This window comes from Propionivibrio sp., from assembly GCF_041441355.1.
Lineage (GTDB): Bacteria > Pseudomonadota > Gammaproteobacteria > Burkholderiales > Rhodocyclaceae > Propionivibrio.
Genome location: NZ_JASDTF010000006.1, coordinates 1 through 99,523 on the forward strand (window position 1 = coordinate 1; position 99,523 = coordinate 99,523).

General features: G+C 62.6%; 91 protein-coding genes and 7 tRNA genes. 37 read left to right on the top strand and 61 right to left on the bottom strand.

What is annotated here, in order from left to right; genetic code table 11:
* The first annotated feature begins 363 nt into the window (after positions 1–363).
* Complete coding sequence (locus tag QMB55_RS02300; protein WP_371695117.1) at positions 364–1,320, top strand: Dyp-type peroxidase; 957 nt, start codon at positions 364–366, stop codon at positions 1,318–1,320.
* A gap of 37 nt (positions 1,321–1,357) precedes the next feature.
* On the opposite strand, the gene QMB55_RS02305 is transcribed toward QMB55_RS02300, so the two are convergent.
* The 6 genes from QMB55_RS02305 to uvrC form a co-directional block, all read right to left on the bottom strand.
* Positions 1,358–3,292, bottom strand: coding sequence for a tyrosine-type recombinase/integrase (locus QMB55_RS02305; RefSeq protein ID WP_012112377.1), 1,935 nt, complete (start codon positions 3,290–3,292; stop codon positions 1,358–1,360).
* A gap of 225 nt (positions 3,293–3,517) precedes the next feature.
* Positions 3,518–3,593, bottom strand: a tRNA-Gly gene (locus tag QMB55_RS02310).
* Between the two features lie 7 nt (positions 3,594–3,600).
* Positions 3,601–3,674 (bottom strand) — tRNA-Cys (locus QMB55_RS02315).
* 54 nt (positions 3,675–3,728) lie between these two features.
* Positions 3,729–3,804: transfer RNA gene (locus tag QMB55_RS02320), tRNA-Gly, on the bottom strand.
* An 82-nt stretch (positions 3,805–3,886) separates the two neighbouring features.
* Entirely contained in the window at positions 3,887–4,462 is a 576-nt protein-coding gene (gene pgsA, locus QMB55_RS02325; protein ID WP_497587050.1) for a CDP-diacylglycerol--glycerol-3-phosphate 3-phosphatidyltransferase, read from the bottom strand.
* Entirely contained in the window at positions 4,462–6,348 is a 1,887-nt protein-coding gene (gene uvrC, locus QMB55_RS02330) for an excinuclease ABC subunit UvrC (RefSeq protein WP_497587051.1), read from the bottom strand. Before uvrC ends, pgsA begins: the two co-directional genes overlap by 1 nt.
* An 83-nt stretch (positions 6,349–6,431) precedes the next feature.
* On the opposite strand from uvrC, the gene earP reads away from it, so the two are divergent.
* The 4 genes from earP (at position 6,432) to QMB55_RS02350 (ending at position 10,279) form a co-directional block, all read left to right on the top strand.
* Entirely contained in the window at positions 6,432–7,667 is a 1,236-nt protein-coding gene (gene earP / locus QMB55_RS02335) for an elongation factor P maturation arginine rhamnosyltransferase EarP (RefSeq protein ID WP_497587052.1), read from the top strand.
* 40 nt (positions 7,668–7,707) lie between these two features.
* On the top strand, positions 7,708–8,265 hold the full coding sequence (gene efp, locus QMB55_RS02340) for an elongation factor P (protein ID WP_497587053.1): 558 nt from the start codon (positions 7,708–7,710) through the stop codon (positions 8,263–8,265).
* Between the two features lie 95 nt (positions 8,266–8,360).
* Positions 8,361–9,323, top strand: a complete 963-nt coding sequence (locus tag QMB55_RS02345; RefSeq protein ID WP_497587054.1) for a dTDP-4-dehydrorhamnose reductase family protein — start codon at positions 8,361–8,363, stop codon at positions 9,321–9,323.
* Positions 9,324–9,346: 23 nt separating this feature from the next.
* The gene (locus tag QMB55_RS02350; protein WP_497587055.1) at positions 9,347–10,279 is read left to right on the top strand and encodes a 2-hydroxyacid dehydrogenase; all 933 of its coding nucleotides are present in this window, start codon (positions 9,347–9,349) and stop codon (positions 10,277–10,279) included.
* Positions 10,280–10,414: 135 nt separating this feature from the next.
* On the opposite strand, the gene nagZ is transcribed toward QMB55_RS02350, so the two are convergent.
* From nagZ to rpoE, 13 genes are all read right to left on the bottom strand, one after another.
* Positions 10,415–11,440 carry a beta-N-acetylhexosaminidase gene (gene nagZ, locus QMB55_RS02355; protein WP_497587056.1) on the bottom strand — a complete coding sequence of 342 codons (1,026 nt, stop codon included), beginning with the start codon at positions 11,438–11,440 and terminating at the stop codon, positions 10,415–10,417.
* Between the two features lie 29 nt (positions 11,441–11,469).
* Positions 11,470–11,871, bottom strand: coding sequence for a holo-ACP synthase (acpS, locus tag QMB55_RS02360; RefSeq protein WP_497587057.1), 402 nt, complete (start codon positions 11,869–11,871; stop codon positions 11,470–11,472).
* Complete coding sequence (locus QMB55_RS02365; RefSeq protein ID WP_497587058.1) at positions 11,868–12,620, bottom strand: pyridoxine 5'-phosphate synthase; 753 nt, start codon at positions 12,618–12,620, stop codon at positions 11,868–11,870. Before QMB55_RS02365 ends, acpS begins: the two co-directional genes overlap by 4 nt.
* Positions 12,617–13,330: a DNA repair protein RecO gene (gene recO / locus QMB55_RS02370; protein WP_497587059.1), complete on the bottom strand. Its 714-nt coding sequence runs from the start codon at positions 13,328–13,330 to the stop codon at positions 12,617–12,619. Before recO ends, QMB55_RS02365 begins: the two co-directional genes overlap by 4 nt.
* A 30-nt stretch (positions 13,331–13,360) precedes the next feature.
* Entirely contained in the window at positions 13,361–14,245 is an 885-nt protein-coding gene (gene era, locus QMB55_RS02375; RefSeq protein ID WP_497587060.1) for a GTPase Era, read from the bottom strand.
* Positions 14,242–14,910 (bottom strand): ribonuclease III, encoded by a 669-nt coding sequence (gene rnc / locus QMB55_RS02380; protein ID WP_497587061.1) that lies wholly within the window; start codon positions 14,908–14,910, stop codon positions 14,242–14,244. Before rnc ends, era begins: the two co-directional genes overlap by 4 nt.
* Positions 14,911–14,915: 5 nt before the next feature.
* A complete protein-coding gene (locus tag QMB55_RS02385; RefSeq protein WP_497587062.1) occupies positions 14,916–15,272 on the bottom strand; it encodes a DUF4845 domain-containing protein in 357 nt (118 codons plus the stop codon).
* Positions 15,273–15,295: 23 nt separating this feature from the next.
* Positions 15,296–16,084, bottom strand: coding sequence for a signal peptidase I (lepB, locus tag QMB55_RS02390; RefSeq protein WP_497587063.1), 789 nt, complete (start codon positions 16,082–16,084; stop codon positions 15,296–15,298).
* 14 nt (positions 16,085–16,098) lie between these two features.
* Positions 16,099–17,895 (bottom strand): translation elongation factor 4, encoded by a 1,797-nt coding sequence (lepA, locus tag QMB55_RS02395; protein WP_497587064.1) that lies wholly within the window; start codon positions 17,893–17,895, stop codon positions 16,099–16,101.
* Between the two features lie 84 nt (positions 17,896–17,979).
* Entirely contained in the window at positions 17,980–18,222 is a 243-nt protein-coding gene (locus QMB55_RS02400) for a glutaredoxin family protein (RefSeq protein ID WP_497587065.1), read from the bottom strand.
* 8 nt (positions 18,223–18,230) lie between these two features.
* Entirely contained in the window at positions 18,231–19,661 is a 1,431-nt protein-coding gene (locus QMB55_RS02405) for a DegQ family serine endoprotease (RefSeq protein WP_497587066.1), read from the bottom strand.
* Between the two features lie 58 nt (positions 19,662–19,719).
* On the bottom strand, positions 19,720–20,136 hold the full coding sequence (locus tag QMB55_RS02410; protein ID WP_497587067.1) for a SoxR reducing system RseC family protein: 417 nt from the start codon (positions 20,134–20,136) through the stop codon (positions 19,720–19,722).
* A gap of 48 nt (positions 20,137–20,184) precedes the next feature.
* Positions 20,185–20,784: an RNA polymerase sigma factor RpoE gene (gene rpoE / locus QMB55_RS02415; RefSeq protein WP_497587068.1), complete on the bottom strand. Its 600-nt coding sequence runs from the start codon at positions 20,782–20,784 to the stop codon at positions 20,185–20,187.
* Between the two features lie 196 nt (positions 20,785–20,980).
* Here rpoE and nadB point away from each other — a divergent pair, with 196 nt between their 5' ends.
* Positions 20,981–22,582 (top strand): L-aspartate oxidase, encoded by a 1,602-nt coding sequence (nadB, locus tag QMB55_RS02420; protein ID WP_497587069.1) that lies wholly within the window; start codon positions 20,981–20,983, stop codon positions 22,580–22,582.
* On the opposite strand, the gene QMB55_RS02425 is transcribed toward nadB, so the two are convergent.
* From QMB55_RS02425 to QMB55_RS02465, 9 genes are all read right to left on the bottom strand, one after another.
* Entirely contained in the window at positions 22,579–23,040 is a 462-nt protein-coding gene (locus QMB55_RS02425) for a protein YgfX (RefSeq protein WP_497587070.1), read from the bottom strand. The two genes, nadB and QMB55_RS02425, sit on opposite strands and share 4 nt — an antisense overlap.
* A gap of 15 nt (positions 23,041–23,055) precedes the next feature.
* Positions 23,056–24,294 carry a beta-ketoacyl-ACP synthase II gene (gene fabF, locus QMB55_RS02430; protein ID WP_497587071.1) on the bottom strand — a complete coding sequence of 413 codons (1,239 nt, stop codon included), beginning with the start codon at positions 24,292–24,294 and terminating at the stop codon, positions 23,056–23,058.
* A 111-nt stretch (positions 24,295–24,405) separates the two neighbouring features.
* Entirely contained in the window at positions 24,406–24,642 is a 237-nt protein-coding gene (gene acpP, locus QMB55_RS02435; protein ID WP_497587072.1) for an acyl carrier protein, read from the bottom strand.
* Between the two features lie 118 nt (positions 24,643–24,760).
* Positions 24,761–25,501, bottom strand: coding sequence for a 3-oxoacyl-ACP reductase FabG (gene fabG / locus QMB55_RS02440; RefSeq protein ID WP_497587073.1), 741 nt, complete (start codon positions 25,499–25,501; stop codon positions 24,761–24,763).
* 5 nt (positions 25,502–25,506) lie between these two features.
* The gene (fabD, locus tag QMB55_RS02445) at positions 25,507–26,448 is read right to left on the bottom strand and encodes an ACP S-malonyltransferase (protein WP_497587074.1); all 942 of its coding nucleotides are present in this window, start codon (positions 26,446–26,448) and stop codon (positions 25,507–25,509) included.
* A gap of 27 nt (positions 26,449–26,475) precedes the next feature.
* Positions 26,476–27,435 (bottom strand): beta-ketoacyl-ACP synthase III, encoded by a 960-nt coding sequence (locus QMB55_RS02450; RefSeq protein ID WP_497587075.1) that lies wholly within the window; start codon positions 27,433–27,435, stop codon positions 26,476–26,478.
* Complete coding sequence (gene plsX, locus QMB55_RS02455; protein ID WP_497587136.1) at positions 27,436–28,455, bottom strand: phosphate acyltransferase PlsX; 1,020 nt, start codon at positions 28,453–28,455, stop codon at positions 27,436–27,438.
* A gap of 69 nt (positions 28,456–28,524) precedes the next feature.
* Complete coding sequence (gene rpmF / locus QMB55_RS02460) at positions 28,525–28,704, bottom strand: 50S ribosomal protein L32 (protein WP_497587076.1); 180 nt, start codon at positions 28,702–28,704, stop codon at positions 28,525–28,527.
* Between the two features lie 21 nt (positions 28,705–28,725).
* Entirely contained in the window at positions 28,726–29,220 is a 495-nt protein-coding gene (locus QMB55_RS02465) for a YceD family protein (protein ID WP_497587077.1), read from the bottom strand.
* A gap of 118 nt (positions 29,221–29,338) precedes the next feature.
* Here QMB55_RS02465 and QMB55_RS02470 point away from each other — a divergent pair, with 118 nt between their 5' ends.
* Both QMB55_RS02470 and QMB55_RS02475 read left to right on the top strand, forming a co-directional pair.
* Entirely contained in the window at positions 29,339–29,923 is a 585-nt protein-coding gene (locus QMB55_RS02470) for a Maf family nucleotide pyrophosphatase (protein WP_497587078.1), read from the top strand.
* A 10-nt stretch (positions 29,924–29,933) separates the two neighbouring features.
* Positions 29,934–30,665 carry an SAM-dependent methyltransferase gene (locus QMB55_RS02475; RefSeq protein ID WP_497587079.1) on the top strand — a complete coding sequence of 244 codons (732 nt, stop codon included), beginning with the start codon at positions 29,934–29,936 and terminating at the stop codon, positions 30,663–30,665.
* 22 nt (positions 30,666–30,687) lie between these two features.
* On the opposite strand, the gene QMB55_RS02480 is transcribed toward QMB55_RS02475, so the two are convergent.
* From QMB55_RS02480 to QMB55_RS02490, 3 genes are all read right to left on the bottom strand, one after another.
* Entirely contained in the window at positions 30,688–31,647 is a 960-nt protein-coding gene (locus tag QMB55_RS02480; protein ID WP_497587080.1) for a S49 family peptidase, read from the bottom strand.
* A gap of 122 nt (positions 31,648–31,769) precedes the next feature.
* Positions 31,770–32,429, bottom strand: coding sequence for an HAD-IA family hydrolase (locus QMB55_RS02485; protein ID WP_497587081.1), 660 nt, complete (start codon positions 32,427–32,429; stop codon positions 31,770–31,772).
* Positions 32,419–33,402, bottom strand: a complete 984-nt coding sequence (locus QMB55_RS02490) for an RluA family pseudouridine synthase (RefSeq protein WP_497587082.1) — start codon at positions 33,400–33,402, stop codon at positions 32,419–32,421. The genes QMB55_RS02485 and QMB55_RS02490 overlap by 11 nt, the downstream gene beginning before the upstream one ends.
* A 397-nt stretch (positions 33,403–33,799) precedes the next feature.
* Here QMB55_RS02490 and QMB55_RS02495 point away from each other — a divergent pair, with 397 nt between their 5' ends.
* A complete protein-coding gene (locus QMB55_RS02495; protein ID WP_497587083.1) occupies positions 33,800–36,589 on the top strand; it encodes an Rne/Rng family ribonuclease in 2,790 nt (929 codons plus the stop codon).
* Positions 36,590–36,653: 64 nt separating this feature from the next.
* Here the strand turns inward: QMB55_RS02495 and QMB55_RS02500 are convergent, their stop codons facing one another.
* Positions 36,654–37,169: a low molecular weight protein-tyrosine-phosphatase gene (locus QMB55_RS02500; RefSeq protein ID WP_497587084.1), complete on the bottom strand. Its 516-nt coding sequence runs from the start codon at positions 37,167–37,169 to the stop codon at positions 36,654–36,656.
* A 3-nt stretch (positions 37,170–37,172) separates the two neighbouring features.
* Positions 37,173–39,245: an excinuclease ABC subunit UvrB gene (gene uvrB / locus QMB55_RS02505; protein ID WP_497587085.1), complete on the bottom strand. Its 2,073-nt coding sequence runs from the start codon at positions 39,243–39,245 to the stop codon at positions 37,173–37,175.
* Between the two features lie 157 nt (positions 39,246–39,402).
* Between uvrB and QMB55_RS02510 the strand changes: the two genes are divergently transcribed.
* Entirely contained in the window at positions 39,403–40,614 is a 1,212-nt protein-coding gene (locus QMB55_RS02510; RefSeq protein WP_497587086.1) for an amino acid aminotransferase, read from the top strand.
* A 64-nt stretch (positions 40,615–40,678) separates the two neighbouring features.
* On the opposite strand, the gene QMB55_RS02515 is transcribed toward QMB55_RS02510, so the two are convergent.
* The gene (locus QMB55_RS02515) at positions 40,679–42,655 is read right to left on the bottom strand and encodes an AsmA family protein (RefSeq protein WP_497587087.1); all 1,977 of its coding nucleotides are present in this window, start codon (positions 42,653–42,655) and stop codon (positions 40,679–40,681) included.
* 60 nt (positions 42,656–42,715) lie between these two features.
* Here QMB55_RS02515 and QMB55_RS02520 point away from each other — a divergent pair.
* Positions 42,716–42,791 (top strand) — tRNA-Asn (locus QMB55_RS02520).
* Between the two features lie 208 nt (positions 42,792–42,999).
* Entirely contained in the window at positions 43,000–43,728 is a 729-nt protein-coding gene (locus QMB55_RS02525) for a hypothetical protein (RefSeq protein ID WP_497587088.1), read from the top strand.
* A gap of 57 nt (positions 43,729–43,785) precedes the next feature.
* Here the strand turns inward: QMB55_RS02525 and rlmB are convergent, their stop codons facing one another.
* Positions 43,786–44,523, bottom strand: a complete 738-nt coding sequence (rlmB, locus tag QMB55_RS02530) for a 23S rRNA (guanosine(2251)-2'-O)-methyltransferase RlmB (RefSeq protein WP_497587089.1) — start codon at positions 44,521–44,523, stop codon at positions 43,786–43,788.
* A gap of 223 nt (positions 44,524–44,746) precedes the next feature.
* On the opposite strand from rlmB, the gene fdnG reads away from it, so the two are divergent.
* The 8 genes from fdnG to QMB55_RS02570 all read left to right on the top strand — a co-directional run bounded on the left by fdnG (position 44,747) and on the right by QMB55_RS02570 (position 54,475).
* The gene (gene fdnG / locus QMB55_RS02535; RefSeq protein ID WP_497587090.1) at positions 44,747–47,812 is read left to right on the top strand and encodes a formate dehydrogenase-N subunit alpha; all 3,066 of its coding nucleotides are present in this window, start codon (positions 44,747–44,749) and stop codon (positions 47,810–47,812) included.
* Between the two features lie 10 nt (positions 47,813–47,822).
* Positions 47,823–48,719 carry a formate dehydrogenase subunit beta gene (gene fdxH, locus QMB55_RS02540; RefSeq protein WP_497587091.1) on the top strand — a complete coding sequence of 299 codons (897 nt, stop codon included), beginning with the start codon at positions 47,823–47,825 and terminating at the stop codon, positions 48,717–48,719.
* Positions 48,716–49,336 carry a formate dehydrogenase subunit gamma gene (locus QMB55_RS02545; RefSeq protein ID WP_497587092.1) on the top strand — a complete coding sequence of 207 codons (621 nt, stop codon included), beginning with the start codon at positions 48,716–48,718 and terminating at the stop codon, positions 49,334–49,336. Before fdxH ends, QMB55_RS02545 begins: the two co-directional genes overlap by 4 nt.
* A gap of 65 nt (positions 49,337–49,401) precedes the next feature.
* Positions 49,402–50,355, top strand: a complete 954-nt coding sequence (gene fdhE, locus QMB55_RS02550) for a formate dehydrogenase accessory protein FdhE (RefSeq protein ID WP_497587093.1) — start codon at positions 49,402–49,404, stop codon at positions 50,353–50,355.
* Between the two features lie 47 nt (positions 50,356–50,402).
* A complete protein-coding gene (gene selA / locus QMB55_RS02555) occupies positions 50,403–51,842 on the top strand; it encodes an L-seryl-tRNA(Sec) selenium transferase (RefSeq protein WP_497587094.1) in 1,440 nt (479 codons plus the stop codon).
* 16 nt (positions 51,843–51,858) lie between these two features.
* Positions 51,859–52,416, top strand: a complete 558-nt coding sequence (locus QMB55_RS02560; RefSeq protein ID WP_497587095.1) for a flavodoxin family protein — start codon at positions 51,859–51,861, stop codon at positions 52,414–52,416.
* Positions 52,417–52,420: 4 nt separating this feature from the next.
* Complete coding sequence (gene selB, locus QMB55_RS02565; RefSeq protein WP_497587096.1) at positions 52,421–54,358, top strand: selenocysteine-specific translation elongation factor; 1,938 nt, start codon at positions 52,421–52,423, stop codon at positions 54,356–54,358.
* A 21-nt stretch (positions 54,359–54,379) separates the two neighbouring features.
* Positions 54,380–54,475: transfer RNA gene (locus QMB55_RS02570), tRNA-Sec, on the top strand.
* Positions 54,476–54,597: 122 nt separating this feature from the next.
* Here the strand turns inward: QMB55_RS02570 and QMB55_RS02575 are convergent.
* Positions 54,598–55,215: a TetR family transcriptional regulator gene (locus QMB55_RS02575; RefSeq protein ID WP_497587097.1), complete on the bottom strand. Its 618-nt coding sequence runs from the start codon at positions 55,213–55,215 to the stop codon at positions 54,598–54,600.
* A 162-nt stretch (positions 55,216–55,377) separates the two neighbouring features.
* Here QMB55_RS02575 and QMB55_RS02580 point away from each other — a divergent pair, with 162 nt between their 5' ends.
* The 5 genes from QMB55_RS02580 (at position 55,378) to QMB55_RS02600 (ending at position 62,117) form a co-directional block, all read left to right on the top strand.
* The gene (locus tag QMB55_RS02580; protein WP_497587098.1) at positions 55,378–56,505 is read left to right on the top strand and encodes an efflux RND transporter periplasmic adaptor subunit; all 1,128 of its coding nucleotides are present in this window, start codon (positions 55,378–55,380) and stop codon (positions 56,503–56,505) included.
* A 33-nt stretch (positions 56,506–56,538) separates the two neighbouring features.
* Positions 56,539–59,679 carry an efflux RND transporter permease subunit gene (locus QMB55_RS02585; RefSeq protein ID WP_497587099.1) on the top strand — a complete coding sequence of 1,047 codons (3,141 nt, stop codon included), beginning with the start codon at positions 56,539–56,541 and terminating at the stop codon, positions 59,677–59,679.
* Positions 59,676–61,148 carry an efflux transporter outer membrane subunit gene (locus tag QMB55_RS02590; protein WP_497587100.1) on the top strand — a complete coding sequence of 491 codons (1,473 nt, stop codon included), beginning with the start codon at positions 59,676–59,678 and terminating at the stop codon, positions 61,146–61,148. Before QMB55_RS02585 ends, QMB55_RS02590 begins: the two co-directional genes overlap by 4 nt.
* A gap of 143 nt (positions 61,149–61,291) precedes the next feature.
* Positions 61,292–61,735, top strand: a complete 444-nt coding sequence (locus QMB55_RS02595; protein ID WP_497587101.1) for a glycine cleavage system protein H — start codon at positions 61,292–61,294, stop codon at positions 61,733–61,735.
* A complete protein-coding gene (locus QMB55_RS02600) occupies positions 61,728–62,117 on the top strand; it encodes a DsrE family protein (protein WP_497587102.1) in 390 nt (129 codons plus the stop codon). The genes QMB55_RS02595 and QMB55_RS02600 overlap by 8 nt, the downstream gene beginning before the upstream one ends.
* Before the next feature lie 42 nt (positions 62,118–62,159).
* On the opposite strand, the gene rnr is transcribed toward QMB55_RS02600, so the two are convergent.
* Positions 62,160–64,400 (bottom strand): ribonuclease R, encoded by a 2,241-nt coding sequence (gene rnr, locus QMB55_RS02605; protein ID WP_497587103.1) that lies wholly within the window; start codon positions 64,398–64,400, stop codon positions 62,160–62,162.
* A 39-nt stretch (positions 64,401–64,439) separates the two neighbouring features.
* Here rnr and QMB55_RS02610 point away from each other — a divergent pair.
* Positions 64,440–64,526, top strand: a tRNA-Leu gene (locus QMB55_RS02610).
* Between the two features lie 91 nt (positions 64,527–64,617).
* Here the strand turns inward: QMB55_RS02610 and QMB55_RS02615 are convergent.
* The 20 genes from QMB55_RS02615 to QMB55_RS02710 all read right to left on the bottom strand — a co-directional run bounded on the left by QMB55_RS02615 (position 64,618) and on the right by QMB55_RS02710 (position 84,598).
* The gene (locus QMB55_RS02615; RefSeq protein WP_497587104.1) at positions 64,618–65,634 is read right to left on the bottom strand and encodes a hypothetical protein; all 1,017 of its coding nucleotides are present in this window, start codon (positions 65,632–65,634) and stop codon (positions 64,618–64,620) included.
* A gap of 141 nt (positions 65,635–65,775) precedes the next feature.
* A complete protein-coding gene (locus QMB55_RS02620) occupies positions 65,776–67,086 on the bottom strand; it encodes an adenylosuccinate synthase (protein WP_497587105.1) in 1,311 nt (436 codons plus the stop codon).
* Positions 67,079–68,245 carry an ATP phosphoribosyltransferase regulatory subunit gene (locus QMB55_RS02625; RefSeq protein WP_497587106.1) on the bottom strand — a complete coding sequence of 389 codons (1,167 nt, stop codon included), beginning with the start codon at positions 68,243–68,245 and terminating at the stop codon, positions 67,079–67,081. The genes QMB55_RS02620 and QMB55_RS02625 overlap by 8 nt, the downstream gene beginning before the upstream one ends.
* Positions 68,242–68,427 (bottom strand): DUF2065 domain-containing protein, encoded by a 186-nt coding sequence (locus tag QMB55_RS02630; RefSeq protein WP_497587107.1) that lies wholly within the window; start codon positions 68,425–68,427, stop codon positions 68,242–68,244. Before QMB55_RS02630 ends, QMB55_RS02625 begins: the two co-directional genes overlap by 4 nt.
* Positions 68,424–69,248 (bottom strand): protease modulator HflC, encoded by an 825-nt coding sequence (hflC, locus tag QMB55_RS02635; RefSeq protein WP_497587137.1) that lies wholly within the window; start codon positions 69,246–69,248, stop codon positions 68,424–68,426. The genes QMB55_RS02630 and hflC overlap by 4 nt, the downstream gene beginning before the upstream one ends.
* A gap of 62 nt (positions 69,249–69,310) precedes the next feature.
* Positions 69,311–70,579, bottom strand: coding sequence for an FtsH protease activity modulator HflK (hflK, locus tag QMB55_RS02640; protein WP_497587108.1), 1,269 nt, complete (start codon positions 70,577–70,579; stop codon positions 69,311–69,313).
* Between the two features lie 20 nt (positions 70,580–70,599).
* Positions 70,600–71,772 (bottom strand): ribosome rescue GTPase HflX, encoded by a 1,173-nt coding sequence (gene hflX / locus QMB55_RS02645; protein ID WP_497587109.1) that lies wholly within the window; start codon positions 71,770–71,772, stop codon positions 70,600–70,602.
* Positions 71,773–71,887: 115 nt separating this feature from the next.
* A complete protein-coding gene (hfq, locus tag QMB55_RS02650; RefSeq protein ID WP_497587110.1) occupies positions 71,888–72,124 on the bottom strand; it encodes an RNA chaperone Hfq in 237 nt (78 codons plus the stop codon).
* A 96-nt stretch (positions 72,125–72,220) separates the two neighbouring features.
* Positions 72,221–73,684 carry a ribosome biogenesis GTPase Der gene (der, locus tag QMB55_RS02655; protein ID WP_497587111.1) on the bottom strand — a complete coding sequence of 488 codons (1,464 nt, stop codon included), beginning with the start codon at positions 73,682–73,684 and terminating at the stop codon, positions 72,221–72,223.
* Positions 73,681–74,832, bottom strand: a complete 1,152-nt coding sequence (gene bamB, locus QMB55_RS02660; RefSeq protein ID WP_497587112.1) for an outer membrane protein assembly factor BamB — start codon at positions 74,830–74,832, stop codon at positions 73,681–73,683. The genes der and bamB overlap by 4 nt, the downstream gene beginning before the upstream one ends.
* Positions 74,832–75,512 (bottom strand): YfgM family protein, encoded by a 681-nt coding sequence (locus QMB55_RS02665; protein ID WP_497587113.1) that lies wholly within the window; start codon positions 75,510–75,512, stop codon positions 74,832–74,834. The genes bamB and QMB55_RS02665 overlap by 1 nt, the downstream gene beginning before the upstream one ends.
* A complete protein-coding gene (gene hisS / locus QMB55_RS02670) occupies positions 75,512–76,807 on the bottom strand; it encodes a histidine--tRNA ligase (protein ID WP_497587114.1) in 1,296 nt (431 codons plus the stop codon). The genes QMB55_RS02665 and hisS overlap by 1 nt, the downstream gene beginning before the upstream one ends.
* Positions 76,804–78,036 carry a flavodoxin-dependent (E)-4-hydroxy-3-methylbut-2-enyl-diphosphate synthase gene (gene ispG, locus QMB55_RS02675; protein WP_497587138.1) on the bottom strand — a complete coding sequence of 411 codons (1,233 nt, stop codon included), beginning with the start codon at positions 78,034–78,036 and terminating at the stop codon, positions 76,804–76,806. Before ispG ends, hisS begins: the two co-directional genes overlap by 4 nt.
* A gap of 28 nt (positions 78,037–78,064) precedes the next feature.
* On the bottom strand, positions 78,065–79,018 hold the full coding sequence (locus QMB55_RS02680; RefSeq protein ID WP_497587115.1) for a RodZ domain-containing protein: 954 nt from the start codon (positions 79,016–79,018) through the stop codon (positions 78,065–78,067).
* Positions 79,015–79,812 (bottom strand): type IV pilus biogenesis/stability protein PilW, encoded by a 798-nt coding sequence (gene pilW, locus QMB55_RS02685; RefSeq protein WP_497587116.1) that lies wholly within the window; start codon positions 79,810–79,812, stop codon positions 79,015–79,017. The genes QMB55_RS02680 and pilW overlap by 4 nt, the downstream gene beginning before the upstream one ends.
* Entirely contained in the window at positions 79,809–80,909 is a 1,101-nt protein-coding gene (gene rlmN, locus QMB55_RS02690; RefSeq protein WP_497587117.1) for a dual-specificity RNA methyltransferase RlmN, read from the bottom strand. The genes pilW and rlmN overlap by 4 nt, the downstream gene beginning before the upstream one ends.
* Before the next feature lie 25 nt (positions 80,910–80,934).
* Positions 80,935–81,363, bottom strand: coding sequence for a nucleoside-diphosphate kinase (gene ndk / locus QMB55_RS02695; RefSeq protein WP_497587118.1), 429 nt, complete (start codon positions 81,361–81,363; stop codon positions 80,935–80,937).
* 176 nt (positions 81,364–81,539) lie between these two features.
* The gene (locus QMB55_RS02700) at positions 81,540–82,823 is read right to left on the bottom strand and encodes a TRAP transporter large permease (RefSeq protein WP_497587119.1); all 1,284 of its coding nucleotides are present in this window, start codon (positions 82,821–82,823) and stop codon (positions 81,540–81,542) included.
* A complete protein-coding gene (locus tag QMB55_RS02705) occupies positions 82,820–83,536 on the bottom strand; it encodes a TRAP transporter small permease (RefSeq protein WP_497587120.1) in 717 nt (238 codons plus the stop codon). The genes QMB55_RS02700 and QMB55_RS02705 overlap by 4 nt, the downstream gene beginning before the upstream one ends.
* Before the next feature lie 48 nt (positions 83,537–83,584).
* The gene (locus tag QMB55_RS02710; protein ID WP_497587121.1) at positions 83,585–84,598 is read right to left on the bottom strand and encodes a TRAP transporter substrate-binding protein; all 1,014 of its coding nucleotides are present in this window, start codon (positions 84,596–84,598) and stop codon (positions 83,585–83,587) included.
* A 285-nt stretch (positions 84,599–84,883) separates the two neighbouring features.
* On the opposite strand from QMB55_RS02710, the gene QMB55_RS02715 reads away from it, so the two are divergent.
* The 8 genes from QMB55_RS02715 to QMB55_RS02750 all read left to right on the top strand — a co-directional run bounded on the left by QMB55_RS02715 (position 84,884) and on the right by QMB55_RS02750 (position 92,086).
* Positions 84,884–85,588, top strand: a complete 705-nt coding sequence (locus tag QMB55_RS02715) for an aspartate/glutamate racemase family protein (RefSeq protein ID WP_497587122.1) — start codon at positions 84,884–84,886, stop codon at positions 85,586–85,588.
* 11 nt (positions 85,589–85,599) lie between these two features.
* Positions 85,600–86,034, top strand: coding sequence for an EamA family transporter (locus tag QMB55_RS02720; RefSeq protein ID WP_497587123.1), 435 nt, complete (start codon positions 85,600–85,602; stop codon positions 86,032–86,034).
* A gap of 4 nt (positions 86,035–86,038) precedes the next feature.
* Positions 86,039–88,021, top strand: coding sequence for a sensor histidine kinase (locus QMB55_RS02725; RefSeq protein ID WP_497587124.1), 1,983 nt, complete (start codon positions 86,039–86,041; stop codon positions 88,019–88,021).
* Positions 88,018–88,650, top strand: a complete 633-nt coding sequence (locus tag QMB55_RS02730) for a response regulator transcription factor (protein WP_497587125.1) — start codon at positions 88,018–88,020, stop codon at positions 88,648–88,650. The genes QMB55_RS02725 and QMB55_RS02730 overlap by 4 nt, the downstream gene beginning before the upstream one ends.
* 99 nt (positions 88,651–88,749) lie before the next feature.
* Positions 88,750–89,616, top strand: coding sequence for an HDOD domain-containing protein (locus tag QMB55_RS02735; RefSeq protein WP_497587126.1), 867 nt, complete (start codon positions 88,750–88,752; stop codon positions 89,614–89,616).
* A 31-nt stretch (positions 89,617–89,647) separates the two neighbouring features.
* A complete protein-coding gene (locus QMB55_RS02740; protein ID WP_497587127.1) occupies positions 89,648–90,220 on the top strand; it encodes a LemA family protein in 573 nt (190 codons plus the stop codon).
* Between the two features lie 6 nt (positions 90,221–90,226).
* Complete coding sequence (locus QMB55_RS02745; protein WP_497587128.1) at positions 90,227–91,126, top strand: GIDE domain-containing protein; 900 nt, start codon at positions 90,227–90,229, stop codon at positions 91,124–91,126.
* Positions 91,127–91,174: 48 nt separating this feature from the next.
* Positions 91,175–92,086: a patatin-like phospholipase family protein gene (locus QMB55_RS02750; RefSeq protein ID WP_497587129.1), complete on the top strand. Its 912-nt coding sequence runs from the start codon at positions 91,175–91,177 to the stop codon at positions 92,084–92,086.
* A gap of 77 nt (positions 92,087–92,163) precedes the next feature.
* Here QMB55_RS02750 and QMB55_RS02755 read toward each other — a convergent pair whose 3' ends face one another.
* Positions 92,164–93,063 carry a hypothetical protein gene (locus QMB55_RS02755; protein ID WP_497587130.1) on the bottom strand — a complete coding sequence of 300 codons (900 nt, stop codon included), beginning with the start codon at positions 93,061–93,063 and terminating at the stop codon, positions 92,164–92,166.
* Positions 93,064–93,238: 175 nt separating this feature from the next.
* Between QMB55_RS02755 and QMB55_RS02760 the strand changes: the two genes are divergently transcribed.
* Complete coding sequence (locus QMB55_RS02760; protein WP_497587131.1) at positions 93,239–93,535, top strand: glutathione S-transferase N-terminal domain-containing protein; 297 nt, start codon at positions 93,239–93,241, stop codon at positions 93,533–93,535.
* A 235-nt stretch (positions 93,536–93,770) separates the two neighbouring features.
* Here the strand turns inward: QMB55_RS02760 and QMB55_RS02765 are convergent, their stop codons facing one another.
* Together QMB55_RS02765 and QMB55_RS02770 are read right to left on the bottom strand one after the other, a co-directional pair.
* Positions 93,771–95,696: an ATP-binding cassette domain-containing protein gene (locus QMB55_RS02765; protein ID WP_497587132.1), complete on the bottom strand. Its 1,926-nt coding sequence runs from the start codon at positions 95,694–95,696 to the stop codon at positions 93,771–93,773.
* Positions 95,697–95,843: 147 nt separating this feature from the next.
* Positions 95,844–97,877 (bottom strand): methyl-accepting chemotaxis protein, encoded by a 2,034-nt coding sequence (locus QMB55_RS02770; protein WP_497587133.1) that lies wholly within the window; start codon positions 97,875–97,877, stop codon positions 95,844–95,846.
* A 165-nt stretch (positions 97,878–98,042) separates the two neighbouring features.
* On the opposite strand from QMB55_RS02770, the gene QMB55_RS02775 reads away from it, so the two are divergent.
* Positions 98,043–98,117 (top strand) — tRNA-Arg (locus QMB55_RS02775).
* A gap of 85 nt (positions 98,118–98,202) precedes the next feature.
* On the opposite strand, the gene QMB55_RS02780 is transcribed toward QMB55_RS02775, so the two are convergent.
* On the bottom strand, positions 98,203–99,096 hold the full coding sequence (locus QMB55_RS02780; protein ID WP_497587134.1) for a LysR substrate-binding domain-containing protein: 894 nt from the start codon (positions 99,094–99,096) through the stop codon (positions 98,203–98,205).
* Between the two features lie 156 nt (positions 99,097–99,252).
* Here QMB55_RS02780 and QMB55_RS02785 point away from each other — a divergent pair, with 156 nt between their 5' ends.
* The gene (locus QMB55_RS02785; RefSeq protein WP_497587135.1) at positions 99,253–99,519 is read left to right on the top strand and encodes an ABC transporter permease; all 267 of its coding nucleotides are present in this window, start codon (positions 99,253–99,255) and stop codon (positions 99,517–99,519) included.
* Positions 99,520–99,523 lie beyond the last annotated feature (4 nt).

Sequence of the window (99,523 nt, forward strand, 5' to 3'; positions counted from 1 at the left end):
GACCCGCTGACCGCTTCTGCTGACGCTTCTTACACCACGTCCCGGGACACGATCGGCCGCTTTCTGATGCTCCCTACGAGGTCGTGACACATCTGCAGCGGCCCAGGGAGCGAGCCAGCGCCATTTCTGAGCTGTTCGAGCGCAGGGCGATGCAGGTTGCCAAAGATAGCGCGGCCTACTCGAATACCCGATAGCTCACTCGCGCTGAGTGCTCTCCACTCAGATGCCGATGCCAGGCATCCGTAATCGGCGCGGGAATTCACTGCTTCCTGGTAATTGCAACGGCACGCGCTGTCAATGCGCCAGCATCGCGTTTTCATCTCTGGCAACATGACGAATTAAACCGGCCTTATGGAGATGCCAATGGTTGGAAGTAGTTGGGACCGAGTACCCATCGACTCGCAAAGCATCGATGCGCCACTGTCGCGCGCGGCGGTGTTTCTCACATTGACGGTCGCCGAGGGCCGAGAGTCCCTGCAGGCGGTCGCCGGCGTCCTGGACGGCCTGGACGACCTGATCAAGACGGCTTTCTTCGCGATCTCAACGGCCGGCTGTCGTGCATCACCGCCCTGGGATCGGCGCTGCGGGACCGTTTCCAGGCCGGAAGGCGCCCGAAAGAACTGCGTCCCTTCGCACCCATCAAGGGCGCGAAGCACACCGCGCCGGCCACGCCCGGCTCATATCCGGGCCGAGGGCGAGGACCTCTGCTTTGAATTCGAGCGCCTGCTGTTGGACCAATTGGGCAGCAGCGTGACGGTGGCCGACGAGGTGGCGTGCTTTCGCTATTTCGACTCCCGCGATCTCCTTGGCTTCGTCGATGGCACAGCCAATCCGACCGGGCACGAAATCGGCGCATCCACGCTGGTCGGCAGTGAGGATCAGGAATTCGCCGGCGGGAGCTACGTGGTGGTGCAGATGTATCTGCATCAAATGCAGCCGTGGGCTCGGCTTCCCGAGGACCAGCAAGAGCAGATCATCGGCCGGGAGATCGTCAGCAATATCGAATTGCCCGATGCGACGAGCGGCCAGAAGTCGCACAAGACCCTCGCCACGATCGTGGGTGCTGACGGTACCGAGCACGACATCCTGCGCGACAACATGCCCTTTGGCCGCCCCGGCCAAGGCGAATACGGCACCTACTTCATCGGCTACTCCAGGCATCTGTGCGTCACGCAGAAGATGCTGAAGCGCATGTTCCTCGGCGATCCGCCGGGCATGAACGACCGCCTGCTCGATTTCTCGACGGCGCACACTGGTGCCGTGTTCTTTGCGTCCGCCCCGCGCACGCTGAGCGAACTCGTGCAGGCTGTACAAGCGTAGCGCGGGGGCCGCAAGGCGCCCGCAAGGGCTGGTAGCCCTATGCGCCGTCCAGAACCACGGCGCTGTCCACCATTCGGCGAACGCTCTGCCGCACCTCCTCTGGGATAGGCCGCGGTGGGACTGTCTCTGGCGCATTCGCATGGAACTGGCCGCTTGCGATGACCTGGACCACCATGCCCAGATTGCTTGGCGTCACCAAATCGATGGCCGCGCGATCGCCCAGGTCCGGGTGTGGCCGGGTCAGCATGCGGTAAAGCTCCCACGAATCCGCTTGCGGACACTGGCGCATGAGCACCTGGGCCAGCTTGTGCTTGAGCGGCACCAGTTGCCAATCGGGAACTCGCTGGCCCCGGTTGCCCAAGCTGACGGATAGCAGTTTGCCGGCCTTCAACTCGCGGTTGATCTGGTCTTTGGACTTCCCGGCCAACTTGCCGAACAGGGGGACCGGCAGGCTGCTCGGCGATTCATAGATGGCCAGCATTTCCTCGCGCTCGCGCTGGATGGCAGATACTTCCGGTTCTGGCGCATGCGTCGGAGGCGGCGGCACCTGCGACAGCCGCTGGAACGTGATGCTCCCGTCGTTCGGCGTCACGACGATGGGAGCGGTCACCATCGACGGAACGGGTGCCGCAGAGGACGCTGCAACGATGGCGTCGGGCTTGTCCTCCTCTGCCATGGCCGGCACGCCCTCGATGTGAATGGTGAGGTGCGCGCTGGCCGCCTCCACCTGGCCCTGTTCGAGCAGGTCGAGGCGATCCGCCCAGTCCTGCATCATCCGGCGGCGCGGCTCAACGTACTTGGCATGGTTGTAAGCCGAACTCACCTTGTTCGGGTCGGAGTGCGAGAGCTGCGCGTCCACCCAAATCTTGGGGTAGCCGATCTCGTTGAGCGCCGTCGAAATCGTTCCCCGGATGCCGTGGCCGGTCAGTTGGTCCTCGTAGCCCATCCGCTTCAAGGCGGCATTGAGGGTGTTCTCGCTGATGCGCTTCTTGAGTTCGCTGCGGTGCGCCAGCAGGTGGCGCTGGGCCGGCCGTATCACCCCCAGAAGGTAGCTCACGATCTCGATGGCTTGAAGGGACAGCGGTACGATGTAGGGCGGCACATCCTGGGGGCGCTTGCCGGCCTTGCGCATCTCATCCTGAAGCTGCTTGACGATCTGGGGCGGAATGATCCAGAGGCCGCGGTCCAGGTCGAACTGATCCGGGGTCGCCAGCCGCAGCTCGCCGGTTCGCACCCCGGTCAGGAACAGCAGCCGGATGCCGAGCTGGGTCTGCCAGCCACGCGGGTTGTAGAGCCGGAGCTTCTGAAGGAATTCCGGCAGCTCGGGCAAATGCAAGTACGGGTTGTGGTTCACCGGAGGCTTGGGCTCCGCCACCACATCCAGGTCAGAAGCCGGATTGGCCTCCAGCCCCTCGACGATCACGAGGGCATAGCGGAACAACTGGCTCAACCAGGTGCGGACCTTTTCTGCCGTGGTGAAAGCCTTGCGTTCCTCGATTCTTGCCAGGACGCCCAGAAGCTGGGGCCGGCGAATGTCGTAGATCGACATCTTCCCGAGGGCGGGCAGCACGTCCTTGCCGAAAATCCGCAGGATCTGCGAGAGGGTGCTTTGACGGCCTTCCTTGAGTTCCTTGCGCCGATGCTCGACCCAGGCATCGAAGACCGCCTTGAACGTGTAGTCGGCCGCCAGCTTCACGGCATGGCGTTTCTGCTTGCGGTCGGTGTGAGGGTTGATGCCCCTAGCCAAGAGTGCGCGGGCTTCGTCGCGCAAGGTACGCGCTTCACGCAGGCCGATCTCGGGGTAGTTGCCCAGGGAGATGCGCTTTTGCTTGCCGAGCCAGTAGTAGCGCAGGTGCCACGATTTGCCGCCGGTAGGGGCGACCACCAGGCCGAGGCCATCGGTATCGGGGAGGCTGTAGGTTTTGTCAGCGGCCTTGGCTTGCCGCACAGTCAGATCAGAGAGTGCCATCATCGAAGCTCCTAAGTCTTGGACTTAGGCCCGATGCTGCTGGTCATCCCGATCCAACCCCAGCAACAAACCGGAACCGGCACCGCCCGCATTCTTTGGCCTTGTTTTTGGCCTCAAAAACGCTGGCTGTCGGTGGATTCCAGTGGCTTTTGCTGGAATGAAAAAAGGAGCCGAAGCTCCTCTTTTCAGCGACTTACAGACCCCAGTGGAAGTCTGTAGATCATAATTTGGAGCGGGAGACGAGTCTCGAACTCGCGACCTCAACCTTGGCAAGGTTGCGCTCTACCAACTGAGCTACTCCCGCAGAATCCTGGAGGCGCGAGCCGGAGTCGAACCGACCTACACGGATTTGCAATCCGGTGCATAACCGCTTTGCTATCGCGCCGCGCCTACTAGAGGTAGGAACTGCAGTACTTCATTCTTCGGCCACCGTATTCGATGGAGCGGGAGACGAGTCTCGAACTCGCGACCTCAACCTTGGCAAGGTTGCGCTCTACCAACTGAGCTACTCCCGCGCGAAGAAGTCAGCATTATAGACGCGCCATTCTTGTTGTCAACGTTTTTTTGCAAAAAACGAGCATTGGCGCCGTTTACCGGTCATTTTTTGTCGTGTCCCGATAGGTGTGGCCATGCCATACGCATGTAATAACCCATCGACCACAGGGTCAGGACGGCGGCGACGTAAATGAGTTGCGTGCCAATCCAGAGCGTATCCATGCCCGCGATTGGCGCTTTGTAGAGCAACAAGGGGATGGCGATCATCTGCGCCGCCGTCTTGACCTTGCCGACCATCGACACGGCGACGCTCCGATGGGCGCCGATCTGAGCCATCCATTCGCGCAACGAGGAAATGGTGATTTCGCGTCCGATAATAATGGTGGCGATGATGACGTCCACACGATCAAATTGAACGAGCAGGATCAGCGCGGTGGCAACGACCAGCTTGTCGGCCACGGGGTCGAGGAAGGCGCCGAAGGCCGAGGTCTCGTTCCAGCGCCGGGCTAGGTAACCGTCCAGCCAATCGGTGGCACCGGCAATGACGAAGATCAGCATGGCGGCGGTGTCGCGCCCGATCCAGGCCACCCAGCCTTCGGGAAAATAGTAGACAGCGACGAGCAGCGGAATCAGGGTGATCCGCAGCCAGGTCAGAAGTATCGGAATGTTGAACGGCATTAATGTAGGGCCTGGAAAATACGTTCGGCGAGTTCGCGGCTGATTCCGGGAACACCACTCAGTTGTTCGATGTCGGCGGCGGCGATTCCCTGCAGCCCCCCAAAATGTGCGATCAGGGCCTTGCGGCGCTGAGGTCCGATGCCGACGATTTCGTCCAGCCGCGAAGTCCTGCGCGTCTTGCTTCGCTGCGCCCGGTGGCCGGAGACCGCAAAACGGTGAGCTTCGTCCCGAATCTCTTGGATGAGGTGTAAAGCCGGATGATCCATGGGTAATTGTACCGGTTCGCGCCCATCGGCGAAAACCAGGGTTTCGAGCCCGGGTTTGCGGGCTTCGCCCTTGGCGACACCGACGATGGGCAAATGGACCAGCCCAAGCTCTTCGAGCGCATCGACCGCAACGGCCAACTGCCCTTTTCCGCCGTCAATGAGAATCAAGCTGGGTGCGACGCCGTCGCCGACGGCGATTTTCTCGTAGCGGCGCAAAACCGCTTGGCGAATGGCCGCGTAGTCGTCGCCGGGCTCGACGCCCTTGATGTTGAAGCGGCGGTAATCCGACTTACGCATTCCGCTGCCGTGAAAAACCACGCACGAAGCCACGGTCGATTCGCCTTGGAGATGGCTGATGTCGAAGCACTCAACACGCATCTCGCCCTCCTCTTCCGCGTCGTCAGCTGCATCGAGGGCCAGAGCCACGCGCAAGGCCTCGATCCGGCCTTCCTGGCGCGTCAGCAGGGTTCGACGGGCCCGAATGGCGAGCGAGGCATTCTGTTCCGCCATCTCGACCCAGGCCTTGTGCATGGCTTGGCGAGCGGTGCTCAGACGCACGCCATGCCCGGCTGTTTCGCTGAGCGTCGGCGCCAACTCCTCGTCGGTCACCGCAACGTTGAGGTAGAGCCGCTCCGGCGCAGGATGGTTGGCATAATGCTGGTAGAGGAAAGCCGTCAGCACTTCAGCCGGGTCGCTCCCTGCCGCGTTGTTGCTCGGAAAATGCGCCCGGTCGCCAAGGTGACGGCCGCCGCGCACCATGGCCAGGTTGACGCACACCAAACCGTCCTCAGACAGCACGGCGAGGATATCGACGTCCTCGCCCTTGACGCTCTCGACGTACTGTTTTTCCTGTACCCGGCGCAGCGACTGAATCTGGTCGCGCAGCACCGCGGCTTTCTCGAAGGCCAGTTCGGCGACGGCCTCTTGCATCGCCTCGCCAAGCCGGCCGATGACTTCCTGCTGGCGGCCGTTGAGGAAGAGCGCCGCATAGCGCACGTCGCGGGCGTAGTCGTCGGGCGAAACCAGCCCGACGCAAGGGCCGGAGCAGCGCTTGATCTGATACAGCAGGCACGGCCGGGAACGGTTCTGGAAGACAGAATCCTCGCAGGTGCGCAAGCGGAACATCCGTTGCAGGAGGGCGATGCTCTCACGGACGGCGCTCGACGAAGGAAACGGGCCGAAATAGTCGTCGCGCCGATCGGGCGTGCCGCGAAAGAAACCGAGTCGCGGTGCCTCGTCGCGCGTGATGACGATGTAGGGATAAGACTTGTCGTCGCGAAACAGAATGTTGTAGCGCGGCGCCAGACGTTTGATGAGATTGTTCTCGAGCAGCAACGCCTCGCCTTCGGAGCGGGTCACGGTCGTCTCGACCCGCGCGATCTGGCGCACCATCAAGGCAATGCGCGGGCTCGGCAGATTCTCGCGAAAATACGAGGCCACGCGTTTCTTGAGGCTCTTGGCCTTGCCGACGTAGAGCACCTTGCCTTCGGCGTCGAGCATGCGATAGACGCCCGGCAGCTCGGGGAGCGTGGCCAGAAACGCCTTGGCATCGAACGCCGGAACGTTCTCCGCAGGGGCGGAAACAGGCTCGGGGGCCGTGAAATCGGGCGTTTCGGGCATGGCGGGCGGCAGATACGAAGTCGGCGCGATGGTAACATGCCGACGGCGCCTTGATCTGCGCCGCGCCCCGACCCTGCCCTGGCATGCCGACTGAATCCGCCCCCCTCGCCGATACCTTGCCCTCCGCCTTGCGCCGCTGGGACATCTTCTGCAATGTCATCGACAATTTCGGCGACATCGGCGTCTGCTGGCGGCTTGCACGGCAACTGGCAAACGAGCACGGCGCCTCGGTGCGGCTGTGGGTCGACGATCTCGCGTCGTTTCGCCCGCTGTGCCCCGAACTCGACGTGGCGTGCGATGCGCAGACCGTTTCGACCGGGCAAGCCGGCGTAGGCGGAGCAACGCAGGTTGAGGTCCGCCGCTGGACGACGCCTTTTTCACCCGTCTCATCCCTTCTGCCGCTTGAGCCGAGCGACGTCGTCATCGAAGCCTTTGCCTGCCGCCTGCCGGAAAGCTACGAACAGGCGATGGCGGCGCGCCAGCCCGCGCCCGTCTGGATCAACCTCGACTACCTTTCCGCCGAGGACTGGGTCGCCAGCTGCCACGCCCTGCCCTCGCCGCACCCACGCCTGCCGTTGACCAAGTACTTCTTCTATCCGGGCTTCAATGCCAAAACGGGTGGATTGCTGCTTGAACACGGCCTGGACGCCGCCCGCCAGAATTTCAAGGCCGAGCCCGAACAGCAGGCGGAATTCTGGCGCCGCCTGGGCTTTGCCCCGCCCGATCCGGGCACGCAGACGCTGACCGTTTTCGCCTACGAGAACCCGGCCCTGCCCAGACTGCTCGACATGTGGGCTGGTGAAACAACGCCGACCTGTTTACTTTTGCCGCCGACGCGCACGCAAGCGAGCGTCGAAGCCTGGCTCGGCGAAGGCCTGCCGCCGGGTCGCGCGATCCGGCGCGGCGCGCTGGAAATCCGTGCCGTGCCATTCGTCGACCAGATCGATTTCGACCGCCTGCTCTGGCTTGGCGACGCCAATTTCGTTCGCGGGGAAGATTCCTTCGTGCGCGCCCAGTGGGCCGCGACGCCTTTCGTCTGGCACATCTACCCGCAGGAGGATGGTGCGCACCAGGTCAAGCTCGAAGCCTTCCTCGCGCGCTATACCGAAGGCCTGAGCCCCGCCGCGGCGCGGGCCGTGCGCGAGGTATACGCCGCATGGAATGGCTTTACCCCGCCGGACGAGGCGGCGAAGGCCTGGCACGCTTGGCGGGCGGCTCGTCCTGAACTGGAGGCTCACGCCCTCCGCTGGCAAAAAAATCTGCAAAAACAGGAGGATTTGTGTTCCGCCCTAGTGCGTTTTTGCCGAACCAAGCTATAATGCGCGGCTATTTTTCTACCCAGTCATCCCGGAACGTACTATGAAAACCGCTCAAGAACTCCGCGCCGGCAACGTCTTCATGGTCGGCAACGACGCCATGGTCGTGCTCAAGGCCGAATACAGCAAGTCCGGCCGTAACGCCTCGGTCGTCAAGATGAAGATGAAGAACCTGCTCACCGGCGCTCCGTCCGAGACGGTCTATCGTGCCGACGACAAGTTCGACGTCGTTCAGCTCGACCGCAAGGAAGTCACCTTCTCCTACTTCGCCGATCCGATGTATGTCTTCATGGACGTCGAGTACAACCAGTACGAGATCGAAGCCGAATACATGGAAGACGCCCTCAAGTACCTTGAGGACGGCATGGGTTGCGAAGTCGTGTTCTACAACGGCAAGGCCATCTCGGTCGAACTGCCGAACAGCCTGGTGCGCGAAGTCACCTACACCGAGCCGGCTGTCAAGGGCGACACCTCGGGCAAGGTCATGAAGCCGGCCCGCCTGGCCACCGGTTTCGAACTGCCGGTTCCGGCCTTCGTCGAAATCGGCGACAAGATCGAAATCGATACTCGCACCGACGAGTACCGCGCCCGCGTCAAGTAAACGCGGCTCGCCCAAAAAAACCCCGCCATGGCGGGGTTTTTTGTTGCTCGCGCTCTGCCGGAAGGCCCGCGCCAGATGGTGTTTGAAACCGCTGAATGTCAGCCACGGAAGGCGCGCATGCTAAAGTGGGCGGCATGAAAATCCTGCTGACTGGCGCCTCCGGACTGCTCGGCCGCGCACTCATGCCGCACCTCGCCCTACTCGCGGGGACACCTGATAACCTCATCGGAACCGCACATTCGCGTCTCCGACCGCCGCTGCAACGCCTCGACCTGACCGACGACACGGCCGTCCGTGCGGCCTTTGCCGCCTGGAGGCCAGCGCTTGTCATCCATGCCGCCGCCGAACGCCGTCCCGACCAGGTCGATCGGGCACCGCAGGCGGCGCAGCGCCTCAATGTCAGCGCCACCGCCTTGCTGGCGGAACTCGCCGCTGCCTCCGGCGCGCGCTTCATCTACATTTCAACCGATTATGTTTTCGACGGCCGGACGCCGCCCTACGCCGAAGATGTGCGCCCGAACCCGCTCAACGACTACGGCCGGATGAAGCTCGCCGGCGAGGAGGCCGTGCGCCACGCTTATGCTGCGGGTGAACCCGCCGCCTACGCCATCATCCGCATCCCCATCCTCTACGGGCAAGTGGAAACGCTCGCCGAATCGCCGGTGACGGAACTCGCCGCAAAACTCCGCACCGACACCCCGCTTCTTGTCGAAGACTGGGCTGCCCGTTACCCCGCCCATGTGGACGACGTCGCCCGCGCGCTGGCCTTGATTGCGAAGCAAATGGACGCCCCCAGCGCCGCATCGACCGGAGGCATCTACCACTTTGCCGGGCACGAGGCGATGACCAAATACGGCATGGCCTGCGTCATGGCGCGAACGCTTGGTCTCGACCCTTCTCAGGTGAAGCCCGATCCCAATCCGCCGTCAGGCGCCCCCCGTCCAAAGGACTGCCGCCTGCTCCCAACCCGGCTGGAGGCACTGGGTTTTGCGCCAAAAATAGCCTTTTCAACAGGCGTGCGTGAAGCCTTGACTTCGTTTTTTCCCGACCTGGATTAAGCTTATTCCACCTTCATCGAACCATGAGCAAACCCCGCATCACCTGCGCCCTTGCGGCGCGCATGAAGCCCGAAACCTGGGCGGCTGAGCTGGCTGCCGCCTTGCCCGAAGCGGAGGTCGACGTCTGGTCGCCGCAAAGCGCTGCCGCCGACTATGCGCTGGTCTGGCAACCCGATCCCGGTTTTTTTGGCACGCAGCCGCGCCTGAAAGCCATCTTCAACGCCGGTGCGGGCGTCGATGCGCTGTTCGCGCAGGCACTGCCTGCCGACGTACCGCTGGTGCGCATCGAAGATGCGGGGATGGGCGCGCAGATGGCCGAGTACGCAAGCTTTGCCGCCCTGCGTTATTACCGCGGCTTCGACCGCTACGCTGAACAGGCTGCGCGCGCCGAGTGGGCGCCGCATGCGCCGCCGCGCATGGCGGATTGGCCGGTCGGCATCCTGGGGTACGGCGTGCTCGGACGCCAGGTGGCACAAGCGCTTCGCGGCTTCGGCTTCGCGGTGCACGGCTGGAAGCGGCGTCCGGACGTCAGCGCCGACGTGCCGCTCTACTTCGGTGACGCACAACTCGCCGATTTCCTGCGCGCGACGCGGCTCTTGATCTGCCTCCTGCCCCTGACGCCCTCGACGCGCAAGATCCTCAACCGTGACACGCTCGCCCTGTTGCCGCGTGGCGCCTGCGTCATCAACCTGGCGCGCGGCGGCCTGGTCGATGAGGTCGACCTCGTTGCGGCGCTCGACAGCGGCCATCTGGCTGGGCTGACGACCGACGTCTGCTGTCCTGAACCTGCCCCCGCCGAACACCCGTTCTGGCATCACCCCAAGGTGCTGCTCACCCCGCACTGCGCCGCGATCACCTTGCGCGAGAACGCGATCGCGCAGATCGCGGGCAAGATTCGGGCGCTGGAAGCCGGGAAAACGATCGGTGGAATCGTCGATCACTCGACGGGTTATTAACCATATACAATAACTTGCGCGATATTTCTCGCGCAGATTGTCAGGCAAAAATCCCCCGCTCCTGGAACGACCGCTGGATGCGCCCTGCAGCCGGGCTGAAAGGCGCATCCAGACTGCCTTCCAGGCCCGCTGCCCTCAAGCCGTGGCGTTAAGCCGCGCCGCAGCGGCGACCCCGGCGAGGTACAAGGGATCGTGGGCAAAATCCGGGACGGGAATGCTCGGCATCAACCGGGCGACGCGCGCGCTGCGCTCGGCCTCGACCGCCCCCGGCCAGCGTTCAAGGACGTCATCGACCGCGCTCGTCGAGTTGCACACCAGCAGCATGTCGCAGCCTGCGGCCCACGCCGCCTGCACGCGCGCGACCACGTCGCCGGCGACGCTGGCTGCTTGCATCGACAAATCGTCGCTGAAAACAACGCCATCAAACTTAATGTTGTTTCTCAGAAAGCTGTGCCATTTCCCTGAAAAACAAGACGTCCTATCATCGAGCGCAGGAAAAATCACGTGCGCCGGCATGACAGCCGACAAGGGAAGACGGCGGTAGGGTTCGATGTCACCGGCCAGTTCGGCAAGGGTGCGTTCGTCCACCGGCAGCGCGTAATGCGAGTCAGTCTGCGCCCAACCGTGACCGGGAAAGTGTTTGCCGCAAGCGGCCATGCCGGCACGGCGCAGGCCGTCGATCAAGGCCCCGGCGAGTTCGATCACGACCTGCGGATCGCGGTGGAAGGCGCGTTCACCGATCGCCGGGCAACGGTCCCAATCGAGGTCAAGCACCGGAGTGAAGGAAAGATCGACGCCGCAGGCACGCAGTTCGGCAGCGAGCACGTAGCCGATGGCCGTCGCCGCTTCGCGTGCGGCGGCAGGATCGTCGTTCCATAGCGCGCCCAGCCGACGCATCGCCGGCAGGCGGGTAAACCCTTCCCGGCACCGCTGCACGCGGCCGCCTTCGTGGTCGATGGCGATCAACAGTTCGGGGCGACGCAGCGCATGCACCTCGGCGGTGAGCGCCTTGAGTTGCTCGGGCGAAGCGAAATTGCGGGCAAACAGGATGAAGCCTCCGACCAGCGGGTGCGAGAGGCGACGGCGGTCATCGGCGGTGAGTTCGGTCCCGTCGATGTCGATCATCAGCGGGCCGCGCGGAAGATTTAAGGCGGAAGTCATGGCAATCATTTCAAGAGAAGGCACCGGCCTCAGGACGAAGCCTGGGCCTGGCCTGAAAGACGTTCAACGACCACGAAGGCGGTGGCGTAGTCCTTCTCGTCGCTGATCGAGAGGTGGGCAATGAGGCCACGCTCGCGCAGCCAGGCGTCGAGTTCGGGCGCGTAGGCAAAAACGGGTTTGCCCAGCGTATCGTGATCGATGGCGACGTTGGGCAAGGTGGCTGGCGCGGCGACGCCGATGCCAAGCGCTTTGCCGAAGGCTTCCTTGGCAGCGAAACGCTTGGCGAGAAAACGCCCCTTGTCGGCGGCACGTTCAAAGCCTTCGCGTTCGGCCGGGGCGAGCAGCTTTTCCAGCGCCCGTTCGCCGTGTTTCTCGTACAGCGCGGCAAGCCGGGCGACGGCGGCGATGTCGGTACCGACGCCGTGGATCATGCGCAGGGTTGCGCTTCGCGCATCAGGCGTTTCATTTCGCTCACCGCTTCGCGCAGGCCGACAAAGACGGCGCGGCTGACGATGGCGTGGCCGATGTGCAGCTCGCGGATGCCGGCCAGGCGCGCGATCGGCTGCACGTTGAAGTAGTTGAGCGCGTGCCCGGCGTTAAAGCGCATGCCGAGGCTGCGAATGGCTTCGCCAGCGGCACGGATCTTCTCGATCTCGGCGAGCACTGCCGGGCTTTCGGCATCACGCCCCTTGTTGTGGAAGGCGTGTGCGTAGGGGCCGGTGTGGATTTCGCAGACGCGGGCGCCGATGCGCGCCGCCGCTTCGACCTGCGCCAGATCAGCGTCGATGAACACACTGCTCATGATGCCGGCGTCGGAAAGGCGGGTAATGGCGTCCTTGAGTGCGGCCTCCTGGGCCAGGATGTCGAGGCCGCCTTCGGTGGTCACCTCGTGCCTGCCCTCGGGCACCAGCATCGCCATCTCGGGCTTCAGGCGACAGGCGATGCCGACCATTTCCTCGGTTGCCGCCATTTCGAGGTTGAGCTTGATCTGAGTCAGCGTGCGCAGCTTCTCGACGTCGGCGTCCTGGATGTGCCGACGGTCTTCGCGCAGATGCACGGTAATCCCGTCGGCACCGCCGATATGCGCTTCGACGGCGGCCCACACGGGATCGGGTTCGTAGGTGCGACGCGCCTGACGGATGGTCGCCACATGGTCGATATTGACGCCGAGTTCGATCATAGTTCTTGCAGCTCCATAAAAATCTTGCGGGTTTCCAGGCGTTTTCCGCCGGTGTGATGGTTGATCAGCGCACGCATCATCTGCTTGGCCTCAGCCTGTGTCGCCGGGTCGGACAAGGCATCGTCGGCGAGGTCAAGCAAGGTTTTGCCGCGCACCGAGAGCGCCGAGTTTCCGGGGCGTGCCAGACGCACCGGACCGCGCTCGATTTCGTAAGCATAATGAGCGTCGGGATCGATGACCACCCCTTGCGCGTCATGGGTCAGCGTCAGCCCGTAGCCCAGCTCCTGCAGCAAGGCGCGCTCAAAGCGGCGCAGGTCCGCCTCCTGCAGGTCGTCCGCAAAGCGGCGCAGGACGGCAGCGTAAGCCGCAAACAGGCTGGCATGCGTGTCTTCGCGCGGCAAGAGGTGCAGCAGGAGTTCGTTAAGGTAGTAGCCGAAAAAAAGCGCCTTGCCGGAAAGCAGCGGCTGGCCGCCCTGCCACTCGGCCTTCATCAGCGTCGGCACCTCCCCTTTTCCAGCCCAGCCCAGCTCCAGCGGTTGAAAGGCGAGCAAGAGGCCGCGCAGCACCGAACGCGGCCGACGCGCCCCGCGGGCGAGCAGCGCCACGCGGCCGTGGTCGCGCGAAAAGACCTCGACGATCAGGCTCGTCTCGCGGAACGGGTAACTGTGCAGGACGTAGGCCGGCTGGCCGTCGACGCGGCTACGGCTCATCGCCCGGCCCCGCCTTTCGTCGCCATCGGTTTATTCGTAACCCAGGCTCTTGAGCAGGCGCTCGTCGTCGGTCCAGCCGGACTTGACCTTGACGAAAACCTCGAGGAAAACCTTGCCGTCAAAGAGGCGCTCCATGTCCTGGCGCGCCTCGCTGGCGATGCGCTTGAGGGTCAAGCCGCCCTTGCCGATGACGATGCCTTTGTGTCCCGCGCGGTCGACGACGATGGCCGCGCTGATGCGGCGCAAGGCGCCGTCGAGTTCGAACTTCTCGACTTCGACCGTCGCCGCGTACGGCAACTCGTCGCCCACGAGACGGAAAAGTTTTTCGCGGATGTACTCGGCAGCCAGGAAGCGTTCGCTGCGGTCGGTGATTTCATCTTCGCCAAAGAGCAGTTCTTCGTGCGGCAGATGTTTGCGCGTTTCGGCCAGGAGATCGTCGACCTGGTTGCCGCGCGCCGCGCTGATCGGCACGATGGCGGCGAAGTCGTGCTCCTTGGCCAGATCGGCCAGGAGCGGCAGGAGCGCGCCCTTGTCTTTCAGCTGGTCGCACTTGTTGACCGCCAAGACGACCGGCCGGTCCGCTGGAAGAAGTTTCAGCACGGCGCGGTCGCGGGCATCGAAACGACCGGCATCGACGACCAGAATGGCGACGTCCACGTCGGCCAGCGCCTGGGTCACGCCGCGGTTCATCGCCCGGTTGAGGGCATTGGCGTGCTGCGTCTGGAAGCCCGGCGTGTCGACGAAGACGAACTGCGCGTCGGGCCGCGTCAGGATGCCCATGATGCGGTGGCGCGTGGTCTGCGCTTTGCGCGAGACAATGCTGATCTTCTCGCCGATGATGCGGTTGATCAGCGTCGACTTGCCGACGTTGGGTCGGCCGACGATGGCGATGTAACCGGATTTGAGGGTTTTCATGCGTTCAGTATCCTCTCCAGGGCGCACTCGGCGGCCAATTGTTCTGCGGCACGGCGGCTGCCGGCAACGGCTTCGGTGCGCAACTTGATGGAGTCCACATCACAAGCGACCTTGAAGCGCTGCAGGTGGGCCTCGCCTTCGGTGCTTAACAAACTGTATTTTGGCAGAGGCAGGCGCCGGCCTTGCAGGTATTCCTGCAGGCGGGTCTTGGCGTCTTTTTGCGGACGACCGGGATCGATGGCGGTGACGAGATCGCCATAGAGCCGAGCGATCACTGCGTGCGCCGCGTCGCAACCGGCATCGAGCCAGACCGCGCCGAACAAGGCTTCCAGCGCATCGGCGAGGATCGACGGCCGACTGGCGCCGCCGCTCTTGAGCTCCCCCTCCCCCAGACGCAAATGCGTCCCGAGGTGGATGCCGAGCGCCAGCTTGTGCAGGGTGTCCTGGCGCACCAAGTTAGCCCGCAAGCGCGAGAGATCACCCTCGGGCAAGGTCGGGAAGCGGTCGTAAAGAAGACGAGCGATCGTCGCGTTAAGGATCGAGTCACCCAGGAATTCAAGCCGCTCGTTGTGATCCGCACTGTGGCTTCGATGCGTCAGTGCGGTCCGCAACAAGCCCTGGGCGGAAAAAACATGCCCGAGGGCCCGTTCAAGCCGATGCGTCATTGATGCTAATTGCGGCCTGCCGTCGAACCGTTGAAGTCGATGAGCAGGTTGACGTTGTAAAACAGATGGATGCGTTTTTCGTAACTGAAGGCAATGACGATTTCACCGCCCTCCTTCGAAATGTCGAGGTCGGCCGGCGTGATTGTCGAGACGTGTTCGACCTCCATGTACTTGCCGAAAGCGGCCCGGATTTCCGGGACGGTTTTGCCCGACGACTGGCTGGCCACAGCCTTGCTGGCCTTGAGGATCTTGAAATAGGTCACGTACTCGGGCGCCACCTTCATGCCCAGGACCGCCACCAAGGCCAGCACGATGCCCCAGAAAAGCAAGCCGGAGAGCGTCACCCCGCGCTGATATTTCATCGAACCTTACTCCTGTGTATTTGTTATTCGAACGAACCGATCCGCTTCAAATCGCCGAAATTAAACCAGATGAAAAACGCCTTCCCGACGATGTTTTCCTCGGGAACGAAGCCCCAGAAACGGCTGTCGCGACTGTTGTCCCGGTTGTCGCCCAGCATGAAGTAATGGCCGGGCGGCACGGTGCAGATCACCCCAGAGTTATTGTAAAGACAATTCTCGCGCTGGGGAAATTGCGCGGCATCGGGAATGAAAGCCGGCGCATCCTCGTCGTTGAGGACCTTGTAGCTGATTTGGCCGAGCTTTTCGGTGTATTGGCGCGAGTAATACAGGCGCTCCGGATGCAGGTAATCGTCGATCCGTTTGGTCGATACCGGCTGGCCGTTGATGTAAATCCGTTTGTTCTGGTAGGCGACCTTGTCGCCCGGAATGCCGATCACCCGCTTGATGTAATCCTGCGAGGGATTTTCCGGGTAACGGAAGACCATCACGTCGCCGCGCTGCGGGGAATTGATGTCGATGATCTTCTTGTTGATCACCGGCAAGCGGATGCCGTAGGTGAATTTATTGACCAGGATGAAGTCGCCGATCTGTAGCGTCGGGATCATCGAGCCGGACGGAATCTTGAACGGCTCGGCGACGAAGGAACGCAGCACGAAAACCAGCAGGATGACCGGGAAGAAGCTCGCCCCGTACTCAACCCACCACGGCTCCTTGGCATCGGCCTGGCGCAGCTTGCGAAAATGAAAGGCGTCGACGGCCCAGATGGCGCCACTGGCGAGCAGCAGGCAGAACAGGATCAAGGCGAAATTCACGGGCTACCCTCTTCTTACTTTCCGACGCGCAGCACAGCCAGGAAGGCCTCCTGCGGGATCTCGACCGAGCCGACCTGCTTCATGCGTTTTTTGCCGGCCTTCTGCTTCTCGAGCAGCTTTTTCTTCCGTGAGATGTCGCCGCCGTAGCACTTGGCCAGAACGTCCTTGCGCATCGCTTTCACGTTTTCGCGGGCGATGATGTTCGAGCCGATCGCCGCCTGGATGGCGACGTCGTACATCTGGCGCGGAATCAGTTCACGCATCTTCGACGCGAGCTCGCGGCCGCGATAGACCGAGTTGGCGCGGTGCACGATCATCGACAGCGCATCGACCTTCTCGCTGTTGATCAGGATGTCGAGCTTGACCACGTCGGCGGCGCGGAATTCCTTGAACTCGTAGTCGAGCGAAGCGTAGCCGCGCGACACCGATTTCAGCTTATCGAAGAAATCCATCACCACTTCGGCCATCGGCATCTCGTAGACGAGCTGCACCTGACGACCGTGATAGGTCATGTCCACCTGATTGCCGCGCTTCTGGTTGCACAGGGTGATGACGCTACCCAGATACTCCTGCGGCACGAAGATGGTGGTGGTGATGATCGGTTCGCGGATTTCGTTGACCTTGGTCGTGTCCGGCAGCTTGGCCGGGTTTTCGACCGGGACGATGGTGCCATCGCGCATTTCGACCTCATACACCACGGTCGGTGCGGTGGTGATGAGGTCCTGGTCAAACTCGCGCTCCAAACGCTCCTGCACGATCTCCATGTGCAAGAGGCCGAGGAAGCCGCAGCGGAAGCCGAAACCGAGCGCTTGCGAGACTTCCGGCTCGTAGTGTAGCGACGCGTCGTTGAGCTTGAGCTTCTCGAGCGATTCGCGCAGCTGGTCGTACTGGTTGGCCTCGACCGGGTAGAGGCCGGCGAAGACTTGCGACTTGATTTCCTTGAAGCCGGGCAGCGGCTCAGTCGCCGGGCGGTCGGCGATGGTCAGCGTGTCACCAACCTTGGCGGCCTGCAGTTCCTTGATGCCCGAGATGACGTAGCCCACCTCGCCCGCGCGCAGCACGTCGCGTTGCAGGGCCTTGGGCGTGAACACACCGACCTGCTCACACAGGTGCGAGGAGCCCGTGGCCATCAGCTTGATCTTGTCCTTCGAGCGCAGTTCGCCGTCGACCACGCGCACCAGCATCACCACGCCGACGTAGTTGTCAAACCACGAATCGATCAGTAGCGCCTTGAACGGCGCCTCGGGGTCCCCCTCGGGGGCCGGGATGCGCTCGATGATCGCTTCGAGAATGTCTTCGACGCCGAGGCCGGTCTTGGCCGAGGCGAGGATGGCGTCGGTCGCGTCGATGCCGATCACTTCCTCAATCTCGTGCCGGGCGTTGTCCGGGTTAGCCGAGGGCAAGTCGATCTTATTGAGCACCGGCATCACCTCGACGCCGAGGTCGATCGCCGTGTAGCAGTTGGCGACGGTCTGTGCCTCAACGCCTTGCGAAGCATCGACCACCAGCAACGCGCCCTCGCAGGCCGAAAGCGAACGCGAGACTTCGTAGGAGAAGTCGACGTGCCCCGGGGTGTCGATCAGGTTGAGGTTATAGACCTGGCCGCTGCGCGCCTTGTATTTCAAGGCCGCGGTCTGAGCCTTGATGGTGATGCCGCGCTCGCGTTCGATGTCCATCGAATCAAGCACCTGCTCTTCCATCTCGCGGTCCGACAAACCTCCGCACAGATGGATGATGCGGTCGGCCAGGGTGGACTTGCCGTGGTCGATGTGGGCGATGATCGAGAAATTTCGGATATGTTGCTGTTGCATCGTTTTTTTGTACTGCGCACGAGGCGCGCCTGAAAAAAAAGGTGTCGCCGGGCACCTTGTTCGATTGGCCAGAAGGCCCGGATTCTAGCCGATTTTGCTCAAATAATCACGGACTTTGCCCGCATCCATGAAGTAATGACAGAGTTCCGTTTCGCCGTGCAAAAGCACCGGGACGCGCTCACCGTACAGCGCTTCGAGACGCGGATCGGCATCGGCGTCGAGCAGTTTGAGGCCGATGCCGAATTCTTCGGCAAGCGGCCGCACGGCCAGCTCCATGTCATGACACAGGTGGCAATACGTGCGGCCAATCAGGGTCAGCGTGGTCATGGACGCGCTTATTCGCCCTTGGCCGGCAGGCCCTTGATGGTGATGAAGGTCTGCAAGTCGCCACGGCGCACCAGCAAGGTGACGTTGGCAGACTTGTCGAGCTGGCCGAGCAAGTCGTTGAGCTGCTTGACGCTTTTGAGCTCGGTCGTCTCGCCGCGTGAAATCAGCGCCAGCAGGATGTCGCCCCGCCGCAGGTCGGCCCGCGCGCCATTGTTACGCACGCCTTCGACGAGCAAACCGCCGTTCAGCCGGAGTTCGCGCCGCTGTTCAGTGGTCAACTCCGAAAGCACCAAGCCAAGCCGGTTAGCGGCCTGCTCCGGCGTCTTTTGTCCACCGCCGCGCAGCACGGTTTTTTCCTCCGCCACTTCGCCGACCACGACGCTGACATCGCGCAAACCACCTTTGCGCCAGACCTGCACCACCACTCGGGCGCCCGGCTTGGTCGCGCCAACAAGGCGCGGCAGATCGGCCGAACTGGCGACCGGCTTGCCATCGAAGCGGAGAATCACATCACCAGGCTCGATTCCGGCCTTCTCCGCCGGACCACCTTTCTCGACGGCATTGACCGCGGCCCCCTGGGCCTTGGTCAACCCGAAGGACTCGGCCAATTCCTTGGTGACTTCCTGGATGACCACCCCGAGCCGGCCGCGACTGACCTTACCGCTGACGCGCAACTGGTTTTGCACATCCATCGCTACGTCGATCGGAATGGCAAAAGAAATCCCCATGAAACCGCCCGAGCGGCTATAGATCTGCGAGTTAATCCCGACCACCTCGCCGTTCATGTTAAACAAGGGGCCGCCAGAGTTGCCGGGGTTGATGGCAACGTCGGTCTGGATGAAGGGGACGTAGTTTTCTTGCGGCAGCGAGCGCCCTTTGGCGCTGACAATACCGGCCGTGACGCTGTTGTCGAAACCGAACGGCGAGCCGATGGCCAGCACCCATTCCCCGACCTTCAGGAGGTTCGGATCCCCCATGCGCACCGCAGGCAAGGCCTGCGCGTCGATCTTGAGCAGTGCCACGTCGGTTCGCTTGTCGGCACCGATCACTCGCGCCTTGAATTCGCGCTTGTCGGTCAGGCGAACGACGATTTCGTCGGCCGCATCGACCACGTGCGCGTTGGTCATGATATAGCCATCCGGACTGACGATGAACCCCGAACCGAGCGAGCGGTTCTGGTATTCACGTGGCACGTTAGGCGCCCCGCCACCCGGGGGACGCGGCATGAAGCGACGAAAGAGGTCGGCAAAGGGGTCGTCTTCGTCAAAGGGGAACGGGAACGCATTAGCGCTGCCGCGGACCACTTGCGTGCTACTGATATTGACGACGGCTGCGCCCTGTTTTTCCACGAGCTCGGTGAAATCGGGCAACCCACCTCCTTGGGCCAACCCTAGGCTGGAAAGGCAAAGAAGCGCAAACGCGACGAGGAGTTTTTTCATGCAAACCTCCGTGAAAACGAGAATGGCATGCTCGGATGTCGGGGGCAAAGCGCAAAAATCAAGGCCGAATATACGGCTGATGCCACCCTTCTGCTCCGGCCCGCCTCTGGAGGCTACGGGAAAGCCCCCAACCCGACAGTAGCCCTAGACCCGCACCGGCAATAGCCCCCAGATCTCCGGCGACGGCCTGCCCAAGGGCCGCGCAGAGCAACAGCGCGAACAGCGGCAGGCCATAGGCCAGAAGCGCACTGCGGCGTACGGCACCTTCAGCAACAACGACGGTGACCCGCTGGCCGACTTCAGCTCCTGCTGGATTGTTAACCTGGTAGATGCGCGGATTCCGGCACAGCATCGCGCCGAGGTTGTGGCCGCCGCAACCGCCTTCTTCGTGACAACGGCCGCAACCGGTTTCGTCCAAGCGCACTTCGGCCTGAGCGCCCTCGACCGAGACGACAATCCCTTTGGCTTCGATCATTTCAGCACCACGGCGATGGTGTGCGCGACTGCGCCGATTTCGCGCTGGTTACCAGCGGTGATCGGGCGCCGTATCGAGCAAGGGGCGCAGCTTTTCAGCCACGGCCTCGCGGGCGCGGAAGATGCGGGAGCGAACCGTCCCGATGGGGCACTTCATTTCGGTAGCGATGTCCTCGTAGCTCAAGCCTTCGATTTCACGCAGGACAATGGCCTGGCGCAACTCTTCAGGCAAGGCCTCCATCGCCGAATTGACGGTCTGGCCGATCTGCTTGGACTGCAGCATGCGCTCGGGCGTATTGATGTCGCGCAGATGATCGGCGTCGTCGAAGACTTCTGCCTCTTCGGTATCGAAATCCGTCGATGTCGGAGCACGACGCCCCTTGGCCACGAGATAATTCTTCGCCGTGTTGATGCCGATACGATACAGCCACGTGTAGAAGGCGCTCTCGCCGCGGAAGGAAGGCAGCGCGCGATAGGCCTTGATAAAAGCCTCTTGGGCAACATCCTCGACTTCCGCGTGATCGCGGATAAAGCGCGACAACAGGCGCGACAATTTGCGCTGGTACTTCTGGACCAGCTTGTCGAAGGCCTGCTTATCACCGGCTTGTGCGCGTTCGACCAGGAGTTGGTCAACTTCGCGTTCGTTCATGCTCACAGCTTTCCCTTGCGGACACGGTATCGTTTTTTCCTGGCAGTATAACGCATGCAGTCTTTGACTGCGGTATTGTCTCGTGCGGATGGACGACGGGCAAAAACACCCTAAGTTCACAATACGCAATACGTTACCACGATTCGCAATCTTCGCATCGTGCTATATTTTGCATATTTCACTCAGGGGGTTCGTCGTGGCTTTGCGATTCGACATACTCGTCGTCGGCAGTGGATTGGCCGGACAATCCGCCGCACTCAGGCTTGCCCAAACGCATTCGGTCGGACTGATCAGCAAACGAACCCTGCAGGACAGCGCCTCAAGCTGGGCACAGGGCGGGATCGCCGCCGTCCTCGACAGCCAGGACTCTCTTGAAGATCACATTCGGGACACCCTAGTCGCCGGGGCCTTCCTGAACGACGAGAAGGCAACGCGCTTCGTCATTGAAAACGGGCGCAGGATGATCGAATGGCTGGCCGAACAAGGGGTTCCTTTCACGCGTGATGATGCCGGCTACCACTTGACACGCGAAGGGGGGCATAGCGCCCGGCGCGTCATCCACGTCGCCGATGCAACGGGGCTGGCGGTTCAGGACACCCTGACCCGAAAAGTGCGCGAGCACCCGAACATCACCGTACTTGAGCACCACATCGCGATCGATCTGATCACCGGACACAAGCTCGGCCAAAGCGAGAATCGGTGCTACGGCGCCTACGTGCTCGACACGCTGAACGACGAGGTCGTCACACTAGCGGCACAGCACACCCTGATCGCCACCGGTGGCGCCGGCAAGGTTTACCTCTACACAACCAACCCCGACACTTCGACCGGAGATGGCATCGCCATGGCTTGGCGGGCCGGTTGCAGCGTCGCCAACATGGAATTCATCCAGTTCCACCCGACCTGCCTGTATCACCCACAAGCCAAGTCCTTCCTCATTTCCGAAGCCGTACGCGGCGAAGGCGGCTTGCTGTTGCTCCCCGACGGCACGCGCTTCATGCCCGAGCACGACCCTCGCGCCGAACTGGCACCTCGCGACGTCGTGGCCCGGGCCATTGATTTCGAGATGAAAAAACGCGGCATCGACTGCGTTTATCTGGACATCTCTCACAAGCCAGCGGGATTCCTTGAGGAGCATTTTCCGAACATTCTGGCGCGCTGCCTGGAACTTGGGATCGACATCACCCGCGAGCCCATCCCGGTCGTACCGGCGGCGCACTACACCTGCGGCGGCATCGTCACCGATCTGCATGCACGCACCTCGGTCCCGGGGCTCTATGCCGCTGGCGAGGCTGCCTGTACGGGGCTGCATGGCGCCAATCGGCTGGCCAGCAATTCGCTGCTCGAATGCCTGGTCTTTGCCGAAGCGGCGGCTTCGGACATCCTTACCCAACCTCGCATCGACCTCCCTGCCCTGCCCTCCTGGGACGAAAGCCGGGTCATCGACCCCGATGAAGAGGTCGTCATCGCCCACAACTGGGACGAGTTGCGCCGCTTCATGTGGGACTACGTCGGCATCGTACGCACCACCAAGCGCTTGCAGCGGGCGCAACACCGGATTCGCCTGCTGGCGCGGGAAATCAACGATTTCTACGCCAATTTCCGGGTCAGCCACGACCTCATCGAGCTGCGTAACCTGGTTCTGACGGCTGACCTGATCGTCCGCTGCGCGCTGCAACGCAAAGAGAGCCGCGGCCTGCACTTTAGCCGCGACTACCCTCAGACCCTGCCCAAGGCACGCGCTTCGCGGCTCACCCGCGCCAGCTCCTTGTCATCGCAACGGCACCCGCTGGTCTAAATGGATCGAGCATCGTCGTTACCGGAGGCACGAGCTTCCGGCAACGGGCGATAGCAGCGCAACCAAACACGCAGGACACGCAACGCTTCTGGCGCCGCGCTGTCAGGCATGAGCACCAGGCTAAGTAACTTAGCCTCTCCTTCGGGCTGCAAGCGCAACAGGACCAGGGGCCCCATCACCACCGCACCGGGAAGCAGGCGACACGAACGCCACTCGGAGTGGCACGTGCGCAGGCGGCACGCAATCGAGTCAGGTGCTGCCAAGCGAAGCACAAGATCGTCACCCTCGCCTCGACGCCCTCGCCACCAACTCGCGGCCACCAGCCCCACGAGCAAAAGCTGAAAAAACAAAGGCCACGGCAAGCTTAGAACGCATGCCATGGCCAGCAAATGGCCGGCGCTGAGGCCGGCTAAAAGAAGTCGGGAGCGGCGCAGTTCGATGACTTGCGGGAAGCGCACCGCCCCGGCCCGCGCTTAAACGCGGCGCATCACCACGGTGGCGTTGGTGCCACCGAAGCCGAACGAGTTGGAAATCGCCACGTCGATCTTCATCTCGCGCGCCGTGTTGGCGCAGTAGTCGAGATCGCAGGCCTCGTCCTGGTTGAAGATGTTGATCGTCGGCGGCGAGATCTGGTGATAAATCGCCAGCGCCGAGAACACCGCCTCGATACCGCCGGCCGCGCCCAACAGGTGGCCGGTCATCGATTTGGTCGAATTCATCACCATCTTGTAGGCGTGATCGCCGAAGGCTCGCTTGACCGCGACCGTCTCAGCCTTGTCGCCGAGCGGCGTCGACGTGCCGTGCGCGTTGAGGTACTGGACTTCATCGAGATTGATGCGCGAGTTGCGCAGTGCGGTGGTCATGCAGCGCGCCGCACCTTCGCCGTCTTCGCAGGGTGCGGTCATGTGGTTGGCGTCGGCACTCATGCCGAAACCAGCCAATTCGCCGTAGATGCGCGCGCCACGGGCCTTGGCGTGTTCGTACTCTTCGAGCACCATGACCCCGGCACCTTCGCCGAGGACGAAACCGTCGCGATCCTTGTCCCACGGACGGCTGGCCGTCTGCGGGTCGTCGTTACGCGTCGACAGGGCGCGTGCGGCACAGAAACCCCCAAGGCCAAGCGGCGAAACGGTGCACTCGGCACCACCGGCGATCATGATGTCGGCGTCGCCGTATTCGATCAGGCGGGCGGCATCGCCGATGCTGTGAGTGCCGGTCGAGCAGGCACTGACCAGGGCAATGTTCGGGCCTTTATAGCCGTACATGATCGACAGGTTCCCGGAGACCATGTTGATGATCGAGCCGGGAACGAAGAACGGCGAAATCTTGCGCACGCCGGAGGCGACGAATTCGTCGCGCGTCGTTTCGATCAACGGCAGACCGCCGATACCCGAACCAATCGACACGCCAATGCGCTCGGCATTCGCCGGGTGCGCTTCCAGGCCGGCGTCCTTGATTGCCTGGATGCCGGCGGCCATGCCGTAATGAATGAAGGTGTCCATGCGCCGCGCATCCTTCAAAGGAAGGTAGTCGGCGACATTGAAATTCTTGACTTCGCCGGCGATCTGCACCGGGAAGCTGGAGGCGTCGAAACGCGTGACACGGTCGATGCCGGAGCGGCCGGCGACGATGTTCTGCCAGGCTTGCTCGACGGTATTTCCGACCGGAGAAATGATTCCAAGGCCGGTGATGACGACTCTACGACGGGTCAATTTTCTCTCCGGGAAAGGCAGCCGCTGCCGGCTGCAGGGATGATCCGACACAAGCCCCGCCGCTTCATGCCGTTGGCACGAGGGACGGGGCCCGTCAGGCGGAGCGGTGGATTACTTCTTGTGAGCGACGACGTAGTCGATGGCTTGCTGGACGGTCGTGATCTTCTCGGCTTCGTCGTCCGGGATCTCGGTCTCGAATTCTTCTTCGAGCGCCATCACCAGCTCAACGGTATCCAACGAATCCGCGCCCAGATCGTCGACGAACGAGGATTCGTTCTTGATGTCGGCTTCATTGACGCCGAGTTGCTCGGAGACAATCTTGCGGACGCGTTGTTCGATATTTTCCATCTAAGGGCTCCTTCCCTAAGGTTCAGGTATGAAACAAACTGTCTGATTTTACCAAAAGACCGGTGCCAACTGCACAAGCGGGCGAACCGGTCCAAATCGCCCACTGCCCTTGCGGGCATCAATCCATGTACATGCCGCCGTTGACGTGCAGCGTAGTGCCGGTGACGTAGGCGGCACCCGGCGATGCCAGGAAGGCGACCGCAGCAGCGACGTCTTCCGGCTGGCCGAAGCGTCCGAGCGGCACATTGGCGACGAGCGCCTGACGTTGCCCCTCTTCGAGCACCTTGGTCATGTCGGTGTCGATGAAGCCCGGCGCAACGCAGTTCACCGTGATGTTGCGGCTGCCAAGCTCGCGCGCCAGGGAGCGGCTCATCCCCGCAACGCCGGCCTTGGCCGCACAGTAATTGGCTTGTCCCGGGTTGCCGGCATGCCCGACCACCGAGGTCACGTTGATGATGCGCCCCTGGCGAGCCTTCATCATGCCGCGCATCACCGCTTTGCTCAGCCGGAAAACAGCCTTGAGGTTGGTGTCGATGACCGCATCCCACTCCTCGTCCTTCATGCGCATCGCCAGATTGTCGCGGGTGATGCCGGCATTGTTGACCAGAATCGTCGGCGCGCCGTACTGCTTTTCGATCTGCGACAGCACAGCGTCGACCTGCGCGGCCTCGCGCACTTCGAGCACCAGCCCTTCCCCCTTGATCCCGGCTTCGACGAGATAAGCGCCGATCTGCGCAGCACCATCCTGCGAAGTGGCCGTTCCGAAGACGGTGGCGCCGTGTTTGCCCAGTTCAAGCGCGATGGCCTTGCCGATCCCGCGCGAAGCCCCTGTAACAAGGGCGATTTGTCCGTTCAGCATATGGATTACCCCAGAATCGGGAGTGTTGCATCGATCGCGGCAGCATCCGCCAGCGCAATCCCGGTAACGCCATCGGCACTGCGTTTGACAAGTCCGGCCAGGACCTTGCCCGGACCGCACTCGGCGACCTCGGTCATGCCCATGGCAGCCATTTTCTGGATCGTCTCGACCCAGCGCACCGGCGAATAAGCCTGACGGATCAGCGCATCTTTGATGCGCAGCGGATCGCTTTCGATCGCCACATCAACGTTGTTGATCACCGGAATCGACGGCACCTTGAACTCGAGTTCGGCCAGACGGGCCGCCAGCTTCTCGGCCGCCGGGCGGATCAGCGAGGAATGGAAAGGCGCCGACACGGGCAGCAGGACGGCACGCTTGGCGCCGCGGGCCTTGCAGCCTTCACAGGCGCGTTCAACCGCAGCCTTGCTGCCCGCGATCACCGTCTGTCCCGGCGCATTAAAGTTCACCGGCTCGACAACGGCCCCAGCGCCAGCTTCGGCCATCGCCTCAGCACAGGCTTCGCGAATCTTGTCGTCATCGAGGTTGAGAATCGCCGCCATGGCGCCGGTTCCCAGCGGCACCGCCTCTTGCATCGCCGAAGCGCGCAGGCGGACCAGCGGCACCGCATCCTTGAATTCGATCACGCCCGCAGCAACCAGAGCCGAGTACTCGCCCAGGCTGTGCCCGGCAACCACGGCGGGGACCTTCCCCCCCTTTTCCAGCCACAAACGATAGGCGGCAATGGCGGCCGTCAGCATCAACGGCTGCGTATTGACCGTCTGCGCCAAAGCCTCAGCAGGACCTTCCGCAACGAGTTGCCAGAGATCCTGACCCAGGCTGGCAGAGGCCTCGTCAAAAGTCGAACGAATCACCGATGCTTCGCCGTAAGCCGACATCATGCCGACTGATTGCGAACCCTGACCGGGGAAAACAAAAGCAAACGCCATGAAAGGCTCCTTCTTTCCTTAGATTCCTTAGAACTCGAGCAGAACAGCGCCCCAGGTAAAGCCACCGCCTACCCCTTCGAGCATGACTTTCTGACCGCGTTGAATACGACCGTCGCGGATCGCGGCGTCGAGCGCCAACGGAACAGATGCCGCAGAAGTATTTCCATGCTTATCAACGGTTACCACGACTTTGTTCATGTCGAGTCCAAGCTTTTTTCCGGTCGCTTCAATGATCCGGACGTTGGCCTGATGCGGAATCAGCCAGTCGACCTCATGCGAATCGATGCCGGCCTCAGCGCAGCACTCCTTGGCCACTTCCGACAAGACCCTGACCGCGAACTTGAACACCGCCTGGCCGTCCATGCGTAGGAACGGATCGCCAGTCACTTTGCCGCCACAGACATTGCCAGCGACCGCCAGGATACCGTGATGCGAACCGTCGGCATGCGCGGCCGACGCCAGGATGCCGGGCTGCTCGGAGGCTTCCAACACCACCGCGCCGGCACCGTCGCCGAACAGGACGCAGGTCGCGCGGTCGTTCCAGTCCAGAATGCGCGAGAAAACTTCAGCTCCGACGACCAATACTTTCTTATGGCTCCCAGAGCGGATGAATTTCTCCGCGACCGTCAAGGCATAGACGAATCCGCTGCAGACCGCTTGAACATCAAAAGCCATCGCGCCGGCATTCCTCAGTTTGGACTGCAACAGACAGGCCGTACTCGGAAAAATATAGTCGGGCGTCGAGGTGGCAACAATGATGAGGTCGAGATCTGCGGCCTCGACACGGGCATCCTGAAGCGCACGCCGACTTGCCTCCAGAGCCAGATCGCTCGATTTGACATCCTCATCCGCGATATGACGCGCACGAATCCCGGTGCGGGTAACGATCCACTCATCGCTCGTATCGACCCCTCGCCGGACGAGGTCATCATTGCTGACGGGTTGCCCCGGCAAATAACTGCCGACACCTACGATGCGTGCATACATTCAGGCGTTCTCCAATTCAGGATGTTGTTGCGCGATCTTGGCTGCGATCCGTGCCAGGACACCTGAGCGGGCCTCATCGGCGGCTCGTGCCAAGGCATTGCCGAACGAAAAGGCGTCGGCAGATCCATGGCTCTTGACGACGATGCCGCGCAAGCCCAGGAGCGTGGCACCGTTGTAACGGCGGTGATCAACGCGCTTTTTGAAATTATTGAGCACAGGCAAGGCCAGCAAGGCGATCAGTTTGGTCAGCAAGTTACGCTTGAATTCGAGCTTGAGGAAGCCCGCCAGCATCTGTGCCAAACCTTCAGAAGCCTTGAGGGCAACATTGCCGACAAAGCCGTCGCAAACGACCACTTCGGCCTCACCCTTATACACTCCGTCGCCTTCGACGTTGCCGATGAAATTCAAGCCGGACCCGCGCAGCAGCTCGGCGGCCTTCTTGACCACGTCATTGCCCTTGATGTCCTCTTCGCCGATGTTCAGCAGCCCCACGGTAGGCTCGGCGCCATCCTTGTGATCGAGCGATGCGACCAAGGAGGCTCCCATGATGGCGAACTGCAGCAGATGCTCGGGGCTGCAATCGACGTTAGCCCCAAGATCCAGTACATGCACATGCCCCCGGCTCGTCGGCAGGATGCCACAAATGGCAGGCCGATCGATCCCGGGAAGAGTCTTGAGGACGAAGCGCGAAATCGCCATCAACGCACCGGTGTTCCCCGCGGAAACGCAGGCATCGGCCTCGCCATGCTTGACGAGATCAATGGCCACACGCATTGAAGAATCCTTCTTGTTGCGTATAGCGAGCGCAGGCGCTTCGTCCATGGCCACCACTTGGCTCGCATGCCGAATGACGACCCTCGGATTATCCAGGCCGGCAAGATGCCGACGCACCACATCCTCCTGTCCGACCAGCACGACATTGACGTCCGCATAACTGCGGACGAAGTCAAGTGCTGCCGGAACAGTGACCTCAGGGCCGTGATCTCCGCCCATGCAGTCGATTGCGACAGTGACAGTCATCCGAAAAAAGGCAAAAATAAAGGCAGGCTGCTCCCCCAAAGGGAGCCTATCCTGCCTGTTCCGAAGAAATTACTCGCCCGAACCCTTGGTGACCTTCTTGCCACGGTAAAAGCCAGAGGGGCTCACGTGGTGACGCAGGTGAATTTCACCGGTCGTCGGCTCAACGGCCAGCGGCGGGTTGGTCAGGAAATCGTGAGCACGGTGCATACCACGCTTGGACGGGGACTTCTTGTTCTGTTGAACGGCCATAATTCACTCCATTTATCAAATTCACTGCGCCTTGCTACGCAAGCCCTTCAGCACCGCGAACGGTGAGTCTTCCGGGTTATCCTGCGCACTTGCGGGCAAGACACAACTTTCGTGACGCGGAGCCGAGGGCAAGTCGAGAATGATCTCGTCTTCGATCAACGCAACCACATCGACTTCGCTCTGCGCCGGAAGAAAGTCTCGCGAATCATCCTCGATCTCTTCCTGCGTCAACTCATCTTCGTTGCCGACGAACTCCAGAACGTTGCTGACCTGCAGGGGATACTCGATCCCTTCCAGGCAACGCTGGCAGCACAACGACAACACTCCGTCCAGCTGCAAATGCAATTGCGGCCTGTTCCGCTCCCCGAGCCCGCCTTCGATCCGATAGCGGATGACTCCGACGTTTTCAGTCAGCCCATCCTGTATCCGTTCGAAACCGGCTACGGGCAGCTCGCCTTCCAAAATCCGCGCTTCACGCGCGAACGACAGGCTGTCAATTACAATCCGTTGCGACATAAGGCGCGCATGATATTATTTTTGCCCCTTGAAGTCAAAGCCTGCGGCGCAACTGATTGGATTTTTTCTCTTTTTCAGGATTTGCCGCAAAAACACCGCCATTTTCGTCGATCCGCTCATGAATTGCCCGCAACTTGTTCTTGCATCAACCTCTCCCTACCGCCGTGAACTGCTCACGCGCCTCGGACTTCCCTTTCATACCGCCTCGCCGGCAACCGACGAAACCCCACTCCCGGGCGAAGCCCCCGCGGCAACTGCGCTGCGCCTTTCAGAAGCCAAGGCTCGCGCCGTCGCCAACGTTTTCCCTGGCGCGCTGATCATCGGCAGCGACCAAGTGGCCTGCTTGGGCGAAATGACCTTTGGCAAACCAGGGACACATGAGAATGCCGTTCGCCAACTCCAGGCCATGCGCGGGCGCACGATCATCTTCCATACCGGCCTGTGTCTCTACGACACTCGCAACGGGCGCGCCGAAGTTCGGGACGTCCAGACCCATGTCAGCTTCCGCGACTTGAGCGACGCCGAGATCGAACGTTACCTGCGCAAGGAGCAACCCTATAACTGTGCGGGCAGCGCCAAATCGGAAGGCCTCGGCATCGCCCTCCTTTCCAGCATGCAGGGCGACGACCCGAACGCCCTCATCGGGCTGCCGCTGATCGCACTCTGCGAAATGCTCAGAAGCGCCGGCGTCGATGTCATCTAAAGCCGCCCCGATGACCTCCACCCCAGACCACGCCAAGAAAGGTGCCTTGTACCTGATCCCTGTCCCGCTCGGCGACAGCCCGCTGGACTACATCCTCCCCAGCGAGGTGCGCAGCATCGCACAGCGCCTTGACCACTTCGTCGCCGAAAACGCCAAGTCGGCTCGCGCTTTCCTCAAACAACTTCCCTGCGCAAAGCCCATCCAGCAGATCGAGATTTCCGAGCTCAACGAACACACGCGCAGCAACCAACTCCCGGCGCTGCTCGCACCGCTCCTGGCCGGCCATGACCTTGGGCTGATCTCGGAAGCCGGATGCCCGGCGGTTGCCGACCCTGGCGCACAGCTCGTCAATTTGGCACACGCCAGCGAGATTCGGGTCGTGCCCTGTGTCGGGCCGTCGTCCATCCTTCTCGCCCTGATGGGCTCCGGGCTGAGCGGCCAGAACTTCGCCTTTCACGGCTACTTGCCGGCCAAGGACGAGCAGCGACACAAGCAGCTGCGCGAACTCGAATCAGGTTCGCGACGCGAACAGCGCACCCAGATTTTCATCGAGACGCCGTATCGCAACCGACAACTGTTCGACGCCCTGCTGCGCCAATGCGCGCCGAGCACCCGGCTGTGCCTTGCCAGCGACCTCACCCTGGCAAGCGAAAGCATCGTCACACGCAGCATCGCCGCCTGGCGCAAGACCACGCCGCCCGACATCGACCGCCGCCCGACTGTATTCCTTCTCCAGGCCTGACCTCTACACGTACTGCGCCCAGTCAGCGCAATACGGGGTAGCCCTCGGCGCCAAAGGTCGCGCGACCAATGGTACGTGCCACCTCGGCGCCGAAACGACGCACGAAACGCTCCGCGATGTTTTCACGAACCGAATAATCAAGCACGGTCTCAGCCTTGATTACATCACGAGCGATCGAATCGACGGTACCGTAATCGTCCGCCAAGCCCAAGGCAATGCTCTGGCTACCGGTCCACATCAAGCCGGAAAACATGTCCGGCGTTTCTTTCAGTCGATTACCGCGCCCCTGACGCACGACCTCGATGAATTGGCGGTGCACTTCACCGAGTAAGAGTTGAGCATGCTCCTTTTGTTTCTGATCCTGCGGCGAGAACGGGTCGAGAAAGCCCTTGTTCTGCCCCGCAGTGAGCAAGCGTCGCTCGACCCCCAGCCGATCCATCGCGCCGGTAAAGCCAAAGCCATCCATCAACACACCGATCGATCCGAGGATGCTGGCCTTGTTCACATAAATCTTATCGGCCGCAGCCGCCACGTAGTAGCCGCCCGAGGCACAGATGTCTTCAACCACTACGTACAACGGAATCTCCGGGTGCTTGGCGCGCAGACGCCGAATCTCGTCATAAACGATGCCCGATTGGACCGGACTGCCCCCTGGGCTGTTGATGCGCAGGACAACCCCAGCCGTCCCTTTATCCTCAAATGCTGACTGCAAGGCGCCGGCAACCTTGTCGGCACTCGATTCTCCTGTTGCATCGATCGTCCCGCGCAAATTCACGAGGGCCGTATGCTTGCTGTCCGCGAGCTTTTCCGCGCTCTCCCAGTCGACGACCAGAACCAACACCGCCGTGAGATAGGCAAACGCCGCCAGCTTGAAAAAAATCCCCCAGCGTCGCTTGACCTTCAACTCCTGCAACGAAGCCAGTGCGATTTTTTCCAGAAGCTCCCGCTCCCATTGCTGCTCTTTTTTGGAAGGTGTATCCACGTTCGTCTCACATTCGGAAAGCTACGACAGCAAAGGCCGCCGTATGCACCCGACAAAGTATACTCTTTGCTCCGGCTGTCTTCCGCCGGCAGCACGCCACCCCTCGCGAGGCCCCCTTTTGCTTAGGCATGCTCACGCAACCAGAGGCGCACTGAAGGGACGTCATCCAGACATGCCAAGGGCTCCAGGGCGCTCAGATCGACCACCGAATGCGCCCCGTAAGTGACAGCCAAAGCCGCCACACCGGCGTTACGCGCCATCTGCACGTCGTGCGTCGTATCCCCAATCATGAGCGTGCGCTCGGGCGGAACATCCAACTCGGCCATCAACTCTTCCAGCATCTGCGGATGAGGCTTGGAGAAGCACTCGTCCGCACAGCGACTGGCGACAAACAACGCCCCCAAACCTGAATGATCGAACGCCCGGTTGAGGCCTTGACGCCCTTTTCCGGTTGCCACGGCGAGCAAATGTCCGGCGGTCCGCAGATCGCCCAGCATGCCTTCGATGCCATCAAACAGAGCCAGCGACCGATCCCCGGACAGGTAGTGATGCCGGTAACGCGCCACGAGATGCGGCACGTTTTCCTCCGTCAGATCCGGGGCCGCAATCCGCAGAGCATCCGTCAGCCCAAGGCCGATCACCTGACGCGCACTTGCCGCCGCAGGTTCAGGCAAGCCCAGGTCGCGACATGCAGACTGCATGGCCGAGACGATGGCTGCGGTCGAGTCGAGTATCGTCCCGTCCCAGTCAAAAACGATCAAATCAAAACGATTACTGGCCATAATCCTGTGATTCTCGCTGCGCAAGAAGGTCGACAAAGCTCTTGAGTGACTCCGGCACAGGCGCCTCAAGCTCGAGTCCCTCGTCTTTCAAAGGGTGGGTGAAGCGCATTTTCCAAGCATGCAGGAACATTCGCTTCAAGCCAGACCGCGCCAACAGGCGATTAGTTTCGAAATCACCATACTTTTCGTCGCCCGCGATCGGATAGCCGAGATCGGCCAGGTGCACGCGAATCTGGTGCGTCCGCCCCGTTTTCAGTTCGGCCTCGAGTAAGCTGAAATTTTGCCAACGCGCAAGCAGGCGGAAAACCGTATGCGACGGCTTCCCCTCGGGTGACACGCGCACCCGCCGCTCCCCGGAATCCAGGAGGTACTTCAGAAGGGGTTGCCGGGCATGCCGAAGCGGATCCATCCAACGCCCCTTGACCAGCACCAGATAACGTTTGTCGGCGCCCCTGCCCCCGCCCAGCCCGCCTTCGCGAAACATGTCGTGCAAGGCCGTCAGGGCAGAGCGTTTCTTTCCGACCAGGAGGATTCCCGAGGTTTCACGATCCAGGCGATGTGCCAACTCGAGGAAACGCGCCTGCGGGCGTTGGCGCCTCAAGGCCTCAATCACTCCGAAGCTGACGCCACTGCCTCCGTGCACGGCGATTCCCGCAGGCTTATCAATGACCAGCAGAGCTTCGTCTTCGTACAGAATGGGCAGATCGGCCTTAAGCTCCGCACCGGCCAGAACCTCATCCCGGCTCTGGGCAACCCGGACCGGCGGTAACCGGAGAATATCGCCAGCCTGCAAGCGATAGGAAACCTCGACACGCTTCCCATTCACGCGGACTTCTCCGCTGCGCACAATGCGATAAAGATGGCTTTTCGGAACGCCTTTGCAAATCTTCAATAAATAATTGTCGAGTCGCTGATCGTGCCCATTTTCATCGATGCAGGCCTGGGTAACAGAATTTTTGCTTACTTCGGCCATTTTGCAATATACTGAATTTGTTTTGCGTCTCGTTTTGAAAGAGGCGATGACCCGTGAGACCGTCGAGCGGCGCCAATTCGTTGATGGCACCGCACTTTCCGGCAGGCATCATTCGCCTCTCTTGCAACGACCTGTGCAAGATCAAACGGCGCAGACCCCTGGTTAAGTACGCTCACCAAAAGTAGCGATACTACTTGATTTACGCGCGCCTAGCACGTACGGATCGCCCGAAGCAGATTCCAGTATTCCTGATTACGCAGGAATCGAAGTCGTAACCACAGCGAAGCAAACCTATTAGTTGCCCCACTGGAAAGCCCAAGAAGCGTCCCATGCCCATCAACTAATCCGTCGCTGCCTGCAAAGGCGCTCCCCCCGTGATCGCGCGCGGGAGCCCATCATGAAACGCATGCTCTTCAATGCGACACAGGCCGAAGAACTCCGTGTCGCCATTGTCGATGGTCAAAAACTTATTGACCTCGACATTGAATCGGCCGCCAAGGAACAAAAGAAAAGCAACATCTACAAGGCGGTAATCACGCGCATCGAGCCCAGTCTCGAAGCTGCGTTCGTCGACTATGGATCGGAACGCCACGGCTTCCTGCCGTTCAAGGAAATCTCTCGCGCCTATTTCCAGCCCGGTGTCGAAGCCGGCAAGGCGACCATCCGCGAAGCATTGCGTGAGGGCCAGGAAATCATCGTCCAGGTCGACAAGGACGAGCGCGGCAACAAGGGCGCAGCGCTGACGACTTTCATCAGTCTCGCCGGCCGCTACCTTGTTTTGATGCCCAACAACCCTCGTGGCGGCGGCGTTTCGCGCCGCGTCGAGGGCGACGAGCGCGCCGAACTGCGCGAAGTCATGGATCAACTGCAGGTTCCGCAGGGCATGAGCCTGATCGCGCGCACCGCTGCGATCGGCCGTTCCGCCGAAGAACTGCAGTGGGACCTCAACTACCTGATGCAACTCTGGAAAGCCATCGAAGGCGCGGCCACCCAGCAGAAAGGCGCCTTCCTGATCTATCAGGAAGGCAGCCTCGTCATCCGCGCGATCCGTGATTACTTCCAGCCCGACATCGGCGAAATCCTGATCGACACCGACGACGTCTTCGAGCAGGCACGCCAGTTCATGGCCCATGTCATGCCGGCGACGGTCAATCGCATCAAGCGCTACCGCGACGACGTGCCGCTGTTCTCGCGCTTCCAGATCGAACACCAGATCGAATCGGCCTATTCGCGCCAGGTCAACCTGCCCTCGGGCGGTGCCATCGTCATCGACCACACCGAAGCGCTGGTCTCGGTCGACGTCAACTCCGGGCGCGCCACGCGTGGCGCCGACATCGAGGAAACGGCCTTCAAGACCAACCTCGAAGCCGCCGAAGAAGTCGCCCGCCAGCTCCGCCTGCGCGACCTTGGTGGCCTGATCATCATCGACTTCATTGACATGGAGAACCAGCGCAACCAGCGTGAAGTCGAGAACCGCCTGCGTGACGCGCTGCGCCATGACCGTGCACGTGTCCAAACCGGCAAGATCAGCCGTTTCGGGCTGATGGAACTCTCCCGCCAGCGCCTGCGTCCGGCGCTCGCCGAAACGAGCTACATCCCCTGCCCGCGTTGCTCCGGCACCGGCCACATCCGCAGCGCCGAATCGGCCGCCCTGCACATCCTGCGCATCCTCGAAGAAGAGGCGATGAAGGAGAACACGGGCGCCGTTCATGTCCAGGTTCCCGTCGATGTCGCGACCTTCCTGCTCAACGAGAAGCGCCCGGACATCCAGGCCATCGAGATGCGCCACAAGGTCAACATCCTGCTGATCCCGAACATCCACCTCGAGACGCCTCAGCACACGATCCAGCGCCTGCGTCACGACGAGTTGAATCAGGACGATCAGTCGCTGCCCTCGTACAAAATGGTCGAAACCCCGCCCGAGGAAGCCCCCAAGGCCGCCGGCACGACGGGCGAGCCGCGCGCACCACGTCAGGAAGCCGCAATCAAGGGCATCACCCCCGCGCAACCCGCGCCGATCGTCGAAGAAAAGCCGAAAACCGACGAAGCCCCCGGCCTGTTCGCGCGCATCATGGGCTGGTTCCGCGGCACACCGGAAGTCAAGCCGGAACAAAGCGAGAAGAAGCAACGCCAGGGCGGCGCACGCCAGGAACAACACCGCGACAGCCGTCGCGGCCCGCGCGGCACCCGGCGCAACGAGGAACGCGAAACGCGCGGAAACCGTGAGCCGCGCCCCACACGCGAGGAAAAACCGCGCGAGCCACGCGAGGCCAAGGAAGCCCGTGAGCAAGCGCCGCGGGAAGCCCGCGAACCGCGCGAACAGCAAGCCCGCGAGCCGCGTGAGAACCGCCGCCAACCACGCGAGCCGCGTGAACCGCGCAAGGATGTGCAAGCTGTCACCCCGCAGACTGACGAAAAGCTGCTCGCCCAAACAACGGCAACTGAACTCCCAACCGACACCGCCACTCAGGATGAAGGCACCGGCGGTGGTCGCCGCCGCGGCCGTCGCGGTGGCCGTCGGGATCGCAACCAGCGCGCCGAGAATCCCGTCGTAGAGGGTGCAGAAACCACCGTCGACGTGAGCGCACCGCTCGCCGTAGCCGGGACGGTTGCAGCGGTCACCGCCGTTGCTGCTGCCGAACAAGCGCCTGTCGTCACAGCCGAAGCAATGTCGGTTGCCCATGCGGAAACGCCAGCGCCTGCCGCAGACGTCGCCGAGCCGAAACCGGTCGAGCATGTCGGCGTCGCTAGCGAAGTGGCTCAGACGCCTGCCGCCGAGCCGCCCCTCACGCCTGCCGTCGTTCCTCCTGCGCCTGAAGCCGTTGAAAGCATCGCTGTTGTCACGACCGAAGCCATTCAGCCGACCGCAGTCGAAGCACCGGCATTCGCCTCCGAGCCCGTCGAGGTAAAGACCTCACCGGAGCCCGAACTCGCTGAGCCGATGCCCGCCGCCCTCCCGATCGCCCCCACTGCTGTTCAGCAGGCGCCGGTCGTTGATGTCGCACCGGCCAGCATCGAGCAGTCGCTGGCATCGAGCGGACTGGTCATGGTCGAAACCAGTGCCAGCAAGGCTCAGGCCTGGGCTCCCGAGCAGGTCGAGCCGGAAACTCAGCGTCCTCGCCGTCGGCGCCCTGCACCGGTCCAGGTCGAGCAAGAACCGCTGGTCATGGTCGAAACGCAGAAGTAAGACCGGAGTTTACTCCTCAAAAAAGCGCCCCTTCCGGGGCGCTTTTTTATTGTTCGATGATCAATCAAGCCCGCCTCATCGCCAAACAGGCCTCGACTACGCCGGCCGCGCCTTCTTCGACCATATCGAGCACGCGATTGAAACCGTCATCGCTTCCGTAGTAAGGATCGGGGACATCCCGACTCGATTTCAGCCTCGAAAAATCCATGAAGAGCCTCAGCCGATCCCGCCGATGCTCGGGGCAACGACGTTGCATTTCGGCCAACACCCCTGCATCCATGGCAAGGATCAGGTCAAAAGCCTCGAAATCCTGCGCACCGAGGCGTCGGGCGGTCATTCCAGACAGATCGTAGCCGCGCGCCCGTGCCGCACGTTGCGCTCTCAGGTCTGGCGGCTCACCCTCGTGATATGCAGTGGTTCCTGCCGAGTCGACCTCAAGCCACCCACTCAATCCGCGCTGTTCAAGCATTTTCCGGAAAACGCCTTCCGCCGTCGGAGAACGACAGATGTTCCCGACACAAACGAACAGCACCCTGATCGTCGGCATGCGTTCTTCAGACCGTTTTTCCTGGACGCGCATCGTTTAATCCTGCTCCTCGTCGTGATGATTCGCGCCAAAGAGCAAGGCTTTGACGCGGAACAACTCGTCACGCAACAGCGCGGCCTGCTCGAACTCCAGGTTTTGTGCGCATTTAGCCATCTCTTTCTCGAGGCGCTTGACCTCGCGGGTCAGCTTCTTTTCGCTCATTGCCTCATAGTCGGCGGCCGTCTCGGCAGCCTTCAACTCGCGAATTTCGGTCGCCTGGTCGTAAACTCCGTCGATGATGTCGCGAATCCGCTTGCTCACGCTCCTTGGAGTAATCCCATGCGCTTCGTTGAAAGCCATTTGCTTCGTCCGCCGGCGCTCCGTCTCGTCGATCGCCCGACGCATCGAATCGGTAATTCGATCCGCATAAAGAATGGCGGTGCCTTCAAGGTGCCGGGCAGCGCGCCCAATCGTCTGGATCAAGGAGCGCTCCGAACGCAGGAAGCCCTCCTTGTCGGCGTCCAGAATCGCCACCAGCGAGACTTCCGGAATATCCAAGCCTTCGCGTAGCAGGTTGATCCCGACCAGCACGGCAAAATGTCCCAAGCGCAGATCGCGAATGATCTCGACCCGCTCCACGGTATCGATGTCGGAGTGCAAATAACGCACCTTGACGCCGTTCTCGCCTAGATAATCGGTCAGCTCTTCGGCCATGCGTTTGGTCAGCGTGGTGACCAAAACACGCTCATCACGCGCCACACGCAAGCGAATCTCGGAAAGCAGGTCGTCAACCTGGGTCGTTGCCGGGCGAACGTGAATCTGCGGATCGACGAGGCCGGTCGGGCGCACGACCTGTTCGACCACCTGCCCTTGGTGCGTACGCTCATACTCGGCGGGCGTCGCGGAAACGAAGATCGTCTGTCGTAACAGCGCTTCGTACTCTTCGAATTTCAGCGGCCGGTTGTCGAGCGCCGACGGCAGCCTGAAACCGTAATGCACTAGGTTTTCCTTACGCGAACGGTCGCCCTTGTACATGGCGCCCACTTGAGGAACCGCGACGTGCGATTCGTCGATGAACATCAAAGCATCAGACGGCAGGTAATCCAGCAATGTCGGCGGAGGATCACCAGGGCCGCGCCCGGACAAATGGCGCGAGTAATTTTCGATGCCCTTGCAGAAACCGAGCTGATCCAGCATCTCGAGGTCAAAGCGCGTGCGCTGCTCGATGCGCTGGCTTTCTACGAGTCGACCTTCCTGATTGAAGTGAGCAATGCGCTCGCGCAGCTCGATCTTGATCGCCTCAATGGCCCGGAGTACGGTGGCGCGCGGCGTCACATAGTGCGACGACGGAAACACGGTAAACCGCGACAGTTTCTTGTGCAAATGCCCGGTCAACGGATCGAAAGACTGCAGGCCATCAATTTCATCGTCGAACAATGAAATGCGGATCGCGTGTTCGGCATGTTCGGCCGGAAAAACATCAATCACGTCGCCGCGCACGCGGAAGGTTCCGCGTTGAAAATCGGTCTCGTTGCGGGGGTATTGCATCTCGGCCAGACGTTTGATGATGTCGCGCTGCCCGAGGCGATCTCCGACACGCATGGTGAGGATCATTTTATGGTACTCGTCGCGGTCCCCGATGCCGTAGATGCACGACACCGTGGCCACGATCACACAATCGCGCCGCTCCAGCAGGCTCTTGGTGGCCGACAGACGCATCTGTTCGATGTGCTCGTTGATCGCCGAGTCTTTTTCGATGAACAGATCGCGCGCGGGGACGTAAGCTTCGGGCTGATAGTAGTCGTAATACGAAACGAAGTATTCGACCGCGTTCTCGGGAAAGAACTCGCGGAATTCGGAATAGAGCTGCGCCGCCAGCGTCTTGTTCGGGGCCAGCACCAGAGCCGGCCGCCCAGTGCGGGCGATGACGTTGGCCATGGTGTAGGTCTTCCCAGACCCCGTCACCCCGAGCAAAGTCTGGAAGGAAAGCCCGTCATCCAGACCAGCGACCAATTGCTCGATTGCATTCGGCTGATCGCCTGCAGGGGCGAACGGCTGATGCAATTTGAATGGGCTCCCGGGGAAGCCGCGGACCTCAGAAATACTCGGCGGTTGCACGCTTTGCGACATATCGGTATTCTCGAAAAATCGTAATGCTTTGCATCACACTTTTGAATGATGAAAAGCAAATACGATTGTCTCCGATTTTTCCCGATAACCCAATGGTCGGCGCCAAAGACCTTGCGCGCGCTCGAAACCATGCCGAACCGTAAAGAGTGACCTGCAGATGACTTCTTCCGTGACCTCCTTCTTCTCGGCGGTGGAGCTGGCTCCCCGCGATCCCATTCTGGGTCTGAACGAGGCTTTCGCCAATGACAACCGTCCGACCAAGGTTAACCTTGGGGTCGGCGTTTATTTCGACGACAACGGCAAGATTCCTCTGCTCAATGCAGTCAGGAAAGCGGAAAAAAACCGCCTCGACAGCGCGCCTTCGCGCGGCTACCTGCCGATTGAAGGTCTCCCGGCGTACAACCAATCGGTTCAAGCCCTGCTCTTCGGCCAAGACGCTGAAATCGTCAATTCCGGTCGCGTCGTCACCGCCCAGGCTCTGGGTGGAACCGGTGCACTCAAGATCGGCGCGGATTTTCTCAAGCGCCTGAATCCCGAGGCTATGGTCTATATCAGCGACCCCAGCTGGGAAAACCACCGAGCCTTGTTTGAAAACGCAGGTTTTCAGGTCGAAACCTACCCTTATTACGCCCCGGCCACACGTGGCGTCGATTTCGAGGGAATGAAAGCCAAACTCGCCAGCATGGCTCCGGGATCAATCGTTGTGCTTCATGCCTGCTGCCACAATCCCACCGGCGCCGACCTCGACGCGACCCAGTGGAGCGCGATCATCGACATCGTTCGCGAGCAAGGGTTGCTGCCCTTCATCGACATGGCCTATCAGGGATTCGCGGACGGCATCAGCCAAGATGCCGTGGCCTTGAACCTCTTCGTTGCCTCCGGCTTGCAGTTCTTCGTCTCCAGTTCCTTCTCGAAGTCCTTCTCGCTCTATGGCGAGCGTGTCGGCGCCCTGTCGATCGTAACCGCCTCGCGCGACGAAAGCAGTCGTGTCCTCTCGCAGCTCAAGCGCCTGGTCCGCACCAACTATTCGAACCCACCAATCCATGGCGCAGCGATCGTTGCCGCCGTTCTTTCCGATGCGGCCTTGCGCGCAGAATGGGAGGGCGAACTCGCCACCATGCGCGACCGTATCCGCACCATGCGCAGCGGCCTCGTCGAGGCACTCAAGGCCAATGGCGTCAAACAAGACTTTGCGTTCGTCACCAAGCAACGCGGCATGTTCTCCTATACCGGACTCTCGTCGGCACAGGTCGCTGTTTTGCAGAGCGAATTCGGCATCTACGCAGTCAGCACCGGACGCATCTGCCTCGCGGCACTCAACCAGCGCAACGTCGACTACGTCGCCAAGGCCATTGCGCAAGTGCTCTGAAATTCTTAACGCGCAAAAAAATGCCGGGCATGCCCCGGCATTTTTTTGCCTGCTGCACGCCTAACTAACGGTTCATCTGCACCACGGGCGACTTGACGCTCCCGGTCACAGCAATCGGAATCCGGGTCTGATTGGCACTGCCTTTGAGCTGCAACTCGAAGCGCCCCTGCAGGCGTGCCTCTGCGGCAATGTCGAGGTTACCCCGCGACTGCATCAAACCCGAGCTCATGCTCAGGTCGGAGAATCGTACGTTGCCTTGACGAACACGGAAACGCCCCGACAACTGTTCGAAAGCCGTCGCGCCCCCTTGAACGATGTCGCCGCTCCGTCTCACTGCCTCGACGAAATCGATTCCGCGCAATCCGCCGCGGCCAAACGAAAAGCGCCCCTCGGCTTCAAACTGCGCAAACAGTCCCTGCCAGTTCGGAGCACGAGCGGAAAAGGACATCTCCCCCGCAGCTTCACCCTGCACCAAGGCGCCACCGGCCAAAACTTCGGACATTCTCCCGGCATTAAGGTGTTCGAAACTCAGATCACCGGATACGCGGTACACCTCGCCGCCCGAGATCACCCCACGTCCGCGAAACGCACCATTGAACACACGCACATCGAAGGCGGACACATTAAAGTCTTGTGGCTTGGCCACGCCCGTCAGGCTCAGTGAATCAATCTGTACCCCCGAATCGGGAACAGGGCGCCACCCATAGACCTCAAGTGACAACGCAACATGTCCCCCGTCCTGTTTAAGGGTCAAGCTGAGGCTGCGGTCCGTCGAACGGAGCTTGAGCGCCTCCTGCACTGCCGTTGCCGGCACCGCCTCGCCCTGCAGGTTTTCCAAGCGCAATCCAGACAAGGACAGACTCACGCGTTCGAAATTGATACGGCGAACCGACACATGCCCCTCCGGTCGCGAGAGCGACGCCAGGAGCGCGGGCAGAGCAGTAAAGTTTTCATGCCCGAAATCGATGCCCGCCACCTCCAAAACATCAATTCGCGCGGTGTCGGAAAACAAAAGGCCCAACGCCGAAAAAGCGCCCAGACGAACGTTCTCCGCGCGCAAAACGCTTTGCCCCTTACCAATGTGCACTCCCTTCAAAACAAGCGCCGGCTGGGGCTTGAACGTTACATCGACGGCTTCCACGCGAACCTCGCTGCCAGTGGCGGCAAGCAGCTTCTGCTCGATTTGAGGCACGTAACGTTCAACGGAAAAAAGGGCAAAACCGACGCCAAGGACGAGGCACAACAACAGCGGCACGAGCCACCAACGCCCTTTCAGGCGGGTTTTCGAATGCTCGAGACGTTGCTTGAAATCCGAGTTGTCGACTGCTGTCTTGTGGGCTTCCTTGCTTCGAGCACTCACTTTCGACATGCTGATCGTCTCGAAGGAGGCCTCGCTCCGATCAATTTTTCCTTGCAAGCGATCCCGCTTGATTTGGGCTGGCGCCGGCATTTTCTTGCCAGGCGCTTGCACCGCTTTGGGCTCCTGCGAGAACGTGCTGAAAAGGCTCAGCTCGCTGTCCTTCATCTCGCCCTGCGCCTCCCCTGCCGGTTGCTTTTCCCGCTGACGCGCAAGAGTTGAGGACGTTTTTGACCCCGCCGCCCCGCCGTGATCTTCTTCCTTTTTTTTACCCAACAATCCGCTCAAGAATGAAGTCCGCGGCCGCGCTTCGATAGCCTCGGGCGCCAATCGGGGCGGCGACGCAGCCCCCGATGAAGCGGCGACCGGAACAGGTTGCTCTGGCGCAGTGTCGCCAACACGGGTGACTGTTTTTTCCTTCTCTCCACCGACCAGAACTTGCGAGTCGATCTTCGTCAGCACCTCGCGTGCCGGAAGGGGCTCGATGAATCCGCCTTGAAGCAGTTCGCCCAAGGCACTGGCCGTTAGCTGCGCGTCGCCCGTTTTTTTCGCCAGCTCTGACACTGGGGACACGCCATCGACGAGGATCAAGACCATCCGCAAATTGCGCTGCATCAGGCGTTTACGTTGTCGCATCGCCTGGTCTCCGGCGGGGGTCTTCCGATAGACGATTTCGTTATCCATTTTTTTCCAAAAACGTGTTGACGACTGCCCTGGAGGTCTCTATAATGCTGGCTTCGTTGTTCCTCGATAGCTCAGTCGGTAGAGCGCCGGACTGTTAATCCGTAGGTCCCTGGTTCGAGCCCAGGTCGAGGAGCCAGAGATGCAAGCAAATAGCCCGCCCAGTGCGGGCTATTTGCTTTTTGTGCTTTTGATCGGACACATTTTTCTCCAACTGCCAAAACGATCATTCGCAAAGCATATCGAGAAAAAGATCGACACCGCAACAAGAAGCACATCGCCGCACAAGAATGCTTGCGCTCCCCCTTCCCGGGACTATAGTGAATGTGCAGCATGGTGAGGTCGACATGAACATCTCCGGCATCAGCGATGCAGCACGGGCGTCCGTACTGCTCTCCACATCCTCCGTCACACAGCCATCGGCTTCCGCCCGCAAGGCGTTTGAGCAGGCGGCTTCACGCCTTGACCAGCAGATCCAGACGACGGAAGCGAAGATTTCGACCCTAGGCCAGGTCAAGTCCACCCTGGCCCAGGTGCAATCGAGCGCAAGCGCGCTGGCCAAGACAACCAGCGCCACCACATCCCCGAATGAATTGCGCGCTGGCCTGCAAAAACTGGTCGATAACTACAATGCCGCGCGCGCAGCCGGCACTGCTGCGGGGCCGGGAACAGGACAATCGCCGAGCAACGATCTACAAAGAGCGCTCGCCAGCGACAGCGCACGCACCGACCTTCAGGCGCTGGGGGTCCGCCAGCAGGCCGACGGGCGCTTGGTCTTCGACAGTGCAACGTTTGCCGCTGCCGTCAAGGACAACCCCAGCGGAACCAACACCGCCGCCAACCGCATCGGCCAGGAAATCGCCCAGGTGGCAGATCGCACGCTGTCAGACAACAGCCACCTGAACATTGCGCTGAAAAATCTGAACACACAGGCCGGCAATCTTGAATCCCGCCAGACGGCACAGCAAGCCATGGCTGACGCGGCACAAGCGAGCGCCGAACAGGCTGGCTTGCGCTTGAACAGCGCGCTCACGGCGAGCGGGATCGCGAGTTATCAGAAGATTTTCTCGCTTTGAATTGAGACACGAAAAGTGCACAAACGGCGGATTCCTCCGCCGCGCGTGCTGCACTGCCTACCCCCGTCTGCGCCGCGCCTCGTAAAGGCACACCCCAGCCGCCACCGAGACGTTGAGGCTTTGCACCGACCCGAGCATGGGGATGGTCACCAACTGGTCGCAGGTCTCGCGCGTCAGGCGGCGCATGCCATCGCCTTCGGCGCCAAGCACCCAGGCCGTGCCCGCAGGCCACGTGGCGGCATAAAGGTCTTCGCGCGCCTCGGCATCGGTGCCGATCACCCAGATGTTGCGCTCCTTCAGTTCGCGCAGCGTGCGCGCGAGGTTGGTCACGGTGATGTAGGGCACGCTCTCAGCCGCGCCGCTCGCCACCTTCGCCGCCGTCTGCGTCAATCCCACCGCGCGGTCCTTTGGGGCGATCACGGCATGCGCCCCGACCGCATCCGCCACCCGCAGGCAAGCCCCCAGGTTGTGCGGATCCTGAACACCGTCGAGCACCAGCAGGAAAGGCGGCTCTTCCAGAGTGTCAAGCACGTCGTCCAGCGTCACTTGGCGGGATTCGAGCTTGACCCTCGCCACCACGCCTTGATGCCGCCGCCCGCCGCCCGCCATGCCTTCCAGGCGCTTGCCGTCGACAGTCAGGACGCGCACGTCCTGCAATTCCGCGTGACGCAGCAGATCGCGCGCCCGGGCGTCATTCCGGCCGGCATCGATGAAAATCTCGACGATGGCGTCGGGCTGGTGGCGCAATTTGGCGACGACGGCGTGAAAGCCGTAGATGAAACTTGTATGGGACATGTGGTGTCAGTGGGTAGCGTTCGGTAAAGGCGACATTCTACCTTTCTTGTCCCACACGGCAGCAATGATCGAAAAACCATCCGACCCTACGCCCATGATCTAGAATCAAAAACGTGGCGCGCACGTTTCTTGCAGCGACGCCCGATCGACAGTGTGCTGATTGGTGTTTTCCGCTTGTTTCACGCTACGTCATGAACGTAGCGCCTTACGCAGGGGAGGCTCAATGAACGTAACACGGCGACAATTCTTCAAGGTTTGTACGGCCGGGATCGGGGGCTCGTCCATCGTGCTGATGGGCTTCTCGCCCACCGCCGCGCTGGCGGAAGTGCGCAGCTTCAAGCTGGCGCGCGCCACCGAGACGCGCAATACCTGCCCGTACTGCTCGGTGTCCTGCGGCGTGCTGATCTACACCAGCGGCGACAAGTCCAAAAACGCCCACGCCGAAATCATCCACATCGAAGGCGACCCGGACAACCCCGTCAATCGTGGCACGCTCTGCCCCAAGGGTGCGGGCCTGCGCGACATGATCCAGAGTGAGAACCGGCTCAAGTGGCCGGAAGTGCGCGAGCCCGGTGCCAGCGAGTGGAAACGCATCTCCTGGAACGACGCCATCGAGCGCATCGCCAAACACATGAAAGCCGACCGCGACGCCAATTTCGTCGCCCAAAACAAGGAAGGCGTCACCGTCAACCGCTGGCCGACCACAGGTTTCCTGGCCTCGTCGGCGGCCAGCAACGAAGCCGGCTACCTCACGGTCAAGACGGTTCGTGCCCTCGGGATCACCGCACTCGATACCCAGGCCCGCATCTGACACGCCCCCACGGTGGCCAGTCTGGCTCCGAGTTTTGGGCGTGGCGCGATGACCAACCACTGGGTGGACATCAAGAACGCTGATCTGATTTTCGTCATGGGCGGCAACCCGGCCGAAGCGCACCCCTGCGGCTTCAAATGGGTGATCGAGGCCAAGAAAACCCGAAAGGCCAAGCTGGTCGTCGTCGACCCGCGCTTCAATCGCACGGCATCGGTGGCCGATTTCTATGCGCCGCTGCGCCCAGGCTCGGACATCGCCTTCCTGGGCGGCGTCATCAATTACCTGCTGGCTAACGACAAGATTCATCACGACTACGTCAAGGCCTACACCAACGCGGCGTTCCTCGTCGACGAAAACTATCGTTTCGACGACGGCCTCTTTGCCGGCTACGACGAGGCCAAGCGCAGTTACGCCAAAGCGAGTTGGTCCTATCAACTCGACAAGGACGGCCAGGCGGCGATCGACGAAACGCTGCAGAACCCGCGCTGCGTCTTCCAGCTGCTCAAGGATCACTATTCCCGCTACACCGCCGACGTGGTGGCCAAAGTCTGTGGCACGCCCAAAGACGCCTTCCTCAAGGTCTGCGAGTACATCGCCAGCACTGCGGCGCCGAACCGGACGATGACCAACCTCTACGCGCTGGGCTGGACCGAGCATTCCGTCGGTTCTCAGAACATCCGTTGCATGGCCATCATCCAGCTCCTGCTCGGCAACATGGGCATGGCCGGTGGCGGCATCAACGCCCTGCGCGGACACGCCAACGTTCAGGGCATCACCGACTTCGCCCTCTACGCGCAGAACTTGCCGGGCTACTTGTCGGCGCCGACCGACGCCGACAAGACGCGCGACGAGTTCCTCGCCAAGCGTACGCCCAAGGCCCTGCGGCCCGGGCAGATGAATTTCCAGCAGAACTTCCCCAAGTGGTTCACCAGCCTGTGCAAGTCCTGGTGGGGCGACGCAGCGAACAAGGATAACGGCTTCGCCTACGACTACCTGCCCAAGCTCGGCGGCGCGTCCGACGTGCTGTCGATCTTCAACAGCATGTACGAAGGCCAGATCAACGGCTTCTTCTGCCAGGGCTTCAACCCGCTGGCCTCGGTCGCGCACAAGCGCAAGGTCAGCGATGCGCTCGCCAAGCTGAAGTACCTGGTGATCATGGACCCGCTGGCGACCGACACGTCGGAGTTCTGGAAACCGCACGGCGAATTCAACGAAGTTGATCCGACCAAGATCCAGACCGAGGTCTTCCGCCTTCCGACCACGCTCTTCGCAGAAACGGCGGGAACGTTCACCAACTCCGGTCGGGTCATCCAGTGGCGCTGGAAGTCGGCCGACGGCCCCGGAGACGCCCGCGAGGACACTGAGATCATGGCCGCCCTCTTCCTGCGCCTGCGCGAGCTGTACGCCAGCGACGGTGGAGCCTTCCCCGAGCCGATCCTCAAGCTGACCTGGCCGTACGTGCAGCCGGCCAAACCCTCGCCCGAAGAGCTCCTGCGCGAGATCAACGGGCGCGCACTGAGTGATCTCACCGACCCCAAGGATCCGACCAAGGTGCTGCTCAAAGCCGGCGAACAACTGCCCGGCTTTGCCCTGCTGCGCGACGACGGCTCGACGGCCTGCGGCAACTGGATCTACTCCGGGGTCTGGTCACCGGCCGGCAACAACGCCGCGCGACGCGACAACAGCGACCCGTCGGGCCTCGGCCAGACGCTCAACTGGGGGTTCGCCTGGCCAGCCAACCGGCGCATCATCTACAACCGCGCCTCGTGCGACCTTCAGGGCAAGCCCTGGGATCCGCGACGCACGGTATTGCGCTGGACCGGCACGGCCTGGGGCGGCAACGACGTCCCGGACATGCGCCCGGACGCCAAGCCCGAAGAAGCAGTGATGCCCTTCATCATGAACCCGGAAGGCGTCTCCCGCCTCTTCTCCCGCGACATGATGGCCGAAGGTCCCTTCCCCGAGCACTACGAACCCTTCGAGTCGCCGCTCGAGAAGAACCCCATGCATCCGGACAACCCGAAGGCCCGCTGCAACCCGGCAGCCCGCGTGTACAAGGGCGACATGGAGGCCTTCGGCAGCAGCAAGGACTTCCCCTACGTCGCCACCACCTATCGCTTGACCGAGCATTTCCACTACTGGACCAAGCAGTCGAAGATCAACGCGATCATGCAGCCCGAGCAGTTCGTCGAGATCGGCGAGGAGTTGGCCAAGGAGAAAGGCATCAAGGCCGGCGACAAGGTCAAGGTGCGCTCGAACCGCGGCTTCGTGCGTTGCGTCGCGGTGGTCACCAAGCGCATCAAGGCGCTCGACGTCGACGGCCGCAAGGTGCATACGGTCGGTCTGCCGATCCACTACGGCTTCAAGGGGGCGACCAAGCCTGGGTTCCTGACCAACACCTTGACCCCGTTCGTCGGCGATGCCAACACCCAGACGCCGGAATACAAGGCGTTCCTGGTGACCCTCGAGAAAGCCTAGGAGGCCTGACATGGCACTGCAATCGCTGGACATCAAGCAGCGCTCGGCAACGACCACGCCGTCGCCCCAGGCCAGGCAAACGATGGAGATCGCCAAGCTGATCGACGTCTCGGCCTGCATCGGCTGCAAGGCGTGTCAGGTCGCGTGCATGGAGTGGAACGACGTGCGCGACGAAGTCGGGAACTGCCACGGCGTCTACGACAACCCGATGGACCTGACGGAAAACTCGTGGACGGTCATGCGCTTTACCGAAGTCGAGCAGGACAACAAGCTCGAATGGCTGATCCGCAAGGACGGCTGCATGCACTGCTCCGATCCGGGCTGCCTCAAGTCTTGCCCGGCCCCGGGCGCCATCATTCAGTACGCCAACGGCATCGTCGATTTTCACCAGGAAAACTGCATCGGCTGCGGCTACTGCGTGACCGGCTGTCCGTTCAACGTCCCCCGCATCTCCAAGAAGGACAGCAAGGCGTACAAATGCACGCTCTGCTCCGACCGCATTGCGGTCGGCCAAGCCCCCGCCTGCGTCAAGGCCTGTCCGACCGGCGCGATCCAGTTCGGCAGCAAAACGGACATGAAGGATTACGCCAGCAAGCGGGTGACTGACCTTAAGGAGCGCGGCTACGACAAGGCCGGCCTGTACGATCCGGCCGGCGTCGGCGGCACGCACGTGATGTACGTCCTGCATCACGCCGACCGTCCCGGCCTCTACGCCAACCTGCCCGAAAACCCGAGCGTCAGCCCGCTCGTTGCCTTGTGGAAAGGCGCCGCCAAACCCCTGGCCAGCTTCGCACTGGGCCTCGTGGCGCTCGGTAGCCTCTTCCATTACGTCATCAAGGGGCCGAACGAAGTCGCCAAGGAGATCGAGGCCGAGGTCGAGAAGGAAAGTGAAGGAGAACGCGCATGATCCGCGACCCGAAAGACCTGCGCCGCTACAGCGCCACCGAGCGTGCCAACCACTGGACCGTGGGCATCTGCTTCATCCTGCTCACGCTCTCCGGGCTGGCCTTCTTCCACCCCGCCTTCTACCCGCTCACCCAACTTTTCGGGGGCGGCACCTGGACGCGCATCCTGCACCCCTTCGTCGGCATCGTCTTCGCGCTGGCTTTCGCGGCGATCTTCATTCGCTTCTACCGCCTCAATGCGATGACGCCGACCGACTGGGAATGGCTGTCGCGGGTGCAGGAAATGATCGACGGCAACGACCACAACATGCCCGAGCAAGGCAAGTACAACGGCGGCCAGAAGCTCGTCTTCTGGGCTTCCGCCGTCTGCATGCTGTGCCTGCTGGGGTCGGGCGTGTTGCTCTGGCGCGCCTACTTCGACTTCCCGGTCGGACTGGTCCGCTTCGCCGCGGTCGTGCATGCCGCTTCGGCGGTAGCGATGATCGCAGTGATCATCGTGCATGTGTACGCCGCCATCTGGACGCGCGGCACGATCCGGGCGATGTGGTACGGCACCGTCACCCGCGCCTGGGCCAAACAGCATCACCGCGCCTGGTACCGTCAAATGACCGGGAAATAATCCGCTTGCATTCCCACCGGCCCGCGGCCACACTGGCCGCGGGTTTGTTTTTTTCAGGACGACGCATGGATTCGCAGCCTGTCACGCCCGCCATCCCGATTGATCCCGCGCCTGCAGGCGATGCCGATCGCCGCAGCCTGGCGCCCGATGTCGCGACCCTTTTTGCCCGCCGCGCCAAACGCTTCAGGACGCTCGCCCAAGGCCATCCGCTTGGCGACTGGCTCGCCTTTCTCGCCGACCTGAGCGACGCGCAACAAGACGCAACAGCCAGCCTCGCCCACCTCTCCGATTTGACGCTCCCCGATGCCGAGGCCATCGCCCAGTCCCGAGCCCATGCCCTGCCGGTGCTGACCGGACGGTATCGACCGCCCCGCAGCCTCTGGCACCGTGCTCTGCGCGAACTCGCCAAAAATCTGCAGCCTCGCGCGCCCGAACCCGCGCGTGCCGCCTTGGATGCGCTCATCGCGGCACCGGAGCGTTTCGACGCTTTGGCGCTTGCGCTCCTGAACGACGGAGGCGTCCCGCAGGACGCGCCCGCACAACCGCCGAGCGCAGCCCTCCTGCCCTTCGTTGGTGCTGCGCTGCAGGTTGTCTGGAGCGCGCAGGCTGCACGCCTCGACCCGACAAGCCTCGGCCACGTCGAAGACGGCACCCTGTGCCCCTGTTGCGGCAGCTCGCCGGTGGCCAGCGTGGTACGCACGGACGATGCGGTCAACAACCTGCGCTACCTGCATTGCGCGCTGTGCAACACCGAGTGGAACCGTCCGCGCGCCACCTGCACCGCCTGCGGCGACGAGGCCAGTGTCGCCTACCAGCAGATCGAACACCAAAACGGCGCCGTGCGCGCGGAGACCTGCGACCGCTGCCGCAGCTACCTGAAGATCGTCTATCAAGAGAAGGATTCGCAGGTCGACCCCGTCGCCGACGATCTGGCGACGCTGGCCCTGGACCTGCTGCTCGACGAAGCCGGCTACGCGCGCAGCGGTCCGAATTTCTTGCTGGCCGGTGCCGGCGCTTGAGTCGCTTGTCCTTACAACCTCATTTTCTGCCCGGTCCGGGTGAAACCATGAACCCAAACACACCGCAGGAAACCCGTCGCATCCCTTCGGTCGACCGCCTGCTCGCAGGCCTCGACGCCGACATCGAGGCGCATGGCCGGCACCTCGTCACCGCCTGCGTGCGCGCCGAACTGGCGGCCGTGCGCAGCGCGGCACGCGACGGCCTGCCGGTGCCGGATAACGCCAAGCTGCTCGCTGCGATCCGCCGCCGCGCTGAAGAAAGCGCCGCGCCGCGCCTGCGCCCGGTGTTCAACCTCTCCGGCACGGTGCTGCACACCAACCTCGGCCGCGCCCAGCTGGCCGAGCTTGCCATCGAACGCATGGCGCAGGCCGCACGCGCCCCCTGCGCGCTCGAATACGACCTCGCCGACGGCGGCCGCGGCGACCGCGACGACCTCATCGCCCCGCTGCTCGTCGAACTGCTCGGCGCCGACCTGTCACACGCCGACGACCTCGCTGCGACGGTGGTCAACAACAACGCCGCCGCCGTCCTGCTTGCCCTCAACGCGCTCGCGCAAGGTAAGGAAGCCGTCGTTTCGCGCGGCGAACTGGTCGAAATCGGCGGGGCTTTCCGCATTCCCGACGTCATGCGCCGGGCGCAGGTCCGGCTCGTCGAAGTCGGCACGACCAACCGCACGCACGCCCGCGACTACGCCGAGGCCATCGGCCCGAAAACCGCGTTGCTGATGAAGGTGCACACCAGCAACTACGCTGTTTCCGGCTTTGTGAAGAGCGTCGCGGACGTCGAAGTCGCCGCCCTCGCCCGCGCCCACGGCCTGCCCTTCCTCGTCGATCTGGGCAGCGGCACGCTGGCCGATTTCGCCGCCTTGGGCCTGCCGTCCGAGCCGACGCCGCAACAGGCGCTCGCCGCCGGCGCTGACCTCGTCACTTTCTCCGGCGACAAGCTGCTTGGCGGGCCGCAGGCCGGGCTGATCGTCGGGCGCAAGGCGCTGATCGCCAAGATCAAGAAGAACCCGCTCAAGCGCGCCCTGCGCGTCGGCAAGACGACACTCGCCGCGCTCGAAGCAACGCTGCAGCTCTACCGCGATCCCGACCGCCTGTGCGCCCGCCTGCCGACGCTCCGCCTATTGACCCGCCAGGAAGCTGATATTTCGGCCGCTGCAGCACGGCTGCAGCCCTTGCTGCAAGCGGCCCTCGGGCCGGCCGTCAGCGTCAGCGTGCAGACGTGCGCCAGCCAGATCGGCAGCGGTGCCCTGCCCGTCGAGCGCCTGCCCTCGGCGGCGCTCGTCCTGCGCTGCGAGCGTTTCGCCGGCAAGCGTGGCGGCCACGCCCTGCGCGCCCTCGAAGCCGCCTTCCGCGCCCTGCCCACACCGGTGATCGGACGCCTGCACGACGACGCGTATCATCTCGACCTGCGCACGCTCGAAGCGCAGGACGAAAGCCTGTTCATCGCCCAGTTGTCGCACTTCGCGCCTTCTGTTTCTTAACGATCCTCCCCCTGACATGCCTCACTTTCTTTTTCTCAACGCCAGCACCCGCGAACCGGGCCAGACCGGCAACACCGAAACCCTCGCCCGCCACGCCGCACAGGCCTTGCCGGCCGACACCGAACAGACCTGGCTGCGCCTTGCCGACCTTGAACTGCCGCCCTTCGTCGATCGCCGGCATACCACCGGCACCTACCCGATGCCGGACGGCGACCTCAAAACCCTGCTCGACGCGACGCTCGCCGCCAGCGACCTCGTCTTTGTCTCGCCGGTGTATTGGTTTTCCATTCCCGCCGAACTCAAGACCTACCTCGATCACTGGAGCGCCTGGATGCGCGTTCCCGGCCTGGACTTCAAGGCGCGTATGGCCGGCAAGCGCCTGTGGGTGGTAAGCACCAGTGGCGGGCGCGAGAAAGCCCAGCCAATGTTCGACAGCTACCGGCTGTGCGCCGAATTTCTCGGCCTCGACTTCCAGCCGCCGCTGTGGGGCAAGGGCGGCGCCCCGGACGCCGTGCTCGCCGACACTGAAGCCCTGGCCGCCGCGCAAGACCACTTCAACAGGCGCCCGGGCTGACAACATGATCGTCGGCACCGCGGGCCACATCGACCACGGCAAGACCACGCTGGTCAAAGCCTTGACTGGCGTGGACTGCGACCGGCTCAAGGAAGAGAAAGCCCGCGGCATCACCCTTGACCTCGGCTACGCTTACCTCGACTGTCCCGAGGCGCCGGGCGGCAGCATCGGCTTCATCGACGTCCCCGGCCACGAGCGGCTCATCCACACCATGCTCGCCGGCAGCACCGGCATCGACTTCGCCCTGCTGGTCGTCGCCGCCGACGACGGGCCGATGCCGCAAACCCGGGAACACCTCGAAATCATTGAATTGCTCGGCTTGCACCAAGGTGCCGTGGCGCTGACCAAGATCGACACCGTCGATGCCGCGCGGCGCACTGCGGTGCGACACGAGGTCAACGACCTCCTCGCCGCCCATGGCCTCGAAGACTGGCCGGTGCATCCCATCTGCGCACAGAACGCCGACGATCCCGGCGTCGCGGCACTGCGCAACACCCTGTTCGCGGCAGCGCAAACCACGTGCCAACGCTTACAGCACGGGCATTTCCGGCTGGCCGTGGACCGCGCGTTCACCCTCGCCGGCGTCGGCACGGTCGTCACCGGCACCGCGGCCGCCGGTCGTGTCCGCGTCGGCGACACACTGCGACTCTCTCCCTCTGGCCGTAGCGTGCGCGTACGCAGCCTGCGTGTGCACGACCGCCCGGCGGAAACCGGCGGCGCTGGCGAACGCATCGCGTTGGCCCTCTCCGGCATCGAAAAGCACGAAATCAACCGCGGCGCCTGGTTGCACGCGCCGGCCCTGTTCGCCCCGCAGACGCGCTGCGCCGTTCATCTGCGCGTCCTGCCGCAGCAAGCCGCGCTGGCGCACTGGACGCCGGTGCACGTGCATCTGGGCGCCGACGATGTGCCCGGTCGCCTCGCCCTTCTCGAAGGCGAGACGCTCCCCCCCGGAAGCAGCGGATTGGCTGAGCTGCAGCTCGACCGCCCGGTGGGTCTGCTCGCAGGCGACCGCTTCGTCCTGCGCGATGCCAGCGCCCGGCGCACGCTGGCTGGAGGCGAGGTCCTCGACATTTTTCCGCCCAGTCGGCACAAGCGCCGCCCCGAACGTCTCGCCTTGCTGCGGACGATGGCCGCCGGCTCTCAGGCGGAAATTTTGAGCCAGGCGGCTGAAGCCGCGCTGTGCGGCGTCGACCTGACCCGCTTTGCGCTCAACGCCAACCTCGACGCCGAAGCCCTTGATGCGCTCGTTGCCGCCTGCGGCTTGCACCGTGTCGGCGCCACGGGCTTTTCGTCCGCGCACTGGCAGTCCCTCGCCGCGCGCATGCGCCAAGCCCTCGTCGACGAACACCAGCGCAGCCCCGACATGCCCGGGGTCGAGCGCGACCGTCTGCGCCGCCTCACCTTGCCGGCATTGGAACGACCGGCCTTCGATGCCCTGCTCGACGAAGCGCTGAACACCGGTGACGTGCTGCGGAGCGGCACCTGGCTGCACCTGCCCGAACACCGCATCCAGCTGGCCGCCGCCGACCGCGAGTTATGGACGCTGTTGGCGCCCTTGCTCGCCGCCGCGCCGTACAACCCGCCGCGCGTACGCGAACTTGCGCAGACCACTGCGTTTCCCGAGGAGCGCGTCCGCCAGACGCTCAAGCGCATCGCCCGCTGTGGCGACGCCTACCCCGTGGCGCATGACCACTACTTCGCCGCGAGCGCCGTCGACGCGCTCGCCACGAAGATTGCTGAACTCTGTAAGCGCGACGGGGCGGCGCTCGCGGCCCGGCTGCGCGACGAGATCGGCGGCGGACGCAAGGTGGCGATTCAGATTCTCGAATTCTTCGACCGCATCGGCTACACTCGACGCGTCCGCGATACGCATGTCCTGCGCCAGCCGGCTCCCGGATCAGCGCAAGCGGTTCTGCCGGAGGCGATCAAGCCGTCGGCATAAAGCTACGCAATGCATTACAACGGAAGAGATCGTTCCCCGGTGGGGCGGCCGATCTTCAAAATCGGTAGGGCGCGTCAAACGCGCCCGGGTAGGTTCGACTCCTGCTCTCTTCCGCCATTCGACTGAAGCCCCTGAGTCGTGGGGCCGGCCGTTAAGCATTACAGGCTGACAACGCCCGCCGCCAAGCATCCTGCGTCGCATTACCCTGATTGTGACGATGGCGCAGAGTCATCGATGCTTCAAAGCGCGCGACGCAACATCATGTGACTACGGATCATGGCGAGAACGCGTGTCCGCAAAACATCGCCCGGCTCGGTCGAGAGCCAGTTGTGGAATGCGCCCGTGATGAACGACAGCGTGTCATACGCCAAGCTCTCCGGATCCAGGCCGGAACGCAACAGACCTTTCTCCGCCGCCCGCGTATAAAGAACGTTCAGTTTGGTGAGGAGGTCGAAACAGGGCTTGTTGATTTCCGCAAGAACCGTCGCGAACTCATCGACGTACTCGCAGCGCAGCGACATGATTTCAAAGGTCTGCTGCACCAACACATTCGAAGCCAGGATGGAAAAGAACTCCTGCAAGGAGCGTTCGATGGCATCAAGAGGATCGTCTATCATCGGGTCGTTCAGCAGCGCCACCGCATTCTCCAGCATCTGCTGGTTTTCCTCGCGCACGGCGAAGAAGAGTTCGGCCTTGTTGGCGAAATGCCAGTAAACCGCGCCGCGCGTCACGCCCGCCTGGGCAGCGATCTTTTCCAATGAGGTACGGCTCACCCCGCAGCGGTGAAACATTTCGCGTGCTGCGGCGATGAGAAGCTGCCGCGTTTGCTCGGCGTCCGCCTTGGTTTTCCTGACCATCCTTTTTCTCTTCCGTATTCGCAAAAAAGCTAAACCAGACCTTAATTCAAGGTTCGAAATCAAACATTTCGCACATTCGGTCACTGTGTGCTGCGGGTTTCATGGTAACATACATACATGTCTGTATATAAGCATTTCATTTTGTCGCCAGGAGTTCTACCGATGCCATCCCTTCGCCAGCCACGGCGCCTTGCCGTCGCCACGCTGCTCATTCCCATCGTGATTGCCCTTGCTGCCTGCTCCAACAGCAATACGCCACAAGCCGCGAAACCAGGCGCCATGCCGGTCAGCGTCGTCGAAGTCCAGCCCGTCAACCTGCCTTCGACGATCGAGGTCATGGCCCAGACGGAAGGGGCCAAGGAAACCGAGGTTCGAGCCCGGGTCAGCGGCATTCTGGTCAAACGCCTGTATCAGGAAGGCGTCCCGGTCAAGGCCGGACAGCCGATGTTCCAGATTGACCGCGCGCCCTACGAGAACGCCCTCGCCGAGGCTCGCGCCAAGGCCGACCAGACGGCGCGCGAGGAAGCCCGCCTCAAGGGCTTGCTGACCCGCCAGGCGATCAGCCAGAAGGAATACGACGACATGGCCTCGGCCAACGCCATGGCCCAGGCCACGTTGCGCCAAGCGCAGCTCAACCTGTCGTGGACGACGGTCACCGCGCCAGTGGCCGGTGTTACGGGACGCGCCAACAAGTCGGAAGGCAACCTGATCGCCGCCAACGACCCCGCAGCGCTGACTTCGATCTACCAGAGCAATCCGATGTGGGTGCGTTTTGGCATCAGCGACTCCGATACCGTTGCGCTGGCAGACGGGCGCCTCCAGGCCGAGGATGTGCGGCGGGTCGAGCTGCTGCTCCCCGATGGGACGGTTTACGCGCACCCGGGAAAACTCAACTTCCTCGCTTCAACAATTGACCCGACCCTTGGCACACAGCAATTGCGCGCGGAATTCGACAACCGCGACGAACGCCTGCTGCCCGGACAATTCGTGCGCATCCGGCTGCAGGTCGGCGAGCGCAAGGGCGTCTTCCTGGTGCCGCAGGCCGCAGTCGTGCAGACCGAACAAGGGCGACTGGTGATGACGGTGGACGCCGAGAACAAGGTCGCGCCGCGCCCGGTCCAGACCGCCGAATGGCAAGGCAAGGACTGGGTGATCACCAAGGGCCTGCAGGCCGGCGACAAGATCATCATCGACAACCTGATGAAGCTGCGTCCGGGCGCACAGGTCGCGCCCAAGGCGCCGACGCCGCCTGGCGAAGCCCCGGCAACGGCCACCGAGAAGAAGTCGTAAGCCGCCGGCAAGACCAGAAAAGGACTCGCATTCATGTCACGTTTTTTCATCAGCCGGCCCATCTTTGCTTCAGTGATCTCGATCATCATCGTGATCGCCGGGCTTCTGGCGGCGCTCGGTTTGCCGGTCGCCCAATACCCCAACATCACCCCGCCGACGGTGGTCATTTCCGCCACCTATCCCGGCGCTTCGGCCGAAACCCTGTCCAAGACGGTCGCTGCGCCGATCGAGGAGCAGCTTTCCGGGGTCGAGAACCTGCTTTACTTCAACTCCTCGTCGGCCTCCAACGGCACGTTGACCATCACCGCCTCGTTTGAAGTCGGAACGAACGTCGATATGGCGACGGTGAACGTCAACAACCGGGTCAAGATCGCGGAGCCGCGCCTGCCCGACGTGGTCCGCCAGTACGGCGTCTCGGTCGCCAAGCGTTCGAGCGAAATTCTGCTGGTGACGACGCTGACCTCGCCCGACAACAGCCTGACACCGCTCTACCTCTCCAACTATGCGCTGGTCAATATCCTGGACGACTTGAAGCGCATTCCCGGCGTCGGTGACGCACAGATCTTCGGCGCCCTCGACTACTCGATGCGCGTCTGGCTCAAACCGGACCGCATGGCCCAGCTTGGGGTCACCACGACGGAAATCGCCAATGCCATCTCCGCGCAGAACAAGCAGAACGCCGCCGGCAAGATCGGCCAGGAGCCGGCGCCCAGCGGCCAGCAGCTCGTCTATACCGTCACCGCCAAGGGCCGCCTGAGCACACCGGAAGAGTTCGGCAACATCGTGATCCGCGCGGGCGGCGCCAAAGGCACCTTGCGCCTGAAGGACGTGGCGCGCATCGAACTCGGTGCCCAAAACTACGATTCGAGTACGGCCCTGCTCGGCAAGCCAGTGATCGGGATCGGCGTCTTCCTGCAATCCGGCGCCAACGCCTTGGACGTCGCCGGACGGGTCAAAAAGCGGATGGAAGAGCTCAAGGAACGCTTCCCGGCGGGGATGGACTACGTGACGCCGTACGACACAACCAAGTTCGTCCAGGCCTCGATCACCGAAGTCGTCAAAACCCTGGTCGAAGCCCTGGTGCTGGTGGCGCTCGTCGTCTTCGTGTTCCTGCAGAACTGGCGGGCGACCGTCATCCCGATGATCGCGGTCCCGGTCTCGCTGATCGGCACCTTTGCCGGTCTCTGGCTGTTCGGCTTCTCGATCAATACCCTGACCCTGTTCGCCATGGTCCTCTCCATCGGCATCGTCGTGGACGACGCCATCGTGGTGCTCGAGAACGTCGAACGCCTGATGTGGGAAGAAAAATTGCCGCCCAAGGCGGCGGCGATCGAGGCCATGCGCGAGGTGTCGGGCGCCGTCGTGGCCATCGTCCTGGTGCTCTGCGCGGTGTTCATCCCGGTCGCCTTCCTCGGCGGCATTGCTGGCAAGCTCTACCAGCAGTTCGCGGTCACCGTCGCCATTTCGGTCACCATTTCCGGCATCGTCGCGCTGACCCTGACCCCGGCGCTCTGCGCCCTGCTGCTGCAAAGCAAGCACGAGGAACCGGCGTTCTTCCGCCCGTTCAACCGCGCCTTTGAAGCCCTGACCCAACGTTACACGTCGACGGTACACAAAACGCTGCATCACCGCATCATCGGCACCATCGCCTGCCTGGTCATCCTGGGCGGCAGCGTCGTCATGTTCCGCGCCGTTCCCGGCAGCTTCGTTCCGGCCGAAGACCAGGGTTACCTGATCAGCGCCCTGATGCTGCCCGACGGCGCCAGCCTGCAACGCACACGCGCTACCGGTGACCAGTTCCAGCAAATGCTCAAGGAAACGCCGGCGGTGGACAAGGTCTTCGTCATTGCCGGCAACGACATCATCGGCGGCGACGTCAAACCCAACGCCGGGACGGTGTTCATTCCGCTCAAAGACTGGGGCGAGCGGACCGACCGCGCCAGCAGCGCCGACACCCTGGCCAAGAAATTCGGCGGCCTCGGCATGAGCATGCCGGACGGCATGGCACTGGTCTTCAACCCGCCGGCAATCAGCGGCCTCGGAACCTCCGGTGGCTTCGAAGCCTACATCCAGGCGCGCGGCGACAGTGACCCCAAGAAGCTGGCGACGACGATCCAGACCTTCATGGACGCGCTCAAGCAACGGCCGGAGCTTCAGGGCATCAACACCTTCTTCCGCCCCTCGACGCCGCAACTCATGGTCGAAGTCGACGAAGCCAAGGCGATTTCGATGGGGGTCTCGGTCAGCGACGTCTACCAAACCCTGCAAGCCTCGATGGGCTCGCTCTACGTCAATGACTTCAACTTGAGCGGCCGGACCTACCGCGTCCAGCTGCAGGCCGAGGCCGCCTACCGGGCCAAGCCCGAGGACATCGGCCGCCTGTACGTGCGTGCGGCCAACGGCGGCATGGTCCCGGTCTCGGCCCTGATCAAGGTGAAGACTGTCTTCGGTGCCGAGATGCTGGAGCGCTTCAACGGCTTCATCGCCGCCAAAGTGATGGGCAGCGCAGCCGGCAAGGTCAGTACCGGCGATGCGATCAAGATCGTCGAACAGGTCGCGCGGGAAACGCTGCCCTCGGGTTACGAGCTCGCCTGGACTGGCCAAGCCTTCCAGGAAAAACGTGCCGGGACGACCTCGGCCATCGCCTTCGGCTTCGGCATCCTGATGGTCTTCCTCATCCTGGCCGCGCAGTACGAGCGCTGGTCGCTGCCGCTGGCCGTCATCATGGCCGTGCCTTTCGCCTTGTTCGGCGCGCTGGCTGCGGTGATGATCCGCGGCATGCCCAACGACATCTATTTCCAGATCGGCCTCGTGGTGTTGATCGGTCTAGCGGCTAAAAACGCCATCCTGATCGTCGAATTCGCCGCGCAGAAGCGCGCCGAGGGCATGCGTGTTCGCGACGCTGCACTGGAAGGGGCACGCCTCCGCTTCCGTCCCATCGTCATGACCTCGCTGGCCTTCATCCTCGGCGTCGTACCGCTGGTCAAGGCCAGCGGCGCCGGTGCCGCAGCACGCCAGTCGATGGGCACCGGCGTGTTCGGCGGCATGCTCGCCGCAACCTTCATCGCCACCATCTTCATTCCCATGTTCTTCAGCTGGCTCTCCGGGCGCGCGCATCACGACGAAACGCCCCCGACTGCCGGCCAAAGCGACGCCACGAAGGAGCACGCATGATGCGCCGCAATCACCTCACCCTGAGCCCGATCGCGGCGGTGTTCGGCCTGATCCTGCTCGGCGGCTGCGCTGTCGGCCCCGACTACAAGCGCCCTGAAGTCACCCTGCCCGAGGCCTACAGCCGTACCGAGGAACAAGCGCCCACGGCACTCGTCGAGCCCGAATGGTGGCGGCGTTACGCCGACCCAACGCTCGACGAACTGGTGGCCAGAGCACGCGAACACAACTTCGACCTGCTCGCCGCCGTCGCCCGCGTCGAGGAAGCCGAAGGTCTCGCTTCGGAAGCGCGAGCGACCTACTTCCCACAGGTCGACCTCAAGGCCGGCAGTTCGCGCAGCGAAGTCAGCACGCTCAATGCCAACCCGCTCCCGGCCAGCGCACACCGCCTGCAGGACAGCCGCCGTGCTGGGCTGAGCACTTCGTTCGAAATCGACCTCTGGGGCAAGCTGCGCCGCGCCAACGAATCGGCCCGCGCCGACCTGCTGGCGAGCCGTTATGCCCGCGACGCGGTCACGCTGACGGTCACCGGCGCAGTGGTTAATAGCTACCTTGCTCTGCGCGCCAACGATGCCGCGCTGGCGCTGACCGAAAACACGCTCACCACCCGCCGCGAATCGCTCGAAATCGTGCGCAGCCGCTTCGCTGCGGGCTCCGCATCGCCGCTTGAGGAGAACCAGGCCGAGGGCAGCTTGGCCGCTGCCGAGGCACAAGCGGCAGAACTTCGCCGTCAACGTGCCATGGCCGAAAGCCAGTTGGCGTTGCTGACCGGGCAGCCGAACTTGCGCATCCCGGCCGGCGACCTGCGCCAGATGCCTCTCCCTCCGGTGCCGCCGGGCGGCCTGCCGTCGGCCTTGCTCGAGGCCCGACCCGACATCCGTCAAGCCGAAGAATCGCTGATCTCGGCCAACGCCCGAATCGGCGTCGCCAAGGCCGCGTATTTCCCGAGCGTGACGCTGACCGGCACCTATGGCGGAGAAAGCGCGGCCTTGGCCGACTTGTTCAAATCGGGTGCCAACGTCTGGTCGCTCGGTCTGGCCGCGGCGATGCCCCTCTTCGACGCTGGCCGTACTTCGGCGCGCGTCGACCAGGCCACCGCCCGCCAGAAGCAGGCTTTGGCGGGCTATCAGAAAACGGTACATACGGCCTTCAAGGAGGTCAATGACGCGCTCGTCGGCCTGCGCGAATACGCCACCGCGGACGATGCGCAAGACAAGCGCGCCAAGGCGGCGCAAAAGAGCCTGGACATCGCGCAGATCCGTTATGCCGCCGGTTACTCGGGATTCCTTGAGGTGCTTGATGCCCAACGGACCGCCAACGACGCACTGATGGCCTTTATCAGCACCCGCCAGGCCCGCCTCAACGCCAGCGTTGATCTGTTCAAGGCCCTCGGTGGCGGCTGGAAGGACGACTACCTGACGGATTCGCACGACAACACCGGCACCCGCTCCGAACGGCAAGCCGGCGAATAGCTTCGTTTCGAATCCTCCCGCACTGGGGCGCCGTCAGGCGCCCCATTTCTTTGCCACTGCCACCGCTGCGGCAGCATGCCCGCAATGTTAGACTGCACCGTCGCCTTGCCGCCGGTGCAAGCATCCTCACGCGGAGTCGAGAAATGCCGGATTCGTCGTTCAGAGGTCACATCCCTGCCGATCGCTGGTATTGCCGCACCCATGACATGTGGGTTACGCGTCCGGACGATGCCAGCGGCGAAGTCCTGATCGGCGCAACCGGCTTCGGTCTTTTTCTTGCCGGCGAACTCATCGCCTTCACCGCCAAGCCGCGCGGTGCGCGCATCGAACGCGGACGCGGGCTGGGCACCGTCGAATGTCGCAAGACGGTACTCGCCGTGCACGCCCCGATTTCCTTTACGCTGGCGGCAGGCAACGAAGCTGCGGAAGCGCGCCCCAACCTGATCCTCGCAATGCCTTACACGACGGGCTGGATGGCGCGTGGCACCCCGCTGTGCTGGGCCGAGGAGGCCACAGCCTTATGCGACGCACACAGCTATCGGGAACACATCCTGCGCATGGACCCGGGAGCCCGTTTCGATGAATGAACGCCTTCTGCAACACCTCGCGCTGCTGCTCTGTAGCGTCGACGGTCGCCGCCCTGAGGCCTGTGTCACCCCCATGGTGCACGCGCTCGCTGCCAGCGCTCTCGATTGCCGGGTCGAGTTGCATTTCGCCGGTCCGGCGGTGCGCTTGCTGGTGCAAGGCGTGGCCGACACGCTCTACCCCTCGCCGCAATGTGACAAGTCGCTGGGCGACTTTTTGCGTGAAGCGGCCGCCGCCGGCGTTGAGCTGCGCGCCTGCAGCATGGCGCAGGCTGCGTGGATCGCCGACAGCGAAACCTTGATCCCGGAGTGCGCCGGCAGCGCCGGCGCCACGGCTTTCATCGCCCGCAGCCTCGATCCCGACTGGCGGGCGCTGGTCTATTGACCTGCCGACACCCGCTGTCCGCGCAGCACACTTCACTGCCCGTCAACCGCTTTTCTTGCGTCGTACCGCTTTCGTTTTTCCAGCCGTAAAAGTATCGGGGGTCGCACCATCGACAGGCGGCTCGGCCAGAACGAAGTCGATGCGTCCGCTCTCCAGATCGGCCCGGACCAGGCGGACATAGAGACGGTCGCCGAGGCGATAGCGCTTGCCGCTACGTTCGCCGAGCATCTCGTGCTTGATGTTGTCGTACTGAAAATAGTCTTCGCCCAGTTCCGAAACATGCACCAGCCCTTCGACATAAACCGAGTCGAGGGCAACGAAAACGCCGAAGGGAACCACCGCCGCGATGGTTCCGGCGAACTCTTCGCCGATCCGGTCGCGCATGTAGTAGCACTTGAGCCAGTTGTTCACGTCGCGCGTCGCTTCGTCCGCACGGCGCTCGGTCATCGAGCAATGCATGCCGATGTCGTCCCAATTGCCCGGGCTATAGCGTTTGCCTTCAAGCACAGCCTTGATCGAGCGATGCACGAGCAAGTCGGGATAACGCCGGATCGGCGAGGTGAAGTGGGTGTAATGTTCGTAGGAGAGGCCGAAATGCCCGACGTTGTCGGGGCTGTAGACGGCCTGGCGCAAGGAGCGGAGCATCACCGTCTGGAGCAACTGGGCGTCGGGCCGGCTTTTGATTTTCTCCAGCAGCGCTGCGTAATCCTTGGCGTGCGGATCCTCGCCACCGGCCAGCGACAGCCCGAATTCTTTGAGGAAGCTGTGCAGCGCCTCAAGCTTCTCCGGCGTCGGCCCTTCATGCACCCGGTACAGACAGGCCTGGTGATGTTCCTCCAGGAAGGCCGAAGCGCAGACGTTGGCGGCCAGCATGCACTCTTCAATCAGGCGATGCGCGTCGTTACGGACGACTGGGACGATGTTGTCGATCTTGCCTTGATCGTTGAACAGCATCATCGTTTCGATCGTCTCGAAATCGATCGCCCCACGTTTATGGCGCGCCTTGAGCAGGACCTGGAACAAGGCGTAGAGCGCCTTGAGGTGCGGCTGCAGCCCGCGGTGTTGCTCGCTTTCAGGCTGTGCTTCGCCGGAAAGCCAGTTCCAGACCTGCGTGTAGGTCAGCCTCGCCTGCGAGCGGAAGACGGCGGGATAGAAGGTGTAGGCCTTGATCGCGCCGCTGGCATTGATGTCCATGTCGCAGACCATGGCCAGACGATCAACCTCGGGGTTGAGCGAGCACAGGCCATTGGAGAGTTTCTCCGGCAACATCGGGATCACTCGGCGTGGGAAATACACCGAATTGCCCCGTTCCATCGCCTCGCGGTCGAGCGCCGAGCCCGGACGCACGTAATGGCTGACGTCGGCGATTGCCACCACCAGGCGCCAACCGCGGCCCTTCTTCTCAGCAAAGACCGCGTCATCGAAATCCTTGGCGGTCTCGCCGTCGATCGTCACCAGAGGCAGATCGCGCAGGTCACGCCGGCCGTCCCATTCTCCTGGCGCCACGCGCTCGGGAAGCGCCTTGGTTTCCTTGAGCGACTGCGCAGAAAACTCGAACGGCAGGTCGTGCTTGCGCAGGGCGATTTCAATTTCCATCCCCGGATCGGCATAGTTACCCAAAACCTCGACGATGCGTCCGATCGGCTGGGCATGGCGGTTTGGCTGCTCAATGATTTCGACCACCACCACCTGGCCGTCCCTGGCCTTGAACTTCTTGTCCGGAGTCACCAGGATGTCCTGGCTGATGCGCCGGTTTTCCGGCACCACGACCGCGATGCCGTGCTCGATCAACACGCGCCCGACAACCCGGCTGTTGGCGCGTTCGAGCACCTCGACGATCACGCCTTCCGGCCGCCCCTTGCGGTCGACGCCGATCGCCCTGACCAGCGCCCGGTCGCGGTGCAGGACCTTGCTCATCTGTTTGGCATCGAGAAAAATGTCCTCGCTCCCGTCATCGGGAATGAGGAAGCCGTAACCGTCGGCGTGCCCTTCAATGCGTCCCGGGATCAGGCTGGCGCGCTCGGGCAGGATGAAGGCGCCCTTGCGGTTGCGCATGATCTGGGCCTCGCGCTCCATCGCCAACAAGCGCCGCTCGAAAGGTTCAAGCTCGCCTTTGCGGATATCGAGCAGCTCGCACAGGCGTTCGAAGAACACCGGCCGCCCTTGTTCTTCGAGCATCTGCTGGATGTATTCGCGCGATGGCAAAGGCATGGCGTACCGCGCGGCCTCACGCTCAAAGAAAGGATCTTTTCTTCTCACTTTTGATGGTTTTTTTGTTGACATTTTTTATTGGTCCTTTATAATGTTGCCTTCTTAAGCGATGCCCAGGTGGCGAAATTGGTAGACGCGCCAGGTTCAGGTCCTGGTGGTGGCAACACTGTGGAGGTTCGAGTCCTCTCCTGGGCACCAAGAAAAGCAAAGCCTCGATCATAGATCGGGGCTTTTTGCTTTGCAGCGCCGCCAAGCATGGCGGCGTTTTTGCTGAACATTTCGTTCCGCATCACAACAGACGCTCCGCGCCGGCAAAATCGATCTGCCCCGCACACATCCCAGTACGCGCAAAACGCCCCAGAACAAAAGCCCGTGTCGCCTTCTGCGCCCCAAGCAGCCGTACTTGCGTGAATTCGATCTCCGCGCCCTGCCCTGCCGGACACAGCACGTTGAGCGTATCGATCCACCGCCGCTCGGCCTCGAACGCAAGATAAGCCGTCGGATCGGCAAGTACGTCCTTGAGGACTTCGAATTCGAAGTCGAGCACGTCCTGCTGCCCGACACAGGCCTCAAGTTGCCGTTCGTTGTCCAGCAACTGAGCTTCCAGCCGCTCACGCACTGCAAGCTGTTCCGGCTGCGCTCCGGCAAAACTCCCCAAGCCCGGCCCCTGCTGCTGCAACAGGCGCAGGCGGGCACGAATCAGCGCACGCTCTTCTTCGAGTTCACGACGTTCGGCATGCTCCTCGCCAATTTTGGCGATCGCCTCGGCCACGAGATATTCAAAGGCTTGAGTGCCGATGAGGCGCCTCAACTCCTGCTCATCACGGCCGCAAATCCGCGCCTTGTGATCGGAGAAGACAAGTACGCTTTGGGCCACCTCTCGCTGCACAACCTCTCCCTGTAGCCCCATGCCGAACACACGCTGTTCCTCGCAAGCCATCCCGAGGACAAAACAGGCGCAATCGAGCGTCTGATACTTATCAAACAGCGTCCGGAGATTGCTCGAGCGCCCTACCGTCTGAGCCACGTCGAGACGGGAGGCAAAAAAGGCGCGCAATGAAGGATTTTCTGCCCACAAATCGGCGGAAACTTCGATGGGCGGAGGCAAGGCCAACACCAGGGCGCGCAGATGATCGATCGCGGCCTCGACCGCCGGCCGCAGGTTTTCCCGATAATCGCGCACCAGCTTCAAACGCGGGTTGGTGAGCTGGACAGCCTTATCGATGGCCCGTTCTATGGTCTCTTCGTTACGCCGATCCGCGTCGAATTGCGCAGGGCGATTGACAAACCAATCGAGGATTCCCATCAATGCCATCCTGGCTGGTGATACCAAGCCTCATCATAGCAAGATGGGCAGGTCTGCGCGCGCGTACGAGTCACCCGAACCGTCTGCTCGCCAAACAAAAAGCCGGCGCAGTGCCGGCTTTGAGCGACAAACGTCGAGGCATCAGCACGTAAACGGGTGCCGACGCAGAATGGTTTCATCGCGCTCCGGACCCGTCGACACGATGTCGATGCTGATCTCGCACAAGGCTTCGATGCGCGCCAGATAAGCCCGCGCAGCCTCCGGCAACTGTTCCATGCTGCGTGCCCCGAAGGTCGATTCGCTCCACCCCGGAAGAGTTTCGAGTATCGGCTCGCAGGCCGCGACTTCATCGGCCCCCATCGGCAGAAGATCGACCACCTGACCGTTGAGGCGATAGCCGGTGCAGATTTTCAGTTCAGTCAGGCCATCGAGTACGTCGAGCTTGGTGATGCACAACCCAGTCACGCCGTTGATCTGAATGGAACGACGCAAAGCAGGAACATCGAACCAGCCGCAACGACGCTTGCGCCCGGTCACGGTGCCGAACTCACGCCCTTTCTGCGACATCTGATGGCCCGGCGTGCCTTCCGTCTCGATGTCCAACTCGCTCGGGAACGGACCGCCGCCGACGCGCGTGCAGTACGCCTTGGTGATGCCCAGCACGTAGTGCAGCTTGGACGGACCAACACCCGAACCGGCCGCAGCCTGGCCGGCCACGCAGTTCGAGGAGGTAACAAAGGGATAGGTGCCGTGATCGACGTCGAGCAAGGAGCCTTGCGCACCTTCGAACAGCAGGTTCTGCCCTGCTTTGTTGGCGGCATGCAGGGCGGCCGAAACATCGGCCACCAGGGGCTTGATCTCCTCGGCATCGGCCATCACCTGCGCCAACACGGTGTCGTAATCGAGCGCTTCGCCGCCCAGGTACTGGGTCAGCACGAAGTTGTGATAGTCGAGGTTCTCGCGCAACTTGGCGGCAAAGCGCTCCGGGTTGAACAGGTCATAAACGCGCAGGGCGCGACGCGCGACCTTATCCTCGTAAGTTGGGCCGATCCCCTTGCCGGTCGTGCCGATCTTGGCACCCTCAGGCTTAGCCGCCTCACGCGCCCGATCGAGCGCCGCGTGATACGGCAGAATCAAGGGACAGCCCGGGCTGATCTTGAGGCGCGAACGGACTTCGATCCCGCCCGCCTCCAGTTCGCGAATCTCCGACAGCAGATGCCGGGTGTCGAGAACGACACCATTGCCAACGTAGCAGACGACGCCGGCACGCACAATGCCCGAAGGAACGAGGTTGAGCTTGAACACCCGCTCACCGACCACAAGGGTATGGCCAGCGTTGTGACCACCCTGAAAGCGGACGACGCCCTGGGCGTGATCAGTCAGCCAATCGACGATCTTGCCTTTACCCTCGTCACCCCACTGGGTGCCGACCACGATGACGTTTTTAGCCATGACTTTTATTTCCTGTAATCGATTCAACCATCCATTGTCCGTCGCGCCACACCAGCGCACGGTCACAAACCGGCCCGGCGCACTGCGTCTCTCCGGGCAACAACTCGACAACAATTTCGCCCTGCTCGCGCAATTCGGCAACGCACGAGGCCAAGGCCGTATCGGCGGCATTCGTCGGCGCCAGAATGCCGCGCACCTCATGCTCGCCAATGGTCAAGCGCGCGATTTCCCGGAGATCGAGCGAAAAACCGGTGGCAGCGCGCGCCCGGCCAAAGTTCTTGCCGACGCCGTCGTAACGACCACCGCGGGCGATGGCGCTGGGATACGCTGAATGGTAGGCGGCAAACACCACGCCATTGTGGTAATGGTAACCCGTCAGGTCGGCGAGGTCGAACGAAAGCGGCAGATCCGGCATCGCGTCTTGCAGGCGCTGCAGACTTTCCAGCGCAGCGGCGATTTCAGGCAAGGCCGGTAGCGTCTCACCAGCCTGGGCCAGAACGCGGCAATCGCCGTAGAGCTCCGGCAACTGCAGGAAGGCAGCGCGGTAAGGCAGCGTCAGTCGGTCGCAGTAATCACGCAGGCTGGGCACATCCTTGACCTGCAGCAGCTGAATGATCGTCGCCTCATCCGCACCTTCAAGCCCGGCCGCCCTGGCCAGGGCACGGAAGACGCCGACGTGGCCGATGTCGATGCGCGATGCCGGCGCACCGGCGCGCTCGAGAGCCACCGCCAGCAATCGGATAACTTCACGATCGGCTTCCACGCCCGCGTAACCGTAAAGCTCCGCCCCCAGTTGAATGGGTTCTCGGCTGGCCGCATGCGAAGCTGGCAGGGTATGCAGGACACTGTCGCAATAACAGAGGCGAACCACACCTTCGCGATTGAGCAGGTGTGCGTCGATACGCGCGACCTGCGGTGTCATGTCGGCGCGGATGCCCAGCGTCCGCCCGGAAAGCTGGTCGACGAGCTGGAAGGTACGCAGCTTCAGATCCGAGCCCGAGCCGGTGAGCAGCGAATCGAGATGCTCCAGCAGAGGAGGCATGACAAACTCATAGCCGTGAACGCGGAACAGGTCGAGGACGGTCCGGCGCAGGCGCTCGATGCGAGCGGCCTCCTGCGGCAAGGCATCGGCAACGTAATCAGGCAGCAGCCAGTTCATGTGAAGATCATCAGGAGAATGAGGCCGGCGAGCATCGAACTTAAGCCGACGAAACGGATCTGCCCATCCGACATCTGGGTCAGACGCCGAAAGGTTTCTCGCCAGACGCGCGGAACCAGGAAGGGGATCACCCCTTCCAGGACCAGCATCAGTGCGAAGGCGAGCAGCAGGGTGGTGGTCATTTCGCGGCTTTTTCGCCGCGACCGAGGCTCTTCATGTACTTGAAGAAATCGGAATTGGGCTCAACCACGATGACATCGCCCTTGTTCTTGAAACTATTGCGGTAGGCTTCCAGGCTGCGATAGAAGGCGTAGAACTCGGGGTTCTGCCCGAAGGCCTGGGCGTAAATTGCCGCCGCCTTGGCATCGCCCTCACCCTTGACCTTCTGTGCATCGCGGTAAGCCTCGGCGACGATGACCTCACGCTGCCGATCGGCGTCCGCACGGACCTTCTCGGCCTCGGCGGAACCTTCTGAACGCAACTCGTTGGCGACGCGCTTCCGCTCGGCTTCCATGCGGCGATACACCGACTCGCTGACCTCGCTCGGCAAATCGACACGCTTGACGCGCACGTCGACAATCTGGACGCCGATCTTGCGCGCATCCTGGTCGGCCTTCTCGCGCATCTGCTCCATGATCTTGTCGCGCTCACCGGAAACGACGTCATGCACCGTGCGTTTGCCGAACTCCTCACGCAGGCCGGCGTTGACCGTCTGCGCGAGACGTGTCCGGGCGCGCGCTTCCTCACCGGCAACCGAGACGTAGTAAAGCTTCGGATCGACGATGCGCCACTTGACGAAGGAATCGACGAGGACGTTTTTCTTTTCCGAGGTGATGAAGCGCTCGGGCTCGGCCGAATCGAGCGTCAGGATGCGCTTGTCGAAATAGCGCACGTTCTGGATCATCGGCCACTTGAAGTAGAGACCGGGTTCGGAGATGACCTCGCGAACCTCACCCAACTGGAAGACGATGGCATGCTGACGCTGATCGACGGTGAAGATCATCGCCCCGAGCAGGACGAGCACACCTGCGGCAGCGGCCGCAATGAAGTTCAGACTGGCTTTCATCAGCGCACCTCCCGGTCGCGCGAACGCAAGGCATCGCGGGTGCGAACTTCAGGCCGATCGGCCACTTGCGGCGGGGTTTCGTGGGTCATGGCCGGCGCAGGACGCGAGGCCGTCGGAGCATTCGTTTCGGTGTGCGCCGGCGCCGCAGCAGGCACAGAACCCGCTGCCTGCATCAGCTTGTCGAGCGGCAGGTAGAGGAGGTTCCCCTGCCCCTTGGCATCGACCAGCACCTTACTGGTGTTGGCATAGACCTGTTGCATGGTTTCCAGGTACAGGCGATTACGCGTCACTTCGGGTGCTTTCGCGTATTCGGTATTGAGCTGACGGAAGCGGCTGGCGTCGCCTTCCGCCGTGGCGATCAGGCGCTGCTTGTAGCCGTCGGCTTCCTGCATCAGGCGCGCGGCCGTACCGCGTGCTTTCGGAATGACGTCGTTGGCATACGCTTGACCTTCGTTCTTCTGCCGCTCACGGTCTTGACCCGCCTTGACGGCGTCGTCGAAGGCCGACTGCACTTGCTCGGGCGGCTGCGCGTTCTGCATCGTGACCTTGGAAATCTGGATGCCGGTTTCGTAACGATCGAGGATTTCCTGCATCAGGTTCGAAGCCTTGATCGCGATCTGTTCACGCCCTTCATAGAGCACGAAGTCCATGCGGCTCTTGCCGACGATCTCGCGGATCGCAGTTTCAGCCGCCTGCATCACAGCCTCATCCGGACCGCGATTGTTGAAGATGTAGGCGACCGGATCCTTGAGGATGTACTGCACCGCAAACTGGATGTTGATGATGTTCTCATCGTCGGTGAGCATCAGCGCTTCCTTGAGCACTTTGTTTCGCTCACTGCCGCGATAGCCGATCTCGAGCGTGCGCACCCCGGAAATATTCACCAGTTCGTGCGACTGGATCGGATACGGCAGACGCCAGCGCAGACCGGACGCCGTGCTTTCCTTGTACTTGCCGAATTGCAGGACAAGGCCGCGCTGCGAGGCATCGACAATGTAGAAGCCGCTGGCCAGCCAGGCAAGCACCGCGAGGGCGACGATGATACCGGCGCCGCTGCTCAGAAATTTGGGATTGAGTTCCACCGGCGGACGGCCGCCACCATCGCCACCGTTGTTATTCCCACCGCCCTTTTTCTTGTCGAAAATGGACGATAGCCGACCGTTGAGATCGCGCCACAGATCCTCAAGATCAGGCGGTCCCTGATTCGGGCGCTTGCCGCCGCCGTTATCGTTGCCGCGCCCGCCCCACTGGGGGTCGTTGATCGACATAAGCACTCCGATGCATGAAATCATAGCGAGGGGTTCTGTTCGTCTTCCAAGTTATCCTGATCGGCGTCGGCGCCGACCTCGGTGGCGCGAGACGCGCCGGTTGATTTTTCCTGTGCGATCTCGGCCAAAGCCTCGCGCAGCAAGGGCAAGCCATCACCGCATTTAGCACTGAGCCTGACGCGAAAAATTCTATCATACTCATCCCGCTCGACCGCCGGAGGCAAGCCCGTCAAATCGAGCTTGTTGAAGACCACCAATTGCCGGACTTCGTTCGCGCCAATTTCTTCGAGCACCTTGCCGACTTCAGCCATTTGTTCCTCGCGGGCCGGACTCGCCGAATCGACGACATGCAGGAGAAGATCGGCTTGAGCGGTCGCTTCAAGCGTCGCCTGGAAGGCCGCCACGAGTTCGTGCGGCAAGTCGCGAATAAAACCGACAGTATCCGAGATCACCACATGCCCGGCTTCGCCCAGCCAGAGTTTGCGCGAGGTCGTATCGAGGGTGGCGAACAACTGGTTCGCAGCGTAAGCCCCAGAATGCGTTAATGCATTGAAAAGCGTGGACTTCCCGGCGTTGGTATAGCCGACCAGAGAGACGTTCAGCACTTCGCCGCGCGCCCTCGCCTTGCGCTGGACGCCGCGCTGCCGCTCCAGGCGCACCAGGCGCTCGCGCAACAGCTTGACACGTTTTCCGAGCAAGCGACGATCGGTTTCGAGCTGCGTTTCGCCAGGGCCGCGCAGACCGATCCCGCCTTTCTGCCGTTCCAGGTGTGTCCAACCACGAACCAGACGCGTCGCCAGATGATCGAGTTGCGCAAGCTCGACCTGCAACTTCCCCTCAGCGCTCTGTGCACGCTGGGCGAAGATATCGAGAATCAGGCTGGTCCGGTCAACGACCCGACACTGCAAGCGGCGCTCGAGGTTACGCTCCTGCGCGGGCGAAAGCGCATGATTGAAAATGACGAGATTGGCTGCATGCGCCGCAACCTCGGCAGCGACCTCTTCGACCTTGCCTTTGCCGGCGAAGGTTGCCGGATCGGGGCTGCGCCGCTTGCCGACGACATTGGCACAGACATTCGCACCGGCCGACTCGACAAGCAGATGCACCTCTTCAAGACGTTCCGCCATGTCGCCTTCACCGAAATCGAGCTGCACCACAACCGCGCGCTCCCCTGCGGAAGGACGCTCAAACATGGTCGGCAATCACCGGCTGCGGCGTATGGACGGTGCGCAACGTACTGAAGAAATGGCGAAAAAAGGAAAAGCGCGACGGAGTTCATCCGCCGCGCCTGCGAACGTCCCGACGGTTTTAATCGTCGTTCGAGTCCTGTTGCAGATTGACCGGACGCGAAGGAACGACCGTCGAAATGGCGTGCTTGTACACCATCTGCGTCACGGTGTTCTTGAGCAGCACGACATACTGATCAAAGGATTCGACTTGCCCCTGCAGCTTAATGCCATTGACGAGATAGATCGAAACCGGAACATGCTCCCGGCGCAAGGCATTGAGAAACGGGTCTTGTAAAAGTTGCCCTTTATTGCTCATGGTTTGAACTCCATGTTCATTGTTGGTATTGCGTTCAAGCTTATAGGATTTTTCCGGGCTTGACCATCATTACTGGGAATAATTTCCATGCCCGGGTCAAGCGCCGCTCGGCTTGCGGCGGGTGCGCGGCGCAGTCGCCGCTGTAGTAGCCGGTTTGCGTGGCCCGACCTTCGCCTTGGCCGGCGCATGCCCGCTCTTCTCTTCGGGTTTAGGCCTGCGACGCGTCTTCTCGACCGGCTTGCGTTCGGCAAAGGGGTTCTGGCTGACGTTGAACTGGATGCGCAGCGGCGTCCCTTGCAGCTTGAAGACCTCGCGGAAGACGTGCTCAAGGTAGCGTCGATACGAATCGGGCACCTGATCGAGCGCGTTGCCGTGAATGACGATGACCGGCGGATTACGTCCGCCTTGGTGCGCGTAACGCAGCTTGGGTCGGAAGATTCCGCTCCGCGGCGGCGCCTGGCGAGCGACGGCATCGATCAGTGTCCGAGTCAGCTGCGGCGTAGACAGGTCGGCCGTGGCCGCCTTGTATGCAGCGTCGACCGAACGGAACACCTGCACCAAGCCTTGCCCCTTAAGCGCAGAAACGTAATGGAAGCGGGCAAAATCGAGGAATTTCAGACGCGTCTCAAGCTCCTGCTTGATCTGCTCGCGCTTGTAGTTGTCGAGGCCATCCCACTTGTTGACCGCAACCACCAGCGCACGCCCGGACTCAAGCACGAAACCGGCGATGTGCGCATCCTGGTCCGAGATATCCTGGCATGCATCAAGCACAAGCACGACGACATGCGCATCCTCGATCGACTGCAGGGTCTTGATCACCGAGAATTTCTCGATCGACTCGAAAACCTTACCCTTACGACGCAGGCCCGCGGTATCGATCAGCGTGTACTTGCGCCCCTCACGCTCGAAGTCAACGTAGATCGAATCGCGCGTGGTTCCGGGCAGATCGAAAGCGATGACCCGCTCTTCACCGAGCAAGGCGTTGATCATGGTGCTCTTGCCGACGTTCGGCCGACCGACGATCGCCACCTTGAGGACATCGTCCTTTTCTTCCTCGTCACTCGGCTCAGGATACGGCTCAAGCACCTGCTCGACGAGGTGGCGGACACCTTCGCCATGCGTCGCCGAAATCGCCAGCGGCTCGCCAAGTCCGAGCTCGTGGAAATCGGCAACCACGACCCCGCGCGTCATGCCTTCGGACTTATTGACCGCCACCACGACCGGCCGATTGACCTTGCGCAGCTTGTTGGCGATTTCCTTGTCGAGTGCGGTGATGCCGGTACGCCCATCGACAACGAAGACGATGGCATCCGCCTCGGCGATGGCCTGCTCGGTCTGGCGGGCCATCTCGTGCATGATGCCGTCCTTGGCCAACGGTTCGAAACCGCCGGTATCGACGACAAGATAGGGCTTGCTGCCGAGCTTGCCGTGTCCGTAATGACGGTCGCGCGTAAGCCCCGGGATGTCCGCCACAAGGGCGTCCCGGGTCTTGGTCAGGCGATTGAAGAGGGTCGACTTGCCGACATTCGGCCGGCCGACGAGAGCGATGGTGGGTTTCATTGCGCCTCGATGGCGAGGACGGAACCGCCACTGGTCTGAACCAGCACACGGTTGTCAAGCAACTGCAGCGGCGCGACCACGGGAGTCCCGTCGGTACTCAGGCGCCCGACAAAGGCACCGTCGTCACGGTTAAGAAAATGCACGTAGCCTTGGACATCGGCCACCGCGAGCAGATTTCGACGCGCTACCGGCGCGCCGACCCCGCGGTTGAGCAACTTGTCCTGCTTCCAGATGCTGGCGCCACTGGCGATGTCCAGCGCATAGACGGCGCCCTTGTCGTCGGTCACGTAGAGGTGGCGCCCCTCCAGGGTCAGCCCGACGGCGCTCGACATGTCGCGCGACCACACGGTATTGCCTGAGCTAATGTCGAAACAGGCCACCTTGCCCTGAAAGGCGACGGCACACAAGAGACGCCCGGCAACGACAGGTTGGCTGGTGACGTCGGAGACACGGTCGAGTTCAGTCGAGCCTTTCGGCAAGGCGACAGTCCCTTCCCACAGCTGAACGCCGTTACCGGCATTTACCGCGATCACCTTGCCGCCCGGAAAGCCCGAAACGACAACGTTGTTATCGATCAGCGGCGCCGCGGTAGCACGCAGGGCGAGCGCCGGCATCGGCCGCTGGAAAGTCCACTTGCGCTTGCCGTCGAGGGCGTCGTAGGCGATCAGCCGGTTATCGCCGCTGCGCACGACCACCAAGCCGCCGCCCACGGCCGGCGGCGCCAGCACTTCGCTGCTTGCCCGGGCCGACCATACACGCTTGCCGTCCGCCGGGTCGAAGGCGATGACCTCCCCTTTGGGTGTTCCGACCACCAGCAAACGGGCATCGGCGCCGACACCGCCCGACAAGGGCTGACCAGCGTCGATCCGCCAAACGCGCTTTCCATCCTCGAAGCGAGCGATGGTTCCGTCGCGGCTCGCGGCATAGACAGCATTCCCGACGATCGCCGGGGTAAAGGCGTAGACGTCACTCTTGCCGACGTTCTCGCGCCAGACCGCACGGGTTTCAACCGACGCCTTGAAGGGCGTCAGTTCGGCCATTTTCGGCCCTTTGCTGACAAAGGGATTGAGCGAATCGATGGTCGAACAGCCGCTGAGCAGGAGCAAGCCCGCCAGGACACTCAACGCCGGAGCGAGACGGGGACGCATTACTGCGCTCCGCCCAGCGCGTCGATCTTCTGCTGCAGCAATTCGCGGAAGACGGCATTCGACTGCTGCTGCCAACTTTGCAGATCGGCCGCGTCGACGGGGGTGGCCTTCAAGGCCTCGATCGCCGCACGGTACGCGGTCGCGGCCTCAGCCGCCTTGCCCTGCGCGCGCAGCACATCGCCGCGCGTATCGGCAAAGCGCGCTTCGAAACCAGCGCCCGGCTTGGCGTCGAGCTGCTTGAGCGCCGCGTCATATTCCTTTTCGTCGATCAACAAGGCGGCCAGACGCAGGCGAGCCATGTCGCGCACCTCATTCTTGCCTTTGTCCGCAGCCCACGTCAGCTGCAAACGCGCCGTTTTGGCGTCGCCGTTGTCCGCCAGGGTCTTGGCCGCAGTCAACGCGGCGAGCGGTGCGTACGACGAGCCGGAATATTTTTCCAACAGCTCGCCGCTCGTCACTTTGACGCGCTGCAAGTCGGACTGCTGCGCGGCATTCTGCAACTCGGCATAGACCGCCGAGGCTTCGGCACCCTGCTTACGCTGATACCAGTTCCAGCCTTGCCAGGCGGCAGCGGTGACGGCAACCACCGTCACCACGTTAAGCAAGAGGTTGCCGTATTGCTTCCACCAGGCGCGGACTTCGGCAATCTGTTCCTGTTCTTCGAGATCGTAGGCCGCCATTACGCTTCTTCCCCGTCGATGTAAGAGTTCATGATCACATCGGCCAACTCCTCGAGGCCGACACGCTGCTGTTCGTTCTGCTGCCCTTCGCTTGCGCGCAGGGGCTTGAGGGTTACCTGCCCGGCGGCAGCCTCGTCGTCGCCGATGATCACGGCAAAGGTCGCGCCCGAGGCGTCGGCTTTCTTCATCTGCGATTTGAAACTGCCGCCGCCGCAATGGTAAACAACGTTGAGGCCGACGTCGCGCAAACCTTCTGCCACGCGCGGTGCCAGACGCACTGCTTCATCGCCTTGATAAACGAGGTAGACGTCGGGCGTTTCGGCGGCCGGCGCCTGACCCGACTCGCTGATCAGCGCCACCAGGCGTTCGACCCCCATGGCAAAACCGCAGGCCGGAGTGGGCTTGCCGCCGAGCTGCTCGACAAGGCCGTCGTAACGGCCGCCGGCACAGACCGTACCTTGCGCGCCGAGACGGTCGGTCACCCACTCGAAGACCGTCAGGTTGTAATAGTCAAGGCCGCGCACGAGCCGCGGATTGATCTCAAAGGGAATGCCGACGTCGCGCAGCACTTGCTGCACACCCTCGAAATGCGCCAACGACTCCGCCCCGAGGAAGTCGATCAACCGCGGCGCGCCGGCGATCATCTCCTGCATGTGCGGGTTTTTGCTGTCCAGGATGCGCAGCGGGTTGGTGTGCAGGCGGCGGCGCGCGTCCTCGTCAAGCAATTCGGCGTGACGCTCGAAATAGGCGATCAGTTCGGCACGATGCACCGCACGCTCGGCCGGCTGGCCGAGGGTGTTGATTTGGAGCCTGATGTCGTCGAGCCCGAGGTCGTCCCACAGGCGTGCGCCCATCAGGATCAACTCGGCGTCGATGTCCGGGCCGGCATAGCCAAAAGCCTCGACCCCGACCTGGTTGAACTGGCGGTAACGACCTTTCTGCGGCCGCTCATGGCGAAACATCTGGCCCATGTAGTACAAGCGTTGCGGCTGTTGTGCCGCCAGCTTGTGCTGGATCACCGCGCGCACGCAACCCGCAGTGCCTTCCGGACGCAGGGTCAGCGCCTCGCCGTTGAGACTGTCGGTGAAGGAGTACATTTCCTTCTCGACGATGTCGGTCACCTCGCCGATCGCGCGCTTGAAGAGCGGCGTCGGCTCGACGATGGGCAGGCGGATCGGGCGGTAGCCGTAGGCCTTGAGCCAGGCCCGAACGGTCTCGTCAAAAAGCTCCCACAACTCGGATTCGCCGGGCAGGATGTCGTTCATCCCGCGCACGGACTGGATGTTCTGGCTCATAAGCGTGTTGCGTTCTTTCTCTGGTAGGTTCTCGCCACGTAACGATCGACGATGGCGGTGAATTCTTCGGCGATGTTCTCGCCGCGCAGGGTGACGGTCTTCAGCCCGTCCTCATAGACTGGCGCGGCCGGCACTTCGCCGGTCCCCGGCAGGCTGATGCCGATGTTGGCATGCTTGCTCTCGCCCGGCCCATTGACCACGCAGCCCATCACGGCCAGCGTCATGTTCTCGACGCCGTCGAATTCGGCACGCCACTCCGGCATTTTCTCGCGCACGTGATTCTGGATCGTCTGCGCCAACTCCTGGAAGAAGGTGCTGGTCGTCCGGCCGCAGCCCGGGCACGCAGCCACCATCGGGGTGAAGGCGCGCAAACCCATCGTCTGCAGCATTTCCTGGGCGACGATCACTTCCTGCGTGCGCGCCCCGCCCGGCTCCGGCGTCAAGGACACGCGGATCGTGTCGCCGATGCCGTCCTGCAGCAGCACGGACATCGCTGCGGTGGAAGCGACGATGCCCTTCGAGCCCATGCCGGCCTCGGTCAAACCGAGGTGCAAGGGATAATCGGAACGGCGCGACAATTCACGATAAATGGCGATCAGATCCTGCACGCCCGAAACCTTGCAGGACAGGATGATGCGGTCGCCCGGCAGGCCCAGTTCTTCGGCCTTGGCGGCCGACTCCAGGGCCGAGGCCACCATTGCTTCGCGCATCACGCCAACGGCATCGAGCGGCTCTGCACGTGAAGCATTGCCATCCATGATGCGCGCCAGGAGATCCTGATCGAGACTGCCCCAGTTCACGCCAATGCGCACCGGCTTGTCGTAGCGGCAGGCGATCTCGATCATCTGCGCGAATTGTTCGTCGCGTTTCTTGCCGTGCCCGACATTGCCCGGGTTGATCCGATACTTGGCCAGCACCTGCGCGCACTCGGGATAATCGGTAAGCAGCCGGTGGCCGTTGTAATGGAAGTCGCCGATCAGCGGCACGTCGACGCCCATCTTGTCGAGCTGTTCGCGGATGCGCGGCACTGCCGCCGCGGCCTCGGGCGTATTGACGGTGATGCGCACCAACTCCGAGCCGGCACGCGCCAGCTCGGCGCACTGGATCGCCGTTTTCAGGGCATCGACGGTATCGGTATTGGTCATCGACTGGACAACCACCGGCGCATCGCCACCGACGCGGACCTTGCCGATCCAGACCGAACGGGTCGGTCGGCGCTGAGAATTCATCGAACTCACGTGAAACTCGTACTCCCGATCACTCGACAGTCAGACGCGCCACATCGTCCTTGCTGCGCTTGGAGATGTCGATGCTCTGCCCCTGGTAGGTCAAGGTGACATGGGCGGCATTGCCGATCACCACCGCAAAGGGCGGCGTCCCCTCGACCTCTTTCTGCGTCCCGCCCGGATTGAGCTGGGAAAAAACGATGTTGCCGCTCTTGTCGCGCACCTCGACCCAAGACGGTTGCGTAAAAGCAAACCGCAGCACGTTCGCCGCTGGCACGCCCCCTGCGCTCCGAGCCGGCGCCTCAACCGCCTTGGCCGGGGCGGCTTCCGGAACCGGCGACACGTTGACGGGCTCGACCGGCTCAACCTTGCCTTGCAGTGCGGCGGTCGCCGTCGGCGCAGGCTCGGGCACGGCGTTGGATTCCTTTCCCCGGACGGCAGGTTCGACAATTTCGGGCTTGGACTGGGTGGCCGCTTTAAACGTTTCCAAGGTCGTCTGCAGCCAGTCCTGCGGCACCAGATAGTACGCCGCCAAGGCCCCTGCCAGCACCACGCCACCGGCGACGATGCGCGTCAGGTCACGCCGATCGACGCGCTTCTCTTCATCCATCCGCACCGGTGTACCGGACGGCAGATCAAGCTGCGGCGCCTCCGGCAGCGACGTACGGTCAAGCGCCAGCATCAGCGGCTGCGGATCGATCTCGACCAGGCGGGCGTAATTGCGCACGAAACCGCGAATGATCGTCGTGCACGGCAGACTCGACCAGTCGTCAGCCTCCAAAGCCTCGACCTGGCGCGCACTCAGCTTGAGCATGCGCCCGACGTCCACCACGCTCATCTTCTTCGCTTCGCGGGCATGCTTCAGATGCATGCCCACGCCGGCCACCGCCGACGCGGCGTGTTCGGCTTCGGCCGACGACGCGTTCGCTTCCGGCAAACCCTCCTCCCTGAGGGTCTCTGCCGCGCGGGTTATCTCCCCGTTCATTCGTAATTTCCCTTAAGCAGTTCCTGATATTCGGGCGAGTCGGGGAATTTGCGCCGCAGTTGCGCGGCGAAACTCGCTTCCGACATCCGATCTCCCAAGCGCCGATCGATTCGGGTCATCAGCCACAACATCTCGGCATTCGGATCGACCCGTTTCACGACGCTCATCAAATGCATCTTGGCGGCATCGTAATTGCCGCGCTTATAAGCCACCTGGGCCAGGTTGTAGAGGGCCTGCGGATTGTCGGGCGAGAAGCGCAGGACGCGACGCAAGGCGTCATCCGCCGCATCCAGATCGTTCGCCTTAAGATAACACGCCCCCAGGTTGATCCAGGCGATCTCCGGCGTCCGATAGAGCGGATTGCGGATTGCCCGCTGAAAGTAGTCAATCGACTCCTTGACCCGCCCGGTCTGGCAAAGGAACCATCCGTAGTTGTTGTTGATTTCCGGATTTTTGTCGTCCAGGCTCAGCGCACGCTTGAAATCGCCTTCGGCCGAGGAGAACTCCTTGAGGTTGAAGAGCACCAGCCCGCGCAGGCTGTAAGCCGGCGCATAATCGGGATTGACCGAAAGGGCGAGCGTCAGCTCTTCGAGTGCGACGATGTATTCCTGCGCCTGGAAATACAGCGCAGCCAGTTCGGTGCGCAATTTGGCTCGGGTGTGAACGTCCTTCGGCTTCGCCGAGCGCAGCTGTTCGGGCTGTGGCTCGGTGCTTTGCGCCTGTACCGTGGACGAAAACAGAAACCCGGCGCAGAGCACCGGAATCAGGAGCGACCTCCAACCCATCACGTTCATGCGTCCCCCGTTTTTTTATAGACATTGATCGTCCGGCGCTCGATCCGCCGTGTCTTGTCCTTCACCTGGCCGGCCAGTTGGCCGCAGGCTGCATCGATGTCATCGCCGCGCGTCTTGCGCGTGGTCGTGACGATGCCGGCCGCCATCAGGATTTCCGAAAACTGACGGATGCGCGGCGTCGGCGAACGCTTGTACGGCGTCCCCGGGAATGGATTGAAAGGAATCAGGTTGAATTTGCACGGTACATCGCGCGTCAACGCCAGCAGCTCGCGAGCGTCGTGCTCGCTGTCGTTAACCCCGTCGAGCATCACGTACTCGAAGGTCACGAAATCACGCGGCGCTCTTGGCAAATAACGCCGGCAGGCCGCCATCAGTTCGCGCAGCGGGTACTTCTGGTTGATCGGAACGAGCACGTCGCGCAAGGCGTCGTTCGGGGCGTGCAACGAAACGGCCAGCGCCACCGGACATTCCTCCGACAGGCGATCCATCGCCGGCACGAGGCCCGAGGTCGACACCGTCACGCGCCGCCGCGAAAGCCCGTAGGCGTTGTCGTCGAGCATCAGGCGCAACGCGGCCACGGCGTTGTCGAAATTGGCCAGCGGCTCGCCCATGCCCATCATCACCACGTTGCTGATGATGCGCTCGCCGCGCGGATCGACGCCGAGCGCGCGATTGGCGCGCCAGAGCTGGCCGATGATTTCGGACACGTTCAGGTTGCGGTTAAAGCCCTGCTTGCCGGTCGAACAAAAGGCGCAATCGAGCGCACACCCGGCCTGGGTTGAGACACACAGCGTGCCGCGATCGTCCTCCGGGATGAAAACGGTTTCGATGGCATTACCGTTGCCGACGTCGAACAGGAACTTGCGCGTCCCATCGTCGGAAAGACGGTCCGAGATCAGCGCCGGCGGCGCGATCTCGGCCATCTGCGACAGTTTTTCGCGCAGGCTCTTGGCCATGTCGGTCATGGCAGCGAAATCCGATTCACCGAAACGATGCATCCAGCGCAGCAGTTGCCGCGCCCGGAATGGCTTTTCGCCATGCTCGGCGAAAAAGGCCGTCAGCCCGTCGGCATCGAAATCCAGCAAATTGACCGTCATTGAAGAACCTGCACCCTACACACCATCAACGTCCCGTATAGACGTTCATTTCAGGAAAGAAAAAAGCGACTTCGGCGCGCGCCGTTTCCGGCCCGTCCGAACCATGCACGGCGTTGCACTGCACCGATTCGGCGAAATCAGCGCGGATCGTTCCCGGCGCCGCCTTCTGCGGATCGGTGGCGCCCATCAGTTCGCGATGACGCGCGATCGCCCCTTCGCCTTCGAGCACCTGGATCATCACCGGGCCCGAAGTCATGAAGCGCACCAGCCCCTCGAAGAACGGCCGTTCCCGATGCACCCCGTAGAACGTCCCGGCTTCTTGCGGCGACAACCACGCCATTTTGGCGGCAACCACCTTGAGCCCGTTGGTTTCGAAACGGGAGTAAATCTTGCCAATTACATCCTTCGCCACGGCATCGGGCTTGATGATGGACAAGGTTCTTTCGACAGCCATGTATCAATGCTCCAAAAAATAAAAAAGGAAAACCGCGACAAAACAGGCAATTGCACGCCTAACTTATTATTGTACCAACAGATGGCATCGCTTGCCGACCCACGCGGCGTGCCTCCGACAAGAAAAAGCGCGCCGAGGTTTCCCTCGACGCGCCACCAACCCTGCCTGCGCAGGGCTTACATCATGCCCAGGGTCTTGGGCAACCAGATCGAAAGCCCGGGCCAATAGGTCACCACGACCAGGAAGCCGAGCATTGACAACAACCAGGGCCAGACCGCGACGGTCAGGTCGGTGATCCCCATCTTGGTGATTCCCGACGCGACGTACAGGTTAAGCCCGACCGGCGGATGGCACATGCCGACTTCCATGTTGACCACCATGATGATCCCGAAATGCACGGGGTCGATACCCAGCTTCATGGCCACCGGGAAGAGGATGGGCGCGAAGATGAGCACGATCGACGACGGCTCCATGAAATTCCCGGCCAGCAGCAGGATCACGTTCACCGCCAGCAGGAAGGCCACGACGCCGAGCCCGTTGCCCAGCAGCCACTCAGCGAGTGCCTGGGGAATATTCTCGTTAGTCATGATGAACGAGAAGAGCACGGCGTTAGTGATGATGTAGAGCAGCATCGCCGACATGTTGGCCGAGTTGAGCAGCACCTTCGGCACGTCCTTGAGCGACATGTCCTTATAGACGAAGACCGCGACAATGAAGGCATACACCGCACTCATCGCCGCCGCCTCGGTCGGGGTAAAAATCCCCGAATAGATGCCGCCCATAACGACGAAGATCAGGAACAGCCCCCAGACCGACTCGCGGAAGCTTTTCCAGCGCGCCGCGAAATCAGCCTTGGGCATGCGCGGATAGTCGTACTTGCGCGCCCGGTACCAGGTCACCCCGCCGAGCACCGCCGCGAGCCCAAGACCGGGCAGGACGCCGGCCATGAACAGCGCACCGACCGAAGTGTTGGTCGCCACCGAGTACATGACCATCACGATCGACGGCGGGATCAGGATGCCGAGCGCCCCCGAGGTGGTGATCACCCCGGCGCCGAAGCGGTTCGGATAGCCCGCCTTGACCATCGCCGGCAGGAGGATGGAACCGATCGCTACCACCGTCGCCGGGCTGGAGCCGGAAACCGCGGCAAACAGCGCGCAGGCCATGACCCCCGCCAGCCCCAGGCCGCCATGCCAGTGCCCGACCATGTCGGTGGCAAACCGGATCATTCGTCGCGCCACCCCGCCGTGGGTCAGGAAGTTGCCGGCCAGGATGAAGAACGGTATGGCCATGATCTCGAACTTCTCGATCCCGGTGAACAGTTTGAGCGCCACCGATTCGAGCGGCACGTGGGTGAAGAGAAAAATGAAACTGAGCACCGTCAAGCCGAGCGAAATCGAGATCGGCATGCCGGTCAGCATCAGCGCCAACAGGATGCAGAAAATGATGGCGGCGTTCATGGCTTCTCTCCCGTGTGCCCGTTGCCGTCCTTGTCCGCCGGACCGTCTTGATCCCGCGTGTCACGATAATGCAGGTTGTCGGTCATGGCATACGGATTGGCGACGATGTGCGCTTTTGCACCGTCTTCGTTCTCGATGCCATCGACGTGGCCGTGGTCATGGTGCGGCAGCTCGCCGGTTTTCAGGAAGTCAAAGGCCACCTGCAGGAAACGGAAGCACATCAACGCCGAACCCAGCGGGATCGCGCTATAGACGATCCAGGTTGGCCACTCGAGGTCGGGCGTCGTCGGCCCTTCGGGCACATCCCCCGTCGGCAGCCCCAAGGCGTGGAAACTGGCGTAGTGCAGGCCGTTATCCCAAACGAAGGTCGCGCCCAGCGTAGCAATAACGCCGGTGAACAAGGCGCCGCAGAACAACCCGAAGACGATGAATTTGGCGCGCATCGGCGTTTCGAGCCGGTTGATCAGCACATCGACGCCGACGTGGATGCCGGTCCGCACACCGTAGGCAGCGCCAAACTTGGCCATCCACACGAACATGATGATGCACAGTTCCTGCGTCCAGCCGAAGTTGAGCCCGAGCAGCCAGTCCTGCAGCCCGGGGATCGCCACGCCCGCGAAGTAACGGTGCATGACGGCCACGAAGACGATCACCGTCGCCCCCCCCATGAGCAGCGTCACCAGCCACTCCTCAAGACGATCGAGTATTTTCATGAGCCCCTCCAAAAGGACCGGAGCGATTTCTCGCTCCGGTCGGCGCGCTTATTGCGCGGCGGGATTGAAGCCGGTCACCTTGTAGATCGCGTCGATGGTTTCCTTGCCGATGCGCGAAGCCATGTCGCCGTGCGTCTTGAGCATCGCCTTCTTGAGGCCGGCGCGCTCCTCGGCGGTCGGGGTGTAGATCTGGGTCTTGCCCGAAGCGCGCACTTTCTCGAGTGCCTGGTCGTTTTCCTCCTGGGCGATCTTGTTGGCGTAGTCGGTCGCCTCTTTCATCGCCTGTTCGAGCTGGCTACGAACGTCCGACGAAAGACTGTCCCAGAACTTCTTGTTGGTGATCACGGCATAGCCGAGGTAGCCGTGGTTGGAGAGCGTGACGTACTTCTGCACCTCGTACATCTTCTGGGTGTAGAGGTTGGAATGCGGATTCTCCGTCCCATCGACCACGCCGGTCTGCAGCGCCTGATAAACCTCCGAAAACGCCATCACCTGCGGCAAGGCGCCGAGCGAACGCATCTGCGACTCAAGCACCTTGGACGACTGGATGCGCATCTTCAGCCCACGGAAATCCGTCGGCGTGCGCAGCGGCTTGTTGGCCGAGAACGACTTGAAGCCGTTGTCCCAGTACGCCAGCCCCTTGATCCCCTTGGGTTCGAGTTTCGCCAGCAAGGCCATGCCCAGGGCGCCCTGCGTCACTTTATGCAGTTCGTTGGTGTCGTCGAAGATGTACGGCAGGTCGAAAGCCTCGAATTCCTTGACCCCGAGCGGCCCGAACTTGGCCAGCGAAGGCGCCAGCATCTGTACCGCGCCGAGCTGCAAGGCCTCCATTTCCTCCTTGTCTTTGTACAAGGTCGAATTGGCATAGACCTCGACCTTCACCGCCCCCTTGGTCAATTCGCCGGCGCGCTTGGCGAAGAACTCAGCCGCCTTCCCTTTCGGCGTATCGACCGCCACGACATGGCTGAACTTGATGACGGTCGGCTGTTGCGCCGCCGCGAACAGGGGAACGCCGGACAGTGCCAGAGCCAGCACCCCGACCATGAATTTACGCATCGTCATACCCAGACCTCCTCAATAAGCGTGACAGAGACGCAGCCCAAACGGCCAGGGCGCCACTCCACTATCGACAAAGCCGAAGCCAACTTCCATTGTGGAAAGCCGTAATAAATTACGATTAATAAAATCGAACTTTTACGATCAGCGCCTGTCGTTCTGCGCCTTTTTTTGCGCGCCGCGTGCGGCCACCGCCCTTACCCAGGGCCGCGCAAACGGGCATAATCGAGAAAAAACCATGTTTCACGGGCGCTGGCGCGAGGCATCGCGCCCCCCAGGGGAGGGACAACAATGAGAACCGTCGGCCTGATCGGTGGCATGAGCTGGGAATCCTCGCTCACCTACTATCAACGCATCAACACCCTGGTCAAGGAACGCTTGGGCGGCCTGCACTCGGCCCGCCTGGTGCTCTACAGCGTCGATTTCCATACCATCGAAGCGCTGCAGCGCCGCGGCGACTGGGATGAAGCCGGCCGGCAGTTGACCGATGCAGGAAGGGCCTTGCGCGCGGCCGGCGCCGAGTGCCTGTTGATCTGCACCAACACCATGCACAAGGTTGCCGACGCCGTCGAGACGGGCGCCGGCGTGCCCCTGCTGCACATCGCCGACACCACCGGCGACGCGATCCGCGCCGCCGGCCTTCAGCGCATCGGCCTGCTCGGCACGCGCTTCACGATGGAGGAAGCGTTCTACCGCGACCGCCTGCGCGAACGCCACGGTATCGCCACGACCATCCCCGATGCCGCCGACCGGGCGCGGGTGCATGCCATCATCTACGACGAGCTTTGCCTTGGCCGCCTGCTCGACAGCTCGCGCGCCGAATTACTGGCGATCGTCGACCGGCTCGCCGCGCAAGGCGCCCAAGGGGTGGTGCTCGGCTGCACCGAACTGCCCCTGCTGCTCCAGCCCGGCGACTGCACGCTGCCGAGCTTCGACACCACCGAGCTGCACGCCCGCGCCGCGGTCGCGTTCTCGCTCGACCAAGTGTGCGCCTGAAGGCCGCCCGGATGTCTTCCGCCGAGACCTGGTTCGTGTGGGCCGTCCTCTCGGCGGTCTTCGCCGCGTTGACCGCCATTTTCGCCAAGATCGGCATCCAGGGCGTCAATGCCGACTTCGCCACCCTGATCCGGACACTGATCATCCTCGTCGTGCTCGGCACCTTCGTCGCCGCGACCGGCCAATGGAGCGACCCGCGCGCCCTGCCGGGCAAGACCTGGCTCTTCCTCACCCTCTCCGGGCTGGCCACCGGCGCTTCCTGGGTCTGTTATTTCCGGGCGCTGCAGATCGGCGATGCCGCCAAGGTCGCTCCAGTCGACAAATTCAGCCTTGTCCTGGTGGCGATCTTCGCCTTCGTTTTCCTGGGCGAGCGCCCTTCGTTGCGGGAATGGGCAGGCATCGCCCTGGTCGCCGCCGGGGTGCTCGTCCTGGCCATCCGGCGCTGAACGCATGAGCCAAGCCCATCATCCACTCCAGGCCCCGGCACCGCTCAAGTGGCCCAACTGGTACCTGACCGGCCTCAAGTTCGCCGTCCTGCTCCTGCTCTCGCTGCTCATCACCCTGCTCTGGCTGCTGCGTCAGCATGAGGCCGACGAACAGCGTTCGACGCTGATCGCCGACGCGCTCTGGCTCGAGCAGAGCTTCAACTTCCGCCTCGAAGGCAACGCCGAGCAGATCGAGCAACTGGCGCACGATCTTGCCTCCAATCACGGCCAGCGCACACTCTTCGAGCTGCGCGCCAAACACCTCATCAAGGCCGACCCGGAGATCGTGCAACTGCTGTGGCTGGACGAGAAGCTGCAGCTGATCAACGCCGTCCCGGGCTGGCGTCTGCCCAACCTCGGCACCGACGAGCGCTACGCCGAACTCCAGGCCCGGGCCGCCGAGATCGCCCAGAAGATGGGCAAGTCCTACTACACCGACGCCTACCGCATCGGCGACGTCACCCAGTTCGAGTACTACTACCCGATCTTCGACGGCCCCCGCCACAGGGGCACGCTGGTCGCCGTCTACTCGTTCAACGCGGTGCTCAAACAGCTCGTGCCGTGGTGGTTTGCCGAGAAGTACCAGGTACGCATCCTCGACGGCAACGGCAACGTCCTGGCGAGCAAATCCAAGATCACCAGCGCGCCGACCACCAGCAGCTACATCATTCCCTTCGACCCGCCGGGTTATGGTCTGGTGCTGCAACTGCTCTCCTACCGCACCACGGGCACGCTGGCGCAAAAGCTGATCACCGCACTGATCGTCCTCCTTGGCGCCGCCGTGCTCGCCAGCCTGTGGGCCATGCGCCGCCACATCGAGCGCCGCCTCGCGGCCGAGCAGGCCTTGCGCAGCGAGCACGCCTTCCGCAAGGCGATGGAAGATTCGCTGACCGTCGGCATGCGCGCGCGCGACCTCGAAGGCCGCCTCACCTACGCCAATCCGGCGTTCTGCAAGATGGTCGGCTTCAGCGAACAGGAGCTGATGCGCGCCGTGCCACCGATGCCGTACTGGGCCCCGGAGGCGCTCGACCATGCGCAGGAGATGCACAACGCCGTCATCCGCGGCGAGGCGCCACAGGAAGGCTTCGAACTGCGCTTCATGCGCAAGGACGGCACCCGCTTCGACGCCCTGATCTACGAAGCCCCGCTGATCGACGCCGACGGCAAGCACACCGGCTGGATGGCCTCGGTGGTCGACGTCACGGTGCGCAAGGAAATCGAGGAAATCGCCCGCAAACAGCAGGAGAAGCTGCAACACACCTCGCGCCTCGTGACCATGGGCGAAATGGCCTCAACGTTGGCGCACGAGCTCAACCAGCCGCTGGCGGCGATCACCAGCTACGCGACTGGCTGCCAGAACATGCTCGCCGCCGGCACCACCTCGTCCGAAGACATCCAGGCCACGCTCGAAAAGCTCTGCCAGCAAGCGCAACGCGCCGGGCGCATCATCCGCCGGGTGCATGACTTTGTGCGCAAGAGCGAACCCAAGCTCGCCCCTTGCGACCTGGCCACCGTCATCGACGAGAGCATCGGCTTCATCGAGCCCGCCGCCCGCCAGCAGGGCGTGCGCATCGAGTGCTGCATCGCCAGCACCTCGACCGAACTCATCGCCGACTCGGGCATGCTCGAGCAGGTTCTGCTCAACGTCTTGCGCAACGGCATCGAAGCCATGGCCGCGGCCCCGGTCAACCGCCGCGTGCTGCGCATCGACCTGTCCGCCACCGAAGAACACTATCAGCTGCGCATCAGCGACCGGGGCTGCGGCATCGCGCCCGCGGTCAGGGAACAGCTCTTCTCGCCCTTCTTCACCACCAAGGTGACGGGGATGGGCATGGGACTCAACATCTGCCGCTCGATCATCGAATTCCACCACGGCCGTTTGTGGGCCGAGGACAATCCCGAGGGCGGCGCCATCTTCATCATCGTCCTTCCGAAACACGTGCCATGACGCCACACGCTTCCCACGCCCCTCACGTCTACATCGTCGACGACGACGACGCCATCCGCGACGCCCTCGGCTGGCTGTTCAAGACCCGCGGCGTCTCCCAGCAGAGCTTCGCCTCGGCCGAGGATTTCCTCGCCCACTGGAGCCCAGAACTCTGCGGCTGCATCCTGCTCGACATGCGCATGTCGGGGATGAGCGGCAACGAACTCTTCGACCTGCTCCGGGAACGCGGAAACACCTTGCCGGTGATTTTCCTCACCGGGCACGGCGACGTCCCGATGGCCGTCGCCGCGCTCAAGAACGGCGCCTACGACTTCGTCGAGAAACCGTGCAACGACAACGAGCTCGTCGACCGCGTCCTCGAAGCCCTGCGCCTCGATGCCGAGCAGCGCGTCGATGCCGCCCACGCCGATTCCTTCAAGCGCCGCAGCGAACGTCTGAGCACGCGCGAACGCCAGGTCATGGACCTCGTCCTGCAGGGCAAGCTCAACAAGAACATCGCCGACGAGCTGCAGATCAGCATCCGTACCGTCGAGGTGCATCGCTCCAGCGTTTTCGAGAAGATGGGCGTGCGCACGGCGGTCGAGCTGGCCCGCATTGTTTCGGCGAGCGAAGGAAAAAACCGCGGCTAAGCTTGCTCAAGCCGCCCTGCCAGCGTATTCTGGCTGGAAGAAGGACACCAAAAAATCATAGAATTAGCCGACAAATCTCAAGCACAAACTCAGATCGACATGCTCAGCAAGCCCCTGCCCGACCTGAACGTCTGGGTGCGCTACCTCAGCGAGGCCGAACTCCCGGTCCTGCGTCAGACCGTGCGTCGGCTCGAAGACGCTCAGCAGAACATCGACCGCATCGGCGGCCGCGAGATCGCGGACATCGTCCTCCAGGACCCGTTGCTGGCCATCCGCGTCCTCTCCTTCATCCAATCCCTGCGCGGCAAGCACCTGCGCACCGACATCACGACCATCGCCAACGCGATCATGATGCTCGGCATCGAGCCCTTCTTCACCCGTTTCGGGTCACTGAACACCATCGAGAACACCCTCGGTGGCCAACCGCAGGCCCTGCTCGGCGTCCTGCACGTCATCCGCCGCATGCAGCGTGCCGCGCGCTACGCGCACGACTGGGCCTTCGAGCGGCTGGACATGAACGTCGAGGAAGTCGCGCTGGCCGCCCTGCTGCACGACCTCGCCGAAATCCTGCTGTGGTGCTTCGCGCCGCAACAGGCGCTCGAAATCCGTCGCCGCCAGCAACTCGACCCGACGCTGCGCAGCGCCATCGCGCAGGAAGACGTGCTCGGTATCCGCCTCGCCGACCTGCAACTGGCCCTGTGCGAAGCCTGGCACCTGCCCGAACTGCTCAAGACCCTCATGGACGATGCGCAAAGCGAGCATCCGCGCGTACGCAACGTCGTCCTGGCCGTCAATCTCGCCCGCCATTCGGCCGAGAACTGGGAGAACCCGGGGCTGCCGGAGGACTTCCGCGGCATCGAGAAACTCCTGCACATCGACCGCGACGTTCTGCTCCAGCGCCTCAACGTTCCCGAGGCCATCGCCCTGAACTACCTTGCACCGCAGGGCAACCCCGCGCAGGACTGATCCATCCGTCATCGCCCACAAAGGAACTTCCATGTCCATCGGCAGCCTCCTCTTCTTCGGACTGATCGCCGTCGTCCTCGTTTATGGCGTCATGCTCTACAACGGGCTGGTCACCCTCAAGCACGGCGTCGCCAAGGCTTGGGCCAACATCGACGTGCTGCTCAAGCAGCGCCACGACGAGTTGCCCAAGCTCGTTGAAGTCTGCAAGCAATACAAGGAGTTCGAACAGACCACGCTGCAGCGCGTGATCGAAGCCCGCGCCCAGGTGCAGACGGCGCGCGAAGCCCAGGACATCGGCGCTCTGGGCAACGCCGAAGGCGCGCTGCGCGCCGGCCTGGGGCGCCTGTTCGCGGTCGCCGAAGCCTATCCCGAACTCAAGAGCAACGAGCACTTCATGCAGTTGCAGCAGCGCATCAGCAGCCTGGAAAACGGCATCGCCGACCGGCGCGAGCTCTACAACGAGGCCGTCAATCTCAACAACGTGCGCATCGAGCAATTCCCCGACGCTTTCATCGCCCGCGCCTTCGGCTTCGACGAGAAGCCGCTGCTCGAATTCTCGCAAGCCGAAAAGGCCGACGTCGACCTCAAGCAACTGTTCGGTTAAACCCTCATGCTGATCCGGCTGCGCCGGGAGTACGGGCAGTTCATCACCTCGGGCGCCCAGCTGCTCGTGCTGGCGATCGGCATCAAAAGCGAAACCCGCACCGGCTGGCTCGTCTCGCTCGGCCTGCTGGCGGTGATCGGCCTCATCGCCTGGACCTCGACCTTCCGCCGTCGGCGCGCCATCACCGACACCCCGACCTCGCGCATCGCCTCGGCGGCGCAAGGCTACGTCGAGCTTTCCGGGCAAGGCCGCGCGCTCGACGATCCGCCGCTCTACGCACCGCTGACGCAAGCCCCCTGCCTGTGGTACCGCTTCCAGATCGAGGAACGGACCGGGCAGAACAAATGGCAGACCATCGACAGTGGCGAAAGCGACGTGCCCTTCATCCTCGAAGACGGCAGCGGCCGGTGCGTGATCGACCCGGACGGCGCCGAGATCCTCACCCAGCACCAGCGCACCTGGCAGGAGAACGGCTACCGCAAGACCGAATGGGCCTTAAAGCCCGACGACCCGCTCTACGCCCTCGGCGACTTCCGCACCCTGGGCGGCGCCGCGCAGGACTTCGACGCCAACCGCGACCTCGGCCTGCTGCTGGCCGAGTGGAAGAAAAACCGCCCCGAGCTGTTGCGCCGCTTCGACCTCGACCACGACGGCACGCTGAGTGAAAAGGAATGGCTGCTCGCGCGCCAGGCCGCGCGCCGCGAAGTCGCCCGCCAGCACCAGGAAGCGCGCGCCGCGGACGACGTCCACACCCTGCGCCTGCCCCAAAGCGGCCAGCTCTACCTCATCTCCAACCTCGACCCCAGAGCGATCGCCCGCCGCTACCTTGTCTGGTCGCTCTTCCACCTGGCCTCGTTCTTCGCCGCCCTCGCCGCCCTGCCTTGGGCCTGGCGCCTCCCTCACTGACCCCTGCGCCGGCGTAAGCCGCCGGAACGCCTTTTCCTCACCGACATCATGCCCACGTTCGCCCGCCCCCTCTTCCGCCGCAGCGTCTGGATCGCGCTCTGCGCCCCCTTGCTCCTCGCCGGCTGCGCCGCCCTGCCCGGAAAAAGCGAAGCGCCGGTCGTCGAAAGCAAGCTCGTCAAACCCGTGCGCATCGGCCTCGCCCTCGGCGGCGGCGCGGCGCGCGGCTTCGCCCACGTCGGCGTGATCAAGACGCTGGAAGCCCAAGGCATCGTCCCCGAACTCGTGGTCGGCACCAGCGCCGGCGCCGTGGTCGGCGCGCTCTATGCCGCCGGCAACGACGGCTTCGCGCTGCAGAAACTCGCGCACACCCTCGACGAAACGAAGATCAGCGACTGGTCGGTGCCCGACCGCGGCGTGCTTAAAGGCGATGCGCTGCAGAAATTCATCAACGACGCCGTCGGCCAGCGCCCGCTCGAAGGCCTGAAAAAGCCCTTCGGCGTCGTCGCCACCGACCTCGCCAGCGGCGAAGGCATCCTCTTTCGCACCGGCAACACCGGCCAGGCCGTGCGCGCCTCGGCCACTGTCCCTGGCGTCTTCCGCCCGGTGTCGATCAGCGGCCGTGAATACGTCGACGGTGGTCTCTCCAGCCTGATCCCGGTGCGCCATGCCCGCCAGATGGGCGCCGATGTGGTGATCGCCGTCGACATCTCCGCTCGCCCCGGCAACCAGCCGCTGCGCGGCACCTTCGACATCCTGCTCCAGACCTTCACCATCATGGGCCGCAACCTCGCCCGCTACGAGCTGAAAGACGCCGACGTGGTGATCCGCCCGCAGGTCGGCAACGTCGGTGCAACCGACTTCACCGCCCGCCACGACGCCATCCTCGAAGGCGAACGCGCCGCCCTCGCAGCGCTGCCGCAGATCAGGGAGGCGTTGAGGAAGGCGGGGAATGGGGGGTGAGGAGTTGATGCAGGCGTTACACCGGTTTATTCAGATGCCACGCAAAGTTAAGTCGTTTGATTGCCTGTGCAAGAAAATCAAACAATAGGTGAAACTGACACACGACGAACCGCACGCGCAGGGAGTGAGAGTTGGGCGTTTGACCACTTAAACTGTTCATACTGAGACCGAATGGAGGTTTCCTCAGGACTCTCGAAGAGATCAGCGCGTTGTGCCGAGTGCGCAATTAGCTCAAGGGTATTCAGATAATAGGAAGAATGTTCTGACTCCGTATCGAGCATTTGCACCGCATTTCGGAGATCGGATTTTCTGCTTTTCCGCCAGTGGCGAGGCCAGTCCAGCATAGCGCCTCCCCAGCGCTGACGATGACTCTCTTTGATGTAACTGCTGAATTGAAGGGTGAATCTAGGCGGGATCAATTGATTCATGCCTGAAATACAAAAACTCGTTCCAATCAGCTGATGCCCATTCTCAAGCCTCGCAGCCTCAACTATCGGCTGCCCAAGAAAAATATTCTGATCCGGATTGAGCACAGCTTCGCCAACAGCGATAGCACCACGCAGAGGAAGGCCAACCTCCAGCCCCCGACATATCAGGTCATTGCAGACATCTAGAAAGCTGTCACAAGGAATAGGATGGTATATCCATCCATCGGCCGGATTGGTCGCACGCTCTCGGCAAACAGCAAGTTCGACGCCGCGCGCTTCTGGCCAGGTTCGATCTGCCCATAGCAAGATTGAGTCACTTGCGTACGCTCCATACACTTTATTGAACGTGAACACATCGCCTTCCGCCGTCCAATAGGGAGCTTCCTTGAAGCCGAGATTGCCAAAAACTCGTTGTGCTTGCTCCTTGCGGTAGTCGACTACTTTGATCAAGGCTTCATAGCGCGCCTGCATTTCTCGTAGCCCAAGACGTGCCAGCCTCTGCTCGAACCCAAGAATATCGAAGAGCGCAACGATGTATCCGTATGACATAGCGTAGATTAGTACTCAGAGATCATATATACCTTTCCGCGCATCCTAATCCTTGCCATTTCCGCCGACAACCGCCTCTGCCCCTCCTCAACATCACCACCTGCGGAACACGGACCGGATCGCTGCCGTCTACCCGTGAGCCGTGGCCATGCCCGGCGACAACGGGGAGTTCACGATGAGCATGATTCTGACGGCTTTTGAGCGATCGCCCGATGGCGGTAAAGGCCTTGCCCGCGACACCCGTGTCCGCTGGGCTTTGGAAGAGGTCGGCCAAGCCCATGAAGTCCGCTTGCTTTCCTTCTCGGCGATGAAGGCGCCGGCGCACGTCGCCCACCAGCCTTTCGGGCAGATTCCCACGTTGGAGCAGGACGGCCTCGTGCTGTTCGAAACGGGCGCGATTACCCGAACCTTGCCGCCTACGTCACCCGAGGCGAAGCGCGCCCCGCATACCAGCGGGCGATCAATGGCTTAACGGAGGCCGGCGGTAACGCGGCCCAGAACGCCACTAACCGCGGTTAGAGCACACGCCAGAAACGACCGCCCGCAAACGCCGTCCAATGCGCCCCACAGCCGGCCTGGAAGGCACATCCAGACGCCCTTCCAGCCGTGCCCTGCCAGACACGCCATTCCATGCGCTCTCCAGGCCGATCCTAAACGGCCGGGGGAAATCCGCTTCGGCTTCGTTCAGGCAGCGATCGTTTTGCCAACTACTCCAGTTCGGCCCAGCGCTCGAGCAGCAGCAGCAACTCTTCGTCGATCGCCGCCATCCGCTCGGAGAGTTGCTGCGCTTCGAGCGGCGCGCCCTGGTAGAGCGCGGGGTCTTCGAGGCGGGCGGCGATGGCTTTTTGCTCGTCCTCGAGCGCGGCGATCTTGCCCGGCAGCTCGGCGAGCTCGCGCGTTTCCTTGAAGCTCAGCTTGCGTTTGCCGCCTTCGCGTTCGGCTTTCTTTTCGCTCGCGGCGGGCGGCGTGGCGGGTTTTTCACTGCCATTACGTTTCGCGGCGCGCTCCTCGTCGGCCTGCGCGGCGGCCTGGCGCGACTTGGCGAGCGCCCAGTCCTCGTAGCCGCCGGCGTATTCGCGCCACACGCCGTCGCCTTCGCTGGCGATGGTTTGCGTCACCACGTTGTCGAGGAAGGCGCGGTCGTGGCTCACCAGGAAGAGCGTGCCGGGGTAATCCTGCAGCAGCTGTTCGAGCAGTTCCAAGGTCTCGATGTCGAGGTCGTTGGTCGGCTCGTCGAGCACCAGCACGTTGGCCGGGCGGGCGAAGAGGCGCGCCAGCAGGAGGCGGTTACGCTCGCCGCCGGAAAGCGATTTGACCGGCGAACGCGCGCGCTGCGGCGCGAAGAGGAAGTCGCCGAGGTAGCCGATGACGTGCTTCTTCTCGTTGCCGATTTCGACGTAGTCCGAACCCGGCGAGATGACGTCAACGAGCGCCGCCTCTTCGTCGAGCTGGGTGCGGAACTGGTCGAAGTAGGCCACCTGCAGGCGCGTGCCGAGGCGCGCCGTGCCGGCGTCCGGGGCGAGTTCGCCGAGGATCAGGCGCAACAGGGTCGTCTTGCCGGCGCCGTTGGGGCCGATCAGGCCGATCTTGTCGCCCCGCTGCAGGCGGCAGGAAAAATCGCGCACCACGCCTTTGTCGCCGAAGCTCTTGCTGACGTGGCTGAGTTCGGCGACGAGCTTGCCGCTCTTCTCGCCCGAATCGAGCGCCAGCTCGACCTTGCCCTGCCGGTCGCGGCGGGCGGCGCGTTCGCGGCGCAGTTGTTCGAGGCGCAGCACGCGGCCTTCGTTGCGCGTGCGCCGCGCTTCGACGCCCTTGCGAATCCACACTTCTTCCTGCGCCAAAAACTTGTCGAACTTGGCGTTCGCCACTGCCTCGTCGTGCAGGATCTGTTCTTTCTTGGCCTGATAGGCGCTGAAGTTGCCCGGGCAGGAGAGCAGCCGGCCGCGGTCGAGTTCGACGATGCGCGTCGACACACGGTCGAGGAAGCGCCGGTCGTGGGTGATGAAGACGATGCTCATCGGCGAGCCGATCAGGAGTTCTTCCAACCACTCGATGGCGCCGATGTCGAGGTGGTTGGTCGGCTCGTCGAGCAAGAGCAGGTCGGGCGTCACCGCCAGCGCCTGCGCGAGCGCGAGGCGCTTCTTCTGCCCGCCCGAGAGCGTACCGACGCGCGCGTCGGGATCGAGCGAAAACCGCTGGATGACGCGCTCGGCCTGCGATTCGAAGGACCACGCCTGGCGCGCCTCCAGCTCGCCCTGCAGCGCGTGCAGGCGGTCGAGCAGCGTCGCCTGGTCGGCGCCGGGCTCGGCCATGGCGTGCGACACGACGTGGTACTCGGCCAGGAGCGCGGAAACTTCGCCCATCCCGGCGACCACGGCCTCGAACACCGAAAGCTCAGGATCGAAGGGCGGCTCCTGCGGCACGTAGCCCATGCGGATGCCCGACTGGCGCCAGACGCTGCCGTCGTCGAGCGCGCCCTGCCCCGCCAGAGCCCGCAACAGCGAGGATTTACCGCAACCGTTGCGCCCGATCAGGGCCACACGCTCGCCGGGGTCGAGCTGGAATTCGGCATGGTCGAGCAGAGGAACGTGGCCGAAGGCCAGCGAGGCGTCGGAGAGGATGAGATGCGGCATGGACGATCCGGGCAAGGCATGAGGAAGACACGAAAACGCCGGGCGGGCGCGGCGTAGGCAGTCCGGGCGCTAGAACCGCCTCCGCGCGATCCTCGCTCTTGCGTCAAGGGCGAGGCGCCGGCGCGCGCGCAGGGCGCGCGGCCGTGACTATACCTTGAAGCGCGCCAGCATGCTCTGCAATTCACCCGAGAGGCGCTGCAAGGACTGCGCCTGATCGGCGTTGCGCCCGGCCGCCTGGGCGATGGCATCGGAGCCGCTGGCGATCTTCCCGACCATGTTCACGATCTCGCCGCTGGCGGCGCTCTGCTCGCGCGTGCTCTCGGCGATCTGGCGAATGCGGTCGAGCGTCAGCGCTGCGTTGGCGTCCATCGTCGCCAGCACTTCACCTGCCGTCCGCGCCGAGCCGACCCCTTCGCCCATGCGCTCGCTCAGGATGTGCATGCCCTGCACCGCACGCTCGGTTTCGACGACGATGGCGTCGATGGTCGTCGAAATCTCGCCGGTCGACTGCGCCGTGCGTTCGGCCAGCTTGCGCACCTCGTCGGCGACGACCGCGAACCCGCGCCCCGACTCGCCCGCCCGTGCCGCCTCGATCGCCGCATTGAGCGCCAGCAGGTTGGTCTGGTCGGCGATTTCCAGGATCACCTTGACGACACCGGTGATCTGGCGCGAACGCTCGCCCAAGGCATCGACGAGGTCGGCCGAGCGCGTCACCTCCTGTGCCACCCGCTCCAGCTCGCCCACGGTGCGTTCGACCACCTGCTTGCCTTCCTCCGCACAGGACTTGGCGGTGGTCGAAATGTCGCTCGCCGCCGCGGCGTTTTCGGCCACCTGGGCAATGCTCGACGACACTTGCTCGACGCTGGAGGCGATGCCGTTGGCGGCCTGCGCCTGGCGACCCGAATTGTCGATGCCTTCCTCTGCCAGCTGATGCATGGCGTCGGAGGCTTCGCGCACCTGCTTGGCCACTGTATTGATCTCGCCGATCAGCTGGCGGGTGTTGTGCGCCATGGCGAACAGCGCGTTCTGGAGGATGTCGATCTCGTTGCGGCTCGTCCGGTCGCCGGCGCGCAAATCCACTTGCAGGTCGCCCTCGCCGAGGCGCACGACCTCGCCCGCCAGCACGTGCAGCCCGCGCAAGCGCTGCCTCACGAAGAAGAAGACGAAGAGGCAGATGAGCAAGGCCGCGATGACGCTGGACACGACCAACAGGTTGCGCAGGTGATCGCTCAAGTCGAGGTACTCGTCGCGCCAGCTGCCGGTTGCGACGATCCAGCCCCAGGTCGAACTGCTGGCGTAGCTGACCAGTTTTTCGCGCAAACGCTGGTTGGCATCGGGCAACAGGTACTGCTCTGCGCCGTTGCGCCGTTCAACCATTTCGGTCAGGCTGCGCAACGTGCTTTCGGGGAAATTGCTCTCGGGCAAGGTTTTGCCCTGGCGCGTCGGGTGGAGGATGAACTCGGCGATGTCGGGCTTGCCCAGAGGACGCAGGATATAGACATACCCCGTCTTGCCCGAGACGAAGCTCTTGAAGAGGGTTCGGATCTCCTTCAGTTCGTTGTCCAGCGCGATGCGCATCGACAACGCGCCATACACCTTGCCATCAGGCGCACGCAGCTGTTTGACAACGCTGAAGTTGTACGCGCCGTTGCGGATCGTCAGGCCGCGATAATCGCGGCCTTTGAGGATTGCTTCGGCCACCGGATCGTCGTCCGGAATGCGGGAGCCATACATCGACTTGCCGTCGCGCTTGAGCAAGGTCGCCGCGCGGTAAAGCTTGCCGTCCTTGATCGCCAGAAACGCCGCCTCGTCGCCCGTCATCTCACGGAAGGCCGCCAGTTTGCTATCGCGCCCATTGATGAGTTCGCCGCCGATGCGGATCGCCGGCAGATCGATTTCGCCCGTGCGCACGGTTTCGCCACCGGGCGTGATCGCCCCGCCGACCCATTGGGTGAACAGACGCAACTGCCGTTCGGCACGCTCTTCGACGTTACCGTAAAAGGTATCCAGCGTGCCGGCCATGACCTTGGCCTCCTGCTCCAGGGTACGGCTGGTTTCGTCGATCAGGGATTTTTCCGTCTGCCTCAGAACGCCCCAGGTCAGGGCCAGAAAGACACAAAACAGGAAGACCGATATGACGAGAATGATCTGCGAAGCAAGCGGAAGGTAGCGCAAACGCATAACGTCCCCTTTATTGGTAAGCCGCGGCAATGCGATGAACTCTCATCAGTATTGACGCCGAACCGCGGGAACGCAAACCGACACCTCGACCATCGCCACGGTTCCGGCGCGCCAGCGCCGTCTAGGCGCGCCCGCGGCATCAGGCTACAATGCCGCCCTGGCCTGCTCTCCGTAGCATAATGGATAGTGCACACGCCTCCTAAGCGTGCGATACAGGTTCGATTCCTGTCGGGGAGGCCAAAGCAGACTCAACCGTCAGCAACGGCGCGATACCGTGCCATCTCATCTCATCGTGGCCGATTTAAGGTGTTGCGTCGCGCTCGCCTCAGACGCTTCTCTGCCCTTCGTGCAACAGCCATGAACGGAAAGCGGAAAAAACGGGCCGGTCAAGCTTGTCTGCGACGAAACAAAAATAATGGCCCTGATCAAGTTCGAGGGCTTCCCCAAGAATTTTCAGCCGCCCCTCCGCGAGTTCATCCTCCACAAGGATTCTGGGGACCAAACCAAGGCCAAGACCGCTGAGCGCCGCCTGTATGAGCGCCGAGTATTGCGCAAAACGCGGTCCGGCAATGGCACGCGCCTCGTCCACCCCGTGTTTCAGCGCCCATTCTGGCCAGGCCACTGGCGCCTGTTCATGGTGCAAAAGGGTGAGCCCGCCAATGGCATCATGGTCGACGCCGCCATCCCCCGAACCCAGAACGCTCGGCGAACCGACGCACACGAAGTCGCGTCCTGCGATGTACTCCGCTCGCACGTCTGGCCACCCCCTGGCTCCGTAGCGAATGGCGGCGTCGATGTCGGAGGGGAAGTTCTCGTTAACCTCGACATGCTTTCGAAAACTGAAGGTCACATCAGGATATTGACGGCGGAATGCGGCCAGCCGGGGAATTAGCCATTTCGTCAAGAACGTGGGCACGCTGGCAATCGTCAGCACACCAGCCCCCACACCAACCGATCGCGCCTCGTAAGTCGCGGACTCAATCGTTCGCAGGCAGGGCGAAATTTTCATCCAGTACTCGCGCCCCACGGGGGTCAGCGCAATGCCCCGCCCGTTCTTCCTGATTAAGGGCTGACCGACAAAGCTTTCCAAGCCCGCAATTTGTTTACTCACTGCACTCAAGGAAACGCACAGTGCAATTGCGGCGTGCGTAATGCTTCCATGCCGTGCAACGGCATCCAATGCAAGCAATTCGGCAATCGTGGGTGTCGTTCTTTTCATGATCGAACAGCAAGACAAAAGGTTTCCATCACCTCAAGCATTGTAAAGAAGAATTCACGCAAACCCGTCGCTTTCGTCTCTAGAATGAAAACGCATCCTAAGACATGTGTCTGCACCCCTCTCACACAGCGAGAAAAGAAAAGTCCACGGAGCGTTATGAAACTGCGTTGGGTCACCCTCGGTTACCTTGTCTATCTGGCGATGCCGATCGCGTTGCTGGTGATCGGTTCGTTCGGCGACCTGTGGTTGAACACGCTGCTCCCGAAAGGGCTAACCACGCGCTGGTACGAAGAGGTGATGGCGGACCCAAGTTTCCGCCGCGCCTTTGCCTCCAGTCTGTTTGTAGCCGCAAGTACCGCGGCATTGTGTGTGCCGACGTCCCCCCGTTTTGAGTATCGGTTTGGATTAGAGTCCTGTTGCTGATCAT

Coding starts and splice junctions, on each gene's coding strand:
- QMB55_RS02300 (WP_371695117.1), top strand. CDS start 364: ATGGTTGGAAGTAGTTGGGACCGAGTACCCATCGACTCGCAAAGCATC.
- QMB55_RS02305 (WP_012112377.1), bottom strand. CDS start 3,292: ATGATGGCACTCTCTGATCTGACTGTGCGGCAAGCCAAGGCCGCTGAC.
- pgsA (WP_497587050.1), bottom strand. CDS start 4,462: ATGCCGTTCAACATTCCGATACTTCTGACCTGGCTGCGGATCACCCTG.
- uvrC (WP_497587051.1), bottom strand. CDS start 6,348: ATGCCCGAAACGCCCGATTTCACGGCCCCCGAGCCTGTTTCCGCCCCT.
- earP (WP_497587052.1), top strand. CDS start 6,432: ATGCCGACTGAATCCGCCCCCCTCGCCGATACCTTGCCCTCCGCCTTG.
- efp (WP_497587053.1), top strand. CDS start 7,708: ATGAAAACCGCTCAAGAACTCCGCGCCGGCAACGTCTTCATGGTCGGC.
- QMB55_RS02345 (WP_497587054.1), top strand. CDS start 8,361: ATGTCAGCCACGGAAGGCGCGCATGCTAAAGTGGGCGGCATGAAAATC.
- QMB55_RS02350 (WP_497587055.1), top strand. CDS start 9,347: ATGAGCAAACCCCGCATCACCTGCGCCCTTGCGGCGCGCATGAAGCCC.
- nagZ (WP_497587056.1), bottom strand. CDS start 11,440: ATGACTTCCGCCTTAAATCTTCCGCGCGGCCCGCTGATGATCGACATC.
- acpS (WP_497587057.1), bottom strand. CDS start 11,871: ATGATCCACGGCGTCGGTACCGACATCGCCGCCGTCGCCCGGCTTGCC.
- QMB55_RS02365 (WP_497587058.1), bottom strand. CDS start 12,620: ATGATCGAACTCGGCGTCAATATCGACCATGTGGCGACCATCCGTCAG.
- recO (WP_497587059.1), bottom strand. CDS start 13,330: ATGAGCCGTAGCCGCGTCGACGGCCAGCCGGCCTACGTCCTGCACAGT.
- era (WP_497587060.1), bottom strand. CDS start 14,245: ATGAAAACCCTCAAATCCGGTTACATCGCCATCGTCGGCCGACCCAAC.
- rnc (WP_497587061.1), bottom strand. CDS start 14,910: ATGACGCATCGGCTTGAACGGGCCCTCGGGCATGTTTTTTCCGCCCAG.
- QMB55_RS02385 (WP_497587062.1), bottom strand. CDS start 15,272: ATGAAATATCAGCGCGGGGTGACGCTCTCCGGCTTGCTTTTCTGGGGC.
- lepA (WP_497587064.1), bottom strand. CDS start 17,895: ATGCAACAGCAACATATCCGAAATTTCTCGATCATCGCCCACATCGAC.
- QMB55_RS02400 (WP_497587065.1), bottom strand. CDS start 18,222: ATGACCACGCTGACCCTGATTGGCCGCACGTATTGCCACCTGTGTCAT.
- QMB55_RS02405 (WP_497587066.1), bottom strand. CDS start 19,661: ATGAAAAAACTCCTCGTCGCGTTTGCGCTTCTTTGCCTTTCCAGCCTA.
- QMB55_RS02410 (WP_497587067.1), bottom strand. CDS start 20,136: ATGATCGAAGCCAAAGGGATTGTCGTCTCGGTCGAGGGCGCTCAGGCC.
- rpoE (WP_497587068.1), bottom strand. CDS start 20,784: ATGAACGAACGCGAAGTTGACCAACTCCTGGTCGAACGCGCACAAGCC.
- acpP (WP_497587072.1), bottom strand. CDS start 24,642: ATGGAAAATATCGAACAACGCGTCCGCAAGATTGTCTCCGAGCAACTC.
- fabG (WP_497587073.1), bottom strand. CDS start 25,501: ATGCTGAACGGACAAATCGCCCTTGTTACAGGGGCTTCGCGCGGGATC.
- fabD (WP_497587074.1), bottom strand. CDS start 26,448: ATGGCGTTTGCTTTTGTTTTCCCCGGTCAGGGTTCGCAATCAGTCGGC.
- QMB55_RS02450 (WP_497587075.1), bottom strand. CDS start 27,435: ATGTATGCACGCATCGTAGGTGTCGGCAGTTATTTGCCGGGGCAACCC.
- plsX (WP_497587136.1), bottom strand. CDS start 28,455: ATGACTGTCACTGTCGCAATCGACTGCATGGGCGGAGATCACGGCCCT.
- rpmF (WP_497587076.1), bottom strand. CDS start 28,704: ATGGCCGTTCAACAGAACAAGAAGTCCCCGTCCAAGCGTGGTATGCAC.
- QMB55_RS02465 (WP_497587077.1), bottom strand. CDS start 29,220: ATGTCGCAACGGATTGTAATTGACAGCCTGTCGTTCGCGCGTGAAGCG.
- QMB55_RS02470 (WP_497587078.1), top strand. CDS start 29,339: ATGAATTGCCCGCAACTTGTTCTTGCATCAACCTCTCCCTACCGCCGT.
- QMB55_RS02475 (WP_497587079.1), top strand. CDS start 29,934: ATGACCTCCACCCCAGACCACGCCAAGAAAGGTGCCTTGTACCTGATC.
- QMB55_RS02485 (WP_497587081.1), bottom strand. CDS start 32,429: ATGGCCAGTAATCGTTTTGATTTGATCGTTTTTGACTGGGACGGGACG.
- QMB55_RS02490 (WP_497587082.1), bottom strand. CDS start 33,402: ATGGCCGAAGTAAGCAAAAATTCTGTTACCCAGGCCTGCATCGATGAA.
- QMB55_RS02495 (WP_497587083.1), top strand. CDS start 33,800: ATGAAACGCATGCTCTTCAATGCGACACAGGCCGAAGAACTCCGTGTC.
- QMB55_RS02500 (WP_497587084.1), bottom strand. CDS start 37,169: ATGCGCGTCCAGGAAAAACGGTCTGAAGAACGCATGCCGACGATCAGG.
- uvrB (WP_497587085.1), bottom strand. CDS start 39,245: ATGTCGCAAAGCGTGCAACCGCCGAGTATTTCTGAGGTCCGCGGCTTC.
- QMB55_RS02510 (WP_497587086.1), top strand. CDS start 39,403: ATGACTTCTTCCGTGACCTCCTTCTTCTCGGCGGTGGAGCTGGCTCCC.
- QMB55_RS02515 (WP_497587087.1), bottom strand. CDS start 42,655: ATGGATAACGAAATCGTCTATCGGAAGACCCCCGCCGGAGACCAGGCG.
- QMB55_RS02525 (WP_497587088.1), top strand. CDS start 43,000: ATGAACATCTCCGGCATCAGCGATGCAGCACGGGCGTCCGTACTGCTC.
- rlmB (WP_497587089.1), bottom strand. CDS start 44,523: ATGTCCCATACAAGTTTCATCTACGGCTTTCACGCCGTCGTCGCCAAA.
- fdxH (WP_497587091.1), top strand. CDS start 47,823: ATGGCACTGCAATCGCTGGACATCAAGCAGCGCTCGGCAACGACCACG.
- QMB55_RS02545 (WP_497587092.1), top strand. CDS start 48,716: ATGATCCGCGACCCGAAAGACCTGCGCCGCTACAGCGCCACCGAGCGT.
- fdhE (WP_497587093.1), top strand. CDS start 49,402: ATGGATTCGCAGCCTGTCACGCCCGCCATCCCGATTGATCCCGCGCCT.
- selA (WP_497587094.1), top strand. CDS start 50,403: ATGAACCCAAACACACCGCAGGAAACCCGTCGCATCCCTTCGGTCGAC.
- QMB55_RS02560 (WP_497587095.1), top strand. CDS start 51,859: ATGCCTCACTTTCTTTTTCTCAACGCCAGCACCCGCGAACCGGGCCAG.
- selB (WP_497587096.1), top strand. CDS start 52,421: ATGATCGTCGGCACCGCGGGCCACATCGACCACGGCAAGACCACGCTG.
- QMB55_RS02575 (WP_497587097.1), bottom strand. CDS start 55,215: ATGGTCAGGAAAACCAAGGCGGACGCCGAGCAAACGCGGCAGCTTCTC.
- QMB55_RS02580 (WP_497587098.1), top strand. CDS start 55,378: ATGCCATCCCTTCGCCAGCCACGGCGCCTTGCCGTCGCCACGCTGCTC.
- QMB55_RS02585 (WP_497587099.1), top strand. CDS start 56,539: ATGTCACGTTTTTTCATCAGCCGGCCCATCTTTGCTTCAGTGATCTCG.
- QMB55_RS02590 (WP_497587100.1), top strand. CDS start 59,676: ATGATGCGCCGCAATCACCTCACCCTGAGCCCGATCGCGGCGGTGTTC.
- QMB55_RS02595 (WP_497587101.1), top strand. CDS start 61,292: ATGCCGGATTCGTCGTTCAGAGGTCACATCCCTGCCGATCGCTGGTAT.
- QMB55_RS02600 (WP_497587102.1), top strand. CDS start 61,728: ATGAATGAACGCCTTCTGCAACACCTCGCGCTGCTGCTCTGTAGCGTC.
- rnr (WP_497587103.1), bottom strand. CDS start 64,400: ATGTCAACAAAAAAACCATCAAAAGTGAGAAGAAAAGATCCTTTCTTT.
- QMB55_RS02615 (WP_497587104.1), bottom strand. CDS start 65,634: ATGGGAATCCTCGATTGGTTTGTCAATCGCCCTGCGCAATTCGACGCG.
- QMB55_RS02620 (WP_497587105.1), bottom strand. CDS start 67,086: ATGGCTAAAAACGTCATCGTGGTCGGCACCCAGTGGGGTGACGAGGGT.
- QMB55_RS02625 (WP_497587106.1), bottom strand. CDS start 68,245: ATGAACTGGCTGCTGCCTGATTACGTTGCCGATGCCTTGCCGCAGGAG.
- QMB55_RS02630 (WP_497587107.1), bottom strand. CDS start 68,427: ATGACCACCACCCTGCTGCTCGCCTTCGCACTGATGCTGGTCCTGGAA.
- hflC (WP_497587137.1), bottom strand. CDS start 69,248: ATGATCTTCACCGTCGATCAGCGTCAGCATGCCATCGTCTTCCAGTTG.
- hflK (WP_497587108.1), bottom strand. CDS start 70,579: ATGTCGATCAACGACCCCCAGTGGGGCGGGCGCGGCAACGATAACGGC.
- hflX (WP_497587109.1), bottom strand. CDS start 71,772: ATGTTTGAGCGTCCTTCCGCAGGGGAGCGCGCGGTTGTGGTGCAGCTC.
- hfq (WP_497587110.1), bottom strand. CDS start 72,124: ATGAGCAATAAAGGGCAACTTTTACAAGACCCGTTTCTCAATGCCTTG.
- der (WP_497587111.1), bottom strand. CDS start 73,684: ATGAAACCCACCATCGCTCTCGTCGGCCGGCCGAATGTCGGCAAGTCG.
- bamB (WP_497587112.1), bottom strand. CDS start 74,832: ATGCGTCCCCGTCTCGCTCCGGCGTTGAGTGTCCTGGCGGGCTTGCTC.
- QMB55_RS02665 (WP_497587113.1), bottom strand. CDS start 75,512: ATGGCGGCCTACGATCTCGAAGAACAGGAACAGATTGCCGAAGTCCGC.
- hisS (WP_497587114.1), bottom strand. CDS start 76,807: ATGAGCCAGAACATCCAGTCCGTGCGCGGGATGAACGACATCCTGCCC.
- ispG (WP_497587138.1), bottom strand. CDS start 78,036: ATGAATTCTCAGCGCCGACCGACCCGTTCGGTCTGGATCGGCAAGGTC.
- QMB55_RS02680 (WP_497587115.1), bottom strand. CDS start 79,018: ATGAACGGGGAGATAACCCGCGCGGCAGAGACCCTCAGGGAGGAGGGT.
- pilW (WP_497587116.1), bottom strand. CDS start 79,812: ATGAACGTGATGGGTTGGAGGTCGCTCCTGATTCCGGTGCTCTGCGCC.
- rlmN (WP_497587117.1), bottom strand. CDS start 80,909: ATGACGGTCAATTTGCTGGATTTCGATGCCGACGGGCTGACGGCCTTT.
- ndk (WP_497587118.1), bottom strand. CDS start 81,363: ATGGCTGTCGAAAGAACCTTGTCCATCATCAAGCCCGATGCCGTGGCG.
- QMB55_RS02700 (WP_497587119.1), bottom strand. CDS start 82,823: ATGAACGCCGCCATCATTTTCTGCATCCTGTTGGCGCTGATGCTGACC.
- QMB55_RS02705 (WP_497587120.1), bottom strand. CDS start 83,536: ATGAAAATACTCGATCGTCTTGAGGAGTGGCTGGTGACGCTGCTCATG.
- QMB55_RS02710 (WP_497587121.1), bottom strand. CDS start 84,598: ATGACGATGCGTAAATTCATGGTCGGGGTGCTGGCTCTGGCACTGTCC.
- QMB55_RS02715 (WP_497587122.1), top strand. CDS start 84,884: ATGAGAACCGTCGGCCTGATCGGTGGCATGAGCTGGGAATCCTCGCTC.
- QMB55_RS02720 (WP_497587123.1), top strand. CDS start 85,600: ATGTCTTCCGCCGAGACCTGGTTCGTGTGGGCCGTCCTCTCGGCGGTC.
- QMB55_RS02725 (WP_497587124.1), top strand. CDS start 86,039: ATGAGCCAAGCCCATCATCCACTCCAGGCCCCGGCACCGCTCAAGTGG.
- QMB55_RS02730 (WP_497587125.1), top strand. CDS start 88,018: ATGACGCCACACGCTTCCCACGCCCCTCACGTCTACATCGTCGACGAC.
- QMB55_RS02735 (WP_497587126.1), top strand. CDS start 88,750: ATGCTCAGCAAGCCCCTGCCCGACCTGAACGTCTGGGTGCGCTACCTC.
- QMB55_RS02740 (WP_497587127.1), top strand. CDS start 89,648: ATGTCCATCGGCAGCCTCCTCTTCTTCGGACTGATCGCCGTCGTCCTC.
- QMB55_RS02745 (WP_497587128.1), top strand. CDS start 90,227: ATGCTGATCCGGCTGCGCCGGGAGTACGGGCAGTTCATCACCTCGGGC.
- QMB55_RS02750 (WP_497587129.1), top strand. CDS start 91,175: ATGCCCACGTTCGCCCGCCCCCTCTTCCGCCGCAGCGTCTGGATCGCG.
- QMB55_RS02755 (WP_497587130.1), bottom strand. CDS start 93,063: ATGTCATACGGATACATCGTTGCGCTCTTCGATATTCTTGGGTTCGAG.
- QMB55_RS02760 (WP_497587131.1), top strand. CDS start 93,239: ATGAGCATGATTCTGACGGCTTTTGAGCGATCGCCCGATGGCGGTAAA.
- QMB55_RS02765 (WP_497587132.1), bottom strand. CDS start 95,696: ATGCCGCATCTCATCCTCTCCGACGCCTCGCTGGCCTTCGGCCACGTT.
- QMB55_RS02770 (WP_497587133.1), bottom strand. CDS start 97,877: ATGCGTTTGCGCTACCTTCCGCTTGCTTCGCAGATCATTCTCGTCATA.
- QMB55_RS02780 (WP_497587134.1), bottom strand. CDS start 99,096: ATGAAAAGAACGACACCCACGATTGCCGAATTGCTTGCATTGGATGCC.
- QMB55_RS02785 (WP_497587135.1), top strand. CDS start 99,253: ATGAAACTGCGTTGGGTCACCCTCGGTTACCTTGTCTATCTGGCGATG.